The sequence below is a fragment of the Microbacterium sp. NPDC091676 genome, from assembly GCF_044756645.1.
Classification (GTDB): Bacteria; Actinomycetota; Actinomycetes; order Actinomycetales; family Microbacteriaceae; genus Microbacterium; species Microbacterium paraoxydans_D.
In genome coordinates, this window is sequence record NZ_JBIVTI010000001.1 from 1,877,076 (window position 1) to 1,988,585 (window position 111,510).

Sequence of the window (111,510 nt, forward strand, 5' to 3'; positions counted from 1 at the left end):
CCGGTGAGCCGCGCGGCGATGGGTCCGGCCATGAACGCGACGAACGCGATCGGCCCGGTGGCGGCGGTCGCGAAGGCGAGGAGGGCCACGGCGCCGAGGATGAAGACGAGGCGCGTGGCGGTGACCCGCACGCCGAGCCCCGCGGCGGAGTCGTCGCCGAGCTGGAGCGTGCCCAGCGCCCGCCCCTGCGAGAGCAGCAGCGGCACGAGGATCGCGGCGGCGATCGCCATCGGCAGCACCCGCTCCCAGGACGCGTTGTTGAGGCTGCCGGTGAGCCACTGCATCGCGGTCTGGATGTCCCAGTTCGCGGCCCGGGACAGCAGGTAGGAGATGACGCTCTGCAGCATCGCCGCGACGCCGATCCCGATGAGGATGAGGCGGGTGCCCGCGAAGCCGCCCTTGATGGCGAGGAGGTAGATCGCCAGCGCCGTCACGAGGGCGCCGACGAGCGCGAGGAGCGAGACGGCCGGGCCGTTGAGCGAGAGCACGACGATGCCGAACACCGCGGCGGCGCCGGCGCCGTTCGAGATGCCGATGATGTCCGGCGAGGCGAGCGGATTGCGCAGCATGGTCTGGAAGGTGACCCCCGCCATGCCGAACGCGAGGCCCGTGAGGATCGCGAGGACCGCGCGGGGGAGCCGCAGGTCGCCGACCGTGAACGAGGCGCCGGGCACCGTCTCGCCGAGGATCACGCGGATGACCTCGTCGAGCGGGTAGAACGTGTTGCCGACCATGAGCGCCACCGTGAACAGCACGACCACGACGACCCCGAGCGCGAGGGTCACCGTCGCGTGACGGCGGTGGCGTGCCCGGCGGCCGGCGATGATGCGCGCGGTGCGGGCGGCGGCGGACTCGTCGCCGCGGACGAGGGTGTGCTCGGTCGTGCTCACAGCTCCCGCACCTTCTGTCGTCGGACGATCCAGATGAAGAACGGCGCCCCGATGATCGCGGTGATGATGCCGACCTGGATCTCCTCGGACGACGGCGAGATCACGCGTCCGACGATGTCGCTCGCGGTGAGCAGCGCGGCGCCGGCGAGGGCAGAGAACGGCAGCAGCCAGCGGTGGTCGGTGCCCACGAGCATCCGGCACATGTGCGGGACGATGAGCCCGACGAATCCGATCGGCCCCGCGATGGCCGTCGCCGCGCCAGCGAGGATGACCGCGCCGAGGGCCGACAGCATCCGGGTGCGCAGCACATGCTCGCCGAGGCCCTTGGCCATGTCGTCGCCGAGGGCGAGGGAGTTCATCCCCCGTGCGCACAGGAAGCAGATGAGGGCGCCGACCGCGAGGACGGGCGCGGTGATCGCGATCCGGGGCCACTCCGCCCCGCCGACGCCGCCGATCTGCCACGACTGGAACGTCTGCAGCAGGTCGACCCGCGGCAGCATGACCGCGCTGATGAGCGAGGCGAACGCGGCGGAGGTCGCCGCCCCCGCGAGGGCCAGCTTCAGCGGCGTGGCCCCGCCGCGGCCGAGGGAGCCGACGGTGTACACGAAGACGGCCGCCGCCGCGGCGCCCACGATCGCGAAGGCCATCTGCCCGTAGGGGTTGCTGAGCCCGAAGAACGCGATGCCGAGGACGACCGCGAAGGAGGCGCCGTTCGAGACCCCCAGGATCCCGGGGTCGGCGACGGGGTTGCGCGTGACGGCCTGCATGGTCGCCCCGGCGAGGGCGAGGGCCGCCCCCACGAGGAGCGCGAGCACCGTGCGGGGGATGCGCTTGACGACCGCGGCCTGGGCGATCGTGTCGGTCTGGCCGGAGAGCGCCGCGAGGATGTCGTCGAGGGTGACCGCCCGCACCCCGAACGACACCGAGAGCACGACGAGCACGAGGATCACACCGACCCCAGCGAGCAGCCAGAGGGTGCGCACCACCGTCGGACGCCGCAGGGTGGCGGCGTCCGACGCGAGGACGGGTGCTGAGATCACGACGACTCTCCGCTGGGGGGCGGACGCGGAGCTTACTTCGCGAGCGGCGCGGCGAGGATGGCCAGGTAGTCCTCGAGACCCCACGGGATCGACAGCGCCGACGGGTTCGCCGATGCGGCGATGGGGGTGGCGTCCGGGAGGATCGCGACGCGGCCCTCCGCGATGGCGGGGATCTTCGACAGCAGCGGGTCGGCCTGCAGCGTGGCCAGGGTGGAATCGTCGCCGTAGGTCACCAGCACGTCCACGTCGTCGAACTTCTGCGCCTCCTCGGCGCTCACCTGCAGGTAGAACTGGTCGCTGTCCTCGTTCTCCTCCACGATCGCGGGGAGCGGCAGGCCGAGGTCGTGCAGGTAGCCGGGGCGCGTGTCGGCCGCGGTGTAGTAGCCGATCTGGCTGAGGTCGCTCGGGTCGAAGTAGGCGAAGAGCACCTTCTTGCCCTCGAGTGCGCTGTTGGCCGCGAGGGCGGCGTCGGCGTCGGCGTGCAGGTCGTCGATCAGGGCCTCGCCCTCGGCCTCGAGCCCCAGGGCCTTGGCGTTCATCTCGACCATGTCGTCGACGGACGTGCCCCACGCGACGTCGGGGTAGGCGACGACCGGGGCGATCTTGGAGAGCGTGTCGTACTCCTCCTGCGTGAGGCCGGAGTAGGCGGCGAGGATCACGTCGGGAGCGGTGTCGGCCACGGCCTCGTAGTCGATGCCGTCGGTCTCGTCGAAGAGCACCGGGGTCTCGCCGCCGAGCTCGTCGAGCTTCTCCTCGACCCAGGGGAGGATGCCGTTGTCGTCATCGTCGCCCCAGGTGGCCTTGCTCATGCCGACCGGGACGATGCCGAGGGCCAGCGGCACCTCGTGGTTCGCCCACGCGATCGTCGCCACGCGCTCGGGCTTCTCGTCGATGGTCGTCTCGCCGTAGACGTGCTCGATTGTCACGGGGAACGCGTCGTCGGAGGCCGGGTTGCCGCCGGTGGTCGCGGTCGACTCCGGCGCGGAGGACGAGCAGGCGGAGAGCGTCACGGCGAGCGCGGCGGCCGCGCCGAGGGCGAGGAGTCGAGAGGTGCGCACAGGCGTTCCCTTCGGGATGGGAGATGGGGTGTCGACGCGAGAGCGTCCGGCCTTTGGTAAGCCTCGCCTAATCTAACACGGAGGTTAGGGCGCCCTCACTCCCGTTTCGAATCGCTCACCTTGCCCCATCCGGCGCCCGGATGCCGCAAAGTGAGCGATTCGAAGGTGCCGGGGCAGCGAAAAGCCGGCCGGACCCGTACGGATCCGGCCGGCTTCAGGAAGTCAGCGCACGCTCAGAGAGCGCGGATGTTCGCCGCCTGCATGCCCTTGGGGCCACGCTCAGCGTCGAATTCGACCTTCTGGTTCTCGCGGAGCTCCTTGAAACCGGAGCCGGCGATAGCCGAGTAGTGGGCGAAGAGGTCTTCGGTGCCGTCATCGGGAGCGATGAAGCCGAAGCCCTTCTCTGCGTTGAACCATTTCACAGTGCCAGTGGCCATGTGTTTTCTACTTTCTGTTGACCGGCCGCTCACGCGGCCTGCACCATGCCGATGATCCGACATGCGTGCTCGGTCACGCTACCACGGCGGACTGACGGGGCGCCCCTTCTTCGGCCGTCCGATGGGCGAGCGCCGCCTCGGTGCGGGTGCTCACGCCGAGCTTCCGCAGCACCGCCGAGACGTGGACACTGACGGTCTTCACGCTGATGAACAGGCGCTCCCCGATCTGGCGATTGCTCAGTCCCTCCGCGATGAGGGCGAGCACCTGCCGTTCTCTGGCCGTCAGCTGCTCCGTGTCGGCGACCTCGCGGGGCCCGGACGACCGCAGCCCGGCCGCCTCGCCGAACCGCGCCAGGGTCTGCTGCAGCGGCACATGACCGAGCTCCTCCGCGGCGGTCGTCGCCGCGGCGAGCAGGGCAGCGGCCTCGGCGCGCTCCCCGGCGGCGACGTGCAGCCGAGCGCGCTCGAGCCGCAGCACCACGCGGAAGGTGGCCGGAACGTCGTCGCCGTCCGCGCGGCGCAGCGCCTCGTCGACCGCGGCCGGACCCGGGTCGAGCAGGGCCTGCAGCACCGTCGACCACGCGTCGTCCTGGAGTTCCGGCGGCTGCGCCTCCCAGGCCTTCCGGACCGCCGCGGCCGTCGCTCCGACGTCGGCGCCGCCCGCCCGCAGCGCCGTCACGAGGGCACCGGCCTCCAGGAGCAGCCGGCGCTGATGCAGCAACGCCGGCCTGTCGTCGTCCAGCATCTCCCCGATCACGTCGAGCGCGCCGCGCAGGTCGCCCCGGCTCTCCGCCACGGCGACCTGCATCGTGATCCGGTCATACCAGATCTGCCGCTCCGAGACCCCGGTCTCCTCGAACGCCGGGAGCCACTCCTGCAGAGTCTCCGCCGCCTCCGCCGCTCGACCCCGCCAGGCGAGCACCCGCACCCTGGTCATGCTCACGTACATCCGGAAGACCCGCAACGTGCCCTGCAGGAAGTCGCGGGCGAGCATGTCCTCGACCTGACCGATCTCCCCGAGCTCGAGCAGCGGCACGATCATGTTCTGCGCCATGATCGAGCCCGAGGTGCGCTCGACCCGGAGCTCACGGGCTCGCCGCAGGCCCTCCTCCGCGACGGCGACCGCCTCCCGGTAGCGGCCCAGCAGCGTCAGCAGGTCGGAGTAGTTGACGCGGTAGCGCATCTCCGCGGTCGATCCGGCGGCGAGGTCGCGCGCCCGCCCGTACTCGCGGACCCCCTCCTCGACCCGGCCGAGGTGGGCGAGCGACCCGCCGCGGACGTTCGCGGCGATCGAGAGCTGATCCGTCGTGGACGCGCCCGCCGCGCGACGCTCGGCCTCGTCGGCGAGCCGGATGGCCTCCTCGCGGTCGCCCGCGATCATGCGGCGACTCGCGAGCTGGTTCAGCAGCTCGGCGCGGAACACGTCGTCGTCGACGCGTTCGGCGAGCGCGAGCGCCTCCTGGAGGAGCGGGATGGCTCCGAGACGACCGAGGTTGACGAGGTACAGCGCCTTGTTCCGCAGCAGCCGGGCGTGCAGTCGCGGGTCGACCGTCGTCGGATCGACCTCGCTCAGCGCGACGTTCGCGACCGCCAGGGCCCGCTCTCCGTCGCCGGCGTTGCGCAGGACGGAACCGAGCACATGGAGCAGGTCGAGGCGCGCGAACCCGGTCGCCTCCGCCGCGTCCGGCACGAGGGGCCAGAGTTCGAGGACGAGCTCGCCGAACCGCGCCGCGCTGGCGAAGGCGTACTGGGCCTTGGCCTGCCGCATGGCGTCGGCGGCGGCCGCGATGGCCCGACGGTCGTCCTGTGCGAGCTGCCAGTGGTACGCCAGGGCCGCCGCGTCGTCGCCGCCGCCCTCCTCCAGCGCCTCGGCGTACGCGCGATGCAGGCGGGCCCGCTCGCCCGGCAGCAGATCGTCATGCACGGCCTCTCGCAGCAGCGCGTGCCGGAACCCGTAGTCGTCTTCGCCCACGACGATGATGCCGCTGCGCACGGCCTCGCGGACGGCGTCCTCGACGCGGTCCTCCGGGAGTTCGACGAGGCGCAGCAGCAGAGGATCCGTGAGCGGTCGCTCCGCGCCGGACATGACCTGCACCACGCGGCGCGCGTCGTCCCCGAGGCGGTCGAAGCGGGCGAGCAGGAGGTCGCGCAGACTCTCCGGCAAAGGCCCCTGAGCGCACCCGGCGATCTCCTCGACGAAGAAGGGCACGCCCTCGGCACGCACCTGCAGCCGCTCCAGCGCCGTCGCCGTCGGTGCGCGGCCCGTGATCTGGGCCACGAGCTCGCCGACCGCGTCGTCGTCGAGACGCGACACCGTCATCCGCTCGAGCAGTCGCGCGCGCGTCGCCTCGCCGATGAAGCGGCTCACCGCATCGCCCCGGCGCACGTCGTCGGTGCGGCACGTGATGAGCAGCAGGAGCCGGCCGTGGTCGAGCGTGCGGAGGAGGAAGGAGAGGATCGCGAGCGTGGAGTCGTCGGCCCAGTGCAGGTCTTCGATGAGGACGACCTGCGGCGCCAGCTCCGTGGCGGCCTCGATGAGCGACGCGATCGCGTCGCGCAGGCGTTCGGGACTCGTGCGGTCGCGGGGCGCGGGAGCGTCGACGAGTTCGGGCAGCAGCATGCCGAGCGCCTCGACGCCCACCCCGACCGCCTCGCGCACGCGGTCCGCACCCATGCGCTCCACGATGGAGCGGAGGATGCCGGCGAGCGGCCCGAACGGTGCGCGCGAGGTGCCGAGGTCGAGGCACCACCCGACGTGCACGTCGGCGGCATCGGCGACCCCGGTGGCGAACTCCCGCACCAGCCGGGACTTGCCGATCCCCGCCTCCCCCTCGACCAGCAGCGCGGCGGGCACGCCGTCGCGCACGCCGTCGAACAGGCGGCGCATCTCGGCGAGCTCGGCGTCACGCCCGACCATCGCGGCGGTGGGGGCTGGGGCCATGGACCCATCGTGCCACTCCCCTCGGACATCCGGAGGGCCCGAGGGGAAGGACAGCACGACGCCGTCGGTCATCGCGCGAGAGCCGGATCGCACGCTCCCGCGTGGGGCGCCGGCGGCGCCGCCGCCCGCCGTCCGTGGCGGCGCAGCCACCGGCGCAGCGGACCCTCCGGGCGCGGCACGATCTGATCCGCGCGCTCCAGGAGCATCCGGCGCCGGGCGACCGCGCGTTCCATCTGCTCCTGCTCGAAGACGATGACCTGGTGGCTGAGATACGGGTGGTCGAACATGATGTCTCCTCGACGGTTCGGTGTATCCCTACACTCCGCTCTGAGGTGTCCCCTCGACATCGGACGGATGCCCTATCTTCCGCGCCCCCGCCGCCCTCGGGTCCCTATGCCGACACAGGCGCCCGCGCCGCATCAGGCTCCTGGTGCGCCCACCCGCCTGAGCCCGCGCGACCGCCTGTCCTGCCGGAGCGAGAGCCGCGCGGACGGACGGGTCCCCTCCGGCACGACGATCGCGAGCACCCGCACGAGCGTCGTCATCCACAGCAGCCCGAGCCCGACGACGACCGCCTCCACCGCGGTCACCGGGAAGAATCCGAGCGGCCACCACAGCAGCACGGCCGCGACCACGAGCGCCCCGACCGCGACGGAGGTCACCACGAGGGCCAGGGGCCGACCGGGGACGATGACGGTGGTCGCGGCGGCGGCCCCGAGGAAGAGGAGCAGCGCCGCGACGGCCGCGATGTCGTGCGGCACGGGGGCCCGGTACAGCGGAAGGAGCCCGACCCCGGCGAGCGCGAGTCCGGCCGCGGCCCACAGCACGACCACGGCCGCGATCCGGGACAGCGCGTCGTCGCCGAGCAGCCGGTGCAGGTCGCGGCCGATGTACGCGCCGACGGTGGCGACCAGCAGCCCGGCCACGACGAGGGTGCCGTTGAACGCCCACCCCACGCCGAGTTGCGAGAAGTTCTGCTCCCACCACCGGGGGTCGACGGCGGTCACCATCGCGAACAGGGTGCCGATCACGAGGAACCCGAACAGGAGCCCGGCGAGATCGGCCGTCCGGAGACCGATTCCGGCGCCGAACGCGAGCCGTCCGCCGACCGCGGCCGCGACCCCCGTGAGCAGCCCGCCGCCGACCGCCCCGAGCGCGAGACCCCGCAGTCCCGCCGTGAGGACCTCGGCGGCGAGCAGCACGCCCATCGCCGTCACGGCCCCGATCGCGACGGTGAGGGCCGCGGCGGAGAGCCGTGACACCGCCCGCTGCCAGCGCGGCATCCCCGCGGCCTCCCCCCGACGGTGCAGGAGCGTGCTGACGACGAAGGCCAGGGCCGCCACGCCGCCGGCGACTCCCGCGGCGGGCACCGCGACACCGCCCTCCCCCGTCAGCGGCCGCGGCGGACCGGCGAGGAGCAGCGCCCCGGCGAGCGCTCCCCCGACGAAGCAGACCACGGTCGCGAGGACGGCCCGCCCCTCCCCGCGCAGACGCTCCCTCGTGTCCATGCGCCCATGCAAGCACGGGCGTCCGACGTCCGCAGCCCGCACACGCGACGAGGCCCGGGCCGCCGACAGCGGTCCCGGGCCTCGAAGCAGAGGTGTCAGGCGTCCACGTCACCGCGCCAGGCGCCGGTCTCGACGCCACGGCCCTCGATGAACTCCTTGAAGTTCTTCAGATCCTTCTTCACCGCGTGGGATCCCGCGCCGACCAGAGCGCCGACCTTCTCCAGCAGCCCCTCCGGCGCCCAGTCGAGCTGGACGGTCACCCGCGTGGTGTCGTCGTCGAGCTTGTGGAACGTCACGACGCCCGCGTGCTCGGTCTCCCCGCCGACGCTGTTCCACGCGACACGCTCATCCGGGTGCTGCTCGGTGATCTCGGCGTCGAACTCACGCTCCGCGCCCCCCACGTTCACCTTCCAGTGCGTGCGGGTCTCGTCGATCTGCGTGATGGAGACGACCTCGTCGAGGAACTTCGGGAAGCTCTCGAACTGCGTCCACTGGTTGTACGCCGTGCGGACGGGAACGTCGACGTCGATGGTCTCGATGATCTGCACCATGGGGATGCTCCTCACTTGTTCGTCGTTCGTGTGCCTCCATTCAGCCTGCTGCGCGCGAGAAGGGCGATGGGGTTGACATCGGCGCGACTACCGTGGAGGTCATGCGCATCCCCGCCGCGATCCGCGCCTCCCAGCGCTCCCCCCTGCTGCAGGTGGTGAAGTCGGCCGCGGCGACCATCGCCGCGTGGCTGATCGCGGGCTGGGTCTTCCCCGGGCAGCTGCCGGTGTTCGCCGCGATCGCCGCGCTCCTGGTCGTGCAGCCGAGCGTCAACCAATCGCTGTCGAAGGCGCTCGAGCGCAGCATCGGCGTGATCGTCGGGGTCGTCATCGCGGTCGGTCTCGGCCTGCTGCTCGGCTCGCCGAGCTGGATCGTGCTGCTGGCGATCGTCGTCGCGATGCTCGTGGCGTGGGTCTTCCGGGCGTCCCCCGGCACCGGCAACCAGGTCGCGATCTCGGCGATGCTCGTGCTGGCGCTCGGGTCGTCGAGTCCGGAGTATGCGGTCGCCCGGATCGGGGAGACCCTGATCGGGGTGGTGATCGGCATCGTCGTGAACGCGCTGATCGTGCCCCCGGTGCTCGTCGAGCCGGCGCGGCGGAACGTGGGGCTGCTCGGGCGGGAGCTCGCCGCGAGCCTCGATCGCCTGGCGGACGCCCTGCCCGCCCCGCAGACGCCGGCGCGGCTGCAGGAGCTCATGGTCGAGGTGCGGCTGCTGCGGCCCATGAAGGATGCCGCGGCCGCCGCCATCGCCGCCGGGGAGGAGTCGCTCACGCTGAATCCGCGGCGTTCGACCCATCGTGCCGACCTGCAGGAGCTGAAGGCGCTGCTCGACCGGCTCTCGCCCATCGTCACGCAGACCATCGGCATGACCCGCGCCTACTTCGATCACTACGACGACCGGCTCGGCGAGGAGCCCGCGGTGGCGGCGATCGCCGAGCAGCTCCGCCGGGCCGGGCACGACGTGCGTCTCGCGGTGCAGACCACGGCGCCCTCCGCGGAGCCCGAGACGCTGACCTCCGCGATCCCGGCGCTGACGGCTCCGCTCGTGATCCGTCCGCCGTCCTCGCAGCACTGGATCCTCGTCGGCTCCCTCATGGAAGACCTCCGTCGCATCCGCGGCGAGCTTCTGGACGAGGACTGACCTCCCGCCGACCCACCCCCTTTCGCGCCTCCCGGCCCCGTGAGTACGTCCGCAACGGGCCGGGACGCACCGTAAGGGGTGGGTCGACGAGGGTTACCCTGGCGGGATGACAGTGGAGGAGGCGCTGGCGGAGCTCGCGGCGCTGGAAGACCCGAAGCAGCGCGCGGCGAACGAGAAGCGCGGCGACGACCACGGCATCAACCTGAGCCGGATGCGCGCTCTCGCGAAGCGCATCAAGACCGACCAGCCCCTCGCGCGGGAGCTCTGGGCGACGGGTGAGACCTCCGCCCGGCTGCTCGCCCTGCTCGTGTGCCGCCCGGCCGATTTCACCGCCGACGAGCTCGACACGATGCTGCGCGAGACCCGTCCGCCCAAGGTGAACGACTGGTTCGTGAACTACGTGCTCAAGAAGTCGCCCCTCGCCGAGGAGCTGCGCCGTCGCTGGTTCGCCGACGCCGATCCCACCGTCGCCGCCGCCGCGTGGTCGCTCACGACGGTCCGGGTGACGAAGGACGCCGACGGCCTCGACCTGTCGCACCTCCTCGACCTCGTCGAGCGCGACCTGCAGCAGGCCCCGCCGCGCCTGCAGTGGGCCATGAACGAGACCCTCGCGAACATCGGCATCTTCCATCCGGACCTGCGCGCACGGGCGGTGGAGATCGGCGAGCGGCTCCAGGTCCTGGCCGACTACCCCACGGCCCCGGGCTGCACCTCCCCCTTCGCCCCCCTCTGGATCGGGGAGATCGTCCGCCGTCGCGAGGGCTGAGTACGCTGAGCGGATGAGCACCCACATCGCCGCGGAACCCGGTCAGATCGCCCCCATCGTGCTGTTCCCCGGCGACCCGCTGCGGGCGAGGTGGATCGCCGAGACCTTCCTCGACGACGCCGAGCTGTACTCCGAGACGCGCGGGATGCTGGGCTTCACCGGCACCTGGGAGGGACATCGGGTCTCCGTCCAGGGCTCGGGCATGGGGCAGCCGTCGATGGCGATCTACGCGACGGAGCTGTTCACGGAGTACGACGTGCAGACGATCGTCCGCGTGGGGTCCTGCGGCGCGCTGACCGAGAGGCTCGCAGTGCGCGACATCATCATCGCCAACGGCGCGAGCACCGACTCCGGGATCAACCGCGTGCGCTTCCACGGCCTCGACTACGCTCCGCTCGCCGACTTCGCCCTGCTGCGCGCGGCGGTGGAGGCGAGCGAGAACGAGCCCCTCTCCTCCACGGTCCACGTCGGGCCGCTGTTCTCGAGCGATCAGTTCTACAGCACCCGTCCGGAGCTCACCGCGCCCTTCGTGCAGCATGGCATCCTCGGCGTCGAGATGGAGGCGGCAGGGCTGTACACGCTCGCCGCCTTCCACGGACGCCGCGCGCTCGCGATCTGCACGGTCAGCGACCACATCGTCACCGGCGAGGAGACCACGGCCCGGGAGCGCGAGCAGACGTTCGGCGACATGGTCCGCATCGCCCTCCGCGCAGCGACCTCGGTCTGAGACTGGCCCCCTCGTCGAGTAACGTTATACACTTCACAGGTCGCGCGGCGCCGGGGACGACCGCACAGGGCGGTCGCTGCTGCGCGCGACGCAGACGACTGGGGAGAACCATGGCCACGCAAGATCAGCTCAACACGCTGCTGGCGGACATCGAGCGCGACATCAACGGATTCATCGGGGCGTCGATCGTCGACCTCGAATCGGGGCTGCCGCTCGCGTCGAGCTCCGTCCGTCCGGACTTCGACCTCGAGGTCGCGAGCGCGTTCAACAGCGAGATCGTGAAGAACAAGAAGCGCACGATCGACGCCCTCGGCATCGACGGCGAGCTCGAGGACATGCTGCTGACGCTGAACACGCAGCTGCACCTGCTCAAGATGCTCGACGACGACCTGTTCATCTACCTGGCCGCCGATCGCCAGGCCACGAACCTCGCCCTGCTGCGCTCCTCGGTGAACCGCCGGGTCGCCGCCCTCGGCGCGTGATCCGTGGGGCCGTGGGGAGCGGCCTCGGGAGAGGGCGACGGAGAGAGTCCGGTCCCGCGGAGCGGACGATGAGGCGCCCGCGTCGGCGGCGGACGGATCTGCCGGAGCGGTACCGCGTGATCTTCGCCGGTCCGGTGGGCGCGGGCAAGACGACCGCGGTCCGCGCCCTGAGCGACGTGCCGCCGGTGGACACCGACGTGCCGATGTCCCTCACGAGCGGTGACGGCAAGACCACGACGACCGTCGGGCTCGACTACGGGACCTGGCGGCCGACGCCGGAGGTCTCCATCGCGCTCATCGGCATCCCGGGACAGCAGCGCTTCGCGTCGGCGCGACAGCGCGTCTCGCTCCCCGGCACTCGGGTGCTGCTGTGGCTGCGCGCGGACCGCGACACCCTCGTCGCCGACGCCGAGGAGTGGCTGGACGTGTTCGCGGGCGAGGAGCATCGGGTCGCGATCGCCGTCAGCCACACCGCCGGACGAGCGATCGGCGACATCCGCCGCGTCCTCACCCCTGTGCTCGCGCGGCACGGCATCCCGGCCGCGCGTGTCCTCGCGGCCGACGCGCGCGACCGCGACAGCGTGATGCGCGTCGCCGGTGCCGCTCTCGATCTTCCGGAGGAGAAGCCATGACCGGACCCGCCGGGCGGCACGACGCCGCCACGACGCCCGATCCGTCCCGCATGCATCCCGACGTCGCCGGCAACTGGGCGCTGTGGTCGCGCATCGTCGGACCGTCGGCCCAGACCCGTCTGCAGCAGTTGGAGGAGCGCTTCCCGGAGCTGACGACCGCGGTCCTCGGCACCGCGGACGGCCTCCACATCGCCTCCCTCGGCGTCGACCCCGACGGTGGCGAGCAGCTCGCCGCGATGAACGGCTCGCTGTTCGGGGTCGCGCGGGCCGAGGCCGAGATCATCGCGGGAGGGACGGAGCCGACGCTGTCGGCCATCGTGTCGCTGTCCATCGGCGAGAACCAGATGGCGCTGCTCAGCTTCATCCTCGCGCCCTACGGCCAGCTCCTGCTGTCGGTGTCGGCCTCGTCGTCGCAGCTCGGCACCGTGATCGTGCACGCGCGTTCCACGGCGTACGAGCTGCTCACCGCGCTCGGGGTCGCGGGATCGGCGACATGACGCAGATGGGATGATCGAAGGACCATGACTCCCACGCCGCGGCTCGGACCCTCGCTCGTTCCCGACGCGGCGGACGCCGATGCGGTGTACCTCACCTTCGTGGAGTGGGCGGAGTCGACCGGCATCAGCCTGTACCCCGCGCAGGACGAGGCGCTCATCGAGATCGTCTCCGGCGCGAACGTCATCCTGTCCACGCCGACGGGCACCGGGAAGTCGCTCGTCGCGGTCGGCGCCCATTTCGCCGCACTGGTCGGCGGACGCCGGAGCTACTACACGGCACCGATCAAGGCCCTCGTGAGCGAGAAGTTCTTCGCGCTGGCGGACGTGTTCGGCGCCGAGAACGTGGGGATGGTCACGGGAGACTCCGCCGTGAACGCGGACGCCCCCATCATCTGCTGCACCGCGGAGATCCTCGCGAACCTGGCGCTGCGTCAGGGCGACGCCGCCGAGGTCGGCCTCGTCGTCATGGACGAGTTCCACTTCTACGGCGACCCCGACCGCGGATGGGCCTGGCAGGTGCCGCTCCTCGAGCTCCCGCAGGCGCAGTTCGTGCTGATGTCGGCCACCCTCGGCGACGTCACCACCCTCGCCGCCGACCTCACGCGCCGCACCGGCCGGGAGACCGCCTCGGTCACGGGAGTCGAGCGCCCGGTCCCCCTGCACTTCTTCTACGAGACGACGCCCATCCACGAGACCATCGACGACCTGCTCAACACGGGCCAGGCGCCGATCTACATCGTGCACTTCTCGCAGGCGGCGGCCATGGAGCGGGCGCAGGCCCTGTCGAGCACGAAGGTCGCGACGCGCGAACAGCGCGACGAGATCGCCGCCCTCATCGGCGGGTTCCGCTTCACGACGGCGTTCGGCAAGACACTCTCCCGCTTCCTCCGGGCCGGCATCGGCGTGCACCACGCCGGCATGCTGCCGAAGTACCGCCGACTCGTGGAGCAGCTCGCCCAGCGCGGTCTCCTCCGGGTCATCTGCGGCACCGACACCCTGGGCGTGGGCATCAACGTCCCCATCCGGACCGTGCTGCTCACGGCGCTGACGAAGTTCGACGGCACGCGGATGCGCCAGCTCAACGCGCGGGAGTTCCACCAGATCGCGGGCCGGGCCGGACGCGCGGGCTACGACACCGCTGGTACCGTCGTCGCCCAGGCACCGGAGCACGAGACCGAGAACCTCGCCGCGATCCGCAAGGCCGGCGACGACCCGAAGAAGAAGCGGAAGATCATCCGTAAGAAGGCCCCCGACGGCTTCGTCTCGTGGGGCGAGCCGTCGTTCCGGAAGCTCATCGACGCGACGCCGGAGACCCTGACCTCGCACATGCAGATCACCAGCGCGATGCTGCTCAACGTGATCGCCCGGGGCGGCGATGTGTTCGGGAACGTCCGCCGGCTCGTCTTCGACAACCACGAGTCGCGCACCCGGCAGCGCGCGCTCGCCCTCCGCGCCCTCGCGATCTTCCGCACGCTCCGCGAATCGGGCGTCGTGGAGACCTTCGACACGGACGTGCCCGGAGCGCCGAAGGGCGTCCGGCTCACGGTCGACCTGCAACCCAACTTCGCGCTCAACCAGCCGCTCTCCCCGTTCGCCCTCGCGGCGTTCGATCTGCTGGACCCTTCGACAGGCTCAGGGACCCAGACTTCGACAGGCTCAGGGACCCAGACTTCGACAGGCTCAGGGACCCCGGCGGGCTCGGGGGACCAGGGGGTGGGGACGGGGTCGTACGCGCTCGACATGATCTCGATCGTCGAGGCGACGCTCGACGATCCGCGCGCCGTGCTCAGCCAGCAGGAGTTCCTCGCGCGGGGCGAGGCGGTCGCCGCGATGAAGCGCGAGGGCATCGAGTACGACGAGCGCATGGAGCTCCTCGAGGCGATCACCTACCCGAAGCCCCTGGAGGAGCTCCTCAACGCGGCCTTCGAGACCTTCAGCGCGGCGCAGCCGTGGATCCGGGACTTCGCGCTGCACCCGAAGTCCGTCGTCCGCGACATGTACGAGCGGGCCATGTCGTTCGGCGAGTACGTCGCGTTCTACAAGATCGCCCGCTCCGAGGGCGTCGTCCTGCGGTACCTGTCGGACGCGTATCGCGCCGCCTCCCAGACGATCCCCGAGGAGCGGAAGGACGAGGACCTCCACGACCTCATCGCCTGGCTCGGCGAGCTCGTGCGCCAGATCGACTCCAGCCTGCTCGACGAGTGGAGCGAGCTGACCGCCGGGACCGCCGCCCGCGGCGAGACCGACGAGCCGATCGTGCCGCCGGCGCCGAAGCGCCTCACGAGCAACACCCGCGCCTTCCGCACGCTGGTGCGCAACGAGCTCATCCGACGGGTGCAGCTCGCCGCCCGCGAGGACGTGGACGCGCTGGCCGAGCTCGACCCGTCGTTCGGCGCCGCCGCCTGGTCGGACGCGCTGGACGCGTACTTCGCGGAGCACGACGACATCGGCACCGGCCCGGACGCCCGGAGCTCCCGCATGTTGCTGCTCACGGAGGGGCCGACCGCGTGGACGGCGCGGCAGATCATCGACGACCCGGCCGGCGATCACGACTGGGGCATCAGCGCCACGGTCGACCTCGCCGCGTCGGACGAGGCCGGCGAGGCGGTCGTGACGGTGACGGCGGTCGACCGGCTGTGAGCGAGGCGGGCCCCGTCAGGCCTGCATGACCGCGAGCACGTTGCCCGCGGGGTCGCGGAACCACGCGATGTCCGGTCCCTGCCCGTTCCCGCGGACGATGCCGCGGGAGTCCGACGGGAACTCGTCGTCGCCGTAGATCTTGGTCTGCACCCCGCGCTCGTTGAGCTCCTCGACGGCGGCATCGACGTCCGCCACCGGGAAGTTCAGGATCGTGAAGCTCGCCGGGGTGTGGTTCGGCTTCGCGTAGACGAGGATCGACCCGCCGCGGGGCAGACGCAGATCGAGGAACCCCATCGCATTGACCTCGACGTCGAGCCCGAGGGTCGTGCCGTAGAACTCTCTCGCCGCGTCGATGTCGTCGACGCTGAAGCCGCTGAACGCGTTCTCCGCTGTGAAGGCTGCCATGTCCCCAGCATCCGCCTCCGCAGGCGCCGTGTCGAGGCCTTCTCACACGGCCGCGCGCACGAGCCGGTCCACGAGGTCGACGTAGTCCACCCCGGCCGCCGCGAACATCCGCGGCACCTGGGAGGCGGCGGTCAGCCCCGGCATCGTGTTGACCTCGTTGAGCACGGGGCCGTCGTCCGTGAGGAAGAAGTCCATGCGGGCGACCCCGTCGCACCCCAGGGCGTCGAACATCGCGATCGCGGCTCTCTTGAGCGCCGACGTGGCGGCCGCATCGAGCTGCGCGGGAACCGTGAAGCAGGCCGTGCCGTCGTACTTCGTCGCGGTGTCGAAGAGCCCGGGGGCGTGGATCTCCAGGGGCGGGGCGGCCCACCGCACCCCGCCCTTCTCCCGCAGCACGGCGACGTCGATCTCCCGCGCGTGCACGACCTCCTCGACCAGGATCCGCCGGTCGAAGCGCGCCGCCCCCCGCAGCGCCGTGAGCAGGTCGCCCTCCTCCGTCACCAGGCTCACGCCATGGCTCGAGCCGGCCGTCACCGGTTTGACCACGACGGCGCCCTCGAACTCCACGTCGCCGATGTCCTCCGCGGCGACCAGCCGCCCCCGGGCGGTGCGCAGCCCCACGGCCTGGGCCACCAGCTTCGTGGCCCACTTGTCCATGCCGAGCGCGCCCGCCCCCAGCGCGGAGCCGACCACGGGAACCCCGGCGAGCGCGCACAGCGCCGCGAGGGCGCCGTCCTCCCCGAGCGCACCGTGCACCGCAGGGAACACGACGTCGCTCGCCGCGAGCAGCGGCAGGGCCTCCTGCAACGATGCCGCCGGACTCGCGCCGGGCGGGATGCCGTCGGCCCGCCACACGCCGTCTCGGTCGATCGTCACGGTCGTGACGGTGTGTCCCCCCAACCGCAGCGCCGCGGCGACCGCGGCCGCCGAGGCGAGCGACACCTCGTGCTCGGGATTCTGTCCCCCTCCGATGACCAGGACCTTCATCGTCATGCCACGCTCCTCTTCACCCGCGGGCCGATGCCCGTGACGATGGTGTGCGGGATGGTGCCCGCCCACCGTGCCCACTCCTGCACCGACGGCACCGCGCCGCCGTCCGGCCCGAACACCGTCGCGACCGCTCCTCGGGGGAACGCCCTCCCCCCGGTGTCGACGACGATCTGATCCATCGACACCCGGCCGACGATCGGATGCCGTTCCCCTCCGATCTCCACCCCCGCTCCCGGCGCGATCTCCCGCGGGATGCCGTCGGCGTATCCGACACCCACCACGCTCAGGTGCGTGGCCGCGGCCGTCGTGTGCGTCCCGCCGTAGCCCACGACGGTGCCGGCCGGCACCGCGGCGCTGTGCACCACGGGAGCGGTGAAACGCGAAGCCCCGATCAGCGACACCGTCTCGGACGGGTCGATCCCCACGAGGGCGGCCCCCACGCGCACCATGTCGAAGTGCGTCGCGGGATCGGTCAGGGCGCCCGAGGTCGCCGCGAGATGCACGAGCAGCGGTCCGAAGCCGGCGCGCAGGACCGCGTCCCTCCCCTGGCGCATCCGCAGCACCGCGGCCGCGTTCGCGCGCGGATCCGCGGCGTCGGCGCGGGGGAGGTGTCCCATCACCCCGACGACCTCGATCCGGCCCCGGGCCGCCCTCGCCGTGCGCAGCAGCGCATCCCAGTCCTCGACGGGACACCCTCCCCGCGCCATCCCGGTGTCGAGATGCAGATGCACACGCACCGGAGCCGCGGCATCGGCCGCGAGCTGACGCAGCTCCTCCACGGAGCCCACGGCCACGTCGACCCCCGCGGCGGCCGCGCGCGGCGCGTCGATGCCCGCGGGGTGCAGCCAGGCGAGGATCGGCACGCGCAGTCCGGCCTCGCGCAGCGCGACCCCCTCGGCGACGTCGGTGACCCCGAGCCACTCGGCCCCCGCGGCCACGGCGGCGGTCGCCACGGCCACCATGCCATGACCGTAGGCATCGGCCTTCACCACGGCCATGACGGGCACAGCGGCGGCTTCCCGCACACGACGGAGGTTCTCGGCCACGGCGGCCGGAAGGGTGGACAGCGTCGGTGCGTGGAGGCGGGACAGGGTCATCCCCTCCGCGAGCAGAGCCGTCATCGCTGCATCCTCGGGTCTTCGGTGGGGTCGGCGTACGGTGCGGGACAGCCGTCATCGACAGCCTCCGGTCGCAGCTCGTAGTGCCAGGACTCGTTGCCGTAGGTCTGGCAGAGGCCGTAGCGCCATCCGCGCTGCGTGAGCCAGTCGAGAGTGGGGAGCGGACCGAGGTCGACGGCGTCGCCGGAGACGTGCGCCGAGGTCTCCGCGGTCGCCACCCAGCGGCGCGCCTCCTCCTCCGAGCCGTAGTCGTCGATCGCGTCGCGGAGCAGCTGCTCCTGCAGCGCCGCCGAACGCCATCCGCTGTTCACGAGGAAGGTCACCCCGTCGGCCTCCGCATCGGAGGCGGCGCGCTGGAGGGCGTCGAGCAGCGCGGGGTCGAGGTTGCCGACGGCGACCCTGTCGACGTCGAACACCGTGGGCTGGTCGCCGTCGCGGATCACGCCATCGGCGTCGCTCGGGGCGAGCACCGACCCGGTGGGCGCGTGCGGCTCGGAATCGGAACCGGAGGTGGCGGGCGTGACGATCGGGGCGGTCTCGGCGAACGCGGCCGACAGCGACTGCTGCACGGCGACGGCGGCGACCACGGCGAGCGCCAGCACGGACGCCGTGGTGGCGATCCGCCGACGGCGCCGGGCGCGGACGGCTCGGGGGGTGCGGAGGTCGTTCATGCTTCCAGTGAAGAGAGGCCGCGGTTGCCACGGCGTATGGCCTTTTCCATACACCGGCGATATGCCGCACTGCGTAGGATCGCTGCCATGCGTGTGCTGATCGTCGAGGACGAGCCCTACCTCGCCGAGGCGATCCGCGACGGGCTGCGGCTCGAGGCGATCGCGGCCGACATCGCCGGCGACGGCGACACCGCGCTCGAGCTCCTGAGCATCAACGCGTACGACATCGCGATCCTCGACCGCGACGTGCCCGGTCCGTCCGGTGACGACATCGCGCGGTGGATCGTCGCCTCGGGCAGCGGCATCCCCATCCTCATGCTCACGGCCGCCGACCGCCTCGACGACAAGGCGTCCGGGTTCGAGCTCGGCGCCGACGACTACCTCACCAAGCCGTTCGAGCTGCGGGAGCTGGTGCTGCGGCTGCGTGCCCTCGACCGCCGCCGGCAGCGCGCGCGGCCGCCGGTGCTGGAGATCGCCGGGCTGCGCCTCGACCCGTTCCGCCGCGAGGTCTACCGCGACGGCCGCTACGTCGCCCTCACCCGCAAGCAGTTCGCCGTGCTGGAGGTGCTCGTCGATGCCGAGGGCGGGGTGGTCAGTGCCGAGGAGCTGCTGGAGCGGGCGTGGGACGAGAACGCCGACCCGTTCACGAACGCCGTCCGCATCACCGTCTCCTCGCTGCGCAAGCGCCTCGGAGAGCCGTGGCTGATCCTCACGGTGCCCGGCGTCGGCTACCGGATCGGGGCCGACGCGGATGCCTAGGCGGAGGGGGCTGAGCGTCCGCCTCAAGCTGACGCTGAGCTACGCGGGCATCGTCGTCGTCTCCGGCGCACTGCTCCTCGGGGCGGTGGCGGCGTATCTGCTGCGCTACGTGCCGGACGTGCAGATCCCCGTCGTCGAGTTCTTCGTCCCCAACCGCTCGGATCTGATCCGGGCGTTCGTGCCGGTCGCCGTGATGGTGATGGTCGCCCTGCTCGCGATCGGTCTCGGCGGCGGCTGGCTGCTCGCCGGACGGATGCTGGCGCCTCTCGACCGCATCGGCGACGCCGCACGGCTCGCGGCGCAGGGCTCCCTGTCGCACCGGATCCGCATGGAGGGCCCCAGCGACGAGTTCCGCGACCTCGCCGACGTCTTCGACACGATGCTGGAGCAGCTGGAGGCACACGTCGCCGAGCAGCAGCGCTTCGCCGCGAACGCCTCGCACGAACTGCGGACGCCCTTGGCCATCTCGCAGACGCTCCTCGACGTGGCCCGCACCGATCCCGACCGCGACGTCGACGCCCTGATCGACCGGCTCCGCGAGGTGAACACACGCGCGATCGACCTCACCGAGGCGCTGCTGCTGCTGAGCAGAGCGGATCAGCGCACCTTCCCGCGGACGCTCGTCGATCTGTCGCTCCTGGCCGAGGAATCCGTCGAGGCCCTCCTCCCGCTCGCCGACCGCCGCGGGGTCGAGGTGGAGGTGTCCGGCGTGCCGGCGCCCGTGCTCGGCTCCTCCGCCCTGCTGCCGCAGCTCGTCATGAACCTCGTCGCCAACGCGATCGTCCACAACCGCGCCGACGGCGGCGGCTCGGTCGCGGTGCGCACGCATTCCCTTCCGCATGCGGTGGCCCTCGTCGTGGAGAACACCGGTGCGGAGCTGCACGCCTCCCAGGTCGCGACGCTCGTCGAGCCCTTCCAGCGCGGCACCGAGCGCACGCGCGGGGCGGAGCACGCCGGGGTGGGCCTCGGCCTCGCGATCGTCCAGCGCATCACCCAGACCCACGGCGGCACCCTCGTGCTGACGCCCCGCACCGGCGGAGGCCTCATCGTGACGGTCTGGTTCCCGCACCCCTACCCGGGCTGACGGCTTCGAATCGCCCGATTGGCCCGTTTCCGGCTCCGGATGGAACCATTCAGGCGATTCGAACGGGCGTCACCAGGGGCTGGGCTCGTAGTCCTTGAGGAAGACGCCGTGGATGTCCTCGCCGGCCTCGCCGCGCACGATGGGGTCGTACACCCGGGCGGCGCCGTCGACCAGGTCGAGCGGGGCGTGGAAGCCTTCCTCCGCGAGCCGCACCTTCGTGTAGTGCGGGCGCTCGTCGGTGATCCAGCCGGTGTCGACGGCGGTCATGAGGATGCCGTCCTTCTCCAGCATCTCCCCCGCGCTCGTGCGGGTCAGCATGTTCAGCGCGGCCTTCGCCATGTTCGTGTGCGGGTGGCCGGGGCCCTTGTAGCGCCGGGAGAACTGACCCTCCATGGCGGAGACGTTCACGACGTACTTGCGGCGCGACGGCGACGCGGCCATCGATGCCCGCAGCCTGCTGATGAGCAGGAACGGTGCGGTGGTGTTGGCGAGCTGCACCTCGAGCATCTCGAGCGGATCGACCTGATCCACGGACTGCACCCAGCTGTTGACCCGGTTCACGTCCGGCACGAGACCGCCCGCGTCGATCGCCGTGCCGTCCGCGTGCTTCTCGAGCGAGGAGGATCCGGGGGCCATCGCGAGCCTGGCGAGGTCTTCGGCGGTGAGCGCCTGTCCCCCCTGCTCCGCGACCGTGCCGCCGAGGGCCGCGACCGAGAGCAGCGGGTGCGCGTCGACCGAGGCCTGCAGCGCCTGCGGATGCGGGTCGACGGTGTGCCCGAAGGTCTCCATCTCCGGCAGCGGACCGTCCGGCAGCGGCTGCAGCTCCGCGTCGGCGAGCAGCGAGTACGCCCCGGGCGAGCGGCGGACCGTCTGCGCGGCGTTGTTGATGAGGATGTCGAGCGGGCCCTGCGCGGCGACCGAGTCGGCGAGCCCGATCACCTGGGCGGGGTCGCGGAGGTCGATGCCGACCACGCGCAGCCGGTGGAGCCAGTCGCCCGCGTCCGGCAGGGCCGAGAACCGCCGCACGGCGTCACGCGGGAACCGGGTGGTGATCGTGGTGTGCGCACCGTCGCGGAGGAGGCGCAGCGCGATGTGCATGCCGATCTTCGCGCGGCCGCCCGTGAGCAGGGCGCGCTTGCCGGTGAGGTCGGTGCGGGCGGTGCGCTTGCCGTGGCTGAAGCGGGCGCAATCCGGGCAGAGCTGGTGGTAGAACGCGTCGACGAGCGTGTACGGCTGCTTGCAGATGTAGCAGTTGCGGGGCTTGAGGAGCTCGCCGGCGATGGGCGCGTCCACCACGCTCGTGGCGAGGTCGTTGCCACGGGTCTCGTCGTCGATGCGGTCGGGGGCACCGGTGGCGGTGCGGGCGACGACGGCCTTGTCCGCCTCGGCGATCGCATCCCGGATCTCCTTGCGCCGCACGCGCTTGACCGCCTTGAACATGGCCGCGGTCGCGTGGCGCACGGCCACGAAGTCGGGGTGCTCGTTGTCGATCGTGTGCAGCTCGGCGAGGACGCGCAGCGTCGTGGCGAGGTCGTCGGGGTCGATGCCGGGGCCCAGGTCGGGGGTGGCGTCGGGCGCGTCGGTCATTAGGCCGATTTTACGCGACCGTCCTGGGGGTCTCCTGCCGTGTGGGGTGCCGGGCGCCTCGCGGCTACGCTGGGTCCGGACGGAGGGATGCGATGAGGAGGCCCGGCATGCTGAGGATCGCTGGTTTCGTGTGCCTCGCTCTCGCCGTCGTCGGGACGGTCGCATCCTTCTCGGTCGTCCGGGCGGGCGGCGCCGACGGCGCCGTGTACCTCAGTGTGAACATCCTGCTGGCGTTGCTGGGAATCGTGCTGCTCCTCATCGGGGCACGTCGCCGACCCGGCGCCTCCCGTGGCGGATCCGCCGACTAGTACGCGCTCGGCCCCACCGACATCGCTCCCGCCCTCATCGCAGAACGGCGGCGGGTCTCCTGCCGTGTCCGATCCCCGGCGTAGGGTCGACGCATGAGCAGCGCAGAATCCTTCCCGCATCCCGGCGTCGTCCCCTCCTACCTGCTCGCGCGCCTGGCGGAGTCGGGTCGATTCCCGAAGGCCGCCGCCGCCGCCCGACAGACGCTCACCGCGGGCCGCCCGCCGTTCCGCGCCCGCATCGACCTCTCGATCGACGAGAACGGCGACCTCGTCGCGCAGCTCTCGGATGCGCCGAACCGCACGATCAGCGACGCCGGCAACACGCAGCAGCTGCCGGGGGCCGTGGTCCGCACGGAAGACGACGAGCCCGTCGCCGACACCGCGGTCAACGAGGCTTTCGACGGCCTGGGCGCGACGTTCGAGATGCTGCTCTCCGCGTTCGGCCGCAACTCGCTCGACGACGCCGGCGCTCCTCTCGACGCGACCGTCCACTACGGCGTCGACTACGACAACGCCTTCTGGGACGGCGAGCGCATGGTGTTCGGCGACGGCGACGGCGAGGTGTTCCAGCACTTCACCGGCTCGCTCACCGTGATCGGGCATGAGCTCGCCCACGGCGTCGTGCAGCACACGGCGAACCTGGAGTATCAGGGCCAGCCGGGCGCACTGAACGAGTCCGTGGCCGACGTGTTCGGCGCCCTCACCGAGCAGTACGCCCTGGGGCAGTCCGCCGACCAGGCGAGTTGGCTCATCGGGGCGGAGATCTTCACGGATGCGGTAGAGGGGTCAGCTCTCCGCTCCATGATCGCGCCGGGCACGGCCTACGACGACGATGAACTCGGGAAAGACCCGCAGCCCGACCACATGAGCGGATTCGTGCGCACCACCGAGGACAACGGGGGCGTGCACATCAACTCCGGCATCCCGAACCGCGCCTTCGCCCTCTTCGCCCTCGACCTCGGCGGCAACGCCTGGGAGCGCGCCGGAACGGTCTGGTACCGGGCACTCACCGGCGGACTGTCGAGCACCGCGAACTTCACCGAGTTCGCCGACGCCACGGTCGCCGCGGCAGCCACGGTCGATCAGGAGACGGTCGCCGCCGCTCGACGCGCGTGGACGACCGTGGGAGTCTATGAGGATGACCGAGGACCCGACGCCGCCTGACGCCCCCGTCGTCATCGCCGTCGTGCGCTCGGGAGGTCTCGCCGGCATCCGTCGCCAGTGGCGTGTGGAGGCGGAGCCGCCGGACGCCGAGGAATGGATCGGCCTCATCGACAGCTGCCCCTGGGACGACGACGTCGACACGGAGCCCGGGGCCGACCGGTTCGTGTGGAGCATCCGCGCCCGCACCCCGTCCGAGCGCCGGGAGCGGGAGCTGCCCGACTCCGCCGTGGACGGTCCGTGGCGCACCCTCGTCGACGCCGTGCGGGAGGCCGCGCGCTCGGAGTGAGCCGCGGTCGCAGAGTCGCACTCCCGTCGCAGGATGCCGCCCGATCCCTGCGACCTCGGTGGGAAACCGCGACCCCACGCCAGCCCGGGGTGACAATGGAGAGATGGGACTCTTCCAGCAGCGACCGGAGGAAGAAGAGAAGCAGTGGGGACTCCCCTCTGAACCTCTCGAGACTTCGGCCGCAGACACGCTCGACGCCGCGCCGGCGCTCGACCCGCTGACCCTCGGCCTCGACACCCCGTCCTCGGTGAGCTCCATCGTGTTCCCCGTCGCCCCACCCGCCCCCGAGGCCGCGAGCACCGAGAACGCCGACCCCGAGGACTGACACCCTCGCCGCGTCGCTGTTTCGCACTCCCGTCGCAGGTTCCGGGAAACTCCGTGCGACCGCGGCGCGAAGGGGCGTCCGCCGCCAGCGATACGGTGGACGGATGACCATCACCGCCGCCGCAGACGGCTCCGCCCTGGGCAACCCCGGCCCGAACGGCTGGGCCTGGTACATCGACGACGCGAACTGGGCGGCCGGCGGCTCCCCGCACGGCACGAACAACCAGGGCGAGCTCCGCGCCGTCCTCGAACTGCTCCGCGCGACGGCCGGCACCGACGAGAAGCTGCTGATCGAGTGCGACAGCCGCTACGTGATCGACTCCGTGACGAAGTGGATGCCGGGCTGGAAGCGCCGCGGGTGGCGGAAGTCCGACGGCGGGCCCGTGCTGAACCGCGACCTCCTCGAGGGGATCGACGAGGCCATGCGCGGTCGCGACGTCGAGTTCTCCTGGGTCAAGGGCCACGCCGGGCACCCCCTGAACGAAGCCGCCGACGAGCGCGCGAACGCCGCCGCCAAGGCCTATCAGCAGAAGCAGGAGCCGCGTCGAGGCCCCGGGTTCACCCGCGCGACCGACGCCGGAGCCGCCGTCGCCGCCTCCGCCCCGGTCGCCGCTGCCGCTGCCGACGCCCCGGCATCCTCCTCGACGGCAGCCCCGACCCGCACCTCGACACCCGTCGCCGAGGCGGAGTTCGCCGCGCCGCTGTGGGCCGAGACCTCCGACCTCCTCGACGGACTCGACCTCGCGCAGGACGACCCCATCGTGCTCCAGCTCCCGCTGTCGCCCGACGAGCACGCGCGTCTCCGGGACCGCGCCGAGGCCCAGGGCATCACCCTGGAAGAAGCGCTCCGCCGCCTGATCTGACGGAGACGGCGAGGCGTACACTCGCACCATGTCGACTCCCCGCACCATCGGCCGGATCTTCCTCGGCGCCGCGCTCGTGTTCGCCGGCGTCTCCCACCTCACGTTCGCCCGCGGGGAGTTCCAAGCGCAGGTTCCGGAATCACTGCCGCTCGATCCGGACGCCACGGTGCTCGCGTCCGGCGTCGCGGAGGTCGCGCTCGGCTCCGCTCTGCTCTTCGCCCGTCGCCGCCGTCGCACGGTCGGCACCGTCGCCGCGCTCTTCTTCGCCGCGGTCTTCCCGGGCAACGTGGCGCAGTGGATGCATCATCGCGACGGCTTCGGCCTCGACACCGACATGAAGCGCTTCGTGCGTCTGTTCTTCCAGCCGGTGCTGATCGCGCTGGCCCTGTGGTCGACGCGCGCCCCGCGCCGCTGACCCCCTCCGCCACAGCAGGCCTTCGCGCGAGAACAGGCCCCCACGCCCACCCTCGCCCGAACCCGCGCGACGGCCTGATGCGGCGTCACCCCGGGTCGGCTCCGTAGACTCGGCGGATGGCGGAAAGGACGAGGCGACGGTGAGCAGGCGCACCGTCTTCGGCCTGCTCCGACTCACCGCCGCCGCCGTCTGCCTCATCGCGCTGATCCACCGCCTCGCGTGGGGACTCGCGTCGAACACCATCGCGAGCCAGAACTTCTTCGCGTACCTGACGAACCAGTCGAACATCGCCTTCGTCGTCCTCCTTACCATCGCCGGGGTCCTCGCGCTGCGTCGGGCCCGCGACCCGCGGTGGCTCACGGTGGCGCTCGCCCTCGTGCTCACCTGGACGATCACGGCGGGACTCGTGTTCGCGATCCTCGTCTGGCAGGCCGGAGTCCGGGGGATCCGCATCGACGTGCCGTGGTCGGATCAGGTGCTGCACTTCTGGTTGCCCGCGGTGACGGTCGCCGCCTGGGCCCTGGCTCCCGGACACCGGGCGGTGCCGTGGCGCGTGATCCCGGTGACCCTCGCCTACCCGGTGCTGTGGGGCGTCGCGACGCTCATCCGCGGGCCGCTGATCGGCTGGTACCCGTACTACTTCCTCGACCCGCGGCAGGTGAGCGGTCCCGTCGAGTTCACCGTCTCCTGCGCGATCGCGCTGGCCGCCTTCGCCACTGTGGCGACCGCGCTCGTGCTCATCAGCCGCCTGCCGGACCCGTGGGATCGCGCACCCACCGAGCCTCCGCCCGAGGACCGCGTGTCGGACGAGGCCGCACGCGAGACGGTTCAGGCGTAGAGCGCCAGCGACGCGAGCGCCGCCTCGACGGCCTCCGCGTCCCCGAGCTCCGCGAAGTCCCGCGCCGCCGCACCGCCCACGATCCCGACGAGCACGTTCTCGCCGGTCGACGGGCGGAGGTTGATCCACGTGGGGATCGCGATGTCGTCGCCGACCGCGTGCCAGATCGCCTCGTCACCGTCCCAGAACGGCTCGTCCCATCGCAGCCACACCGCCTCGATGGCGCCCATGCCGAGCGCGGAGACGGCGCCGCGGTTGTCGAACGGCAGCGGCGGATCGAACTCGATGGCCTGCTCCTGCAGCACCCCGAGCGGCACCGTCAGCAGCACCCGGTCGAAGGAGAGGGCCTCCCCGGTGCCGAGGCGCACACTCACCCCGGTGTCGTCCCACGCGAGGCGCGTGACCGGCGAGCTGAGCCCCACCTCCACCCCGTCGAGGGTGCTCTCGATGAACGGGGTCAGGTCGTCGCCGACCCCCTGCAGTGCCGCGTCGGGGAGCGGCGGGGCGAACCAGCTCGACAGGTCGGCGGCGTCCGCGCCGGTCCGTGCGGCGAGGAGTGCGAGGAGCGCGGCGGTCGCGGGATCCTCCGGGTCGATGCCGGCTGCCACCAGGGCGTCCGCCACCGAGGAGTCCTGCGGGGCGGACTGCGCCGTGGTCACGGCGGCTTCCACCGGCTGCGGGTCCACGGGGTCGACATCGCCCTCGGCCGAGCGCCACCGCGCCCCGTCGAGGTCGACGAGGTCCATGTCCCCCTCGTCGATCGTCTCGAGAAGCTCCGCGTCGGCGTCGCCGAACAGCCACGCGCCGAGCTGCACCGGAACCGGCCAGTCGTCCTCCGCGCGGGAGAGGATCCGGCCGCCGACGCGGTCGCGCGCTTCGAAGACCGTCACCTGCAGGCCGTCCTCCGCGAGCTGCGCGGCCGCGGTCGCCCCGGCGATCCCGGCGCCGATCACGGCCACCCGCTCGCCGTCCTCGGCGGCGACGATGAGCTCCCGCGCGGCACGGCGGCCCGAGCGCAGGGCTCCCCGGACGGTACCCGGGGCCTCATCGTCGGTCGCCTCGCCCGCGAAGAAGAGCCGGTCGTCGACGGGCTGCGCGAGCGCCGCACGGGTCGCGGCGAGCACCCCCACGGGAGTGAAGCTCGCGGCGCCCCGGGCGAAGGGGTCGGTGGTCCAGGTGCTGCGGACGCTCCCGCTCGGGGCAGGGACGCCGGGCGGCGGCTCCGGTTCGCGCGTGCGGGTGGGGGTCGGCGTCGGTTCCGGCTCCGGGGTGCAGGAGGCGAGAAGCACCGAGACGGCACCGGCTCCGGCGCCGAGGAGCAGGGTACGGCGCGTGATCCTCATCGTGCCGCCACTTTATCCCGCTTTCGCACAGGCAGAAGCGCCGGAACAGGCGGCTCTCCATGAGAACCGCCTGTTCCGCCGCGAGTGCCTGGGTGTCAGACGGACAGCAGCTCCCGCTCCAGTCGCGCGAACGAGGCCTCCATGCCGTCGGCCATGCCGGTGGCGAGGATCATGTCCCGCGTCTCCTTGTCGGGGTACTCGATGAGCACCGTGACGAGGGTCGCGCCGTCCTCCTCGTAGAGGTTGAGGTCGTTGAGCGTCTCGGTCGGCATGCCCTGCATCCGCTCGGTGGTGACGGCGCGCTTCGGGGCGTCGATCAGCAGCGCCTCCCCCTCGAACCCGAACGGCTCGCCCTCGGTGTCGCCCACGGGCGCCCAGGAGTTCCGGTACGACTGGCCGACCTCGGTCGCCGACACGCACTCGGTCATCTCCCACCCGTCCGGGCCGAGCATCCACTGCCGGATGAGCTCGGGCTCGAAGTGGGCGCGCCACACCAGCTCGCGCGGACCCTCGACCAGGCGGGTGATGCGCACCTGCGTGTCGTCCAGCAGCTCCACCCGGGTGCCCTTGCCCTGGGCGTAGTCGCGGAGGTCCTGCAGCACGGCGTCGAGCTGGGCCATGGCCATCCGGGTGCCCTCGACGGCGCCCATCGCGACGACCTGCTCGAGCGCCTCGGCAGACGTGAAGTGGCTCGTGTTGACCATGCGCGTGCCCTCGGCCGTCGGCTCGAACGTGAACGTCATGCGCATGGAGGGGAGGTCGGCGTCCGGCGTGCCCTCCTCGTCGGCGAACGAGTCGAGCACCGTGAAGCTGCGCGGCGCGTCGATCTCCAGGAACTCCCAGGTGCCGGACGCCTTCTCCCCGCGGGGGCCGTTCATCGTGTACACGGCTCGGCCGCCGACGGTGTGGTCCCACTGGGTGAAGGTGGCCGGCCAGCCGGGAGGACCCCAGAACCGCTCGAGCTGCTGCGGGTCGGTGTAGGCGGCCCAGACGCGCTCGACGGGCGCGGCGAGGTCGGCGACGACGGTCATGGTGAGGTTCTCGGCATCCGTGATGATGTCCGTGACAGGCATGTCAGTCTCCTTGCGATTCGTTGCGTTGACTGCTGGTGGGGTCGGTGGAGGCCGGTCGCTTCCCCGCGGGCGGGGACGGCTCGGCCAGGAGATCGTCGAGCCGGGCGATGCGCGACCGCCACAGCTCTTCGTATCGGGCGAGGAGCGCCCTGGCGCGGGCGATCATCTCGGGGTTCGCGCGGACGAGCCGCTCGCGTCCCTCGGCGCGCTTGACGATGAGGTTCGCCGCCTCGAGCACGGCCACGTGCTTCTGGACCGCGGCGAACGACATCTCGTACTCGGAGGCGAGGGTCGAGACGGACTGCTCCCGCTCGATCGTCCGGCGCAGGATGTCCCGCCGGGTCGACGTCGCCAGTGCGTGGAACACACGGTCGACCTCCGCTTCGCTCAACTCCGTTTGTGCAACCATTTGGTTGTACGTTAGACCCGGGTCGGGAGCGTGTCAAGAGTGCTCCGCGGCACTCACGCCCCACGGCCGCCCGGCACCCACGCGGTCGCTCGCGCCCAGGCCTCCATCTCCCCCTGCGCCCGGTCGAACCAGTGGTCCTTCGCCCGCGCGTAGTCGTCGAAGTCGCGGTCGTCCCGGTGCGCGGAGGCCAGAGCGGTCTTGAGCGCCGCATACTCGTCGCGCGCCTCCGGGTCCGCCCGCAGCCAGTCCCGGAACAGGAGGGCGTACCGCGCGTTCGACGCCCCGACGCGTCGCACATGCACGATCGCCCGCGGCGCGGAGTCCACACCCGCGAACAGGCGTTTCGACCACTCGTCCGGGTCGCCGCCCGTCCGGGCGTTGTCCCGGGAGACGCCCGGCGCGTCGGGCACGATGCGCTGCACGTTCACGAAGCCGGCGTCCCCGAGGCGCTCCTCCGCGGCATCCGCGTCCGCGAGGTCGTGCACCCCCACCTGAAGGTCGATGATCGGTTTGGCGCGCAGCCCGGGCACGGCCGTCGAGCCGATGTGATCGACGCGCACCGGGACGCCGTCGAACGCCGTGGCGACGCGGGCGCCGAGGCGAGCGGCATCCGCCGCCCAGCGCGGCGACCACGGCTCGAGGATCGGCGGCGTGTCCGGAGGAAGTCGTCGAGCCCTCCGCCGCCCCTCGACCTCCGCCGCTCGGGCGAGGAAGCGGGACAGGCCGTCCTCGTCGCCCTCCGCGAGAACCGCGTCGCACCACACGACGGCGGAGACTTCGCCGATGCCGAGCACGAGATGAGCCGTCGCGGAGGCGTGCGCCACGGCGGCCGCGTCGACGGGCCCGAGTCCGGTCACGACCGCGTCCGGCCGCGCCGCACGCAGGCGGCGCACGACCGCGCCATGACCCTCCCCGACGACGACCAGGGCGAGGGGTGAGAACACGTCAGCCCCCGGAGAGCCTTCGGAATCATCTGCGAGCGGGTGCACTGGTCGCCTCCTCGGGATTCGTCCCGCCGGAATCGGTACTCCCGCGGCAGACGGTTCCCACAGCGTAGCCAGGCGGCCGAGCATTTCCATTCACTTGAATCCACACCGGTATTCCGGGCGTAGGCTGGAGGGAAGGACGGACCGTCCGAGAAGATCTCCCGGCACCGCGCCCGCCCGGGAAGGAGCCCGAAAGTGGCTCAGTACGACGTCTCGAACCGCTCGGCGATCGTGACAGGAGCGGGCAGCGGCATCGGCCGCGCGGTCGCCCTGCTGCTGGCGCAGAACGGCGCGGCGGTGGTGGTGAACGACCTGAACGCGGAGCACGCGAACGCGGTCGTCGAGGAGATCCGCGCCGCCGGCGGCACCGCGGAGGCGTCGGTCGGCGACGCGACGGACCCGGCCTGGATCGCCTCGTCGGTCGAGCTCGCCAACTCGCTCGCCCCGCTCCGCATCGGCGTCAACAACGCCGGCATCGGCGGCGCCACCGCGCCCACCGCGGACTACGAGGAAGACGCGTGGGACAAGGTGATCGCCATCAACCTCAACGCCGTGTTCCGCAACATGAAGGCGCAGATCCCGTCGATCCTCGCCAACGGCGGTGGCTCGGTCGTGAACATCGCCTCGATCCTCGGCAGCGTCGGCTTCGCAGGCTCCCCCGCCTACGTCACCGCCAAGCACGGCGTCGTCGGCATGACGAAGACCGCCGCCCTCGAGTACTCGGCGCAGGGCGTCCGCGTGAACTCGGTCGGCCCCGGCTTCATCGACACCCCGCTCCTGGCGAACATGGGCGACGAGGCGAAGGACTTCCTCGTGTCGAAGCACCCGATCGGGCGCCTCGGCCAGGCCGAGGAGGTCGCGAACCTCGTGGTGTTCCTCGCGAGCGACGCCGCGAGCTTCATCACCGGCAGCTACCACCTGGTCGACGGCGGCTACACCGCCCTCTGACGAAGAAACGGCATCCGGCTGCCGGGAACCCGAATCCCGGCGGCCGGATGCCGCGGTCGGCGATCGAGAGCCCCCGCTCCGTTCTCGCCGTAGCCGTCACCGTCCGGGAATCCGAGAGCCCTGGAAGAGGATCCCGAGGCGGTGAGGCAGGTCTGCACCCCTCCGTTATCAGGCGGACAGCGCGTGCAGTTCGCGCGTCGCCGCGAGCGAGAGCTCGGGGTCGGTGAGGTCGAGTCCGCCGGTCGAACCCGCGGCCTGCATGAGACGGGCCAGCAGCGGTCGCTGCAGGGTGACCGACGTCTCGACGACGAAGCGGATCGGGATGGACGCGTGGATCCACAGCGTCTCCGTGCGGTCGGCGCCCGTCTGCACGGTGAGAGCGAACGGCTCGTTGCGACGCAGCTTGGTGACGGTGGCGGCGCGAAGGTGGGCGAGCAGCTCGTCGTCGATCTCGATCGGGTCGGCGAGATTCGCGTAGGTGAGGGTTCCCATGATCTTCTCCTCGTGGCAGAAAAGCTGGACGAGGATAGTTTACTAGTTTAACTAGTTAAATCAAATCGATCAGGGGAGATCGCCGAGCTCGTCGGTCAGCCGACGCAGGAAGCGGGAGATCACGGCCGCCTCCTCCGGCGTGAACTCGCCTTCGACGGCGGCCACGCGCTGCGCCAGTTCGTCGCCCTGTCCGTGCAGATCCCGCAGGGACGGGCGGAGGACCTTGGACCGGGCATCGAGGGGGTGCGGCGCGACGACGATCTGACCCCGCTCCGACATCCGCCGCACGACGCTCGTGACGGCAGCCGTGCTGATGCCGAGGTAGGTGGCGAGGTCGCGGGGAGTGACGGGCTTCTCGACGGGAGCGGTGCTGATGAAGTGCATCGCCGCACGGTCGGTATCGTTGGGTTCGCGCCGAGCCGCGAGACGGCGGTTCAACTGCGCGTCGGCGCGACGGAAGTCGTCGACATCGCGCGCGAGCGCTGAGGTCGAGACGTCGATGCTGATGTTTCCCATGCAGAGATCCTCCTTCCCCGCTCTCCATGGTACCTCGACAGCCTGACAGTAAGGCTGACTAGCGATATTCGCGGGAGACCAGGGACTTCCGGAGGTGCGATGATGGAACCCTGCCCCCGAAAGGATGCCATGCCCGAGCCACTGAGTCTCGAGGAGGCGTCGTACATCCGCTACGCCGATCTGCTCGCACGCCTGGAGGATCTGTTCCCCTCCGTCTCGCGGCGCCGGATCGAGCAGATCATCGGCGCCGAGACCGATGCGATCACCGGCGGGCTCCTCCGCATCGTCCCGGCCGAGGTCGAGACCGGCGCGATGGAGATGCTCGAGCGGGAGGCCGGTTCCAGCGACGAAGGAGAGGTCGCGTGACCGACAGCACCGGCGAGTTCCACGCCTCCGGGTACTGGTACCCCGACAGCGAGCGCGCCACCACGGTCGACGTGCTCAACATGCTGCGGCGGTACCGCAGCGCCGAGACGGCGATGCGCGCCCGCACGCGCGCGTCCATGGGGATGAACGAGACCGACCTCGTCGCCCTCCGGTTCCTGCTGCGCGAGCAGAAGGCCGGGCGCATCGTGCGGCCGATCGATCTGGCGCGCATGCTCGACATCTCCACCGCGTCGACGACGACGCTCATCGACCGGCTGGAGAAGGGCGGGCACGCGCGCCGCGAGCCCCACCCCACCGACCGCCGCGCCGGGATCGTCGTGCCCACCGTGAGCAGCGACGACGAGGTGCGCGCGACACTCGGCGCGATGCACCGCCGGATGCTCTCCCTCGTGGACGACCTCTCCGATGAGGAGCGCGTGGTCGTCATGCGGTTCCTCGTCGGGATGACCGCCGCGATCCAGGAGGCCGCCGAGGCGGATGCCGTGCACGGCGGCGCCGACCTCGTGGACGAGCCGGCCTAGTCCGACGCGTTCCGCGGGCGCCGGGCGTCCAGGAAGCCCGCGAGCAGCACGGCCACGAGCGCCGCGACCGGTGCCACCACGAGCCCCACGCGCAGGCTCTGCGTCTCCGCCAGCCACCCGACGAACGGCGGCGACAGCAGGAACCCGAGCCGCAGCAGCCAGGACACCACGGTGAGCCCGACACCGGGCCGCAGTCCCGGGAGCTCGTCGGCGGCGTGCATCGCGGCGGGGATGAGGGTGGCGATGCCGAAGCCCACGGCCGCGAACCCGAGGATCGTGCCGGGCACGCTCGGGAACAGCAGCGCGAGCGTCATCCCGACGGCGGCGATGAGGCCGCCGACCCGCGCCACCGCGCGCTGCCCGAAGCGGTCGGTCATCGGATCGCCGAGCAGACGGCCGACGAACTGCGCGCCGACGAGGGCGATGAACCCGAGCGGCGCGACGGCCGCCGCGGCCCCGAGGGCGTCGCCGAGGTAGAGAGTGGCCCACGAGTTGCCCGCGTCTTCGGCGATGGCCCCGGCCATCGCGATGAGGGTCAGGGCGATCACGGCCACCACCGTCCGCGCCGGGACGCCGCGGCGGACAGCGCCGGAGATCTCCGCCGGTTCCGCCACGGCGTCCTCCTCCGTCTCGTCGTCGCGACCGGGCAGGCAGAAGCGGAGGGCGACGAGGGCGACCGTCGCGAACACCGCGGTCGAGATCCCCAGGTGGACGGCGAGCGGGAGCTGCAGCGCGATCGCGCCCGCCGCCATCACTCCGCCGAGCACCGCGCCGATGGACCAGATGGCGTGGAAGGAGTTGATGATGGAGCGCCCGTACCGCCGCTGCACGCGCAGGCCGTGGGCGTTCTGCGCGACATCGGTGATGGCATCGGAGGCGCCGCCGACGAAGAGCGCGATCGCGAAGAGGACGCCGGTCGGGGACAGTGCCGCCGACAGCAGGCCGAGGCTCGTGAGCACGGTGCCGATGACCGCGATGCGCGCCGACCCGAAGCGGCGGATCAGCGTGGCCGCCAGGAGTCCGGCCGCGATCGCGCCGGCGGGGAAGGCGGCGAGCGCGAGACCGTAGCCGAGGTTGTCCAGGCCGAGGGCGGCCTTGATCTCGGGGTAGCGCGGCAGGATGTTCGCGAACAGCGCGCCGTTCGTGAGGAAAAGCGCCGACACGGCGAGGCGCGCGCGACGGGTGGCACGGTCCGCCGGCGCTCGTCGAATCGATTCGATGGAGGTCACGGATACGACCGTACCCTGTCGCCGGGGGTGCTCGCGAGCGTGTCGTGACGGCGCGATGCCGCGGGCGCAAGCCCGTTCCCCGTGTCGGCCCCGGGATCTACGCTCGGAGCATGAGCGAGCTCACCCAGCCCACCGGTCGCGAAGACGCCCTGCGGGCGGTCCCCCGCGACGACGGCTCCGCACCCCGCGCTCTCGTGCTCGGCGCCACCGGGTACATCGGCGGCCGCCTGACCCCGCGCCTGCTGAACGCCGGCTACCGGGTCCGGGTGCTCGCCCGCGACGCCGTCCGCGCCGCCTCCTTCGGCTGGGGCGAGGAGTGCGAGATCTTCGAAGGCTCCGCCGACGACGAGCACGCCGTGGCCTCCGCGATGGACGACGTCGACGTCGTGTACTACCTCATCCACTCCATGTCCGCCGGGAAGGGGTTCGAGGAGAGCGACGAGCGCGCGGCGACCACCGTCGCCACGGCGGCCGCCCGGGCCGGGGTGCGCCGGATCGTGTACCTCGGCGGCCTGCACCCGGACGACGTGAGGCTCTCCCCGCACCTCCGCTCCCGGGTCCACGTCGGCGAGATCTTCCTGGAGTCCGGGGTGCCCACCCTCGTCCTGCAGGCGGGCGTGGTGATCGGCTCCGGCTCGGCGTCCTTCGAGATGATCCGGCACCTCACCGACGTGCTGCCGTACATGCCGGCGCCGAAGTGGGTGCGCAACCGCATCCAGCCCATCGCCGTGCGGGACGTGCTGCACTACCTGCTCGGGGCGGCACGGGTCGACGATCAGGTGAATCGCGCGGTCGACATCGGCGGACCGGATGTGCTGCGGTACGGGCAGATGATGAACGGGTACGCGGTGGAGGCCGGACTGCGGCAGCGCGCCATCGCGGCCCTTCCGGTGCTGACCCCGGAGCTCGCCTCGCACTGGGTGAACCTCGTCACGCCGGTGCCGCGTTCCATCGCCCGGCCCCTCGTCGCCTCGCTGCAGAACGAGTGCATCATGAAGGACCACGCCGTCGACGCGCTCATCCCGCGCCCCGAGGGCGGGCTCACGCCGTATCGCCGGTCCGTGGCGCTGGCCCTCGGCCGGGTGGACGCGGACGCCGTGGAGACGAGCTGGCAGGACGCCGAGGTGACCGGAGCCCCGAGCGACCCGCTGCCGAGCGATCCGGACTGGGCCGGACGCACCGTCTTCACGGACAAGCGCTCCGTCGCGACCCGCGCATCCGTCGCGGAGCTGTGGCGCGTCATCCTCGGGATCGGCGGGGAGAACGGGTGGTACTCGTCGCCGCTGCTCTGGGCGGTCCGGGGACTCATGGACCGCGTGGTCGGCGGCGTGGGGCTCCGCCGCGGACGCCGCAGCCGCACCGCCGCCCGAGTCGGGGATGCGATCGACTTCTGGCGCGTCGAGGCGGTCGAGCAGACCGAGGAGGGTCATCTGCTGCGGCTCCGCGCCGAGATGAAGGTGCCGGGCGAGGCCTGGCTCGAACTGCGCGCGGTGCCCGACGGCGACGGCGCCCGCTACGAGCAGCGTGCCGTGTTCTTCCCCCGCGGGCTCCTCGGCCGGCTGTACTGGCTCGCCGTGCTGCCCTTCCACGGACTCATCTTCTCCGGCATGGCCGCGCGGATCACTGCGGCTGCCGAGACAGACGCTCACGCCGGTTCAGGCGTTCTCCGTGAGGGAGTGCCTGACCCGGCGTGAGCGCCTGAGCTCTCGCGTTCAGTCCTTGTCGGCAGGGGCGTCCATCGCGGCATCGACGGCGGCGTCCACCTCGGCCGGCGGGATGATGTCGATCGCCTCGGTCGCGGCCTCGTACACCTCGGCGAGCGTGTCGTCGACGGTGTCCTCGTCGATCCAGGCGAGGTCGTCCTCCGAGTGGTCGTACTCGACGGGCACGAGGGCGAAGTCGTCGCCGTACTCCTCGAGCCCGGCCATGACGCTGTGGCGGACGGCGGCGCGGGCGTACCGGTCGCGCAGGATCAGCGGATCCCGCCGCAGGTCCTTCATGAACGCGATCATCATGAACGTCATGATGATCGCGAACGGCAGCGCCGCGATGATCGTGGCGTTCTGCAGCGACTGCAGCCCGCTGCCCTCCGACCCGCTGACGAGCAGCACCGCGGCGATCACGCCGACGAGCACGCCCCAGACCACCGCGACCCAGCGCGACGGCTCCGGGCGGCCCTGCTGGGAGAGCGTGCCCATGACGAGCGAGGCGGAGTCCGCGCCCGTGATGAAGAAGATCGCGATGAGGAGGATGAGCACGATGCTGGTGATGAGCGGGAACGGCAGGTTCTCCAGCACCCCGAACAGCACCTCCTCCGGCGGGTCGACGGTGAGCCCTGCGCCGTCCATCTGCTGCTGGATCGCCGTGGTGCCGAAGATCGCGAACCACACGAGCGAGATGGCGGACGGCACCACGATGACGACCGACACGAACTGACGAAGCGAGCGTCCGCGGGAGATCTTCGCGATGAACATGCCGACGAACGGCGACCAGGAGATCCACCACGCCCAGTAGAAGATCGTCCAGCTCGACAGGAAGGCCTGCGCGGTCTCGCCCTGCGACGCGGAGCGGCCGATCATGGTCGGCAGATCGCCGATGAACTGCACGGCGACCGACGGGATCACGTTGAGGATCAGCAGTGTCGGACCGACGAAGAACACGAAGAAGGCGAGCAGGATCGCGACCACGGCGTTGATGTTCGACAGTGCGCGGATGCCCTTGGAGACACCGGACACGGCGGAGGCGATGAAGCACGCCGTGAGCACCGCGATCACCGCGATGAGGATGCCGTTGCCGAGGGGTCCGATACCGCTCACGAGCTCGACGCCGTGGCCGATCTGCAGCGCCCCGAGACCGAGGGAGGCCGCCGTGCCGAACAGCGTCACGATGATGGAGAAGATGTCGATCGTGCGGCCGACCGGACCCGTGGTGCGGTTCTCGCCGAGCAGCGGGGCGAAGATCGACGAGATGAGCGGGGTGCGGCCGCGGCGGTAGGCGCCATACGCGATGGCTCCACCGACGAGCGCATAGAACGCCCAGGCCTGGGGACCCCAGTGGTACAGCACCTGGGCCTGCGCCGTATGCATGGCCTCGAGGGTGTTCGCCTCGACGGTGCCCGGCGGCGGGTTCTCGAAGAACGTCAGCGGCTCGGCGGCGCCCCAGAACACCAGGCCGATGCCCATGCCCGCCGCGAAGAGCATCGAGATCCACGAGAACATCGAGAACTCGGGCTCCTCGTCGTCGCGGCCGAGGGGGATCCGCCCGTATTTGCTGAACCCGACGAACAGCATGAACACGAGGATGATCGTGGCGATGGTCGTGAAGAAGAAGCCGAAGTACTCCACGACCCAGGCGAGGACCGTGCTCGTGGTGCCGGCGAGGTTGTCCCCCGCGAACACGCCCCACGCGATGAAGGCGAGGGCGAACGCGGCGGCGACACCGAAGACGAGCGGGTCGGTGCGGTAGGTGCGCCCCGTCTCCTCGACCGAGACGCCGGGCACGAGCGCCGGGTGCACGCTGCGCGGCGGGACCGTCGTGATGTCGCGGACGATCTTGCGCGCCGTCTCGGAGGCCTTCGCGGCTTGGCGGTGCGCCCCGGTCGCGACGGCGTCGGTGCGCGGACGGGTCGGGGATCCTGCGGAGCGTTCGGTGGGCTTCTCGTCAGGCGTGTCCATGAGAGACCATCTTTCCACCTGCGCGGCCTCAGGCGGACGCGGCAGATCAGGCGCTCCCGCGCGGGAGCGCCTGATTCCGCGCGATCGCCTGCTCTGGCGGGGGTGGTGGGACGGGGTCTGGGCGGGGCCTGGCGGGTCAGCGGGGGCGGCGGCGGCCCAGGAAGAGGGCGCCGAGGAGCGGGATCGCCGACACCCACAGCAGGGTGATGCCCAGCGGCGGGAGCGGACCGACGAGCAGCGCCCCGCCGATGAGCATCGCGGCGAACAGCACGCCGGAGGCGATCCGCCGCGCGATGCCCTCCAGCCGGTCGAGGCGGCGCTCCAGACGCGAGGTGTCGAAGGAGACGTTGCCGTCGTCGACGCGGGTGATGATGTCGTCGATGCGCTTCGGGAGCCGCCAGGTCGTGGCCGCGTTCGCCATCGCCTGCTCCGCCATGTCCTGCATGAGGGTGCCGGACTCGTCGCGGAGCAGCCGCGCGGCATACGGCTCGGCCGCGTCCCACACGTTGAACGCCGGATCGAGGCCGCTGCACATGCCGGAGGTGAGCGACACGGCGCGGATGAGGAGCAGCATGTCCTCGGGGAGCTGCAGCGGGAGCCGGCGCACCATGTCGCCGAACTCCTCGGCGAAGTCGGTGAACTCCCGCGGGTCCACCCGGCTCAGCTCCGCGAACCCCATCCCGCCGAAGCGCGCGAAGAGGGCGGTCAGCGCCCGCTCCAGCTCGCCCGTGTCGGCCGTGGGGAGCAGCACGCCGATCTCCTTGGCGGCGCGGACGAGGCCGCGACTGTCCCGCGCTGTCACCGCGATGAGGAGGGTCCGCAGTCCCTGCCGGAGGTTGTCGGAGACCTCGGCCATCATGCCGAAGTCGATGAACGTCAGCCGGAAGCCCCCCTGGGTCCCTGAGCCCCCTTGGGTCCCTGAGCCCCCCTGGGTCCCTGAGCCCGTCGAAGGGACGGGCGTGACGAAGATGTTGCCGGGGTGCGGGTCGGCGTGCACGAACCGGTGCGTGAAGACCTGGTCGAACATGACCTCGGCGAAGGCGTCGGCGACCGCGGAGGGGTCGATGCCTGCCGCCCGGAGCGCCGCGGTGTCGTTGATCTTGATCGCCGTCACGTCGGACAGCGTGAGGACCCGACGGGTCGTGCGCTCCCAGACGATCTCGGGGGCGGCGACGCGCGGGTCGTCGGCGAAGTTCTCGCGGAACCGCTCGGCGCTGCGGGCCTCGTGGAGGTAGTCGATCTCCTCGAGGCTCGTGACGGCGAACTCCTCCACGAGGGCGGGGGCGTCCACGCGGTCGGCCACGATCCGGACCCGGGTCAGCCACCGCGCGACCCGGCGGAGGGCGGCGAGGTCGACGGCGACGATCTCGTCGATGCCCGGGCGCTGCACCTTGACCACGACCTCGTCGAGCCCGGTGTCCTCCGCGTCGAGCGCCGAGAGGCGGGCACGGTGCACCTGCCCGAGGGACGCGGCCGCGACGGGGGTGTCGTCGAACCAGGTGTACACACGCTCGAGCGGCATGCCCAGCTCCGCCTCCGCGAGCGCCCGGATCTGCGGGGTGGGCACGGCGGGCACCTCGTCCTGCAGCCCCTCCAGCTCGGCCGTGATCTCGGGCGGGAGCACATCGAGGCGCGAGGACATGAACTGCCCGACCTTGATCATGAGGCCGCCGAGTTCGATCGCGAGCGTGTGGAATCGGCGCGCGAACCGCTGCATGCGACGGGCGCGCGTGCGCTCCGCGACCGAAGACAGCCCGAACCGCGGAAGGACGAGCTCGAACCACCAGATCTTCAGGAACTCACGGCTCGCGAACGACAGGATGCGGCGGTACCGGGCTCGGTGAGGACCCTGTGCCGCCGCTGCCGTCATCGCGTCATCCTTCCGCCGTTCCGCACCGGACGCCGCACGACGCGGTCAGTCCTGGGCGAGGATCGTGTACAGCCTACGGCGGGCCTCGTCGAGCACCTCGACCGCCTGCTGCACCTGCTCCGGGGAGCCGCTGCGCCCGACCTGCGCGGCCGCGGCGGCGAGGTCGACCCCGGCCTTGGGCAGAGCGCTGTACCGGGCGTCGCGGCTGCGGTCCTTGTCGGAGGACGGCACCCACGGCGGGGTCTCGGTGCTCTCCGCGGCGACGGCCCGGCCCGCCTCGGTGAGGGCGTAGGTCTTGCGGCCGTTCTGCTCCTCGGCCTCGATCAGCCCCTCGTCGGCGAGGAGCTGGAGCGTCGGGTAGACGGAGCCGGCGCTCGGCTTCCAGGTGCCGCCGCTGCGCTCGGCGATCTCGTTGATGATCTGGTAGCCGTGCATCGGTCGCTCGGTGAGGAGCGAGAGGACGGCGGCGCGCACGTCGCCGCGGGCCATGCGGGACCCGCCGGAGGGACGCGACTCGAACGACTTGCGGAGCTGGTCCATCGCCTCGAACAGCGCTCCGGCCGGACCCTGCGAGCCGCCGAAGAGGTTGCCGAGGCCGCCGGCGAAGTCGCCGCCGTTGCTGCCGTTGCCGCTGCCGCCGAACGGGGTGGAGGGGAATGCGTTGTTCATGATGACCTCCCAGTCGTGAACGATACTCAACGATATATCGTTGACGCTGAATGCGGGGTGGGAATCCGGACTCAGACCGGTGCCAGCACCGCAGCCCCGGTGACGGTCGCATCGACCCCGAGCTCCGCGGATCGCACCCGGGCCGTCGACGGGCCCGGCATCGCCGCCGCGCGGTAGGCGCGGGCGACCCCGGCGAGATACCGCTCCCCGATGGCCGCCACACCGCCGCCGACGGCGACGACCTCCACGTCCAGGAGCGCCTGCGCCCCGGCCAGCGCGCGACCGAGGAACGCCGCCCCCTCCGCGATCACCTCTTCGGCGACCGGCTCCCCGGCACGAGCGGCCGCGTCCACCTCCCGCAGCGTGCGCGCCGTGCCGGTGCGCTCGCGGTACGTCTGCTCCAACGCCGGACCGGAGGCCACGGCCTCGACGTGCCCGACCCCTCCGCAGCCGCATCGACGACCGGCCAGTCCTGGCGGGAGGGCGAGCTCGGTGTGCCCGACCGATCCCGCCGTGCCGGTCACGCCCGCGCGGAGACCGTCCGGGAGGACGACGGCTCCCCCGATGCCGGTGCCGACCGTGACCATCAGCAGACCACGCGCTCCCCGGCCCGCCCCCGCCGTGGCCTCCGCGACCGCCGCCGCGTGCACGTCGTTGACGACGACCACCGGGACATCGAGGGCTCGGGCGAGCGCCGCACGCAGCGGGAAGCCCGCCCAGCCGCTGATCGCATCGGTCGCGGAGGTGATGCCGCCGTCCTGATCGACCACGCCCGCGGTGCCCACGCCGACCGCCGCGAGCTGCTCCCCGCCGCGGATCACATCGATCGCATCGACGACCGCCCGCACGATGGCCTCGCCACCCTCCCGGGCCGGCGTCGGCAGGGTGTGCACGGCGGTGGCGCGACGGCGCGCCCCGCCCGGCTCCGCACGGAACCCGGCGACCGCGATCTTCGTGCCGCCGATGTCGACCCCGACGATCACACCCGCCCCCGGGCGGCCGGCGTCGCTGCGACGAACCGCCGCGTGAGGGCGATCGGATCGGTGATCGCTCCGCCGACGACGACCGCGAAGGCCCCGGCGTCGAAGGCCGCGCGCACCTGCGCAGGGGTCTGGTAGCGCCCCTCGGCGATGGTCGGGATCCCCGCGGCGACGAGCGCGGCCACGAGGTCGAGGTCAGGGTCGTCCTGACGCGGCGAGTGCGGGGTGTAGCCGGACAGGGTCGTGCCGACGACCGCCGCCCCCGCCGCCCAGGCGCGCTCGCCCTCTGCGACCGTCGACACGTCGGCCATCACCGGGCGCCCCGTCGCCGCGGCGATCTCCCCGATGAGCCGGAAGTCCGTGCCGAGCTGCTCCGTCGTGGCGTCCACCGCGATGATGTCGGCCCCGGCCTCCGCCAGCCCCGCGGCGAGCGCGCGTTCCGGGGTGATGACGTTGCGGACGCCGTTCCAGACCTTGTGGAGCCCGATGATCGGCGCATCGGTCACCGGTCGCACCCGACGGATGTCCTCCGGCCCGTTGAGCCGCAGGCCGCTCGCGCCGCCGAGCAGCGCCGACTCGGCGAGCGCGCCGATGACGTGGGTGTCTCTCGCGGGGGCACCAGCGGAGGCCTGGACCGAGGCGACGAGCCGACCGCGGAGGAGGGCGAGGGATTCATGGGTCACTTGAGGGCTCCTGCACTGGCACCGCCGATGAAGAACTTCTGGCCGAGGAGGAAGATCGCCACGGCCGGGAGGGTGAACATCACGCACGCAGCCATGAGGGGCCCCCAGGCCACGTCGTTCTCCCCGAAGAAGGCGTACAGACCGATCGACAGCGTGTACGTCGACTGGTCGTTGAGGTAGATGAGGGGATTGAGGAAGTCGGTCCACGCCCAGACGAACTGGAAGATCGCGGCGGTCACGATGGCCGGGCGCGCCAGCGGGAGCACGATCGTCGCGTAGGTGCGGAACTCGGAGGCACCGTCCAGACGGGCGGCCTCGATGAGCTCGTCCGGCACCGCGAGGAGGAACTGCCGGATCATGAAGATGAAGAACGGCGTGCCCAGGAACGCGGGGACGATGAGCGGGAGGTAGGTGTTCGTCGCCTCCAGCCCGTTCCACACGAGGAACAGCGGGATCAGCGTGACCTGCGGCGGCAGCATCATCGTGGCGAGCACGAGGATCAGGAGCGGTCGGGCGCCGCGCCACTTCACCTTCGCCAGCGCGTAGGCGACGAGGGGGCAGGAGATGACCGTGCCGAGGATGCTCATGCCCGAGACGAAGAGCGTGTTGGCGAGGTAGCGCCACACCGGGATCTGCGCGAACGCCTCGGCGAAGTTGGCCGTCGTCCACTCGGCGGGCAGCAGGGTGGGCGGGGAGGAGAAGACGTCGCCTGGCGTCTTGAACGCGGTCGACAGCATCACCAGCAGCGGGAACAGGAACAGCAGCGCGAGCAGCGTCACCGCGATCTGCTGCCGGACGCGGCGGAGCGTGCGCCGGGTGCGGCGGGGCCGTCGCGCCGGTGCGGAGATGTCAGCGTGCACCATCGTGGACCCACTTCCTCGAGGTCGCGAGCACGATGAGGCTCACGGCGAGCGTGATGATGAACAGCGTCCACGCCATAGCGGAGGCGTAGCCCATCTTCAGGAACACGAACGCGTTCTGGTACAGGTACATCGCGTAGGAGAGCATCGACTGCCCCGGCCCCGAGCCCGCCTGATTGAGGCGCTCCTGCGACAGGATGTAGGGCTGCGTGAAGATCTGCAGGAACCCGATGATGCTCACGATCACCTGGAACAGGGTGACCGGGGAGACCGTGGGCCAGGTGACGTTCGTGAAGCGACGCCACGCCCCCGCGCCGTCGAGCTCGGCCGCCTCGTACAGCTCCTTCGGCACCTCCTGCAGGGCGGCGAGGTAGATGATCATGGTGCCGCCGACGGTCCACAACGACATGAGGATGATGGCGGGCTTCGTCCACTCCGGCTGCTGCAGCCAGGCCGGCCCCTCGATGCCGAACCACGACAGGAAGTGGTTGATGAAGCCGTACTGGGCGTTCAGCAGCCAGCGCCACAGGTAACCGCCGACGACGACCGGCACGATCGACGGGAGATACACGAGCGCGCGGTAGAGCGGCTGGCCCCGCACGGGCGTGTTAAGCAGGTGCGCGCCGGCGAGCGCGATGCCGATCGCGAGCGGCACGCCGAAGACGGTGAGCACGGCCGTGTTGGCGAGCGACTTCCAGAAGACCCCGTCGGCGAACATCTGGGTGTAGTTGTCCAGCCCCACCCACTCCGGCGCCTGGAACAGGTTGAAGTCGGTGAAGCTGTAGTACGCCGACGCCGCGATCGGATAGGCGAACAGGAACAGGAAGCCGACGATGAACGGCGACGCGAAAGCCAGGCCGATCAGCGTGGTCCGGCGGCTGCGGCGCCGCCGGACGGGAGCGCCGGGTCCGGCAGGAGCGTTCTCCTGCCGGACCCGGGGTGCTGTTGCCGTGGTCACGAGGACCGGCTCACTTCGAGGCGTAGGAGGCCATGCGCTCCTCGACGGTCGCGATCGCCTCCTCCGGGGTGGCGGTCAGTCGCACGACCTCGTCGAACGCGGTCGCGAGGTCGGCCGCGTACTCGGCGCTGTACGGACGGCTCGCCAGGGACTTCGCGTTCGGGGAGGATGCGGCCTCCGCCCAGACGCCGAAGTCCTGCAGCTCGTCGAACGCGGCGCTGCCGGCGAGAGAGGAGCGGCCGGGGAGGTTGCCGAGGGCGACGGCGAACTTCTCCATGGGCTCGTCGCTCACGAGGTAGGCGAGGAACGTGGCCGCCTCCTCCTTGTGCTTCGAGTTCGCGGGGATGAAGAGGGTGCTCGCGGTGACCTGCGTGCTGTTCTCCAGGTCGGGCGAGGCGACGGGGATCGCGGTCACGCCCCACTCGAACTCGGGGGCGATCTTGGCGGCGCTGGCCGACCGCCACTCGCCGTCGATGATCATGGCGACCTGGCCGCTGAAGAACGGGTCCTGCGCGGAGAGGTACTCGCCCTGTCCGGACACGAACGTGGCCATGGCGTCGGCACCGACCGGCTCGATCACGTTGTCCTGATACCACTGCAGCGCCTCGATGTTCCCGTCTTCCGCGGGGGTCGGGCCGTCTTCGCCGTCCCAGCTCCCGCCGAACGCGTAGCCGAGGGTCGTGAGGGTGGTGCTGTCGTTCGCCGAGCCGAGTCCGAGCTGCGTGATCTTGCCCGACGCGTCCTTCTTGGTGAGCTTCGGGATGGCGGCGGCGAGCTCGTCCATCGTGGTCGGCGGGGTGACCCCGGCCTCCTCCAGAAGCTGCGGGTTGTAGAGCAGCTGGAAGCTGTGGATGGCGATCGGCAGCGAGTAGACCTTGCCGTCGTAGGTCATCTGCTCCATGGCGCTGGGGACGAAGTCGTCGACATCGATGTCCTCGGCGGCGATCGCCTCGTCGAGCGGTGCGAGGATGCCCTTCGAAGCCCAGGCGCCGACGGTGTTGCCGAAGTTGTCGGAGATGTCGAAGGAGCCGTTCGACGACGACATCGACGTGAGCTGCTTCTGGGTGTCGGGGCTGGAGACGCCCTTGACGACGATGTCGTCCTGACTGGCGTTGAAGTCGGCGATGATCGCCTCCAGCGCCTTCGCCTCCTCCCCTCCCCACAGGTACGAGAACGTGATCTCGGTGGGGCCGTCCGCGTCACCGCCGCCGCCGGCGCAGCCGCTCAAGGCGACGATCGTCGCCGTGCCCACCGCCCCGGCGACCAGGACGCGTCGGCGCATGTTGTGCTTCACGTGCATGGGGATTCTCCGCTCATCGTTGACCGTGCAAAGGATTGGAATAGACCAATTAAGAACCGCTGAGAGGAGACATTGACACAATCCCGGGTGATCGTCAAGATTGGGTTAGTCCAAACGAGGGGGAGACCATGGCGGCGATCGAGGGCGTCACGAAGCACGAACGCGTGCGGCGGCATCTGGAGGAGGTCATCGACCAGGGGCTCGCACCCCACGAGAAGCTGCCGACGGAGCGCGAGCTCGCGGAGTCGCTCGAGGTGAACCGGCAGACGGTGCGTCGTGCCCTCGACGAGCTCGAACGGGACGGCCTCGTGTACCGGCTGCAGGGGGCGGGCACGTTCGTGAGCGCCTCGCGGATCAGCAAGGCGTTCGAGTTGACGTCGTTCTCGGAGGACATGCTCGCCCGCAACATGAGGCCCGGCTCCCTCTCCGTCGACGTCGGCACCGCGGCGGCCGGGCAGACCGCCGGATACGCCCTGAACCTCAGCCCCCAGTCGCCCGTCGTACGGATCCGCCGGGTGCGGACCGCCGACGACATCCCGATCTGCCTGGAGGTGTGCTCGATCGCGGCCGACGCCGTGCCGGGCCTGGAGGACGGCATCGAGGGCGACTCGCTCTACGACGACCTGCGCACCCGTTTCGGCATCACCGCCGTGCGCGCCGACCAGGAGATCCACGCGGTCGTCCTCGACGAGGAGCAGGCGGCCGCGCTGCAGACGCCGCCGTTCTCCCCCGCCTTCCTCGTGAAGCGCACGACCTACGACGCCCGCAGCCGCCCGATCGAGTACGCCGAGTCGGTGTACCGCGGCGACCGCTACTCGTACCTCGTCTCCATCGCCCGCCCCTGACCCCCGATCTGCGACCCTCTTCACCGACGAAAGGCTCCTCGTGTCCGACCCGACCCTCCGCCCCCGCATCGCGCTGCTCCCCCTCGACGACCGCCCGGTGAACGTGAAGCTCCCGGGAGACGTCGCGGCCGTCGCGGGGGTGACCCTCGACGTCCCGCCCGCCGCGATCCTCCCCTCCTACCGGACCGCGGGCGATGCCGACGGGCTGGGCGCCTGGCTGCGCGAGCGTGCCGCGGACCCGGCCACGGTGCACCTGGTGGTGTCGGTGGACATGCTGCTCTACGGGGGCCTCATCGCGAGCCGCACGAGTCACGACACCACCCGCGACGTGCTGGCGCGCCTGGACGTGCTGCGCGAGGTGCGGCGGCTGCGGCCCGACCTGCCGATCTCGGCGGTGTCACTCGTGACCCGGGCGAGCAACTCCTACTCCGCGGCCGAGGAGCCGACCTACTGGACGGAGCACGGCAAGGAGATCCACGCGCTCGGCGGCGACGCGCACCGGCTGCTCGGCGAGACCGAGGTGCTGCCGCTCGACGCACTGACCCCGGTGCCGGCCGATGTGGTCTCCGACTACTCGTCTCGGCGGCTGCGCAACCACATCGTGAACCTCTCCACGCTCGGCCTCGTGGAGGACGAGACCCTCGACTTCCTGGCGATCACCGCCGACGACACCGCACCGTTCGCGGCGGGCAGCGCGGAGCAGGTCTGGCTCCGGCACTGGATGCGGATGCTGCCGTCGGGCCGGCGCGTGCTGATGTACCCGGGGGCCGACGAGGTCGGGGCCGCGCTCGTCGCCCGGGCCCTCGCGGCGAACGCCGGGGTGACCGCCTCGTTCTCGGTGGCCTGCGCGGACGCCGCCGGTATGGAGCGCATCCCGCCCTACGAGAACATGTCGCTCGCGGCGTCGGCGAGCCGGCAGATCCGTGCGGCCGGCGCCGAGGAGGTCGCCGCGGGAGGCGATGTCACCCTCGTGCTGCACGCCCCCGACCCCGACCGGCACGACATGTTCCGCGGGCGGCCGGAGGTCGTCGACGCCGAGGCCGTCGCGGGGACGGTCGCGCTCGTGCGGGAGCGTCTGGACGCCGGGGAGCTCGTGGCCCTGGCCGACGTGCGCTACCCGAACGGCGCGGACGAGGCGCTCGTGCGCGCGCTGGCCGAGGCCGGACTACTCGGGCGCCTGGAGGCCTTCGGCGGGTGGAACACCGCCGGGAACACGCTCGGCAGTGTCGTCGCGGTGGCCGCCGCCGCAGTGGTGGGCCGGGCCACCGGCTCCTTCGACGAGCGCGCCGCACGGATCGCCCTGCTCACGCGGCTTCTCGACGATTTCGCCTACCAGGCCGTGGTGCGCACCGATGCGGGCCCCTCCCTCTTCCCCGACATCTACCCGATGACCGAGGATGCGCAGGTCGCGACGGCCGAGCGCGTCATCCGTGCGGAGCTGACGGCCCTCCTGGAGTCGATGCTGCCCGCCGATGACGTGCGGATCGCGGAGCTGACCCTCCCCTGGCGACGCTCGTTCGAGATCGGTCTCACCCTGCACTGATCCTCCGCGGCGTCGGCATACACCCGGGACCGCCGCGAGCCTGCCGCACTCCACAGGAAGGGATGGTTGGCTGGGATCTCCGGCGGGGGAGATTCGGGCCGGTCACGACCACAGGGGGGACGGCGTCCATGAGCAGTGCGACCGGGGAGACGGCAGGAGGCCGCGTGCGGGTGAGCGTGGTGGTGCCGGTGTTCCGGCCGAAGGCGTCGTTCGACGACCTCATCGCTTCCCTCGACGCGCAGACGCTGGATCCGCAGGCCTTCGAGGTCCTGCTCTGCGACGACGGCTCCGGGGAGGAGACCGCCGGGCGGCTCGAGAGCATCGCGAAGGACCGCCCGCACGTGCGCGTGCTGTCGCTCCCGCATTCCGGGTGGCCGGGCACTCCGCGCAACCGGGGTGTCGAGGAGGCCAGAGGGACGTACGTGCAGTTCGTCGATCAGGACGACCGGCTCTACCCGCGGGCACTGGAGCGGCTGTGCGACTACGCGGACGAGAACGGATCCGATGTCGTTGTCGGCAAGGAGGTGGGCATCGGACGGAAGCTGCCCGCGAAGATCTTCCAGCGCGACATCCCGCACGCGGTGCTCGGTGAGGACCCGATCCTGGAGATGCTGACGCCGCACAAGATGTTCCGGACCGCCTTCCTGCGGGAGAACGGCATCCGCTTCCCCGACGGGAAGGTGCGGCTCGAAGACCATCTCTTCGTGATGCAGGCGTACTTCGCCGCCGACACGATCTCGGTCCTCGCGAGCGAGCCCTGCTACGCGTGGGTGAAGGAGCCGGGGAGCGCGAGCTCGGCCCGCATCGAGCCGGAGTCGTACTTCCCGCATCTGGAGACCGTGCTCGACGTGGTCGAGGCGAACACCGAACCGGGGAAGGTGCGGGATCGGCTGCTGCGGCACTGGTTCCGCGGCAAGATCCTCAACAGGATCGCCGGGCGCCGGATGGTGAAGTACCCCGCGGAGTACCGCGACCGTCTGCTGGACGTGGTCGTACCGCTCACGCAGCGGCGCTTCGGGCCCGGCGTGGACGCGGGGCTGTCGTTCCCGCAGCGCATCCGCGCGGCTCTGCTGCGCGCCGATCGCCGCGACGACCTGCTCGCACTCGCCGCCTTCGAGGCCGAGACGACCTGCACCGCCGCCGTGACCTCGGCGCGCTGGTCGCGGGGAGGGCTGCAGCTGACCGTGCGCGTCCGCGTGCGTCGGAACGGCGAAGAGGCCTTCGTGTTCGAGACGGTCGACACGGCGGATCATCTGCTGTCCCTCCCGCTGTCGACGACGGAGGATCTTCCTTCGGGCCTGCTGAACGCCCGCAAGGAGCGCCGCGCCGACCGGGTCGACGTGGTCGCCCAGGACACCCCGGAGCCGGGCCAGGCCGCGGAGTCCACCGCGGGTTCGGAGCGCAAGGTCGGCGGGCGCCGACCCAAGCGCCTCGACGCGGTGCCCATCGCCGTGGACCCCATGAAGGTGTTCCGCGAGGACGGTGCGCGCGACGCCGATCTGTCGGTCGCGGTCCGCGTGGCCGGCTGGGTGTTCACCGCGCCGCTGACGGCTGCCCCGGACGTGGTCGCACACCTCGGCAGGTCGCCCCTTCTCGCGGGCCGGCGGGTCGAACTCGTGCGGAACGACGACGGCAGCCTGCGCCTGCACCGGGAATGGCCCGGAGGCGCCTGGCGCGACGCCCTGGCACGCACCGCGCGACGCGTGCGCTCCCGCCTCCGCCGCTGACAGCCCCATCCCGCCCCGCGCCCGAACTCGCGTGCCTGCGCACTGCACTCAGGCCGCGACATCGAAGCGCGCCCGTCCGCCCAGCCGCGGCGTGCGCCGCGGGTCGACCCACCGCGGCGGAAGGAACCATGCTCGGCCGGCCACACCGGAACCCTCGATGACGATCTCCCACCCGTTGTCGTGGATGCGGTGATGGCAGGTCTCGCAGAGCAGGATCCCGTTCGAGAGATCGGTCGGACCTCGATCGCGCTGCCACCAGCGGAGGTGGTGAGCCTTCGTCATCCCCGGGGGAAGCCCGCACATCGCGCACCCGCCGTCCCGTTCGGCGAGCGCCAGGCGTTGGGCTCGTGTGAAGAGGCGCTTCTCGCGACCCCAGTCGAGCACTTCGCTCGCCCCGCCGAGGACACACGGGATGATCCCCCCACCGGCAGCCAACCGCCGCGCGGCACCGATGTCGATCACCTGGTCGAGCCCGTCGATCGTCGCCGACCCGGTGCCGGCCTGGAGATCGTCGAGGGACACGCGCACGACCACCGTCGCCCCCGCGAGCGGCACCCGATCGCCCTCGCACCCGAGCACATGCCCGCAGAAGAGGGCCAGCGCATCGGCCTGGATCATCGCGACCGAGCGCCGGTCGGCGTCCGGCGACCCGGCGTCAGGCGCATCGAGGCGGGCGGCGAACACGGCGGACACGTGCCCGCGGATCGCAGTGACGACCGGCGCCGCGCTCTCGGCATCGAGCTGCGCGTGCAGGTGCACCATGCCGTCACGCTCGAAGAGGCGCAGTCCGCGCCGAGCACGCTGCTCCTCCGCCCGCGGCGCCACGCCGTCGGGGTCGAGCCACGCTTCGGCGCGGAGGACGAGCTTGCGCACCGCATCGAGCTCGAGCCCTTCGGCTGCACCGGTCAGCACGCGCTCCGCCTCGGCGATGCGCTCCACCCCCGCAGCCACGCGACAGCGATCCAGCAGAGCGACGATGAGCCCAGCCGCCGGCGCTCCAAGCGCACCCGACGCGAGCGCTTCCCGGAGGAGCGGGTACCGCGCGGGCAGCGGCGCGCCGAGCAGATCGCTCCGCGGTGACGTCGCCTCTCCCACCTTCACCAGGCGCTGCGCCTCTCCCGTCGAGATGCCCGTCACCGCGGCGATGAGCTTCGCCCCTGTGCGGTACCCGCGTTGCTTCGCCAGGCTGTCGGCCCCGAGCTCCGCGCGCGACTCCCGAGCGATGCCGGCCGCCACGTCGACGTGCAGTGCATCGAGTCGGCGCCGCAGAAATCCGATCGCGTCGGCGACGTCGACGAGCTGCGCGCGGGAGAGCTCCGGCGCATCGCCCGCGGCGCCCCATGCCTCGTCGAGGCGATCCATCGCCTCGCGCAACCCGGACATTTTCGACATGCTTCATTTTATCTCCGAGTGGCCCGACTTTCGAAGATTTGTTCTAACGGATGCCGGCATTCCGCCCGGGCCGACAGGACACCTCGTCCCCGATCCGACGCAGGCCCCCACCCGTTCACCTCATCGCATCCTCGCGTTCACGCCGCGCGCCTATCTTGAGTGCGGACGCGCGACCGCGCTCACGAAAGCAGACAATCTTTGTGCCTTCACGACAAGAACCGGTAGTGTCGCATCGACACACCTCGAAGGCGAGAAAGGGACGAACATGGCCGACAGGCAGCAGAGGCGCTGGGCGCTCATCGGATTGACGGCCGCGGCGGCGATCGCGCTCACCGGATGCACGGCGGGCGGCGACGGAGACGCGGACGGCGGCGGCAGCGACAGCGGCTCCGGGGACACCCTCATCGTCTACACGAACTCGAACAGCGACGGCCGCGGTGAGTGGATCACCGAGAAGGCGGCGGACGCGGGCATCGACATCGAGATCGTGGGCCTCGGCGGCGCCGACCTGACGAACCGCATCATCGCGGAGAAGAACAACCCCGTCGGCGACGTGGTCTTCGGCCTGAACAACATGTTCTTCGAGCAGCTCAAGACGGAAGAGGCCATCACCGCCTACGAGCCGAGCTGGAGCGGCGAGGTCCCTGCAGACGCCGGCGACCCGAAGGACGGCGCGTTCTGGCCGCTCGTGGAGCAGGCGATCGTCACGGTCTACGACGAGAACCGCATCAGCGACGCGCCCGCCGACCCCGACGACCTGTACACCGACGAGGAGTTCGCCGGCCGCTACGAGGTCAACCCTGCGCTCGGCCAGGCCACCCCGCAGCTCGTGCTCGCCAGCATGCTCACCCGTCACCTCGACGAGGACGGCGACCTCGGCGTGAGCGACGAGGGCTGGGACCTGGTGAAGTCGTACTACGCCAACGGCTCCCCCGCCGTGGAGGGCACCGACCTCTACGCCCGCATCACCCGCGACGAGGTGGACTACGGCGTGCTGCCGTCGAGCGGCATCTCCGCCCGCGACGAGGAGTACGGCACCAGCACGGGCATGATCGTCCCCGAGTACGGCGTCCCCTACGTGACCGAGCAGATCGCGCAGATCAACGGCACGGACAACGAAGACAAGGCACAGGAGTTCATCGACTGGTTCGGCAGCGCCGAGGTGCAGGGCGAGTTCGCCGCGGAGTTCAACGCCATGCCGGTGAACGAGGGCGCCGTCGAGAAGGCCAACCCCGAGGTCGTCGAGCTCATGGGCACGCTCGACCGCCAGGACATCGACTTCGGCTTCGTGAGCGAGAACCTCGGCGCCTGGGTCGAGAAGGTCACGCTCGAGTACATCGGCTGACCCGCGCCATCCCGCCGCACCGGCAGAGAGAGAAGACGATGATCCGTTTCGACGACGTCGAGGTCGTGTTCGGCGACCACCGTGCGGTCTCGCACCTCGATCTGGAGATCCAGGAGGGTGAGTTCTTCACCCTCCTGGGTCCGTCCGGATGCGGCAAGACCACCGCCCTGCGCACGCTCGCGGGGTTCATCGAGCCGACCGGCGGGCGCATCCACATCGCCGGTCGCGACGTGACCCGCGTACCCAGCGAGAAGCGCGGCGTAGGCATGGTGTTCCAGAACTACGCGCTGTTCCCGAGCATGAACGTGCGGGAGAACATCGCGTTCGGTCTCTCGGTGCAGAAGGTGTCGAAGGCCGAGCAGCGGCGACGCGTGGACGAGGTCGCCGATCGCACCGGACTCGCCGCATCGCAGCTCGACAAGAACGTGGCGGAGCTGTCCGGCGGCCAGCAGCAGCGCGTCGCCATCGCCCGGGCGCTCGCGCTCACCCCCAGCATCCTGCTGCTCGACGAGCCGTTGTCGAACCTCGACGCCAAGCTCCGCGTGCAGCTGCGCGAACAGCTCAAGGAGCTGCAGCACGAGGTCGGCGTGACCACCGTGTACGTCACCCACGACCAGGAGGAGGCGCTCACCCTCAGCGACCGCATCGCCGTGCTCGACGCCGGGACGCTGCAGCAGGTGGGCACCCCGGAGGAGATCTACGACCGCAGCGCGACGCCCTTCGTCTGCCGGTTCATCGGCGAGAACAACCGGCTCAGCCCCGCGCAGCTCGTCGCGATCGGCGCCGGCCTCGACGCCACGGCCGAGAGCTACGTGCGGCCGGAGAAGCTGCACCTGGCGTCGCCGTCCGCGGCCGCCGGCGGCACGGCGTCGCTCGACGGTACCGTCGCGGAGCGCACGTATCACGGCAGCCATAGCGTCTACACGGTGTCGGCGGCCGACGGGACGCTCCGGGTGAGCGTGCCGGCCGCGGCGAGCGCGCACCGTTGGGACGTCGGCGACGCCGTGCGCATCGACGTCGACCCGCGGTGGATCCTGCAGTACCCGGCGGCGTGACATGAGCGCTCCGCAGAACGACTCCCGCCCGGTGCCGCCGCCGTCCGCGGCCATGACCGACGCGCCCGGCGCCCTGACGACCGAGGCCGCCGAGGCGGGCACCGCGACGAAGCCCCGTCTCCGCCGTGGACGGCCCGGCAGCGTGCGCGCGATGCTCCGCTCGCCGCTGGCCTGGGTGACCGGCATCGTCGTGATCTGGTTCGCCGCCGCCTTCCTCGTGCTGCCGAACGCCGAGCTGCTCGCCGCGACCTTCTTCCCGGACGGCCAGTTCAGCATCCGCGCCGTCGAGAAGCTGCTCGGCAGCGAGCGCGCGCTGAAGACGCTCGGCAACAGCTTCCTCCTCGCGATCACGCTGTCCGTCACGGTCAACGTCGTCGGGGTGTTCATCGTGCTGGTGACGCAGTACTTCCAGGTGCGCGGCGCGAAACTCCTCTGGCTCGGCTACGCCACGACCCTGATCTACGGCGGCATCGTGCTCGCCGCCGGCTACAACTTCATCTACGGGAAATTCGGCTTCATCACGAACCTGATGGTGAACATCTGGCCGGACATGAACCGGGACTGGTTCTCCGGCTACTTCGCGGTCGTGTTCGTGATGACGTTCGCGACGACGACGAACCACATGCTGTTCCTGTCCTCGTCGCTCGGCAAGGTGGACTACGCGTCGATCGAGGCGGCGAAGCTCATGGGCGCCTCGACCTGGACGATCCTGCGCCGCATCGTGCTGCCGGTCATGAAACCGATGCTCTTCGCGGTCACGGTGCTGACGTTCCTCATCGGTCTCGGGGCCCTGACCGCGCCGCTCGTGCTGGGCGGCCCGGACTTCCAGACCGTCGCACCCCTCATCATCGACCTGTCGCGCAGCCCGATCACGCGCGACATCGCGGCGCTGCTGGCGATCGTCCTCGGTGTCGCGACGATCATCCTGCTCGCGATCATGAACCGCGCCGAGAAGTCGGGGGTGTACTTCTCGGTGGCGAAGGTGGCGACGCCGATCCAGAAGCAGCGGATCCGCAACCCGTTCGCGAACGCCGTCGTGCACGTGGTCGCCTACCTGCTCTGGGTGATCTACCTCATCCCGGTCGTGCTCATCGTGATCTTCTCGTTCGTGGACGCGCGGAGCATCCTCGCCGGATCCATCACACTCGACAGCTTCACGCTCGACAACTACATCACCGTGTTCTCCAGCGCGGCGGCCCTCCGGCCGTTCGTCGTGAGTGTCGTCTACAGCGCCCTCGCCGCGGTCATCGTGGTGGGCGGCCTGCTGTTCGTGGCGCGGATGATGCAGAAGCACCGCAACCTGCTGACCACGGCCATCGAGTACGTGCTGCACATCCCGTGGATCCTGCCGATCGTGCTGATCGCGCTGGCCTTCGTGATGGCGTTCGACGCGCCGCAGCCCCTCGTGGGCAACATCGTGCTCACCGGGACGCCGGTCCTGCTGCTCGTCGCGTACATCTGCGTGAAGATCCCCTTCACGCTGCGGCTGCTCAAGGCCGGGTTCGCGTCCGTGCCGGACTCCCTGGAAGACGCCTCGCGCATCCTCGGAGCGCGCTCGCTGACCACGTTCCGGCGCGTGCTCATCCCCCTCGTGCTGCCGACCGCGGCCGCGATCACCGCGCTGAACTTCAACAGCCTGCTCGACGACTACGACGCCGCGATCTTCCTCTACCACCCGCTGTACAAGCCGCTCGGCGTCGCGATCCAGGAGAGCACGCGCGGGGAGAACAACCTCGACGCGATGCCCATCACGTTCGTCTACACCGTGCTGCTCATGATCATCATGGGTGTCACCATGTATCTCGTGTATGGACGAGGTTCGCGCGCCGGAGCGCCCCGCCGACGGAAGCAGCGCGCATGAGCGGGGCGGAGGCCGGGACGCCCGCCCTGCGGGTCACGATCAGCGACGTCGCCGCGGCGGCAGGGGTGTCCCGCGCGACGGCGACCAGGGCACTGAAGGGCGAGGGGCGGTTCGCGCCGGAGACGCAGGAGCGCATCCTGGAAGCGGCCGAGCGACTCGGGTACGTGCGCAACACGATGGCCGCCGAGCTCGCCGCCGGACGCACCGGCACCGTCGGCCTCATGCTGCGCGACGCGAGCAACCCCGCGTACGGTCTCCTCTTCTCACGGTTGCAGGAGGAGGCGCATCAGCGCGGACTCGACCTCGTGACCGTCACGATCGGCGCCGACGAACAGGGCGCCAAGCAGGTGAATGCGCTGCACCGGCTGCTCGGCATGCGCGTCGCGGGACTCATCGTCGCCACCGGCGGCATCTCCGCGGCGCAGCTCGAGCCCTTCGCCGACCAGGTGCCGATCCTGCGCGCCGGGCGCGTGGAGTCGGCGGGCCGCATCCACACCGCCCACTACGACGACGAGGGCCACGGACGTCTTCTCGCGGAGCACGTCGTCGCGCTCGGGCACCGGACCGTCGTCGTGCTCGCCGGAAGTCCCGAGGCCTCGTACCCCGAGCACCTCCGCGCGCTCGCGATGCAGGAAGTGCTGACCGCGGCTGGGGTCGCCGTGACGATGATCTCGGCCGGCGCGCGTCCCGAGGACGGCGTCGACGAAGCCCTCGCCGCCGTGCGCGCCGGGGCGACCGCGGTGATGTGCGCCTCGGACTACCGGCAGCTCGCCGTCATGCGCGCCGCCCGCGCGGCAGGCCTCCGCGTGCCGGAGGACGTGAGCGTGACCGGGTGCGACGGCATCCTGCCCGGCGCCGATCTGCTCGGGATCACCACCCTTCGGATCCCCGTAGAGGCAGTGGCCGCGGCCGCCGTCGAGACCATGCAGCAGCTGCTCACCGCCGACGAGCCGGAGACGCTCGTACGCCGCTCGTTCACGGGAACGCTCGTCCCCGGCTCCACGGCCGCCGCCGTCTGACATCTGCCCCGACCTGCCTTCGTCCGCCGACCAGGAAGAGACATGATCCTCACCGAACACCCTCGCCCGTCGCACACCTTCGTGCACATCTCCGACACGCACCTGCCCGGTGAGCGGTCGCCGCTATACGGCAGCGGGGCCGACGCCGATGCGAACCTGGCGGAGATGCTCGACCGGCTCGTCTCCTCGGGGCTCCGTCCCGACGCGCTGCTGTTCACGGGAGACCTGACGGACCGGGGCGATGCCGCTGCCTATAAGCGACTGCGCGAGCTCGTGACGCCCGCCGCCGCTGCGCTCGGCTGCGAGGTCGTGTGGGCGGCCGGCAACCATGACGACCGTCGTGCCATGCGATCGGAGCTCGGGCTCGCGGGGGCGGGTGACGAGCCGATCGTCGAGGTGCGGTGGTTCGGGGGGATGCGCGTCATCGTCGTCGATTCGACGGTGCCCGGCGCGCATTGGGGGGAGGTGCCGTCGTCGCAGCTGGATCGGCTGGAGGGAGAGCTGTCGACGGCGGCACCGCAGGGCACGCTGCTGCTCATCCACCATCCGCCCCTGCCGACGGTGCTCGACCTCGCCGTGACGGTCGAGCTGCGGGATCAGGACGCGCTGGCCGCGGTGCTCCGGGGGTCGGACGTGCGAGGCATCCTGTCCGGGCACGTGCACCACCCGTCGTTCGGCACCTTCGCCGGGATCCCCGTGGCCGTCGCCTCGTCGAGCGCGTACGGTCAGGACCTCGCGCAGCCCGTGGGTGCCACCCGCGGACAGGACGCCGCGCAGGGCTACAACCTCGTGCACGTGTACGCCGACACCATCGTGCACTCCGCCGTCTCGCTCGAGCGCGGGGCGGACGTCGGAGAGCCGGTCGCCGCCGACGAGGCCGGGCGACGGATCACCGGCGTCGGGATCGACTGGCGCGACTAAACCGTCACGAGGTCGTCATCGGCGTCACCTCGACGTCGATGGAGCCGAACGGGAACGGGCTGAACACGGTCCAGGAGTCGTCGGTGAACTGCTCGATCGGGATCAGCGCGAACCACACGTGCGAGACGACGATCGCGACCACGACGAGCAGACCGACTCCTCGCAGGGTCCACTCCAGCGTCCGCAGCGCCGCGCGCTCGTCGGTCGCCTTCATCACCCGACCGAGCGCGAGCAGCACGATGACGGCAATGGCGACGTAGACGAGCGGGCTCGGCGCGAGCGTCAGCTGGATGCACTGCGGAGCCTCGTCCACCGGCCGACCCGCGGAGTCGATGAACCCCCCGTTCGCGTCGACGCCGCCGGGGCAGATGCCCTTGCTGGCGGTCATGAACACGGGGTAGAGGAACGCGGCGATCAGCGACCAGAGGAGGACGCGGCGGATCGCGGCGATGACCACGGCCCCGGGCAGCGCGGCGGGTGCCGTGTCCGGGGCGGTGGAGGGGGCGAGCGACGACATGCGGGGCTCCTTCGGGGGCGGTCGTGTTCATCCTGGCGGATGTGAGAGGCGGGTGGAAGGGGCGCGGGGTGGGCGACTCGCGCATCAGTCTTAGGCTGGAACGTCTGCCTCCTCTCTGAGGCGCCTTCCCCTGGAGCTCCATGTCTGCAATGACGGTCGACGACCGCGCCCGCCATCGCGCCCACCCCTCGGTGCTCGATGCGCTGAAGAACCCGCGACTGCTGACCCGCGAGGTGCTGGCCGGGCTCGTCGTCGGACTCGCGCTCATCCCGGAAGCGATCGCGTTCTCGGTGATCGCGGGGGTGGACCCGAAGGTGGGGCTGTTCTCGTCGTTCATCATGGCGGTGTCGATCGCGTTCCTCGGCGGGCGGCCGGCGATGGTGACCGCGGCCACTGGAGCCGTGGCGCTCGTGATCGCGCCCGTCGCGCCGATGTACGGGCTGGACTACTTCATCGCGACCGTCATCCTCGCCGGCATCTTCCAGGTGGTGCTCGGAGTACTCGGCGTCGCGAAGCTCATGCGCTTCATCCCCCGCAGCGTCATGGTCGGCTTCGTGAACGCGCTCGCGATCTTCGTGTTCAGCTCGCAGTTCCCGCAGCTCATCGACGTGCCGTGGCTGGTGTATCCGCTGGTGGCGCTGGGCATCGTCGTGATGCTCGTGATGCCGAAGATCACCAAGGTCGTGCCGGCGCCGCTCGTGTCGGTGGTCATCGTGACCGGGGTCGTGCTCGCCTTCGGGATCACGGTGCCGACGGTCGGCGATCAGGGTGAGCTGCCGCGGAGCCTGCCGTCGCTGTTCATCCCGAACGTTCCGCTGACGTGGGAGACGTTCACGATCATCGCGCCGTTCGCGCTCGGCGTCGCGCTCGTCGGGCTCATGGAGTCGCTGCTGACCGCGAAGCTCGTCGACGAGATCACCGACACCCACTCGAACAAGACGCGCGAGTCGTGGGGGCAGGGCGTCGCGAACGTACTCTCAGGGATGTTCGGCGGCATGGGCGGGTGCGCCGTGATCGGTCAGACGATGATCAACGTGAAGGCCTCGGGCGCGCGAACCCGCATCTCGACGTTCTGCGCCGGGATCTTTTTGTTCTTGTTGGTCGTGGTGTTCGGTGACTTCGTCGGGACGATCCCGATGGCGGCGCTCGTGGCCGTGATGATCATGGTCGCGATCGGGGCGTTCGACTGGCACAGTGTGCGGCCGTCGACGCTGAAGCGGATGCCGAAGAGTGAGACGTTCGTGATGGTTGCGACCGTTTCGTTGGTCTTGGTGACGCACAACCTGGCTGTCGGGGTTGTCGGCGGGGTGCTGGTCGCGTCGGTGCTGTTCGTGCGGCGGGTGGCGCACTTCGTTTCAGTCCGTCGGGTTCCGGGGCCGGCGGGCGATGTGGTGACGTACGTCGTGGAGGGGGAGCTGTTCTTTGCGTCGAGCAATGACCTGACGACTTTGTTCTCGTATACGGAGGATCCCGATCGCGTTGTCGTTGACCTATCGGGGTCGCATGTGTGGGATGCGTCGACCGTTGCGGCATTGGATGCGATCGAGACGAAATACGCGAGCCTGGGGAAAACGGTGGAGATCGTCGGGATGAATGAGAACAGCCAGCGGATGCGTGGGCGGTTGACACGTGGATTCGAGTAGAGCAGATGCGTCATCGACCGCAATCATGAGCCAGCTCCGAGCCGCGCGGTGTCCCAGCACTCGACAATCTGATGCTCGAACGGAATGATCGGAGCGTGAGTTTCTTTGCTACGTTCATGCCCGGAGTACGCAAGGTGCGTACGCCGTTGGCGGTGGGCGTACTTCGGCTCGCCGTGCTGTACTTACTGGTTGCGCCCGCCTGGCCGACACGGATCGAGGCGGACGAAAATCTATCGAAGGCTACAGAGGGGCTCTCTTCGATTAGTGAAGCAGCCGCTCTTGATGGTTCGCGCTAGTCGCTTCGCACGGCAGGAACGCGGTGCATGGGCGAGCAGACCCGGTCGAACGAGCGTCCTTTGCAGCTGATTCTCTCAGTACTCGAGCGCCCGAAGGACCTCGGCGGTGATCTGCGCCGCGGCCACACCCGGATCCTCATGCTCCCAGTACCGCAGGACCTGCCACCCTAGCGACTCGAGCGCGGTACTTGTCGTCTTATCCCTCTCGACGTTCCGCGCCAGCTTAGGTAACCAGTAGTCCGCATTGCTCTTCGGTCGTGTTCCATGTTCGGGACATGAATGCCAGAAACATCCATCAATGAATACTGCGATGCGTGCGCGGGTGAATACCATGTCGGCTCGCACGCGCAAATCTGGCACGAGACGGAAATCGACATGGTAGCGGAACCCAGCGGCATGGACGAGCTTACGAACGGCGAGCTAAGGCGAGGTAGCGCGACGGCGATTAGCTTGCATGGTTCGCCGCGCCGCCTCACTCGATGCCTAGGAGCGCTTCACGGTGAAAGAGCCTACCCGCGCCCCTTTCGGCGCACCAGCGAGCTTCAGATCAACGTACGTCCTGAAGCGCCAAAAAGGGCGGTAATCATCGCTCGAAGCTCGTCGTCGGAAAGCGAGCCGAGATCTGTAACCCTCGATTCAAACTGTACGGCTTTGAGTCCGTCGCGAACGATCTCGCGTCGCGGCAGCTCTTTCGGCGTCGAAGCGATCTGTTCGCTGACGAAGCGTGCCAACCTGTGGTCCGACGAGAGGTTGCGGTCGATGAGTCCGACGAGATCGTCCTCGAATAGTTCGACTTCCGGATCGTTCAAGAGCGATCCGAGAACGACGACACGTAAGTACGTACGATAAAAGACGTTCCGTCGACCAGCCAAAAAGCGATCCGGAGAGAGTCGTCCCGCGCGATCGAGAGGAAACCTCCGCACAGCCAGATCGGGCAGCACTGCGATCGTCAGATATGACCACATTCCCGGGTTCGCCGCCTGTCCACGGAGATCCTCCGCGAACCACTGAGCCAGCCCGGCGCCAGCAAGCAGGTCGAATTTCCGATCGTGGTTGCGTTGGTCGGCTGACACCGTCGAGAGCTGAGAGTGCATCTCCTCTCGAAGTCTCGCCAGCTCCGAGACGGAGACCTTGCCCGATCCGCCGATTCCGAAGTATGCACGCGGATGGTGCGCGCCGCTCGTGAACAGCGGCGCTTCCCGCCCAATCGTGACGGCATCCTCGAGATCTAGAAAGGCTCGGCGCGCGTCCTCTGTCGAGAAGCGCGGATAGATCGCTCCCATCGTCAGCCCTCTTCTCGCATGAAATCACTGGCCTCGCGCGCACGCTCGATGAGTTGCATCGGGTCCTCACTTGCGAGACGCAAAGCGACCTCAAGGTCAAAGCCCAGGGTCGCGGATACATGAACGCAGAAAGCCCCGAGCGAGAACCTGTCCGATTCGGCCGATTCAGAGATCGAGGTCGACGAGTAACCGTCTCGGATAGCGGCAAGTTGGAACAGAGTCGCGGTGTAGATATCGGTCTGTATCGATTGGTAGACCCAGCGCTCCGCGGTCCCGTCAAGGATACGTGCCGCGACGGGTAGGTCAGTGTTCACGTAGAGCCGAATAGCCGACGTCAGTCCCCAACTCGGTTCGGCATCGTGAGCGACATCCACGCGCCAGGGAATGCGCCGCCTTCCAGTCTCTACGAAGCTCACAGCAGAAGTGGGGAAGTCTTCGCCCAATCTCTCGAACGGCACCTTTATGGCTCTCGGCAGGCGCCATAGCCTGGCTGATCGGTGAACTGCGCGAGCGGGATCAGGATGGCCCGTTCGCCCAGTCCCGATCACTGCGACATCGACCAGCGCTTCTACCGCTACAGTCGATCCATCTACTTCAATGTCGACGTCTGCAACCCATACGTCATTTACGCGGACGAAGTCGGCCGCTGCCCGCCACTTCGTCCGGGCGGCGAGACATGTGATTGTGCCGACAAGCGTCACCGGCTCGTCTTGCGGAATCCCGCTCTCCTCCCAGAATTCATCACCTAGTTGAGCGGAGACTCGGAGCATGAGGTCCTGACCCGGCTCCCATACGTCAGGGAGCTCATCGATCTCGACAGCAGGTTGCACCGCTCGCACCTGCGCCGTCACAGAGGATGGAGCAGGAATCCTGAATGGGCGCGATTCAATCGCCGGCATCGATAGCACTCGCGTTCATCTCGATGAGCAGTGCTCGACGGGCGGGTCCCGTAATCGTGACGTTCTGAGTGACATCACCTGCGGCTCTGGCGCGTCCGTCTCCGAGATCGAATGCATACTCCCAGCTCACGGCCAGCTCTTCGGCTGGTACTGGTGTGCGCGCTCCGTCATCGCCGACTATTGAAACATTGATGTCGATGAGGAACTCCCCTGGCCCGTTCACGGAGAAAGTGGTTTGTTGACGCTGACGGCCGTCATCGAGTGTCTGCACCAGGCGCGGCGGTTCCACAGTAATCAGCTGTCGGCGCATGCCGCGGCGAGCTCCGCCAGGGTTTGTTCGCGAAGCGCTCGGGAGCTTCGCTTCCGCCGCACTAGGGAGAAGCATGCCGAACATGCGTGCCAGCGCTCCGACGCCGCGATGAGCCGCGTCAGGCGTCTGGATTGACGTCGGCTCGGGGATCGCAAAGGTCTCTCGAAGAATCGCACGCACCCGGATGCGCATCGCTCGGATCACGAGACCAGTCTCACCGCCGGCGTTGCTCACCCACATGTCGTGCGCCGGAGGCTCCGCCTCGGCGAACGTCCTGTCCCAATCCCTTGAGGATTTGAACACCGCCAGCCAGTCGAAGATGGGCGATGCCGTGTGATCGGACCAGTCATCGGTAGTGACGACGAGCTCAGCCTGATCGCGCATCAGCGCGATGCGCTGAACAGATGCCTCATCCCGCGCTGGATCGAGATCGTCGTCGATGAGAACGGGCTCGAGAGCTTTCATCCGCTTGACGACCGCGAGGTGACCGATCCTCTTCCGATTGCGTATGACGTCGTGCACTGCGACAGGCAGTCCGGACGGTGCGAGCACGGGCGCTTCATCACCGCGCACGCGCGACCTGATGGCGTTCAGTCCCGCTCCCCAGAGCTCGAGCGCCCCCACCGTATCGTCGACGATCCGAACATCGCTGTTATTGACTCGAAGTTCGATCGGCATCGGGGGGCCCCCGGCCCCAGGCTCTGGGATCAGCTTCGGCCAGAGATGACGGCGTATCGCTCGCCGGGCCTCGTCGGCGAACTGGATCTCGAGCGCTGATGGGTCACCATGCCTGAGCTGCCTGAGATCGGGCTCATTGAAGTCGCCGTCACGAGCAACCGTGATGCGCGGATCCAGAATGAGCAACGACGTACCAGTATCGTTCCCCTCGAAGTGGTTGCCGAACAACCGCTCACCGTACGCTTGGGCAACGTCGCCGACCAGTGGTGCGACGAGGTCGCCCCGGCCCGCACCCCACCAATGCCGTCCAGTGAACTGCTCCCCCTCCGTCACGTACGACTCGTGGAACGCCGACACGACCAGCCGATACTCGAGGGTGCCTGCCGCATTCCTGCACCGGCTCCAGAACACCACCGTCCCCTGGCCGCTATAGGCGTATGCGGCCGTCTTCCCGAACCCGTAGGTCCCGCCGCCTTTCCCGTCGTCCCGTGGCACACCGACTTTGAGGATGAGGTCCTGGAAATTGCAGGGCTCTCCGTTACGTGTCGGCGAGAGGTCTGTTGGACCGTTGAGCCCTGCAGTACCGCGATCGAACACCTCGAGAATGTGCATGTTCTCGACTTTGGGCACGCGGTGTCTTCCCGGAACGCGACGTCCTGCGTCGAAGAGCCGGTCTATATCAGCCCTCAGACGGAAGTCAACGCGCCGAAGGTCAACGCCGTACCGGGGAGTCCTCTCGCCAGTCCGCGCGTCCCAACTATTCTGCGCTGTCTCTCGAATCAGGACCTCGAGCGGAGACAAGTCTGTGCGCCCAAGCAGCCGATCGCCCCCGGTACCATCCATATCCCCAGCTTTGAACTGTTTCGAGAACCAGGAGAGTTGTTCTATCGTCTGCGACCAACTCACAACGTCTCCAGCAGACGTGCGTACTCGACATCGTCAAGCGGAAGGGGACAGGCGTCGAGAAGTAATTGATACGTCAGCCTGGCGACACCCTTCAACGACACCTCGTCAAGTCGGGAGGCCCGGATCCCCGGGAACCCGTCGTCGACCTTATGCAGCCGGCGCTCGACGACGACCAGTCGGAGCGTCTCGTCGATATCCAGAGGCTCGTGGTCGTCAGTCCGTCCGCGTAGGGCATCGACGTCCACGCCGTCACCATGAAGAGCGTCGACGATTTCCGCGATCGTCTCTCCATCTGCGGACTCCTCGACACGAAGCGAGATAAGATGCAGGTCGCGTCCGTGAGGCGGATCGAGCTGAAATGCGCCATGGATCGTGACGCTCGGACTGTCAGTCCCGCTATACGTTTTTACCTCTATTGCATTCAGATGCACGAAGTCGTGACGGTGCCCGTCGGGTCCGCGCCAGAGAATGTGAGCCCCAGCTCCCCGCTGGGCAACGAGGTCTCGGAGGACGTTGAGTTCGCCGAAGAGTCCGATCAGTCCGCTACGGCTCAATGACGGCTGCGCCGCCTGCAGCGCGCGACGCCAGTCATTCACCACCTTCGAGACTTCGAGGTACACGGTGCCGTGCGTCACCTCGACGCGATCAAGCACCTCGCCGATGAGAGAGAGAAACGTCGTTCGAAGTGCAGGATCAGGACAGTCGATCTTGATTCGTTCGCGGGGGTTCTCGCCAGACGGCGCGATCCAGCTGACAGGTAGCAAGTCCCCTAGTCTCGGCTCGATGTGTGGAAGGCCCTCAGGGCGCTCCACGACAAACGACAACTGATGCGAGTAGTCAAGCACGAGGAACGCCTCACGCATGTTCCAATCGGGGCCAAGACGGCGAGCTTTATTGGATCCGAGCGTCGGACTTTCCTGGAGCAGCGCGGCCAGCGCCGCCTCAACCCGAGAGGATCCGCGGCTCATGGCGCGGCTTCCTGGGCCGCATAGTCCGCCTCGTCGTCGACGATCTCAGTCTCGCCATCCTCGATCTCGTCGTCGCCGGGATCGAAGATCGACTTGAGCGTGACCGCATAGTGATCTCCATCACGCTCGAACTCGGCGGGCGGGAAGACAACCGCGATCCCAATCAGATGATCCGCGGCCCCCATCGACCGACGCGTCGCGGTGGAGACCCCGGCTGGCTTTGAGTCTTTTCCGATTGCGTACAGGATCACGAGCCCGTTGTCGGGTCGATATCCGCGTCTGAAGCTCTTGACCGCCTGAACGTCGCTCTTCTTCAGCTCCTTATATGCCGAGCGCGTTGCATCGTCGAGCAGCCCGTTCCGCTCGAGAATGGCGACGTCCGCCGTCGAATCCGCGCTCGACATGAGCGCCCGGATGTTCACGACGTTGGCGCCGGCCTTGGCCGCATCCTCGAAACGACTCTGGTCCCACTCCTTCAGCGGTGCACGGCTCACCACGTTTACGCGGACGCCCTCCGCGTATTCAAAAGTCGCGTTGTTACTGGACGGGCCAGATATGAGGAGAAGATCCCAGGTTTTACCATCGCCGTGATCGCCGGTCCACTTCCTAATAGCCGCCGGCTGCAAGGCGACATCGACCGGGAACACGCCGTAGTGCTCGAGAAAGTCAATGAGGTCGGTGTGCGAAAGCTCTCCGAAGAGGTGCGTCGCTGGTTCCCCCGCGCCACCACCAAGCGAATCTATGCGGTGCCGAGTGCCGATGGCGTTCCCCACGATCCGTCGAGCTGCGTCCTGGGTGCGTTCGATCCCCTCCGCCGAGCTGTCGAGGTAGATCGTCTGCCTGCGGTTTCCTCCGAGGCCGGTGTGCACGAGATCGACGAAGTCCATCTTTCCGGCGCCCGTAATCTGAAGCCTGCCCTTGTGTGCTCTGACCGGGACTGCGATATCTCCCGGGGTCATGCCTTCACTGATCATCACCGCAATATCTTCGCGGAGTTCACGTTCCACAAGGGCGAGGTGCGCGTAGTCGTCGAGCATTCCAGACGCCGCCCACACGCGCGCAAGGTCGCGGTATCGCGGCCGAAAACCGAACCAGCGTCCCATCTGCAACAACGTGTCGTATGCATTCGATGTGCGCAGGAAAAAGGAAACGACGAGCCCTTCGAGTGTGAGGCCACGCGAGAGTGTCCCACCACCGATCGCGATCACAGTTTGGGGCTCATCGTCCGGGTAGGAGACCCGGTTGTCTGAAGTCCCGTTGTCGACGCGGACCTGGACGTTCGAGATCAGGTCTTCGATAGCGGGCCAGATTTCAGACCACGTGGGAACGCTCTCCTCCCCGCGAAGCTCCGCGGCGCGATCGATCTCGGCGTGAAAGGTGGATTCGAAGCTGTCGTGGCGACGGTCTCCCTCGAGCGCGACATCCTTCAGGAAGTCAACGACGGTGTCACGAAGGCGGGCATGCGCCTCCACTCGATGCGACGTGTGCAGGAGCATCGAAGAGTGCTCGTCCTTGCCCGTCCGTGAGCGCCGAATCGCCGTCGCGATGAGGAACCATCTGATTGCCTCGGCGAGAGCCGACGTGATCTGAGGATCGTAGTCGCTGAGGTCCCGCCCGGAGGGCGCGAGAACTGCAGCTTCTTCGTCGGAGACTGTGCGCGCCAGCGCATCGGAGGCGATGCCCTCTTCGTCATCGAGACTTGACGTGTCGAAGTATGTATCAGCACCCATGTATCCGACGGGTCGAGGCAGCACCACCGCGAAATCGTCTGGGTATAGATCGTTCTCATCGTTCGGATCAGTGAAGATGTTCGCGAACGGAGTCGCTGTGTAGGCCACGTACGTCCCGGTCTTGACTTCGGCCCAGATGTCGCGAATTCGCTGATTGATCGTTGAGACGAGGTTCTTCGCACCCTTGGTGTTGGGAGTCGCCTGATCCGATTCGTCGTCGATGACGATTACCGCGCGAGATAGGAGAATCTGCGGATCGCTCTTCGAAATACTCTGTAGATAATCGAGTACGTTGGCCAGACGCTTCTCGTTCTTCTTCACGACCATTACGATCGCGTTGGCCTGGTTCCCGACCGGGCTAACGGGATTGATTGGCCCGATATCCGAGTTAGCGTCTGTGAGCGGGTACCACGCTACCCCACCGTCCTTGAGCTCGCGGAGGCTCAGATCTCCGTCGAGACGAGCTTGCGTCTGCGCGCGGAGGTTCGAGTGCATGCCCGCAAGAACGATGACGATTCGGTACCCGGCGTCGACCGCCTTTGCAACCAGGCCCGCGTAGTTCGCCGTTTTACCTGACTGGACGTAGCCGACGACGAGGCCCTTACGCTTATCCCCGCGTTTTAGTGGGTTGGCGCACTGCGACAGAATCTGAGAGGTCGAGTCATCGACCCCGGCGATCGCGACCGAGGGCAGGCGCGACTCGAGCTTGGCGCGATAGGTCGGCCATATGCCCTTCGATGTCTTGGGTCCGCTGTACCAGGGGGCGCGACTGGAGTCTCCTATGAGATTATTGCTGACTGCGAGCTCTTCAATCCGCTCACGCTCCGTTGCAAGGTAGGCGCGATACTCGTCGGGAAAACCGGGATTCATCGTCGCGAAGCTGGCGAGCAGTTCAGCATCGCGGGCCTCGGGATCGCGTCCCGCCTGATCTGCTTGCAACGCCTCGAACATCGTCTTCAGCTCCGCGAACCCAAATCCGACCACGACGTCCCCCTGACGTTCACGAGGCTCCGAGCGAGCACCCATGGCTCCTTTTCTACCGGAAAACTCTCATGTCGCGAGACTTCGCCGAGATTCTCATTGGCCTCGAGCTTATGGTGCGCCGCCCAACGCGCGTTCATAGTCCATCGTCACCAGAGGACCACTGCGGTCCAGAGCGTCATGTAGCTCTGCTTCGGCGCGATGCCAGCATCTTGTCCACGTCAACGTTTGCTTCAATTGCTGGGTAGTCGATGCCCGCGAAGGATCTGAAGAGCGCGGTGAATATCGCTTCCGCACCCTTAACCGGGACTGCCATCCCAACCTGCTTCCGGACGCTGTCCTTCAAGCCGTGGAACACGAAGCTGTCTGGAAAGGACTGCAGTCGCGCTCGTTCACGATTGGTAAGAGCGCGATTCTGCGACCAGTGATACATGTGCGAACCGCCGCCCCCACCACCGGTGACTGTATACGCCGGCTTGGCGGCTTCGAGCCGTTTGTAGGTTGTGCTGATCGTCGTCCGTGTCTTGATCTGCAGACGCTTGGGCATGATCTCAAGCGCACGAGGAGAGAACGCGTTCTCCCCGGGAAGGAGGTAGCTCAAGCGATCCACAACATCCTGCGACTGTCTCGTGTACTCATGGTTGGGAGCACCAACCTCAATGCGAGGCACCGTCAGTGCCGTCTTGACAGAAACATCACGGTCAGCATAGATCTCGGGCGAGGGGACGCGGAAACTGGTGTCGAGGTCCTCACGGATCCCTACGATGACTATCCGTTGGCGCCGCTGAGGAACGTCATACTCGTCGAAAGAGTACAGGTGAGGCACAAGGCGATAGCGGAGACCTTCCGCCGGCTCCTGCAAGTGCTCGAGGATTTGCCTGAAGGCTTCGCCTTCGTTCGCTCCCCTAAGACCGGACACGTTCTCCGCGACGAACCACTTCGGCCGCTTGGTCGCGAGGACCTTGACCCCATAGGTGTAGAGGGGCCCGTACTCACCATCAAGCCCCTTCCACTCGCCGACCAGACTGTAGTCATTGCAGGGGAACCCAAACGCGAAGCCCTCAATCGGGCTCAGAGCCTCGATGTTCAGATCATGAACGTTCTGATGAACGACGCCACCACCACCCGACGGCAGAGCATCGGATGATTCGACGACGACAGCCTGCTCCCCGTACTCGGGGACGAGGATGTTATGGCGGTAGGTGTTGCACGTGTCGAGGTCATAGTCGTTCGCCCAGGCATGCCGAAGATTAACTCCTTCGACGGCGGCGGCCGCCCGGCGCGCGCCAAGCGCCATCCCGCCGGGCCCGCTGAACAGTTCACCCATGCGGAACCGGTGCTCGGACAAATTGGCTCCTCTTGATCTGAAGTCTCTTCAGCAGCCTACCGCGAAAAGTGCGACCGATGGCGCGAGAGCGCGCTACTGGCGTGTTCGCAGATTAGTTCGACCCTCCGACATCGAGGCAGGTCGCCGGTGAGCGTGCGGTCAAGCCACTGAGGACGAGACGAGCGCCCCTGGTCGTTCCCTCGCGGCAACGGTACCGCCTTACGATCACACCCTTTTGCCCGAACCGACTACCACGCTAGTTTCGAGAAATGGCCCGGATCCGAAGGTTCATCGAAGGTGACCGCGAAGTCAAAGCACCGCAGTCAGTGGTCGATGCCTACGTTCAACGAGTCCGTGACACGGATGGAGCACTCCTACTTTATTTGTACAACTACAAGGAGGGCGGCCCCACCCCGGGGGACAGCCCAACGCAGAGCATGCACTTCGATCGCAACGCCGCACGCGCTTTGAAAGCTGTACTGGAGGAGACTTTCGGGCCGCTCTAGACACAGCACAAGTGCAGCTAGTCCCCAAACCGCTCCCCCGAGCTCACCTGCTGCGCCACCCGCCGCAACGCCAACAACAACGGCTCCACCAACACCGACCCCAGCACCACGTACCGCACCGCCGCTTCCGCAGACTCCTCCGGCACCCCCGCGATCTCCGCATCCGCGATCCGCCGCGCACTCGCGAGGTACTCCGCCATCACCGCATCGGGCACGGTGAACCCCACGCGCTCCAGCCCCTGCAACGCCCGCGCGACCGCATGCAGCACCGCGGGGTCACACATCCCCGGCTTCCGCCCGAGCCGGGCGGCGAGTGCCTCGGCGCCGGCAAGGTCCAACGCGTCATCGGCCGGCGGGGTGATCGCGGCATGCGCGGTCCCCAGCAACTCGTGCGGGTTCGCGGGCGGATCATCCAGCGCCGCGACCACCCGTCGCGTCTCAGCGATGCTCACGCCCGCATCGAGCAGCGCCCGGATCACGCGCAGCCGCTCGACGTGCTTCTCGCCGTACAGGGCCTGCGTCGCGGAGGTGCGCTCACCCTCGGGCAGTAGTCCCTCGCGCAGGTAGTACTTGATCGTCGGCACGGTCGCGCGGGTCTGCACTGACAGTTCGGAAATCCTCATGGCCACCTCTTGACTTAGATAGTAGCGCTATCCATTATGGATAGCATCGCTATCCAGTTGAGGAGTCGCCATGTCGAAAGTCGTCACGGGCCGCATGACCCACCGCCACGAGGGCGAGCTCGTCGTGTTCCACATCGGGATGCAGATCAACCGTTGGTGGCGCCCCGACCTGTGGCTGCCCGCGTTCGTCGCGATGCCGCGCATGCTCCGCGAGCTCAGCACCGAGCCCGACTCCGGTCTGCTCGGCTACCAGCTCCTCCTCGGATCGGGCGGGCCCTACGTCGTGCAGTTCTGGTCATCCGTCGACAAGCTCTACGCCTACGCCTCCAACCCGGACCAGCAGCACCGTCCGGCGTGGACCGCCTTCAACCGCGCCGCCCGCAAGGCTCCGGGAGCGGTAGGCGTGTGGCATGAGACGTTGCTCGTCGACACCGCAGAGAGCGTGTACGTATCGACGAAGCGCATGGGCCTCGCAGCCGCGACGGAGCACGTGCCCGTACCGCGACGCCATGACCGCGCGCAGGCGCGGTTCACTGACGGGCGGACGGCGACAGCCCACCCGAGAGCCGATCACTCCCAGGCCAACACTCAGTGAGCCCCTCCAGGTGCCGGTAAGCGCACCATTTTCTGACCCATCGCCTGGACTACGTTCGTCATCCAAATATATTGCAATCGTCCTCATGTGTGCGCTTTACTCACTGCAGATGCAGATCGCATAGGAGGATCCATGAGACGGTACATTCCTAGCCTCGGACTGGTGGCTGGCCTGAGTGTGGCTTCAACGCTGCTCCTCGCGGCTCCCGCTTCGGCCGATGTGGGACTTCTCTCCGACGCCGAAGAGTCAGCGATCCGATCCACGATGACCGAGGGCGGCATCGACCTGGAGATCCAGGATCAGCTCGTCGACAAGATGGAGCACGGCGAAGCTCCTGACTCACTTGCTGGAAAGGGTCCTGTGCGGACGATGATCGAATCCACGAGCACCGGCACTCGCACCATCAGTATCTTCGCCGACGGTTCTCGGAGTTGGACCGAACTCGAGCGTCCAACCGGTCCGTCAGACGCAGCAACGCGGTCCTCGATCAGCGGTTGCAGAAGCTCCGCGGGCTGGAAGGTTGGATGCCGGGTGGGGGTCTACGACCTCATCAGCAGCGCGACCTTCGTCATTGACTACCAGACCAGCACTTCGGGTCGCGCGAGGGTTCGCGACATGCGATCGCTCACCTGCGACAACGTCGCCGGCTCCTGCATCCGATCGGGCAGCATCAAGCGGGCGACGCAGAGCGCCGCGGGCCCAGCGTGGGCGGAACTCCGGTACACCGCGAACTTGACCTGGGCAACCACAAAGGGCTCTATCGGGATCCGCGTAAGCGGCACATCCGTCTCCACCTATTGAACGCCGCCAGCGCCGCAGCACGAAGGAACCCCAATGTTCGGAAACGTCTTCGCCGTCACCGTTATCCTCCTCTGGCTCGTCGTCGTCGGCGGTGCGGGGTACGCCATCTTCCTCTTGGGAAGAGCAACCTACCGCCGACTTCGGCGCAACTCTCGTCTTGATGTCGAGCAGGAGCAACGCGGGAGCCCACATCTCCATTGACGATCCGCCCGGAGTCGACCGCTCGTGGTTCTCGATAGTCTCGCGACGCCGTCAGAACCTCGTCGGGACGCTGAGCACATGGAGCATCTTCGCGCTGAGCCTCATCCCCACGCTGGCGTCCTGCTCTCCCGGGGACATGCCGCGTTCGTCGCCGAGCCCGACGACGCGACGTTGACGCACGCGTCTTTCGCCCGCACCGAGCTACACGAGAAGGGAGCCACGATGTTCGTCGGCCAAAGCCCAGCCCCAGACACTGTCCAGGTCACTGCCACCCAGGCCGTATGTGGTTCCGGGCTTGGTGTGGTGGGTCGACACGTACCGAGGAGGTCCCTGCAGATGAGGGATGTGCCGCGAACCTGGTGGGGAGTGATCACAGAGCGCGGGCGCGAACGGGCGCTGACAATCGCGATGGGCCTGCTGATCGCAGCAGCCACGGTGCTCTCAGTGCTCTGTACCCCTACAGAGCCATGGTTGTTCGTGACCACCGCGCTGATCGGTGCCGCGTGGTACCTGCACATGATGAGGCGTTGGCTAACCCGAAGGGCGACGAATGGCCGGAATCCCGATGGTGCGTGACGTGCGATCGGAGCGGCCGCTCGTCGTCGAGCATTCGACGTGGTTCGCAACGATCACGCACCCCCGCCGCCATCTCGTCGCGACCCTGTGCGTATGGGGCTGGTTCGTCGCGGTGCTCGCAGGCGCGGGCTCTGTGCCGCAGCTCGCTCCGGCGCTCGAAGCGACTGCGGCGACGGGCGCCGCCGTATGGCACTTCGCGATGATGAGGCGATTTCTCGACGCGTCCCGGAATTCCTTGCCGCCCGGATCCATGTCGTGATCCCCAGCCGGGCTGCCGTCGCGGAGGTGGCGCCGGCCCTCATCCATTCCGCCCCACGCGCCGCCGAGGCCTGGCTGACGTTGAACGAGATCCCGTTCGGGGCCTCCCCCTCCGTCGCACGGCGACCAGCGCGCCGACAACATCGTCAAGACCGAGATCGACGACGCCCACATCGAACCGCACTTCACCGTGATCGGTACGGTCGACGACCGCCGCAGCGCGGTCGAAATATGGCGGTCTCGCGGGTTGGTCTGCTTCCAGGTGGCGGAGGGTGGCTTCTAACGGCGGTTCACGGGCCGTGTGGCCTCGTTTCTTCGGCACCATCGGCTTGCCGAAATGCCGAAATGCCTGAATGCACCATCGCTGCGATGAATGACATTCGAGGCGCGGAAGTTTATCTGAAGGGCGCAGAGGAATGTTTAGACGAAAGTCTAGCCTTTTCCCCGTAACGAAAATGGGCGTCAGCGCGTCTATGTATACAGGCCAACGCTCAGTTGCGCCTTGACGAGGAAAGGAGGAGTGATGCTCGTTGCACCGAAGAAGCGCCGCGTTTTCGTCGGCCGTCAGGGAAAGAGTAAGTACGGCAACGGTGGCTGATAGCTAACCGGAGGAGAGGGGTCGACTTCAGGTAGACCCCTCTCCATGGAGGGGTGAGTGAGTGGAAGCGATATACCAGGAAATCTGTAAGGAACTCTCTCTCGACGCTGATGCGGATCTGAAGTTGAGCAGAGCTTCATCCACGCAGATCGTAACTTTTCGCGGGGAAGAGGGGACCGTGTGGGCGCCGATCAGCGCGGACAAGAGGTGGGGGTGCATCACGTGTATCGGTGCATCCGTCCTGCTTCTCGAGCAGTACTACGCGGACTTCGAGCGGCCGGTGGTCACCGACAGGGACGCCGCGTCGCTGATCCTGCGAATGCTGGAGCGGCACGCCATCCCCATTGCAGTCACCGACATCTACGGTCCTCAATGTTGGTCGGTGTGCTTCCCCGTCCCAGACTGCCCTGCGTGCCGCGACTCCGATCGCCAACTACAGGACATTATGGGCGCGTTCCGCCCATTGGGCCATGACAACACCACGCCGGAAGCCTCCGATACGGGCGGCGTCCGCGCCGCTTCTGCCACCGCGTTCGTAGCGGCGAACCGGGCTGCGATCGGCTTCGCTGCCATCGTAACCAATCCGTACAACGGCGGTGACGAACCGCATGCGACGCTGATCGAGGGCCTTATTCGCACATCAATCACGCCTAACGAGTGCGAAGTCGCGGGAGGTAAAGGGCGCAGTCTCGAGCAGGCACTCGCGAGCTTCATCGGCGAAGCGCTGGAGCGGTATTTCGTCGCCGACCCAGTCGCGATCCCCTCCGTCCTTGGCCCCGAGAACGACCTGGTCGCCGCAATCTCACCTGAGATCGAATTCGGCTATCCCGCGCTGGATGACACCACCGGGATAACGCCCTACGCCCCCGACCTCCTGCTCGAATGGATCGCGGCCGAGGAGCTCACGGGAGGCAACTCCGTGCTCCTCCCCGCCAACCTCGCCTTCTGCCCCTACGAGCCGCGAGACGCGAGGGCGTCGAGATTCAGTGTCACCACCACAACCGGTGTTGCGTCCGGGGCCAATGTTGAGGATGCGACCCTGCAAGCACTATTGGAGCTGATCGAGCGCGACGCCTTCTGGTACTTCGCTCGCACCGGGCAGGGCTTAGCCGAGCTACCGGAAGAAGCGCTTCACCCGCATGTCCACGCTGCAAAAGCAGTGTCCCACGGTCGATTCACTTTCCAGGAGCTCCTGAACCCCTTCGGCATCCCTGTCGTGCATGCAACCTACGTCACCGACGACGCCTGGGAAACCCGAACTGCGCGAGGCATCGGAGCCGGTGAGAATCTCGAGCAGGCATCACTTCGCGCGTTTGTCGAGTGTCTGCAGATTCTGCACTCGCTGAATCTCGGAGTCGAAGTAGAGGATGTCGATGGTGATATGCGCCACATCTGGTACACCGGAGCAGCGAGACACCTTCTTCCGAACTTCTTCCAGCACTCCGACCAGGCGGCGGGTCCCGGCGAAGCGTATTCGGGCGGAAAACGACGCCACAGCCTCCGCTCCATCCTGGAGCTGTTTGCGCGTAGCTCCACTGAGGTGTACCAGGTGGTGCTCGTCGACTCCCCCTCCTTCGCAGTGGTGCGCGTGATGGCGGCAGGTATGTGCCTCACCGACGCCACCTACTTCTCAAACTCGAAGAGGTTCCAAGTCTTCGCCAGCGCACTCCCGGGCGCTCCCACCTCCCCGCGTATTTCCTACGCGGGACCGACATTCATGTGAAACCATGACGAGAATTTTCGCGTTCTACGTTCTCAGCGCGGCCGGCGTCGCATGCTTCACGGTGGTCGACGTCGTCTACTTCCAGACGATCGGCTACTCGCTCGCGTTCGTCGGGATCATGACCTCGGCGTTCAGCGTCGCCCTCGCGGCAACAGAACTCCCGTTCGCAGTACTGTTTGACCGCTACTCCAACAAGCTTGCTTTGCAGATCGGAAACTTCGTCCGCATCGCCGCGTTCTCCCTCTTCTTCCTGAACCTGTCGCCAGAGATGCTCATCACCGCACAGGTTCTCGCTGGGATCGCCGTCGCCGCTCTCAGCGGGACGAGCAATGCGCTCATCATCAATCAGATCCCCACGCCCGACGCCAAGGCGATCGCGCGCATGTTCGGGCGCCTCGAATACCTCGGCGGAGCGGCCGCAATCCTCGCGGGACTACTCGGACTCTGGCTCTTTCACATCAAGCCGGAGTTCATCTGGCTCGGGGCGATCGGGCTCTACGCTGTGGCGACTTTGGTCGTGTTCTCCTTCAAGGACGTGGACACGACCGTCGATCGAATCCCCTGGAAGCGGTACGTGCGCGACTCGCTCGGAGTTGTCAAGGGCCCATACACCCTCGTCTACATCGTTACTAACGCATGCGCCGTCGCGCCGTTCCTGCTCTGGCAGGTGAAGTTCGACATGGTGTCGCTCGGCTTCGTCTTCGTCGGCTTCTTCGTGATGAACATGACCGCTCTTGTCGCCCCGTTCTTCCTCCGCTTCATCAAAGTGTCAGCGGGGCGCGTGGCCCTCCTGGCTTCTCTCAACGTGGTTGCGACCATCCTCTTCGCGTTCTTCAACCAGCCGGCGTTGATCGTCGCCTCGTTCCTGATTCACGTAGGCCTGCAAATCCTGCAAACGATCGTCGTCGCGGGGCTGTTTCACGAGCGCATCAGCAACGAGTATCGAGCGACGTCAGAGTCATTGGTCTCCATGGCGGATTCGCTCATCGTCGCGGTCGTCGCCCCAGTCACGATGATCCTCGGCGATGTCTGGGGCGTGGAGTGGGCGATCACGAGCTCGTGCGCCCTGTACGCGCTCTGCGTGCTCCTCCTCCTCGCAGGACCAATGAGAAGACCTCAACGCCAACCTGAGATCCTGGAGGCATCATGAGCGACGCGAGAGCAATGTTGGCGTGTCTGGCAAACGAGGAGGTAGCTCGCGTCTTCGCGAGCATCGTCCTGCACGTCGACCCCGACGATCTTCCTCAGGCGAGAAGGGATAAGGCCGTTGAGGCCCTATACCGAAGCGGACTCATCACCGCAGACAGCGAAATCCTTGCGCTCAACTCCGCAGGAATCAGGGCAGAGCTGGCAGGTCTTCGCGGGAACGCGACGTCAGATCCCCTACAGCGGTGGTTTGACGAGAGCGGTCGAATACGACAATACCCACGGCGAGCAAACGAGCGAGAAGCGTTACTGACGACGATTGGCGACCAGGCGCTCGACGCGGGAGAACGGCTTACTGAAACGGAGTTGAACGGCCGCCTAGAACGGTATACCTCCGATGTCCCGACACTGCGTAGGTATCTAGTCGTCCACCGAATTCTCGCCCGCGAGAACGATGGTTCGGTGTACTGGCGCGCCTAGCCCGACACCACGGGGCACCCGTCTTACGCCGCGATCCCCCGCAGCAACCGCACCACCGTCTCCTCGACCCGCTCCGCACTCAACGGCTGCCCGATCAGGGCGGAGTATGAGGCGATCGCGATGAACTCGTCGGCGACCGCGGCGGCATCCACGTCCGCCCGTACATCCCCCGCGGCCCGTCCGTGCGCCACCCGCTCCGCGACCCACTCCCGGATCGGTGCCGCCAACCGCTCGTTCAAGACGAGCCCCAGCTCCGGGTCGGCCGCGGTCACCTCGATGAGGGCCCGCGCCAGCGAGACGCCCTCAGGCCGGGCCAGACCCGCGGACACCGCCGTGAACCACGCACGCAGGTCCGCGCCGAGGTCGTGCGTCATCGGCACGACGACATCCGAACCAGGGACGGTCCCCTCGAGCAGCGCTTCCCCGAGGATCGCGGCCTTCGACGGCCACCACCGGTAGATCGTCTGCTTCGACACCTCCGCCTCCGCCGCGAGACCCTCGATCGTCACAGCCTCATATCCGTCTGCGGCGAGCGCGCGGCGCATCGCCTCCAGCACGGACTGGCGGGCCTTTTCACTGCGAGGACGGGGCACCTTTCGAGCGTACAGAGGCGTACACTGGAACATAAGTAGACGCACCGTTGCGAAACTACAACGGCACCCGAGCAAGGAGAAAGAGCATGGCCCTCACCGCACACTCCACCATCGGCGACTGGATGAACGACCCCACCGGCGGCCCGCTCATCCGGGGCCTCTTCGAAAAGACGGGCGCCGACCCCGAGCTCCTCACCCCCGTGCTCGGACTCCCCCTGCAGCAGCTCGTCGCCATGAGCCAGGGCCAGCTCCCGCAGTCGGTCGTCGACGACCTCGTCCGCGCCGCGAACAACGGCGAGATCCCCGAGGACGACGCCTCCGAGGGCTGGACCGAGAAGGTCACGGCGGGCCGCTTCGCCGGCAAGACCGTCATCGTCACGGGCGCCGCATCCGGCATCGGCAAAGCCACCGCCTCGCGCATCGCCCGCGAAGGCGGACGCGTGATCGCCAGCGACATCGCCGCCGAGAAGCTCGACGCCCTCAAGGCCGAGCTGCCGGACGCCGACATCGTCACGGTCGCGGGCGACCTCACGAAGCAGGACGCGATCGACGCCGTTCTCGCCGCCGCGGGCGACCGCATCGACGGGCTCGCGAACGTCGCCGGTATCAACGACGACTTCTCCCCCGCCGGCGAGACCCCGGATGCGGTGTGGGACCGCGTCATCGCGATCAACCTCACCGCGCCGTTCAAGCTCATGCGCGCGGTCATCCCCGTCATGGAAGCGGCCGGCCGCGGCGCGATCCTCAACGTCTCGAGCGAAGCGGGCCTGCGCGGCAACGCCTCGGGCAACGCCTACACGGCCAGCAAGCACGGCATCATCGGCGTCACCAAGTCGGCAGCGTTCATGTACGGGCCGAAGGGCATCCGCGTGAACTCCGTCGCCCCGGGCGGCGTCGCCACCGGCATTCCGATGCCCCCGAACATGTCGGAGTACGGGTCCGGCCGCCTCGCCCCGTTCCAGCAGGCCATCCCGACCGTCGCGACCGCCGAGCACCTGGCCGCGTCGATCACCTTCCTGCTGTCGGACGACGCCGTGAACATCAACGGCGCCATCCTCGCCTCCGACGGCGGCTGGTCCGTGCAGTAACGCGACTCCATGGAACCGACGCCCCCGCCGACCCGAACGGCGGGGGCGTTCTCCGTCTGGGGTCAGCGCTTCTGCGTGAGGACCGCGGTGGCGAGGGCGGTGACACTCACTGCTGTACCGGAATTCCGTTTGCGCTCGCCGCGGCAGCACCTATCGTCATTCGCGGCCGCACATCCGGGCGGCGGCGGGGTTCGGCCTACCTGGTCCAGGTGAACTGCGGATGCTGAATGCGGAAGAAATGGCCCGTCGCAGGGACGAGGTGAAGCGCCACCTCGAAGCGGCGTTCAGGACCGGTGTGCTCCCCGGAGCCATGGTCGACACATCGCGGGGGATCGATGCACGTGGGGCCTGGCTCACGGTTCGAGTGACTGCCCGCGGGCGCCCCGTAGAACTCTCTCGCGTCGTGCAGGTGTGGGACCCGTCCGGGGCTTCTCCGTCCTCAGAATCGGAGGCGGCGTTTCTCCTCGCCGCGCTCATCGAGACGATTGAGACCTCGCACCACGGTGCGGCCAGCCCTGACTCGCAGTAGCTGATACCGCTCGTGGAGTTCCCGTGTCCGGCATCAGCGCTTCTGCGTGAGGACCGCAGTGGCGAGGGCGGTGGCGATGATGCCGACCGCGCCCACGCCGAGGAGCACGAGACCCGCGGGCCAGACGTCTCGCGTGAAGACGTCGTAGCTGTCGCCGTAATCGACGATGTGCTCGACCGTCCCGACCCCCGTGAGACTGATGCCGACGATCAGGGCGACGACGGACACACCCCACGCGACGATCCATCCGAAGCGGTTCGCGGCCAGCCGTTGGCGCTCTGCGCGCTCGGCCTCCTCCGCCTCTGGCGCGGTCCTCGACCGTGCGTCGTCATCGGTCTCGTGCGTCACCTCGGATGTGGTCTCCATGGCCGCACGATATCGGACGGGGTCGGTTCCGACAGGATGCCGGTCACACCACTCCGACGAGTTCCTCGCGCGCCCACGCTTCGAGAGCTGTCGGTGTCGTCGAGAGGACGGACCGCGGCTGCTCGGCCACGAAGCCGTCGCGGAGCCCGGTCGACATCCCCAACACGGCCTCCGCCATGGCGTCCGGCATCCCCGCGGCGCGGAGGCCCTGGCGCATCTCCTCGTCATCGATGCGCTGCACGGTCACCTCTCGCCCGAGCTCGCGCGTCAGGATCGCGGCGACCTCGGCCCAGCTCAGGTCCGCGGGTCCATGCACGGCCTGCACGCGCCGCCCCGTCCACTCCCCGTTCAGCAGAGTGAGGGCAGCGACCTCCGCGATATCGCGCGGCGCCACCCACGGCATCCGGAAGTCCAGCGGCAGCACGGTGGTGAGCGTGCCCGCCCGCAGCGACTCGACGTCGAGCAACAGGTTGGTGAAGAAGTAGCCGCAGCGCAGATGCGTCACGTCGATGTCGAGCCCGTCGAGCGCGACCTCCGTGGCGGCCAGGCCGTCGATCTCGCCGACACCGTGCCGCCTCTCCGCGCCGACGCTGCTCTGGAACACCACCCGCCGGACGCCGTTCGCCCGGACGGCCTGCGCCAAGGCCTCGGTCGCACGGGCGTAGTCGGCGAGCGGGTCGTCGGAGAACACCGACGGATCCACCCAGTACAGGGCATCGACGTCTCGTGTCGCGGCGACGATCGCCTCGGAATCCTGCGAGTCGGCCTGCGCGATGTCGACGTACGGGCGCAGGTCGGCGGCGATGCCATCCGGGTTCCGGGCGAGCAGTAGGGGGCGGACGCCGGCGCGGACCAGCATCCGGATGAGGTGGTGCCCGACGTGGCCGTTGGGGGTGGTGACAGCGATGCGCATGAGGGTCCTTTCGATCGGTGTCGCTCCACGCTAGAGATAGATACGGCCTGATCCCGGCCGCATCTTGCGCGATGATGGAGCCGTGGACGCCCCCTCGCACCGCACCCTCCATCTGCTGTCTCTGCTGCAGACCGGCGGCGAGTGGAGCGTGCCCGACCTCGCCGCCCGCCTCGCGGTGAGCCCGCGGACGGTCCGCCGCGATATGCAGCGCCTGCGCGACCTCGGCTACGACGTGCACTCCCGACCCGGCCCCGGCGCCGTCTATCGCCTGCGACCGGGGACGCGCATCCCGCCGCTGCTCCTGGACGCCGACGACGTGACCGCGATCATCACCGGGCTGCTCGTCCTCGAAGCGTGGAGCCCGGAAGACCCGGCCGCCGCCGTCGCCCGCGGGAAGATCGAGCAGGTCCTCCCGCCGGGCCTCCGACGACGGGCCGCGGCGACGGCGTTGTCCACGCAGATCCTCCGCGCAGAGTCGGCGCCCGCGGCGTGGGCTGCGGTCGGGACGCTCGCGGATGCGGTCGCCCAGGGTGCTCGCGTCGCCTTCACCTATACCGACCAGCACGACCGCACTTCGGAGCGGGTGATCGCGCCGCATCGCCATGTCCTCCGCGGAGGGCGGTGGTACGTGGTCGGGTTCGACATCGACCGCGACGACTGGCGGCTGTTCCGGCTCGATCGGATGCGGGAGGTGCGGACGGTGCCGGGGGCGTTTACGGCGCGGGAGTTCCCGTTCGCGTCGGTCGAGGAGTGGCTCACGAGCGACTTCGGCCGTTCCGGAAGCTGATCCCCCGCGGCGGCGCAAGCCCCTCCGCGGACACCTTCCGTCGCCGTACCCTCACGGGCATGTTGAAGATCGTGTCGATCGTGATCCGCGTGGACGACCTCCCGGCCCAGACCGCGTTCTGGAAGGCCGCCCTCGACTACGTCGAACGGGACCCCGCGGAGGACGACTGGGTCGTACTCAAACCCCGCGACGCCGACGCACCGTGTATCGCGCTCGACGCGCACCACTCGGAGCGTGTGCTGCCGCCGCGCATCCACCTCGACATCTACGCGGAGGACCAGGCTGCCGAGGTGGAGCGCCTCGCCGGGCTCGGAGCGCGGGAGGTGCACTGGGACGGTCGGCCCGACGACGCCGACTACATCATCATGGAGGATCCCGAGGGGAACCGCTTCTGCATCGTGGACCGTCCCGACTGGAGCGGGTGGAGCGCCGGGTGAGTCCGGGGCTTTCGTGCGGGATCCGGGGTGCGGGGTGCGGAGCGCGAAAACGCTCCGGGGCGGGCGGTGGGAGGGGCGTTACTGGGCCCGCAGCGGGGCAGAGTGGCGTGCACGCCGTTGGCGAGTTCGAAAACCTTCCCGGGTCGGCGAGACCAAGGCCGTTTCTGCACTCGCACTGAGGTCGAGTGGCGCGCACCCGCTGGGGAGTTCGAAAACGCTCCGGTACCGGCGAGGCCGGGGGTGTTTCTGCACCCGCACCGGAGTCCCGGACGGGACCCGTGCACGGAAGCGCAGAAACGTGCCCGAGCCGGTTGGCGGGAGGAGCGGTTCTGCGCCTGCACCTGACGTCAGGGGCGAGGCATGCGGGCGCGAGAGCGCTGGATGCGAAGGATCAGGGCGTATCCGGCGCGGTGGTGCGCTCCGCGGCGAGGGCGCGGCGATGCGCCGTCAGCGCCGCCCGGACCGCCGAGTAGATGATCAACCACAGGAGCAGCAGCGCGAGGAGCGGGACGACCACGTAGACGAGGAGGAAGAAGACGGAGGCACCGGCGAACATCGCTCCAGCGTAGGGACGGTCGTGCTCCTCGGGAAGGCCCCGACACGGTTCGGACCGCCGCCTTCCGAAGCGGAGTGCGAGAACGCCCCGGAACCGGCGACGGGAGGTGCGGTTCTGCACCCGCACTCAAGGGGCCGGGTGCAGTCCACGGGGTGCGAGGTGCAAGAACGGGCCGGAGCCCGCCATCCGAAGAGCGGTTTCGCGCCCGCGGCAGGGCGTGCCGTCCGGCCATGGAGAGTGCGAAACCGGGCGGGAGTCCGCGCGGTGAGGCACGGTTCTGCACTCGCACGAGCGGGCCTGAGATGTGGAGTGCGAAAAGGGGCCGGAAACCCCGGAGAGAGGGACGTTTCTGCACCCGCACCGGCGCCGCGCGACGGGGGAGACGCGAAGGTGGCCGAGCTAGGCGCGGGGGAGGCGGGCGCGGGCGGCGCGGACGAGGGCGGCGTTGCTCGGGGCGTCGGTGCCGTCCGGGAGGAGGAGCGTGTCCTCCAGGCCGATCCGCGTATCGAGGCCGAGCTCCCCGGAAAGGTCGAGGGCGGGCCAAGCCGACAGCTCCTCGCCGTGCAGCAGGATCGGCAGGTCGGGCTCCTCGCGCGTCACGTGGGCGATCAACCCCTCCGCGTGCGGACGGACGACGTCGGCGGCCTCCGCGGGAAGCTCCACGAGCACGCGCAGGCACGCGCCGCGGACCGGGGAGACCCGCCACGCCTCGAGCCCCGCCGCGTCCCAGATGCCCGCTTCCACGCCGATCCCTCGTCGATGCAGCGCCGCGGCCACCTCGTCGGCTCCGGCCTCGTGCCAGTTCACGGAGGCGTAGTCAGGGAGTTCCGTCCAGCCCTCGATGGCCGCGAGTCGTCGCGTCACGTCCGGCTCGGCCCAGGCTCCGGTCGTCACGCCCACGGGTACTCCGGGCGCAGCGGCGCGGACGGCCCCGAGCCACCGCCGCACATCCTCGGGCGCCAGGGAGTCGCGGCCGGCAGCGTCCTTCGCATGCACATGGATCTCTGCGGCACCGGCATCCACGGCCGCCGCGGCGTCCTGGGCCACGACCGTCTCGTCGGCGCTCAGCCACGGATGCTCTGCGACGTCCCTGGCACCGTTCGCGCAGACCTGCAGGATCATCCGCGATTCACCACATGAGGTCGCGCGGGTGCGCCTCGTTCGGGGCCACGTCGTCGGACGGCCCCTCCTCGGTGCGCACGAAATGCTGCACCTGACGCGCTGTCGCCGCGCCGCGGCCGACCTTCACCGCCTCCTCCATCGACTCGAAGCTGCTGCCCAGCGTGTGCGACTCGCCCTGGATCCGGTTGAACCAGATGCCGTTGCGCGAGAAGGTCTCGATGTCTCCTGCGGCCATGCCCTGCCTTTCGTCTCCTCCTTTCTACGTCGAGCGACCGACGATCGAGAGGCCCTTGACATGTCATGTCGCCCGGGGGCGCCGACCCGCCCCCTTCCGCGCATCCCGGCCCGTTGCGGACGACCGCAGAGGGCCGGGTCGACCGCACGGGGCCGGGTCGAGCATCCAAACGGGGTCAGGCGACGTCGAGGACCCAGGTCACGCCGAAGCGGTCGGTGAGCATGCCGAAACCGGCGGACCACGCGGAGGCGGCGAGAGGCTCGATCACGGTCGCACCCTCGGCGAGGCCGTCCCAGACGGGCTGCAGCTCATCCAGGGAGCTCGCCCGCAGCGACTGGAAGAAGGAGCGGTCCGTGATCGTCATCCCGTTCTCGCGACGGGTGGAGCCGGCAGTCGCGGCCGCGTCGTCCGCGTCGTCCGCGCCCGGGACGTCATACGCCATCAGGCGCACGGGCCCGTCGAGCTGCCCGAACACGAGCTTGTCGAACCCGGGGACCCCGTCCGGCATCCCGAACTGCCCGTAGGTCGCCGCGGTCACCTCGCCGCCGAAGACCGACCCGTAGAAGTCGAGTGCCTGTCGAGCCGTGCCGCGGAAGTTGAGGTGGGTGGTGGTCGTGAGAGTCATGGTGTCCTCCGTGTCCCGGTCCGCCGATCGGACCGTGTGATCCCACCGTCACAGCAGTAGAGGTCTGTTTCTGTCCTCTTTCCGCCGCAGAATGGAGCCATGACCGGAAGCTCGTCGCGCATGCTCGCACTGCTGTCCCTGTTGCAGGCGACGCGCGACTGGCCGGGCGGGGAACTCGCCGACCGTCTCGGCGTCACGCCCCGCACGGTGCGCCGCGACGTCGATCGACTGCGCGCGCTCGGCTACCGCATCGGATCCAGCAAGGGCCCGTACGGCGGCTATCGCCTCGAAGCGGGGTCGGATATGCCGCCGCTCCTGTTCGACGACGAGCAGGCCGTGGCGATCGCCGTGGCCCTGCAGAGTGCGAGCGCGACCGGGGTCGAGGTCACCGAGGCCGCACAGCGCGCGCTCGCGACCGTCCGTCAGGTCATGCCCTCACGCCTGCGCCACCGCATCGACGGGATCCGCTTCACCGGAGCGCCCGCCGAGGTCCGCGCCGATCCGGCCGTGCTGGAGGCGGCGAGCGCGGCGGTACGCGACCGGAAGGTGCTCCGCTTCGACTACGGCTCCGAACGAGACCGCCCGCCACGGCGCACTGAGCCTCATGCCGTCGTGGCGCGCGAGGGCCGCTGGTACCTGCTGGCCTGGGACCTCGACGCGGCCGACTGGCGCACGTACCGCCTCGATCGACTGCGGCCGCGGACGCCGACCGGCCCCTCCTTCACGCCGCGACCTCTGCCCGCCGCGGACGCGCAGACCTTCCTCGCCGCCCGCGCCAAGGGCTCGACGACCGAGGACCGCTGGCCGTGCACGGGCGTGGTGGACATCGCCGTGCCCGCACGGGACGTGGCGTCGTGGGTCGGAGACGGCGCCGTGGTGCCCCTGTCGGACGACTCGTGCCGCGTCACGGTCGGCTCCTGGTCGTGGACGGGTGTGCTCGCCGCGGTGGCCCGGTTCGACGCGCCGTTCGCGGTGGTCGGACCCGAGGCGCTGCGCGGGGCGGCGGGGATGCTGGCGCAGCGGTTCGCGGCAGCGCACTCCTCCTCCTGACGCCGACCCCGTCCGACAGCACGCACGAGAGAACGGCCCCGACCGCGCCGGTAGACTGAAGACGCCCCGCCGGCCCCTTCCTTTGGAGTGCGCGTGACCACCGCCCCTGCACCTTCCCCCCAGCACGTCCCCGACTCCGTCGAGAACGCGATCGCGACCCCCGACAAGGAGCAGCCGTACGGCGCCCTCGGGCTCAAGGACGACGAGTACGCGCGCATCAAGGAGATCCTCGGCCGCCGCCCCACCTCGGGCGAGCTGGCGATGTACTCGGTGATGTGGTCGGAGCACTGCTCCTACAAGTCGAGCAAGAACTACCTGCGCCGCTTCGGCCAGAAGGTCTCCGACGAGATGAAGGAACGCCTCATGGTGGGCATGGGCCAGAACGCGGGCGTCGTCGACGTCGGCGAGGGCTGGGCCGTCACCTTCAAGGCCGAGTCGCACAACCACCCGTCGTTCATCGAGCCCTTCCAGGGCGCGGCGACCGGCGTCGGCGGCATCGTCCGCGACATCATCTCGATGGGCGCCCGCCCTGTCGCCGTCATGGACGCGCTGCGCTTCGGTGCGATCGACCACCCCGACACCGCCCGCGTCGTGCACGGCGTGACCAGCGGCATCAGCTTCTACGGCAACTGCCTGGGTCTTCCGAACATCGGCGGCGAGACCGTCTTCGATTCCGTCTACCAGGCGAACCCGCTCGTGAACGCGCTCGCGGTGGGCGTGCTGCGTCACGAAGACCTCAAGCTCGCCAACGCGACCGGCGTCGGCAACAAGGTCGTGCTGTTCGGCGCCCGCACGGGTGGCGACGGCATCGGCGGCGCGAGCATCCTGGCCTCCGACACGTTCGCCGACGGCGGCCCGACCAAGCGCCCCGCGGTGCAGGTGGGCGACCCGTTCGCCGAGAAGGTGCTCATCGAGTGCTGTCTGGAGCTCTACCGCGGCGAGCTCGTCGAGGCGATCCAGGACCTCGGTGCCGCCGGCATCTCCTGCGCGACCAGCGAGCTCGCGGCCAACGGCAACAGCGGCATGAAGGTGTCGCTCGACAACGTGCTGCTCCGCGACCCCACGCTCACGGCCGAGGAGATCCTCATGTCGGAGTCGCAGGAGCGCATGATGGCGATCGTCGCCCCCGAGAAGCTCGACGCCTTCCTGGCCGTCGTGAACAAGTGGGAGGTCGAGACCTCCGTGCTCGGCGAGGTCACCGGCGACGGGCGCCTCATCATCGACTGGCAGGGCGAGCGCATCGTCGATGTCGACCCCTCGACCGTCGCGGTCGACGGCCCCGTCTACGACCGCCCCGTCGCCTACCCGACGTGGATCGACGCCCTGCAGGCCGACGCCGCCGAGAACCTGCCGCGCGCGAACGACCCCGAGACGCTGCGCGAGCAGTTCCTCGCCCTCGTCGCCTCCCCGAACCTCGCCGACACGAGCTGGATCACGAACCAGTACGACTACTACGTGCTCGGCAACACGGCCCTGAGCTTCCCCGACGATGCCGGCATGATCCGCGTGGACGAGGAGTCCGGCCTGGGCTTCTCCATCGCGACCGACGCCAACGGCCGTTACTGCCAGCTCGACCCGTATGCCGGCGCGCAGCTCGCGCTCGCCGAGGCGTACCGGAACGTCGCGGTGACCGGTGCCGTGCCGACCGCCATCACCGACTGCCTCAACTTCGGCTCTCCCGAGAACCCCGAGGTCATGTGGCAGTTCGGCCAGACCGTCGACGGCCTCGCGGACGGCTGCTACGAACTGGGCACCCCCGTCACCGGCGGCAACGTCTCGTTCTACAACCAGACCGGCGACGTGCCGATCCACCCGACCCCGCTCGTCGGCGTGCTCGGCATCATCGACGACGTCTCGCGCCGCATCCCGTCGGGCTGGCAGGACGAGGGGCAGAACATCTACCTGCTCGGCACCACGTCGACCGAGCTCTCCGGTTCGGCATGGGCCGAGGTCGTGCACCAGCACCTCGGTGGCCGCCCGCCGAAGGTCGACCTCGCGGGCGAGAAGCGCCTCGCCGGACTGCTCGCCGCGGCCCGGGACGAGTGGCTCATCTCCTCGGCGCACGACCTCTCCGAAGGTGGTCTCGCGCAGGCCCTGGCCGAGGGCGTCATGCGCTTCGGCGTCGGCGCCCGCGTCTGGCTCAACGAGATCATCGAGCGCGATGGCGTGGACGCCGCGACGGCCCTGTTCTCCGAGTCGACCGGCCGCGTGATCGTGACCGTTCCCCGCGAGGACGACGTGAAGTTCCGCGGGCTCTGCGAGGGCCGCGGCTACCCGGTCGCCCGCATCGGCGTCACGGACAGCGAGCCGCAGCTCGAGGTGCAGGACGTCTTCATCGTCTCGGCCGCCGAGCTCCGCGAGCGCTCGCAGGCCACGCTGCCGTCGTACTTCGGTCCGACCGTCACGGAGCCGGTGGCCTGATGAGCGGCGACGGCCTCAGCGAGGACTACGGCGACCTCGGCGAGAAGCGCAACCGGCGCATCCGCATCATCGCGTGGACGGTCATCGTGGCACTGATCCTCGGTGGCGGTGGCGCGACCGTGCTCACCCTGCTCCTCGGCTGATCCGGGCCCGCGTCGCAGATTCGCACCCGGGTCGCGGGGATTCCATGAATCCGTGCGACCTCGTGCGGATCCGCGACCTCAGTGAGCGAAGAGGTAGCGGGTCAGGGCGACGACGGAACCCGGATCGTGGGCCTCGCGGCCGAGGGACTCCACGATGATGGCCCCGAGGATCGCGCGGCCGAGCTGCTCCACCGGGGCGTCCTCCGGCAGTTGACCGTCGCGGATGCCGCCGCGGAGACGCTCCGACAGGTACTTCTCCACCCCGAGGCTCTCCCCGAGGTGCGCGCCGACCGAGGCGTCCTCCGTGGCCGCGGCCACGAGCGACCGCAGCAGCACGCCGCCCTGGGGCTTCTCGAGGATCGACAGGACGCTCCGCAGCCAGGTCTCCACGTCGGCGGAGAGGTCTCCGGTGTCCGGCACGACGAAGTCCACGGGGATGAGGCGTCCCTCGGCCAGGCACTCCCCGATGAGGGCGCCGCGCGACGGCCACCAGCGGTAGATGGTCTGCTTGCCGACCTTGGCCTCCTTGGCGATGCCCTCGATCGTGAGCCGGTCGTACCCCTGATTGTGGAAGAGCCGGGCCGTCGCGTCGAGGATCGCCTCGCGGGCCGCCGTGCTGCGCACAGGGCCGCTGCGATGCTCGTTCACCATGCGTTCAGGATAGCCACAGATCCCTAGACGAGACGTGCCGTATGCTCTTTTCGTCTGAAGGAGATCACGTGGCTTCACTGCTGTTCCGTCTGGGTTCTTTCGCTGCGCGCAGGGCGTGGACGGTGATCGTCTCCTGGGTGCTGATCCTCGGGTTCGGCGTCGGCGCCTTCCTCACCTTCGGCGGCACGCTGAGCAACAGCTTCGACATCCCCGGCACCGCCTCCGGCGAGGTCACCGATCAGCTCGCCGACAAGCTGTCGGACACCGCCGGCGGCACCGGGACCGTGGTCTATCGGACGGACGACGGCGAGCCCTTCACCGACGAGCAGAAGCAGGCGATCTCCGACCTCGCCGCGAGCGCGGAAGACCTCGACGGCGTGGCCTCCGTCGTCGACCCGTTCGACGCCCAGCGACAGCAGGACGAGCAGGCGAAGGAGCTGACAGACGGCCAGGCCCAGCTCGACGACGGCCGCGCGCAGCTCGACGCCGGCCAGGCCCAGCTCGACGACGGTCGGGCACAGCTCGAGGCCGGGATCACCCAGCTCGAAGGGGCGCGCGCGCAGGCGGAAGCCGCCGGCGCGCCGCCGCAGCAGACCGCCGCGCTCGACGCGCAGCTCGCGGCGCTGAACGCCCAGCTCGCCCAGCTCGACGCGCAGCAGGACACCATCGACGAGAACCGCGCCGAGCTCGCCGACAGCGCGGAGCAGCTGGAGCTCGGTACGACCCTCCTCGACCTCGCGGACGGCATCGGCGTCGTCTCGGAGGACGGCTCCACGGCGATCGTCAACGTCTCCTTCGTCGACCCGCGCCTGGAGCTCGCCGAAGAGACCAAGCAGAGCACCATCGCCCACTTCCAGGACGAGGAGATCGACGGCGTCACGGTCGACTTCGGCACCGACATCGCCCAGGGCGTGCCGGAGATCTTCGGCGTCGGCGAGGCCATCGGTCTCGCGTTCGCCGCGGTCGTGCTCATCGTCATGCTCGGTTCGCTGATCGGTGCGGCCCTGCCCATCGTCACCGCCGTGGTCGGCGTCGGCGTGGGCGTCACGGCGTCGCTCGCGTTCTCCGGCGTCGTCGACATGGCCTCGGTCACTCCCGTCCTCGGCGTGATGCTGGGGCTCGCGGTCGGCATCGACTACTCCCTCTTCATCGTGAACCGGCACCGCAAGCAGCTGCTGGCCGGGTCGCCCGTGCGCGAGTCCATCGGTCTGGCCACCGGCACCTCCGGCACCGCGGTGGTGTTCGCAGGGACCACGGTCATCGTCGCGCTCCTCGCCCTCAACGTGACGGGCGTGCCGTTCCTCGGCCTCATGGGCACGGTGGGCGCGGTCTGCGTCGCGGTCGCCGTGCTCGTGGCCGTGACCCTCGCCCCGGCGATCCTCGGCCTCGTCGGCACCCGCCTGCTCGGCCGCAAGGCGCGGGCGACCATCGGCCAGGAGCACGCGGCCGGGAAGCCCGTGCGCCGGATGTCGACGCTGCGCGCGGTCGTCACCGCCCTCGTCAGCGTCGTCGCGCTGCTCGTGATCGCGATCCCCGCGATGTCGATGCGCCTCGGCCTCCCGGACGGGTCGAGCGAACCCGCCGACTCCACCAGCTACCGCGCGTTCCAGACCGTCGACGAGCAGTTCGGCGAGGGCGCGAACGGGCCGCTCCTGGTGACCGCGACCCTCGACGACGCCGTGAGCGACGACGACCTGCTGGCCACCCAGGTGACCGTCGCGGAGAAGATCGCCGAGCAGGACGACGTGGTCGCGGTCGCCCCCATCGCCACGTCGGACGACAACACGCTCCTCGCCTTCCAGGTGCTGCCCGCCGAAGGCCCGAACAGCGCCTCCACCGAGAAGCTGGTGCAGGACCTGCGGGGTCTCCCCGAGATCGACGGCGGCATCACCCTCGGCGTCGCCGGTCAGGCTGCCACCAACATCGACATCTCCGAGGCGCTGGCGAGCGTGCTCCCGCTGTACCTCGTGGTCGTCGTGGGCCTCTCGCTGCTCATCATGGTCGTCGTGTTCCGCTCGCTGCTCGTGCCGCTCATCGCCACGGGAGGGTTCGTGCTGTCGCTGTTCGCGACGTACGGTCTCATCGTCGCGGTGTTCCAGTGGGGGTGGGGCGCCGATCTCATCGGGTTGCACAGCACCGGTCCGATCCTGAGCTTCCTGCCGGTGATCCTCGTCGGCATCCTGTTCGGACTGGCCATGGACTACCAGCTCTTCCTCGCGTCGGGGATGCGGGAGGCCTATGTGCACGGCGCCTCCGCGCGCGATGCCGTGGCACAGGGCTTCCGGGCCGGGCGCTCGGTGGTCATCGCGGCCGCGCTCATCATGGTGTCGGTGTTCGGCGGGTTCGTGTTCTCGGAGTCGACCATCATCCGGTCCATCGGGTTCGGTCTCGCGTTCGGCGTGCTGCTCGACGCGTTCGTGGTGCGGATGCTGCTGATGCCCGCACTCATGCACCTGCTCGGACGCTCGGCCTGGTGGCTGCCGAAGTGGCTCGACCGCATCATCCCGAACGTCGACATGGAGGGCGCGGCGCTGGAGCGGGATCACCCCAGCGTGCATACCGACTCCGTGCCCACTGTGGAGCCCCCGCGCACCCGCGGCTGAGTCGCGTTCGCGCGCGGGTTCAGGCGTCCGCGCGGGTTCAGGCACCTGTCACCAGTGTCGCCTGAATCCGCGGGGATGCCTGATCCTGCGCGAGCGGTCGCGGCTGCAGGCTGTCTGGCGAGGACAGGCAGGCGCGGGAGTTCAGGCACCTGCGGCCGGTGTCGCCTGAATCCGCGCGGACGCCTGATCCGGCGACGACGCGCGTGTCGCCGGGCGGGCCTAGAGTGGGCGGATGGATCTGCGAGCGCTGTTGGAAGAGCGCCGCGCCGAGGCCGAAACCCGCGTCACGGCGACGGCGGCCACGCTCGCCGAGCTCATGCACGACCGCGAGGGCTCGAACGACGACGACGAGCACGACCCGGAGGGGGTGACGCTCTCCTCGGAGTGGTCGCGGCTGTCGGGGCTCGCCGAGGCGGCGCAGGCGGAGCTCCGCCAGGTGGACGAGGCGCTGGTGCGGATGGACGCCGGGACCTACGGCATCTGCGCGCGCTGCGGGCGGCCCATCCCCCCGGAGCGCCTGGAGGTGCGGCCGTTCGCGGAGTACTGCGTGGCCTGCGCCGAGAAGCTGGGTCGTTGACGCCGGAGTAGCATCGCGGGCATGGCCATCGCCTTCGAGAACATCGGGATCGCCGTGCGCGACCTCGACGCCACCATCGCCTTCTTCACCGACCTGGGGCTCTCCGTGGTCGGACGCGACGAGGTCAGCGGGGAGTGGGCGTCCACCGCGGTCGGGCTCGACGGGAACCACGCGCGGATCGCCGTGCTGCAGACCCCGGACGGGCACGGGCAGGTCGAGCTGTTCGAGTACATCCACCCCGAGGCGATCGAGACGGAGCCGACGCGGCCGAACGAGATCGGCATGCACCGGATCGCTTTCTCCGTCGACGACATCGATGCCTCCCTCGCCATCGCCGCCCGGCACGGATTCCACCCCCTGCGCGGCGTCGCGAACTACCGCGACATCTACCGGCTGACCTACCTCCGCGGCCCCAGCGGGATCATCCTCATGCTCGCGCAGGACCTCACGAAGGCCTGACTCCGACCCCGGGCACGACACTTCGGAGACCGCGGGCGACACGCCGCCGCACGGGACCTGTGGACGGCGTGCCCGATCTCCGAAGCTGTGCCCGGATCAGCGGGAGGCGAGGGCCTCGGCGACCTTCTCGAGCAGGGCGATCGGAGCGCGCATCTCGGACGCGGGAACCGGAAACTCACCGGTCTCCAGCATTCGGGCGAAGGCGCGGACGCCGGGTCGTACATACCCGGGGCCGATCGGGACCTCCCGGCTCGCGATGCCCCGGCGGCCGACGACGGTCGCCCGGAACGGCACCTGCCGGTCGTCGTCCGGCCGCACGAACTCCAGCGTCACCGGCACCCCGCCGACCCGGTAGCGCGCGACGACGCCGGCCGGCAGGAACTGCACCTCGACGTCCTCCGCGGCGCCGGGCCGCAGCACCTGGGCGAGATCGGCGATGTGGATGCCGTAGAAGAAGATGCCGCTGTACGGGCTGTCCGGATCGGCCGGCCCCGTGACGGTGACCGCCTGGACCTCCCCGATGCGGGCCGCCTCCGCCACGAGTTCGGCGGTGTCCGCGAGCCAGCGGAGCGTGGACGATGAGGTGACGGGAGCCCGCCCACGCTGCGCGGCCGCCAGGATCGCGTCGGCATCGACGACACCGGTCGCGAGCGGCTTGTCGACCCAGACCGGCACCCCGGCTTCCAGGAAGGGGACGGCGAGGGCGCGGTGATCGGCACCGTCGCGGGCGGTCACGATGAGCGCGTCCACCGTGCCGAGGAGCGCGGCCGCCTCCTCGACGACGCGTTGGATGCCGCCGAGTGCCGTCAGCTCCCGCGTGCGCTCCGGCTCTCCTGCCACGAGGGCCGTGATCCGCACGGGCACGTCCGTGGCCTCGGCGTTCAGGAAGCGGACGATCTCCGTGGCGTGGCTGTTCTCGATTCCGACGATGCCGACGCTCTTCATGCGGCCGCCCTCCCTCTCGTGCGGGCCCCCGGCGACCCGCCGTCGCGCAGTAGGCTGAACCCATCATGGACGAGTTCATCCGGGGCTTCTGGAACTTCGCGGGTGACTACTGGTGGCTCGTCTTCCCGATCATGGGCATGGCCGGCGGGGTCGCCAAGGCCTGGGAGCGCGGCTCCAAGCGCCGGCACGAGCGCCGGCTGGAGGCCCTGCGCATGAAGGCGCAGGTCAAGACCGCCGAGATCGAGGCGCGCGCTGCCGCGCGACAGGCGAAGCACCGGGGTCCCACCGTCGTCGACACGACCGCGGCGGTGGCGCCCGACGACCTGCTCGCCCGCCTCTTCGCCGAGCACGACGAGATCACCGCGCGCTGGTTGGACTACGAGCTCGACGTCGCCAAGCTCATCGCCTTCCCCGCGATGAGCGACGGCCGCCAGCCGCTCACGGCCGCCTTCCTCCGCGCGAAGAAGACCGCGGACGCGCTGCGTCCGGCCTCCGCCGACGCGAAGCTCGCGGAGCACCAGATCGCGGAGTACCTGCAGGCCGTCGGCGACTACGCGGTCGCGTTCGAGATCGCGGAGAAGGACGCCCGGCGGCTGCGCGACTCGACCTTCACCGAGGCCGAGCGCAAGCGCCTCGACCGCGCGCAGCAGCTCCTCAAGGTCGCCGTGGACGAGTCGGCGACGCAGTCGGAGCGGAACATCGCGTACAAGCGGGTGCGCGAGGAGCTCGACGGCCTCATCCTGCTCTCCGACGAGGCCGTGACCGTGCTCGAGAAGCAGGTGGCGAAGGAGCTTCCGTCCGCCCCTGCCGCAGCGGCGGATCATGCCGGCCCCGTCCCGCAGCCGCTGCCCGTGACCGACCCTCGACGGACGGCGGAGGGCGCATGACTCCCGAGAACGTGACCGGCCCGGTCGCCGTGCACGCCGAGGCCCCGGTCTGGTGGCCCGGGTGGGGCGGCCTGCGCTGGGTCGACGGCGACGCGGGCGACCTGCTCACCCTCCGCGGCGACGAGATCGTCCGCCAGCACGTCGACGACGAGTACCTCGCGTTCTTCCGTCCGCGGACGTCCGGGGGCTTCGTGGCGGTGGGCGCGCGCACCCTGTACCTCGCCGACGGTCCCGACGCGGAGGCCCGTCCCGTCGCGACCCTGCTCGACGGCGGCCCGGTGCGCATGAACGACGGCTGCTGCGACCCCCGGGGACGGCTCCTGGCCGGGTCGATGTCCACGGACTCCACCGAAGGCGCAGGGACCGTGCTGCGCATCGACGCCGCCCTCGACGTGACCACGGTGCTCCCCCGGGTGACCTCGTCCAACGGTGTCAGCTACTCCCCGGACGGCCGCCGCGTCTACTACGTGGACACCGACACCGGCCGGATCGACGTGTTCGACGTGACCGAGGGCGACCTCCGCGGGCGCCGGGTGTTCGCGCACATCCCCGAAGACGACGGCGTGCCCGACGGCCTCACGGTCGCCGCAGACGGCAGTGTCTGGGTCGCGCTGTGGGGCGGGAGCCGCGTGCGGGGGTTCGAGGCATCCGGGGCCGTGCGCGAGGACATCGTGCTGCCGGTGCCCCAGGTCAGTGCCTGCACGTTCGGCGGCGACGACCTCGGCACGCTCTTCATCACGACCTCCGCGCAGGGCCTGCCGTCCGATCACGGCACCGCCGCGGGGTCGGTCTTCGCGGTGCGTCCCGGGGTGCACGGCCTCCCGGTCCTCCCCTTCGCCGGCTGACCCGCCCGCGGGTTCAGGCGTCCGCGCGGCATCAGGCACCTTTCCCCTCCACTCGCCTGAGCTGGCGCGGATGCCTGAGCGCACGCCTGCCTGGGCGACAGCGATGGGAGAGGCCTCTACCCGGGACACGGTTGCACTCAGCGAAAGGAACCGTGCCCCGGGCACAGGCCTCACCCGAGACGGACCCGCTCCGTGCGCTGGTGCTGGCGGCCGAGCCGCTCGATCTCGATGGTCATCTCGTCGCCGTCCTGAAGGTACGGGAAGCGTCCGGACAGCGCGACACCCTGTGGAGTGCCGGTGTTGATGACGTCGCCGGGTTCGAGCACGAGGTAGTGACTGAGCTCGTGCACCAGCTGCAGCACGGGGAAGATCATGTCGGCGGTGGAGGAGTCCTGCCGCGGCTCGCCGTTCACGAAGGACCGCAGGTGCAGCGCCTGAGGGTCGACCTCGTCGGCGGGCACCAGCGCGGGGCCGAGGGGGTTGAACGTCTCGGAGCACTTCCCCTTCGACCACTGTCCGCCGGAGACCTCGAGCTGATACGCCCGCTCGGACACGTCGTTCGAGATGGTGTAGCCGGCGATCACGTCGCGCGCGGCCTCGACGGAGGGCAGGTACCGCGCCGTGCGGCCGATGACGACCGCGAGCTCGACCTCCCAGTCGACCTTCTCGGCGCCCGGTGGCAGGAGCACGACGTCGTCCGGACCCACGACCGTGTTCGGGTGCTTGAAGAACACCACCGGGTGTGCGGGCGGCTCGGCGCCGGACTCCGCCGCGTGCGCCGCGTAGTTCTGGCCGATGCAGATCATCGCGGTCGGCCGCGCCACGGGGGCACCGACGCGCAGCCCCGTGGTCTCCACCTGCGGCAGGGAGCCGTCCGCGAGCGCCGCCCGCACGCGGGCGATGCCGTCTGCGGCGAGGAAGGCGCCGTCGATGTCGCGGGTCAGGGAGCCGAGATCGCGCACCACACCCTCGTCATCGCGGACGTAGGGTCGCTCGTGGCCGATCGCGCCGAGTCGCAGCAGTTCCATGGGAGTCCTCTCAGCGCGCGGCGGCGAAGGCCGGGTTGACGATGGGCACGGCCTCACCGGCGAGCGAGCGGATCACGTTCTCGGCGGCGTGCACGGGAAGATCCGCCAGGGCCTCCGGGGAGTACCAGGCGGCGTGCGGCGTGAGCAGCACGGTGTCGAGCGCCCGCAGCGGGGACGTGCCGGGGAGCGGCTCCTCCGCGAAGACGTCGAGGGCGGCACCGGCGAGCCGGCCGTCGCGGAGCGCGGCGGCCAGTGCGTCCTCGTCGATGAGCGGGCCGCGGCAGGTATTCACGACCACCGCGTCCCGCTTCATCGTCGCCAGGGCCGCAGCGTCGATCAGGTGGCGGGTCTCGTCCGTCAGCGGCACGTGCAGCGTGAGGATGTCGGCGCGGGCGATCGCCGACGGGATGTCGACGGGCTCGCAGCCCGCGTCGCGCACGGCGTCGTCGGGAGCGTACGGGTCGGCGACGAGCACGCGGAAGCCGAGCGCCCGGCACCCGCGTGCGACGATCGATCCGATGCGCCCGAACCCGAGCACGGACACGGTGGTGGAGGACGGTCGCACGGCGAGCGGCCGGGCGTCGACGGCCTTCCAGACGCCCTCCCGCACGGCCCGGTCGTAGGCGGAGAGGCCGCGCGCCTGGGTCATGATCATCGCGACCGTGTGCGCGGCGACCTCTTCGATGCAGTAGCTCGGCGTGTTCGCGACGGCGATGCCGCGGGCCGTGGCGGCCTCGACGTCGATCATGTCGTAGCCGATGCCGACACGGCTGATGAAGCGGAGGTTCGGCAGGCGGTCCATGAGGGGGCCGTCGATGCGCGCCCACTGCACGACCAGCGCCTCGGCGTCGGCTCCGGCGGCGGCGATGTCGTCCGGGCTCCCGGAGGCGGCCCGTTCCGCACGGAGGCCGGCGGCGCGGAGGGTGTCTTCGATGACGGTCCCGGGGAGGTCGCAGTCGGTGACGAGGATGAGCGGCGCGGTCATGGATGCGATGCTATAGCATCTAGCAAGCTCGCGTACAGCTGCTGTCGCGAGACCGTTTCTTGCTATAGCGTTTAGGCATGACTGTTCGCCGCGCACTCGTCACGGGCGCCAGTTCCGGCATCGGAACCGCCGCCGCCCTCGAACTCGCCCGCGAGGGCGTCGCCCTCTGGATCACCTACGCCGGACGCGAGGCCGAAGCCGTCCGCGTGGCGGAGGAGTGCCGCGCGGCGGGCTCCCCGGACGTCCACGTGTCGCGCCTCGACCTCCGCGATCCCGACTCCATTGCGGCGCTCATCGCCGAGATCACGGCGGCGTGGGACGACCTGCACGTCCTCGTCAACAACGGCGGCGTCTGCCCCTACACCCCGTACCCCGAGATCGACATCGAGGAGTGGGACTTCGTCCTGGAGACGAACGCCCGCGGCACCTTCCTGCTCACCCGCGCGGCGCTCCCCCTGCTCCGGGCCGCCGACGGCGACCGCTCGGTCATCAACATCGCCTCGATCGCCGGGCAGGTCGGCGCGCTGCAGACGGGCATCCACTACGCGGCCAGCAAGGGGGCGATCCTCGCGATCACCCGCAGCTTCGCCCGGCACCTCGCCGCCGAGGGCATCCGCGTCAACGCCGTCACGCCCGGCCCGGTCGCCAGCGCGATCACGGATCAGCTCCAGGGCGAAGGCCGCGCGAAGCTCGAGTCGGGCATCCCCCTCGGCGCGTTCGGTCAGCCGGAGGACGTCGCCTGGATCATCGCGTCGCTCGCCTCGGAGCGGGCCCGCTTTATCACCGGAGCCACCTACGACGTCAACGGAGGAGTTCGCATTGACTGACCGCACCGCCCAGGACCGTTCTGCCCTCGACACCGTGCAGGCGCAGCTCGACGCCTTCAACGCCCACGACCTCGACGCCTTCGTCGCGACCTATGCCGACGATGCCGTGGTCACCGGGGTCGCGCCGGAGCCCCTCGTCGGGTCGGCCGCGATCCGCGCCTTCTACGAGCCGCGGCTGCAGAACCCGGAGCTCTCCTGCGTGATCGACACGAGCGTCCTGTTCGGCTCCCGCTGGGTCGTCGCGCAGGAGCGGGTCATCAACGCCGGCGTCGCCACGGAGACCATCGCGACGTTCGACGTGGTCGACGGCGTGATCTCGCGGGCGTCGATGCTCAAGGCCTGACCCGCTTCGAATCGCCCGATTGGCTGTATTTCCGGCCGAGATGGGACCAGTCAGGCGATTCGAAAGGTCAGTGGTGCTCCGGCAGGACCGGAGACGACCAACCGGGGTCGCGGCCGAGCTGCGCGGCGCGGGAGACCGAGGCGGAGCCGTAGCGGTCGCGGAGCGTGTCGAGCACGGTGTCGAGGCGGGACTCGTCGCCCCAGTCGATCGGCAGCTCGGGCGGGACGCTGTCCGCCGCGTCGAGCTGGGTGAGCGAGAGGCCGAGCAGAGTGATGCCGCGGCCGCTGATCTCGGGTTGCGCCGCGGCGAGGAGCGTGCGGGCGACGGCGAGCACCAGCGCGGTGCGGTCGGTCGGCGCCCGCAGCGACCGGGAACGGGTGGCCTTCGTGAAGTCGCCGAAGCGCAGCCGCAGCACCACTGTGCGGCACACGCGGTCGCCGTCCCGGAGACGCCGCGCGAGCCGGTCGACGATCTGGGTGAGGATGACGTCGAGCTCCTCCGGCGACCGCGGACGGACGCCGAGCGCCCGCTGCGACCCGATCGATCCCCGGCGCCTGGTCGTGTCCACGGGGCGGGGGTCCCGCAGACGGGCGAGAGCATGGACGTGCGCTCCGGTCGCCTTTCCGAGCATCCGCTCCGCGGTCGCGGCCTCGAGCTCCGCGAGCTCGCCGACCGTGCGGATGCCGTAGCGGTGCAGCTTCTCGGCCGTCACCGCGCCGACGCCCCACAGCCGCTCGACGGGGAGCGGCAGCAGGAACTCCTCCTCCCGGTCGGCTCGACGACGAGGAGCCCGTCGGGTTTGCTCACCGCACTCGCGACCTTCGCGAGGAACTTCGTGCGGGCGACGCCGACCGAGATCGCCAGGCCCGCCTCGGCGCGCACGCGCTCCCGCAAGCGCACCGCGATGGTCTCGGGAGTGCCGGCGATGCGCCGCAGTCCGCCGACCTCGAGGAACGCCTCGTCGATGGAGAGACCTTCCACGAGCGGGGTGGTGTCGCGGAAGATGCGGAAGACGTCCTTGCTGGCCGCGGAATAGGCCTCCATCCGCGGCGGGACGACGACGGCGTCGGGGCACAGCTCCCGCGCCTGCCGGCCGCCCATCGCGGCGCGGACGCCCCGTGCCTTGGCCTCGTAGCTCGCGGCCAGCACGACCCCGCCACCGACGATCACCGGACGCCCGCGGAGCTCCGGCGCATCACGCTGCTCGACCGAGGCGTAGAACGCATCGAGATCGGCGTGCAGAACCGTCGCTTCCCCGCGCATCCCGTCCTCCCGTCGACGAGCGGATCGTCGCACGGACCGGGGACATCGGCGTGGCAGGAGCTCAGGAAGCGGGCGGCGCCGCGAAGCGCTCCCGCATCGCGGGGTCGAGCGCGATGTCCCCGAACGAAGCGGTCCAGGCTCCGTCGACCGCAATGGACTGACCGGAGAGGTAGGGGGCCTCGTCGGAGAGCAGGAACGCCGTCACCGCGGCGACCTCCTCCGCACGGGCGATGCGTCCCATCGGCGGACCCTCCGCGAGCAGACGCTCCTCCGCCGCGGGGTCGGCCGCCCGCGCGATCTGCGCCTCCAGATGCGGAGTGCGCACGCCGCCCGGTGCGACGGTGTTGGCCCGTATGCCCAATCCGCCATATGTCACGGCAACGCTGCGGCTGAGGGCATCGATGCCGCCCTTCGTGAACTCGTAGGCGGCGTGATCGACGAAGCTCGACCGCCCGTGGATCGAGCCGATGTTCACGATCGCCCCGGCCACACCCTGATCGAGGAATGCGGACACGGCCGTCGAGCAGCCCCAGAGGTACCCGAAGCCGTTGATGTCGACGATCTCGCGCACGACGGTCTCGTCGAGCTCGTGCAGCGGCGTGCGCTTCGTGATGCCGGCGTTGTTGACCCAGCCGGCCAGCGGAGCCCTCGTGCGCGCCGCGGCCGCCGCGCGCTGATGGGCCGTGCGGTCGGAGGCGTCGCCGAGCACGACCTCGGCGACGATGCCCTCCTCCACGGTCCCGGAGCCGGGCGAGCGTTCGAGCCCGACCACGATCCAGCCGTCGGCGGTGAGCCGCGCGGCCACCGCGCGGCCGATGCCCTTGCCGCTGCCGGTGACCACGACGCTGCGCGGGGAAGGTGTCATGTCAGTCCCTCTCGAATCGGAAGACGCCGGGATCGAGGCCGAAGCCGAGCCCCGGAGCAGCGGGCGGCGTGACGGTGCCGGCGAACTGCGGCCCGCCCGTGACGAACGAGGGTGCGGGGTCGTAGGGATTCACCCCGCGGGCGAAGGTCTCCACCTGGATGCCGAGGTGGGCCGTGACTTCGGGGTACACGTGCCCGGACACCGGGACGCCGCGCTCCGCCGCCCAGGCGATGAGCTCGCGCGCGGGCGTGATGCCGCCGATCGCCACGACGTCGAGGCGCAGCGCGTCGACCTCGCCGACCTCGACCAGAGCCCGGAGCACGGCGGGGTCGGTCACCTCGTCGCCCACCGCCACCGGCAGTCCGGTCTCCCGGCGGATCCGGGCCACGCCGGCCGCGTCCTCGGGGAGCAGCGGATCCTCCAGCCAGGCCAGGCGCAGGTCGCCCCACTGCGCGACCTCCGTCACGGCGGCCTCCGCGTCGGGCCAGCCGAAGCCCACGTCCACCACGAGTCCGGTCGACGACGGCAGCTCCGCGCCGAGGATCGCGAGCAGTGCGCGCATGTATGCCGGATCGGGAATGCGCGAGATCTTCACCTGCGCCCAGCCCTCCGCCTGCGCGAGCACCTCGTCCGCGACCTCCCGCGGCGGGCGCTGCGGAGACGGATACGCGGCGACGAGCATCCCCTCCCGCGGGGCGCTACCGGTGCCGAGCAGGGTCCACAGCGGCACGCCGGCTCGACGGGACGCGATGTCCCACAGGGCGATGTCGACGAGGCCGATCGCCCGCCGCACGAGTCCCACCCGTCCGACGATCGCGCTGCCGCGGAGCATCCGGTCCCACGCGGCCGCCGGGTCGTCGGCGTCGAGCCCCACCGCGTGCGGAACCACCAGGCGTTCCACGATCTCCGCCATCGGGGCCTCGCGCGACAGGCAGTAGGCGACTCCGGTGGTGCCGTCGTCCGCCGTCACCTGCACCGCGGAGTACTCCCGCCGCGTGACCGTCATCGCGCCGAGCTGCAGCGGTGCCGGAAGGGGGAGGACCGCCGTGGCCGTGTCGATCCGGGCGACGGCGGTCATTCCGGCTTCTTCGCGAGGGGCACGCCGTAGTCCACCATGAAGCCGCCGTCGACGTACAGGGTCTGCCCGTTCATGTAGCGCGACTGGTCCGACACGAGGAAGCTCACGGCCGCGGCGATCTCACTCGCGTCGGCCAGGCGCTTCGCGGGGATGCGGGACAGGATCGTGTCGAGGCTCAGCGTGCCCTGCTCGACCCCCTGTCGGAACACCCCGGTGTCGACATAGCCCGGGGCCACCGCGTTGACGCGCACCCCTCGCGACGCCCACTCCGCTCCGGCCGTGGAGGTGAGTCCGATGACGGCGGCCTTGGTCGTGGCATACGGCACCCGTCCCGCGGAGCCCCGGGAGGAGATGGAGGAGATGTTGACGATGCGACCCTCACCCCGGGCGAGCATGCGCTTCCCGGCAGCCTGGAGCGCGGAGAACACCCCGTGCAGGTTCACGTCGACGACCGCAGACCACTCGTCCCACGTGAGGTCTTCGATCCCGCGGTGCCGCTGGATGCCGGCGTTGTTCACGAGCACCTCGATGGACCCGAGCTCCGCCTCGATCTCGCCGAAGACCCGGTCCACGGCGGCATGGTCGGTGACGTCGAGCTCCCGCCACAGGATGCCGGCGGGGTTCTCGCCCGCGGTGAGCCCGGGGACGCGGTCGGTCGCGACGACGAGGTAGCCGTCCGCGGAGAGCCGCTGTCCGATCTCCCAGCCGATGCCGGCCGAGCCTCCGGTGACGATGGCGACGGGGCGCGCAGTCATGTCTCTCCTCTACCTCGGGGATTTGCTATAGCAACTCTATCCCGTTCGAATCGCGCAACTGGTTCGATTTCGGCCGGAATTGGAGCAAAGTGGGCGATTCGAACGGGGACTACCCCAGCAACCCGGCCACGACCGACACGGCGTGGGACTCCAGGAGCTCCAGGGCACCGGGAGCCAAGGGGGTCTGCCAGGACTGATAGGCGCCGCGGTCGTAGGCCTCGCGCGTCGGGAGATACACGAACCCCGGACCGTTCGTGAGGTTCATCACCACGATCGGCGTCTGGGGGAACCGCTCCCGCAGGGTCGTCTGCAACCGCGAGTAGGCCTCGCCCGGGTGCCCCACGATCACGGCGTCACCGAGCCGCCAGGCCCACACCGGATGCGACACGGTCGGCCCCTCAATGTAGCCGTCGCGGAGGTTCCTGGCCCGTCCGAGGCGCTCCTCCCGCGACCGGGGGTCGATGTCCTTCCACTCCTCCGCGAGCTCGTCCAGGGTGGGCAGGTCGCGCAGCGGCAGCTCGACGGCCGAGACGACCCCCGCCGCCCCGTCGCCGCCGTCCGCCGGAGTCCCGGTCCAGATCGCGAGCGGAGCACCCGACTCCACGACACCGTCCAGCGTCAGCTCCTCACCGGGTACGGGCAAGCCGTCCAGCGCCGCGAGCACCGCGTGCCCGAGTGAGCGTCCGTGCCGGTCGGCCACGGCGACGTCGCCGGTGTACTGCTCCCGCGGGGCCAGCTCGCCCGAGGCCCCCTGCACGAACAGGCACGGCGCACCGGTCGCCGCCTCCACGATCTCGCGCATCGCGCCGACGTAGTCCGGGGACACCTCCCGGTTCTGCCAGGCCAGGGTCGTCGGATGGCAGGCGTAGTTCACCAGCGTCGCCCGCACCTCCCCGTCGATGCTGATCCGGCCGATCGTCACGGTGTCATCGGCGGTGCCCTGGGGGTTGTAGCCGACGAGCGCGCGGCCGTCGAGGTCGAGTTCCCGCTCCGCCGCGAGGGTGCACGTGCCCGTGGTCCACTCGATCAGTCCCGGTCGGGCGGTCTCCCGCGCCTCGCGACCGGCCGCGATGCCCGCAGCAGCAAGCGCCTCCAGATACCCGGGGATGAGCTCCCCGCCCGGCAGATGCGCGTCCGCGGCGCACAGCACGGCCCCGGCGTGGGTGTGCGAGAGGGAGAGCATGAGCTGATCGGGCTCGAGGCCCAGGCCGTCGAGGATCGCCCCGCGCACGCCCTCCTCATCGGCGACTCGACGCCACCACGTGCCGTCCACGGCGAGCAGCACCCGCGGCCGCCCGTCCGCGGCCACCACGGCGAGCGCGGTCAGCTCGAACGGCCGGTGTGCCCCCTCGGACCGCTCCCAGTCGGCCGGGCCCCAGTTCTTGGCGCGGATGCCGACGGGCGGCGTGATGTCGCGCCGGGCGACGCCGATGCGCGCCTGCGTGCGCGGGATGCGGATGCGGTCTCCGAGGTGCGTCGCCGCTGCGGTGTCGTTCACGCGTGGTCCTCCCTGATGTCCATGATGCCGTCCGTCACGCGTTCGTCAGCACGTCCGCGATGACGACGCGCGGTCCGGCTTCCGGCAGCGCCGTCTCGACGCCGCGTTCGACGGTGTCGCTGTAGAGCAGCGTCGACGGCTCGGCGAATCCGTCTGCCAGCCGCAGGCCTCCGCCGACGAACTGGGTGCCGGTGACGCGGGCGTGATTGACGCCCGTGCCGATGTCGAGGTGGGCCGCACCCTTGGGCACCGTCGAGGTCACCCCGCTCACCCGCCAGGTGATGACGCCGGCACCGGCCGCCCTGCTCAGCAGCGCGCCGTCCGTGCGCTCCGTGGAGAGCTCGACCCCGTCCAGGGCGATGAGCTGGTCGCGCACGGCGGTCGCGCTCAGGCGCACGTCGCGCACGGATCCGCCGCGGATGGTGACCGTGGCGGCGCCGAGCTCGAAGGGCGCACCCGCCGCCGGGCCGCTGAGGCGGCAGTCCACGAACTCGACCGGACCCGACCCGCGGGCCTTCACCCCGTCGATCCCGGTGATGGTGCAGTCCACGAAGCGCACGGGGGCCGTGACCGGGGTCTGCACGAGCACCTGGTCCTTCGGCAGCGCGAAGGTGGAGTCCGCGATCACGGTCGGCCGCGACGAGCGCTGTGACCGCTGTCCGATCGCCAGAAGTCCGGCGGTGCACCCGCGCACCTGGGCACCGTCGGCGTTGATGGTCATGGTCGCCTGCGGATCGAAGGTGGAGCGGCCGATCACGCGCACGTTCTCCAGGGTCAGATCGCTGATCTTGGTGCCGGCGACGAACCAGGAGCAGACGTGGTCGCGCACGGTGATGCGCTTGGCGGCGGTGCCCCACTGCGCGCCGGAGTTGGCGATGTCCATGAGCCCGGAGTTGCCGATGAAGTTGAGGTCGTGCTCGTACTGCCCGTGCGTGGTGAAGGGATTGCCGCCCTGGTCGTCGCCGTCGCCGTGGCAGTTCTCGACGAGGCAGTACGCGCTGGCGGTGAGGTCGTTCAGGTGCCGGGCGTTCGACGACGTGCAGTCGCTCACCCGTCCGTAGAGGCTGTAGATCTGCTGCGTGAGGTAGCCCGCGCCGCCGTAGAACACGGTCGGCGGGTTCTCCACCGAGCAGCGCTCCGTCGTGAAGTGCGTGTTCCAGCGCCGCATGATCACGGGCCACCAGGTGCGACTCGCGTGCACGTCGGCGACGTCGCAGTGGATCGCGTACTCGAAGGCGATCGGGTGGGAGCCGGTGAGCTCGCGGGAGTCGGGGAAGGAGCCGTCGGTGGGACCGTCGAAGGGCCCGGCGCCGAGGAACCGCATGTTCGCGATGCGCACGCCCGCGACCGGTTCCATCTGCCGCCAGAGGAGCTTCCGCCCCTTGTCGAGCGGCCAGCCGTTGAGGTAGTCGATGCGGATGTGGGTCGCGTCGATCTGCTGCGTCACCTGCACGAACCGCTGCAGCTCACGCTCATCCGCCCCTCCTCCGGCGACCGGGTCGCACTGCACGGCCCACCAGGAGTCGACGGGGAACCGGGAGGCATCCGGCACGGCGACGGCGTCGGTCAGCTCGGGCCAGGCCTCGGCCAGCGCGTGCTCGACCGTGACGTCCTTCGGCACCCCGGTGAAGAACATCACGGCACCGAACGGGTTGTCGTGGGTGTTCTTCTCGATGCCGTCGGTCGTGATGAGGTGTCCGCCGAAGTCGATCTCGACGTACGACCGGGTGAAGCGATGCCGGCGCCGGAACAGCAGATCCGTCCCCGCCTCGATCCGGCGGATGCGGGGATCGTTCACCATCGCGGCGAGCGCATCGTCGGCCGGCTTCTCCGGTCCCGTGATGCCGAAGACCCGGAAGTCGACCGTCCCGTCATGCTGCAGGACCCAGCGGGTGTCGTGCTTCCCCGCGATCACGGTGCCACCGTTGGGCGCGGTCTTCGCGTTCTCGCTGCCCACGTACACGAGCAGCCCGGCATCGCCGGGCTTCCGGTACCCGGCGACGACCGCCACCTCGCCGTCGCGGGCCCGCAAGCGGCCGAGGTCGGCGACGGACTCCGCTCGCGTGACGTCCTTGGCGCCGGCGGCGACCGGGGTAGCCTGCGCCGGTGCCGTGCTCGCGAGCGCGCCCGCCGTGCCGAGCGCGACCGCGCCGAGCCCGGCCATGAGCGCCCGGCGGCCGGTCGACCGCACCGCCGCGCCGCCGGCGGCGTCTGCCGCGGACCCCGTCTCCTGATCCATGGTGGTCATCGTCGTCCTCCTCCTCCGGCGAGCGCGGCGGGGACCGCGCCCGTCTGCCCGCCCTGGGCCTGCCAGAGCGCCGCGGCCTCCGCACGCCGTCGGCGCTCGAGGACCGGGTCGGCGATCGGGATCGCCGCCATGAGCCCGCGCGTGTACTCGTGCTGCGGGTTCGCGAAGAGCGCGTCGCGCGCGCCGATCTCCACGATGCGCCCCTGCTGCATCACGGCGACCGTCGAGGACATGTACCGGATCACCGCCAGGTCGTGGCTGATGAAGAGGTAGGTGAGGCCGAGTTCGGCCTGCAGCTCCCGGAGCAGATTGAGCACCTGTGCCTGGATCGACACGTCGAGCGCCGACACCGATTCGTCGAGCACGAGGAACTCCGGCTCCAGCACGAGCGACCGGGCGATGGACACGCGCTGGCACTGCCCGCCGGACATCGACCGCGGCAGCCGGTGCGCGAACTCCTCGTCCAGGCGCACGCGGTGCATGGTCTCGCGCACCTTCTCGGCGCGGGAGGCCCGGGTGCCGATGCCGTGGGCGCGCAGCGGCGCCTCGATGATCTGCGCGACGGTCTGCCGCCGGTTCAGCGCCGAGAACGGGTCCTGGAACACCATCTGCATGCGCTTGCGCAGGCGCCGCAGCTCCTCGCCGCGGAGGTCGTGCGGGCGCTGCCCGTCGAAGACGACCGACCCTCCGTCGATGCCTCCGAGCGCGAGCACGGCCTTCGACACGGTCGACTTGCCGGAGCCCGACTCGCCGACGAGCCCGACCGTCTCGCCGCGCCGGATCTGGAACGACACGTCGTCGACCGCGGTCACCCGGCGCCCGGAGCCGAGCGTGAACACCTTCGAGACGCCCTGCACGTCCACCAGCACGTCGCCGGACTCCCGCGCCCGATCCACCGCGCTGATCGACCCGGCTTCGGCGAGCGGCTCCGTCCCGCGTTCGAGCACCTCCGCGGCGGTGCGGATGGGCTGCTGCACGTCCACCGTGAGGTCGACGACCGCGCCGAGCAGCGCCTGCGTGTACGGGTGCTCCGGGGCCGCGTAGATGCGGTCGACCGGGCCCTCCTCGACCACGCGCCCGTGCCGCATCACGTGGATGCGCTCGCAGAAGCCGGCGGCGACGCCGAGGTCGTGCGTGATGAGCACGACCGCGGTGCCGTGGTCCTCCGCGAGCCGGTCGAGGAGGTCGATGATCCGGGACTGCGTCGTCACGTCGAGGGCCGTGGTCGGCTCGTCCGCGATGAGCACGGCGGGCCGGGAGGACATGGCCATCGCGATCATGACGCGCTGCCGCATCCCTCCGGAGAACTCGTGCGGGTACTGGCCCAGACGCTCCTCGGGCAGCGGCACCCCGACCTCCGTCAGCAGCTCGACGGCCCGCGCGCGGGCGGCCGCCGCCGAGACCCGGTCGTGCAGCCGGATCGCCTCGACGAGCTGGTTACCGATCGTGCGGACCGGGTTCAGCGACGACATCGGGTCCTGATAGACCATCGCGATCTCGCCGCCGCGCACGCGGGTCATCTCCCGCGGGCTCAGTGAGAGCAGTTCGCGGTCGCGCAGCCGGATGCTGCCGCCGAGGGTCGCCCCGTCGTTCAGCCGCATGATCGACAGCGCCGTGAGCGACTTGCCGGAGCCGGATTCGCCGACGAGGCCGATGCGCTCCCCGGGCCGCACCGCGAACGTGATGCCCTGGACGGGCATGACGTCCCCATAGGAGACGGTGAGGTCCTGCACCTGCAGGACGGGCGTGAGGGCGGTCATCGGCCCCTCCCCTTCCGATCGCCGCCGAACTGGTCGGCGAGCACGTTGAGCAGCCAGATGGTGACGAAGATGAACAGGGCGGGGAACAGCACGTACCCGATGGACTGGTACATCTTCTGGTAGCCCTGCTGCACGAGCGTGCCCCAGGTGGCCTCGGGCGGCGCGATGCCGAGCCCGACGAAGCTCATCGACGCCTCCAGGAGGATCGCGTTGGCGGCGTTGATGGCCGCCTGCACGACGATCGGCCCCTTGGCGTTCGGCAGCACCTCGGCGAAGAGCAGCCGGCGCGGGGTCGAGCCGAAGGCCACCGCGGCCGTGAAGTAGTCCTCCTGCAGTTCGCTGAGCACGGACGACCGGACGAGCCGCGCGGTGGTCGGTGTGAGGAGCACCCCGATGATGACGGCGAGCTTGACGGGGTCGGCGCCGAAGGCGGAGATGAAGACGAGCGCGAAGAGGATCTGCGGGATCGCCATGACCGTGTCGGCGAGGCGCATGAGGATCTCGTCGACCCAGCCGCGCGCGAACGCCGCCGCCATACCCCAGGCGATGCCGAGGACCATGGCCACGAGGGTCGCGCCCCCGGCGATGAACACGGTGAGCTGGCCGCCGTAGAGCACGCGGCTGAAGAGGTCGCGGCCCAGCTCGTCGGTCCCGAAGAGGTGCGCCGCCGAGGGACCGGCGAACCGGTCGGACGACTGCGCCGCGGGGTCGTACGGGGCCAGGAGCGGGGCGAGCACGCAGGCGAGGACGATGATCGCCAGCAGCCCCAGCGGGATCCAGGAGGCGACGGCGAACCGCCGACGGGGACGCGCGGAGCGCAGCGCGAGGGTGAGGGTGTCAGCCACGGCTGCTCCTTGTACGAAGACGCGGATCGAGCACCCCGTAGAGGAGGTCGACGATGAGCGTGGTGAGGATGAACATCGCGGAGATCAGCAGCACGACCGACTGCAGCACCGCGTAGTCCCGCTTGAAGACCGCGTCGATCGCGAGCGAGCCGAGTCCGGGGACGCCGAACACGTACTCCACGATCACCACGCCGCCCAGGGTGTAGCCGACGATCAGGCCGAGCATCGTGAGCCCGGGGATCAGGGCGTTGCGGAGCGCGTGACCGAGCACGACGCCGCTCGCCGACTGCCCCTTGCCCTTCGCGGTGCGGATGTAGGGGGCGTCCAGCACCTCGACCATCGAGGCCCGGAGGAACCGCATGAGCAGCGGCGCCGCCGCGAAGGCGAGGGTGAGGCCGGGGAGGATCATGCGCACGAGGTTCTCGGCGGGGTCCTCCGCGAACGGCGTGTAGCCGCGGGCCGGCAGCACCTTGAGCTGCACGGCGAACACGACGATGAGCACGATGCCGATGAGGAACTGCGGCAAGGCCATGCCCGCGGTCGAGATCGCGGTGAGCACCCGGTCGACCACGCCGAGCGGACGCAGCGAGGCGAACACGGCGGCCGGGGTCGCGATGAGCACGGCCAGGAGCACGCCGATGAGCGTGAGCTCCAGCGTCGCGGGAAGGCGCTGGGCGATGAGCTCCGTCACCGAGTACTGGTTGAAGTAGGACTGACCGAAGTCGCCCGTGAAGACGCCGCCGATCCAGCGCAGGTACTGCTCGATGACGGGGGCGTCGAGGCCGGCCTCCTCCCGGAGCCGGGCGATGGTCTCGGCATCCACGCCCGGCGTCGAGCCGAGGCGGGTGATGACGGGGTCGCCCGGCAGTAGCCGGAGCACGACGAAGACGAGGAGCGAGGTGGCGATCAGCATCGCGATGCTGATCGCCACCCGCCGGAGGACGGAGAGGACCACGTCAGCCCTTCAGCTGCGCGCCCTCGAGGTGCAGCTGTCCGCCGCCCTCGACCCACACGCCGTCGACCGCCGTGCTGGTGGCGGTGACGACCGTCGACTGCAGGGGCACGATGAGCGGCACCTGCTCGTTGATGATGGTCTGCACGGTGCCCCACTTGTCGGCCCGCGCGGTCTCGTCCGGCTCGGCCACAGCATCCGCGAACGCGGTCTGGAAGTCGGGGTCGACCCAGTTGCACTCGCACCGCCCCTCCAGGTAGAAGTTCAGCGAGTAGGCCGGCTCGGGCGGGGTGGACTGGAAGTTCGGCACGATGTACCCCGGGTAGCTCTTGCCCGCCGGATAGAACGCGTCGACCCAGGTGCCGATGTCGTTGTTGTCGATCTTCAGCGTGATGCCGATCTCCTTCAGGCTCGCCTGCAGGATCTCGCCGCTCGTGTTCCACTCGGGGTACTGTCCGGCCACGCCCCACCAGGTGAGCGTGCTGCCCTCGGTCACCCCGGCCTCGGCGAACAGCTCCTTCGCCTTGTCCAGGTCGTAGGAGTAGTCGGTCAGCTCGCCGCCGAACCAGGGGTTCACCTCGCCGAGGGCGTTGTTCGTCGGTGAGACCGTGCCCTGGCCGTAGTAGGCGGCGTCCAGGATGGCCTCGCGGTCGATCGCGTAGGCGAGGGCCTGCCGGGCGCGCACGTCGTCGAACGGCGGCGACGTCGTGTCGATCTCCCACGACGGCCACTGGCTCGGGTTCTCGGGCTTCACCAGGGCGATGTCGCCGCCCTCCAGACCCGCCACGTCGCCCTGCGGCACGGACCACAGCACGTCGATGTCGCCGGAACGCAGGCCGGTGACCGCGGCGGTGGACTCGGCGGCCTTCACGATCGTGATCTCGTCGAGCGCCGGGGCCTCGCCGAAGTACTCCGGGTTGGGGACGAGGGTGAGGCTGTCGTCCGGCGTGAAGGCGTCCACGACGTACGGACCGGTGCCGATGGGTTCCTTGTCGATGGTGTCGAGCGCGTCGACGTCGATCATCTTCACCCAGACGATGCCCGCGGGGAACGTCGCGATGGGCTCGGACAGCGTCACCACGACGGTCTTCTCGTCCGGGGCGGTGACGTCGGTGACCATCGAGATCTTGTTCTTCTCCTGCGTCGCCGTCTCCGGGTCGAGGTAGTAGTCGAACGCGGCCACCGCGTCGTCGGCGGTGAAGTCCTCGCCGTTCGAGAACGTCACGCCGTCGCGGAGGGTGAACGTCCAGGTCTTCTGGTCGGCGGACGCTTCCCAGCTCTCGGCGAGGTCGCCGACGATCTCGCCGGACTCGTCGGTCTTGGTGAGGCCGTTCCACAGCAGCGGGAACAGCACCTCCTCCCAGGCGAACGTGCGGATGGCGGGATTGAGCTGCGGGATGCCCTGCGCGGCGGCGACGGTGAGGGTGCCGCCGTCCTGCGCCTGGCCGTCGGGGGTGGATGAGGTGCTGCAACCAGCGGTGATGAGCGCGGCGGTCAGCAGCACTGCTGCTCCGCCGAGCCGAACACGACGACGCGACATGGGTGCCTCCAAGGTCGGGTGGTGCTTCGGGTAAGGGTGTTGCGCTATAGCATGTAGCAAAAGCGGAGGGGCGTCTAGAGCGAACCGGGCCGGCGGGGTCACGTTCTCGTCACGACCGCCGACCCGGACCGGTCATCGCCGGACGGTGGAGGCCTCGACGGCGAGGTCGGGCGCCGTCGTGAAGTCCGTGCGGCGGCTGAGCACGAAGGCGATCGTCGCTCCGAGCAGCGTGAGCCCCGAGATGAGGAGCAGGCCCCACACCGCCGACCCCGTGGTCTCGCTGATCCAGCCGATCGCGTAGGGTCCCGCGAAGCCGGCGAGGTTGCCGACCGAGTTGATGAAGGCGAGCCCGGCCGCGGCTGCCGTGCCGGTGAGCACCATCGGCGGCAGGCTCCAGAACAGCGGGGTGGTCGAGAAGAGCGCCGACATCCCGACGCACAGCGCCGCGAGCGCGAGCACCGGTGTGCCCTGCGCCGCGACCGCCGCGATGAGCGACAGGGCGGTGATGCTGAGCGTGATGCCGATCTGCAGCGGGATGTTGCCCTGCTTCCGGGCGGCGCGCTCCCACGGCAGCATCACGAGGGCCGCGCACAGGTTCGGCAGCGCCACGAGCCACCCCGTGGTGGAGTTCGAGAAGTCGCCCATGCTCTTCACGATGGTCGGCAGCCACATCCCCAGCCCGTACGCACCGAACACGACACCGAAGAAGAGCACGATGAGCGTCCAGAGGCGCCCGTTGCGGAAGACCTCGCCCAGACGAAGACGTCCGTGCCGCTGCTCGGTCGCCTGGGTCTCGGCGGCGAGCGTGTCGGTAATCCAGCGCTGCTCGGCGGGGTTCAGCCAGCGCGCGTCCTGGGGGCGGTCAGGGAGCCAGAAGAACACGACGAACGCGAGGAGCACGGCCGGGACGCCCTGCAGCAGGAAGACGAGCTGCCAGCCCTCGAGCCCCCACAGCCCGTGCAGCTCCAGCATCCAGCCGGACAGCGGCGCGGCGACCGCGTTGGCGATCGGGTTCGAGAGCACGAAGACGGCGAGCACCTGCGTGCGGTACTGCCGCGGGAACCACAGCGTGAGGTAGAGCAGCACCCCGGGGAAGAATCCGGCCTCCGCGATGCCGAGGATGAAGCGCGCGATCGCGAACTGCGTCGCGTCCTGCACGAAGGCGGTCAGCGCGGCGACGATGCCCCACGAGATCATGATGCGCGCGATCCACTTGCGGGCGCCGAACTTCTCCAGCAGCAGGTTGCTCGGCACTTCGAACAGCAGGTAGCCGATGAAGAAGATGCCCGCCGCGAAGCCGAAGGCGGCCTCGGTGATCTGGAGGGCGGCGGTCATCTCCAGCTTCGCGAAGCCCGCGTTGTTCCGGTCGATGTAGGCGACGAGGTAGAGCAGTCCGAGGAACGGACCGAGCCTCCAGATCGCCTTCTTCATGGCGGCGGCTCCCACCGCGTCCTCCGCGGCGCGCGCCTGCGCGAGGGTCTCTCTGCCGGACATGACAACTCCTTCGTCATCGGTTTCGGGTTTTGCTATAGCATCTAGCACCGCGCGGTTCCTGTCCAGTCCCGGCCTCATGCCATAGCATCGACCGAGCGAAGGAGCCCCCGCTCGACGAGCACCGGGCCGCGCGAGATCGAGAAGGGCCCCGGATGCGCAGCGTGTCGGATCAGAACATCGCCGAGCAGGTCACGGACGAGCTGCGGGCGGCGATCCACTCCGGAGAGCTCGCCCCGGGCGAGCGCCTCGTGGAGCGCAAGCTCGCCGACCGTCTCGGCGTCAGCCACATCCCCGTGCGCGAGGCCCTGACCCGGCTCGCCGAGGAGCGCCTCATCACCCGCGAGCCCCGCCGCGGCGCCCGCGTCGCCCAGCTCAGCGCGCAGGACCTGGAGGAGATCTCGAGCCTGCGGATCGTGCTGGAGCAGT

Annotated in this window: 107 protein-coding genes and 2 pseudogenes (2 of these 109 running past the window's edge); 49 read left to right on the plus strand and 60 right to left on the minus strand. The window is 69.8% G+C overall.

The window, feature by feature from the left end; translation table 11 throughout:
* The 8 genes from ACIQID_RS09150 to ACIQID_RS09185 all read right to left on the minus strand — a co-directional run.
* A protein-coding gene (locus ACIQID_RS09150) for a FecCD family ABC transporter permease (protein ID WP_400284049.1) crosses the window boundary here: on the minus strand, positions 1 to 890 show its 5' portion. The gene continues 184 nt to the left of window position 1, outside the view; 890 of the gene's 1,074 nt are visible here — the first part of the coding sequence; its start codon is at positions 888 to 890; the stop codon falls past the left edge of the window.
* Positions 887 to 1,930, minus strand: coding sequence for an iron ABC transporter permease (locus ACIQID_RS09155; RefSeq protein ID WP_060922837.1), 1,044 nt, complete (start codon positions 1,928 to 1,930; stop codon positions 887 to 889). Before ACIQID_RS09155 ends, ACIQID_RS09150 begins: the two co-directional genes overlap by 4 nt.
* A 32-nt stretch (positions 1,931 to 1,962) precedes the next feature.
* A complete protein-coding gene (locus ACIQID_RS09160; RefSeq protein WP_400284052.1) occupies positions 1,963 to 2,988 on the minus strand; it encodes an iron-siderophore ABC transporter substrate-binding protein in 1,026 nt (341 codons plus the stop codon).
* 233 nt (positions 2,989 to 3,221) lie between these two features.
* Entirely contained in the window at positions 3,222 to 3,425 is a 204-nt protein-coding gene (locus tag ACIQID_RS09165) for a cold-shock protein (RefSeq protein WP_025104028.1), read from the minus strand.
* Between the two features lie 73 nt (positions 3,426 to 3,498).
* Positions 3,499 to 6,366, minus strand: coding sequence for an AAA family ATPase (locus ACIQID_RS09170; protein ID WP_400284056.1), 2,868 nt, complete (start codon positions 6,364 to 6,366; stop codon positions 3,499 to 3,501).
* 68 nt (positions 6,367 to 6,434) lie between these two features.
* Positions 6,435 to 6,653, minus strand: a complete 219-nt coding sequence (locus ACIQID_RS09175) for a hypothetical protein (protein WP_400284059.1) — start codon at positions 6,651 to 6,653, stop codon at positions 6,435 to 6,437.
* A 132-nt stretch (positions 6,654 to 6,785) separates the two neighbouring features.
* On the minus strand, positions 6,786 to 7,874 hold the full coding sequence (locus ACIQID_RS09180) for a DUF998 domain-containing protein (protein WP_400284062.1): 1,089 nt from the start codon (positions 7,872 to 7,874) through the stop codon (positions 6,786 to 6,788).
* Positions 7,875 to 7,969: 95 nt separating this feature from the next.
* Positions 7,970 to 8,425, minus strand: coding sequence for an SRPBCC family protein (locus ACIQID_RS09185; RefSeq protein WP_312674061.1), 456 nt, complete (start codon positions 8,423 to 8,425; stop codon positions 7,970 to 7,972).
* Positions 8,426 to 8,526: 101 nt separating this feature from the next.
* Between ACIQID_RS09185 and ACIQID_RS09190 the strand changes: the two genes are divergently transcribed.
* From ACIQID_RS09190 to ACIQID_RS09220, 7 genes are all read left to right on the plus strand, one after another.
* On the plus strand, positions 8,527 to 9,564 hold the full coding sequence (locus ACIQID_RS09190; protein ID WP_400284065.1) for an aromatic acid exporter family protein: 1,038 nt from the start codon (positions 8,527 to 8,529) through the stop codon (positions 9,562 to 9,564).
* Between the two features lie 106 nt (positions 9,565 to 9,670).
* Positions 9,671 to 10,330 carry a DNA alkylation repair protein gene (locus ACIQID_RS09195; protein WP_400284068.1) on the plus strand — a complete coding sequence of 220 codons (660 nt, stop codon included), beginning with the start codon at positions 9,671 to 9,673 and terminating at the stop codon, positions 10,328 to 10,330.
* A gap of 13 nt (positions 10,331 to 10,343) precedes the next feature.
* Positions 10,344 to 11,057: a purine-nucleoside phosphorylase gene (deoD, locus tag ACIQID_RS09200; RefSeq protein WP_400284071.1), complete on the plus strand. Its 714-nt coding sequence runs from the start codon at positions 10,344 to 10,346 to the stop codon at positions 11,055 to 11,057.
* A gap of 110 nt (positions 11,058 to 11,167) precedes the next feature.
* Positions 11,168 to 11,539, plus strand: coding sequence for a hypothetical protein (locus tag ACIQID_RS09205; protein WP_187663027.1), 372 nt, complete (start codon positions 11,168 to 11,170; stop codon positions 11,537 to 11,539).
* A gap of 68 nt (positions 11,540 to 11,607) precedes the next feature.
* Entirely contained in the window at positions 11,608 to 12,171 is a 564-nt protein-coding gene (locus tag ACIQID_RS09210) for a hypothetical protein (protein WP_400284074.1), read from the plus strand.
* Complete coding sequence (locus tag ACIQID_RS09215; protein WP_312674070.1) at positions 12,168 to 12,668, plus strand: hypothetical protein; 501 nt, start codon at positions 12,168 to 12,170, stop codon at positions 12,666 to 12,668. Before ACIQID_RS09210 ends, ACIQID_RS09215 begins: the two co-directional genes overlap by 4 nt.
* Positions 12,669 to 12,692: 24 nt before the next feature.
* Positions 12,693 to 15,308 (plus strand): DEAD/DEAH box helicase, encoded by a 2,616-nt coding sequence (locus tag ACIQID_RS09220; protein ID WP_400284077.1) that lies wholly within the window; start codon positions 12,693 to 12,695, stop codon positions 15,306 to 15,308.
* Between the two features lie 15 nt (positions 15,309 to 15,323).
* Here ACIQID_RS09220 and ACIQID_RS09225 read toward each other — a convergent pair whose 3' ends face one another.
* Genes ACIQID_RS09225 through ACIQID_RS09240 form a run of 4 tightly spaced genes read right to left on the minus strand, consistent with a single transcriptional unit; the run spans position 15,324 to position 18,492 of the window.
* On the minus strand, positions 15,324 to 15,713 hold the full coding sequence (locus ACIQID_RS09225; protein WP_312674073.1) for a VOC family protein: 390 nt from the start codon (positions 15,711 to 15,713) through the stop codon (positions 15,324 to 15,326).
* Positions 15,714 to 15,755: 42 nt separating this feature from the next.
* A complete protein-coding gene (locus ACIQID_RS09230) occupies positions 15,756 to 16,706 on the minus strand; it encodes a D-alanine--D-alanine ligase (RefSeq protein ID WP_400284080.1) in 951 nt (316 codons plus the stop codon).
* Positions 16,703 to 17,824: an alanine racemase gene (gene alr / locus ACIQID_RS09235; RefSeq protein WP_400284083.1), complete on the minus strand. Its 1,122-nt coding sequence runs from the start codon at positions 17,822 to 17,824 to the stop codon at positions 16,703 to 16,705. The genes ACIQID_RS09230 and alr overlap by 4 nt, the downstream gene beginning before the upstream one ends.
* Positions 17,821 to 18,492 carry a M15 family metallopeptidase gene (locus ACIQID_RS09240; RefSeq protein WP_400284086.1) on the minus strand — a complete coding sequence of 224 codons (672 nt, stop codon included), beginning with the start codon at positions 18,490 to 18,492 and terminating at the stop codon, positions 17,821 to 17,823. The genes alr and ACIQID_RS09240 overlap by 4 nt, the downstream gene beginning before the upstream one ends.
* An 87-nt stretch (positions 18,493 to 18,579) precedes the next feature.
* Here ACIQID_RS09240 and ACIQID_RS09245 point away from each other — a divergent pair, with 87 nt between their 5' ends.
* Entirely contained in the window at positions 18,580 to 19,251 is a 672-nt protein-coding gene (locus ACIQID_RS09245) for a response regulator transcription factor (RefSeq protein WP_400284089.1), read from the plus strand.
* Positions 19,244 to 20,335: a sensor histidine kinase gene (locus tag ACIQID_RS09250; RefSeq protein ID WP_400284092.1), complete on the plus strand. Its 1,092-nt coding sequence runs from the start codon at positions 19,244 to 19,246 to the stop codon at positions 20,333 to 20,335. The genes ACIQID_RS09245 and ACIQID_RS09250 overlap by 8 nt, the downstream gene beginning before the upstream one ends.
* Before the next feature lie 69 nt (positions 20,336 to 20,404).
* Here ACIQID_RS09250 and ACIQID_RS09255 read toward each other — a convergent pair whose 3' ends face one another.
* Positions 20,405 to 21,922: an SDR family oxidoreductase gene (locus ACIQID_RS09255; protein ID WP_136051070.1), complete on the minus strand. Its 1,518-nt coding sequence runs from the start codon at positions 21,920 to 21,922 to the stop codon at positions 20,405 to 20,407.
* 107 nt (positions 21,923 to 22,029) lie between these two features.
* Between ACIQID_RS09255 and ACIQID_RS09260 the strand changes: the two genes are divergently transcribed.
* The 7 genes from ACIQID_RS09260 to ACIQID_RS09290 all read left to right on the plus strand — a co-directional run bounded on the left by ACIQID_RS09260 (position 22,030) and on the right by ACIQID_RS09290 (position 26,120).
* Positions 22,030 to 22,230, plus strand: a complete 201-nt coding sequence (locus tag ACIQID_RS09260; RefSeq protein WP_400284096.1) for a hypothetical protein — start codon at positions 22,030 to 22,032, stop codon at positions 22,228 to 22,230.
* A gap of 93 nt (positions 22,231 to 22,323) precedes the next feature.
* Entirely contained in the window at positions 22,324 to 23,394 is a 1,071-nt protein-coding gene (locus ACIQID_RS09265; RefSeq protein WP_400284099.1) for a M4 family metallopeptidase, read from the plus strand.
* Entirely contained in the window at positions 23,369 to 23,680 is a 312-nt protein-coding gene (locus tag ACIQID_RS09270; RefSeq protein WP_025104048.1) for a protealysin inhibitor emfourin, read from the plus strand. The genes ACIQID_RS09265 and ACIQID_RS09270 overlap by 26 nt, the downstream gene beginning before the upstream one ends.
* A gap of 103 nt (positions 23,681 to 23,783) precedes the next feature.
* The gene (locus ACIQID_RS09275; protein ID WP_025104049.1) at positions 23,784 to 24,005 is read left to right on the plus strand and encodes a hypothetical protein; all 222 of its coding nucleotides are present in this window, start codon (positions 23,784 to 23,786) and stop codon (positions 24,003 to 24,005) included.
* A gap of 103 nt (positions 24,006 to 24,108) precedes the next feature.
* The gene (locus ACIQID_RS09280) at positions 24,109 to 24,867 is read left to right on the plus strand and encodes a ribonuclease H (protein WP_400284103.1); all 759 of its coding nucleotides are present in this window, start codon (positions 24,109 to 24,111) and stop codon (positions 24,865 to 24,867) included.
* A 28-nt stretch (positions 24,868 to 24,895) separates the two neighbouring features.
* Complete coding sequence (locus ACIQID_RS09285) at positions 24,896 to 25,282, plus strand: hypothetical protein (RefSeq protein WP_400284105.1); 387 nt, start codon at positions 24,896 to 24,898, stop codon at positions 25,280 to 25,282.
* 139 nt (positions 25,283 to 25,421) lie between these two features.
* Positions 25,422 to 26,120, plus strand: coding sequence for a Pr6Pr family membrane protein (locus ACIQID_RS09290; protein ID WP_331201689.1), 699 nt, complete (start codon positions 25,422 to 25,424; stop codon positions 26,118 to 26,120).
* Here the strand turns inward: ACIQID_RS09290 and ACIQID_RS09295 are convergent.
* The 4 genes from ACIQID_RS09295 to ACIQID_RS09310 form a co-directional block, all read right to left on the minus strand.
* Positions 26,111 to 27,463 carry an FAD-dependent oxidoreductase gene (locus ACIQID_RS09295; RefSeq protein WP_400284109.1) on the minus strand — a complete coding sequence of 451 codons (1,353 nt, stop codon included), beginning with the start codon at positions 27,461 to 27,463 and terminating at the stop codon, positions 26,111 to 26,113. The genes ACIQID_RS09290 and ACIQID_RS09295 overlap by 10 nt on opposite strands.
* A 95-nt stretch (positions 27,464 to 27,558) precedes the next feature.
* The gene (locus ACIQID_RS09300) at positions 27,559 to 28,536 is read right to left on the minus strand and encodes an SRPBCC domain-containing protein (RefSeq protein WP_400284112.1); all 978 of its coding nucleotides are present in this window, start codon (positions 28,534 to 28,536) and stop codon (positions 27,559 to 27,561) included.
* A 1-nt stretch (position 28,537) separates the two neighbouring features.
* Complete coding sequence (locus ACIQID_RS09305) at positions 28,538 to 28,945, minus strand: metalloregulator ArsR/SmtB family transcription factor (protein WP_025104055.1); 408 nt, start codon at positions 28,943 to 28,945, stop codon at positions 28,538 to 28,540.
* A gap of 53 nt (positions 28,946 to 28,998) precedes the next feature.
* Positions 28,999 to 29,889, minus strand: coding sequence for a GrpB family protein (locus tag ACIQID_RS09310; protein ID WP_400284116.1), 891 nt, complete (start codon positions 29,887 to 29,889; stop codon positions 28,999 to 29,001).
* Between the two features lie 237 nt (positions 29,890 to 30,126).
* Here ACIQID_RS09310 and ACIQID_RS09315 point away from each other — a divergent pair, with 237 nt between their 5' ends.
* The gene (locus ACIQID_RS09315; protein WP_062633228.1) at positions 30,127 to 30,879 is read left to right on the plus strand and encodes an SDR family NAD(P)-dependent oxidoreductase; all 753 of its coding nucleotides are present in this window, start codon (positions 30,127 to 30,129) and stop codon (positions 30,877 to 30,879) included.
* Between the two features lie 168 nt (positions 30,880 to 31,047).
* Here the strand turns inward: ACIQID_RS09315 and ACIQID_RS09320 are convergent, their stop codons facing one another.
* Together ACIQID_RS09320 and ACIQID_RS09325 are read right to left on the minus strand one after the other, a co-directional pair.
* A complete protein-coding gene (locus ACIQID_RS09320; RefSeq protein ID WP_312674092.1) occupies positions 31,048 to 31,371 on the minus strand; it encodes a hypothetical protein in 324 nt (107 codons plus the stop codon).
* 69 nt (positions 31,372 to 31,440) lie between these two features.
* Complete coding sequence (locus tag ACIQID_RS09325) at positions 31,441 to 31,887, minus strand: MarR family winged helix-turn-helix transcriptional regulator (protein ID WP_400284121.1); 447 nt, start codon at positions 31,885 to 31,887, stop codon at positions 31,441 to 31,443.
* Positions 31,888 to 32,016: 129 nt separating this feature from the next.
* Here ACIQID_RS09325 and ACIQID_RS09330 point away from each other — a divergent pair, with 129 nt between their 5' ends.
* Both ACIQID_RS09330 and ACIQID_RS09335 read left to right on the plus strand, forming a co-directional pair.
* Positions 32,017 to 32,253 carry a hypothetical protein gene (locus ACIQID_RS09330; RefSeq protein WP_312674095.1) on the plus strand — a complete coding sequence of 79 codons (237 nt, stop codon included), beginning with the start codon at positions 32,017 to 32,019 and terminating at the stop codon, positions 32,251 to 32,253.
* A complete protein-coding gene (locus ACIQID_RS09335) occupies positions 32,250 to 32,795 on the plus strand; it encodes a MarR family winged helix-turn-helix transcriptional regulator (protein WP_292790458.1) in 546 nt (181 codons plus the stop codon). The genes ACIQID_RS09330 and ACIQID_RS09335 overlap by 4 nt, the downstream gene beginning before the upstream one ends.
* On the opposite strand, the gene ACIQID_RS09340 is transcribed toward ACIQID_RS09335, so the two are convergent.
* Complete coding sequence (locus tag ACIQID_RS09340) at positions 32,792 to 34,015, minus strand: MFS transporter (protein ID WP_400285729.1); 1,224 nt, start codon at positions 34,013 to 34,015, stop codon at positions 32,792 to 32,794. The two genes, ACIQID_RS09335 and ACIQID_RS09340, sit on opposite strands and share 4 nt — an antisense overlap.
* A 119-nt stretch (positions 34,016 to 34,134) precedes the next feature.
* Here ACIQID_RS09340 and ACIQID_RS09345 point away from each other — a divergent pair, with 119 nt between their 5' ends.
* On the plus strand, positions 34,135 to 35,718 hold the full coding sequence (locus ACIQID_RS09345) for an SDR family oxidoreductase (protein ID WP_400284127.1): 1,584 nt from the start codon (positions 34,135 to 34,137) through the stop codon (positions 35,716 to 35,718).
* Between the two features lie 18 nt (positions 35,719 to 35,736).
* On the opposite strand, the gene ACIQID_RS09350 is transcribed toward ACIQID_RS09345, so the two are convergent.
* The 8 genes from ACIQID_RS09350 to ACIQID_RS09385 all read right to left on the minus strand — a co-directional run bounded on the left by ACIQID_RS09350 (position 35,737) and on the right by ACIQID_RS09385 (position 45,018).
* Positions 35,737 to 37,698, minus strand: coding sequence for a BCCT family transporter (locus ACIQID_RS09350; RefSeq protein WP_400284130.1), 1,962 nt, complete (start codon positions 37,696 to 37,698; stop codon positions 35,737 to 35,739).
* 136 nt (positions 37,699 to 37,834) lie between these two features.
* Entirely contained in the window at positions 37,835 to 39,568 is a 1,734-nt protein-coding gene (locus tag ACIQID_RS09355; RefSeq protein ID WP_400284133.1) for an ABC1 kinase family protein, read from the minus strand.
* Between the two features lie 45 nt (positions 39,569 to 39,613).
* Positions 39,614 to 40,237, minus strand: a complete 624-nt coding sequence (locus tag ACIQID_RS09360) for a PadR family transcriptional regulator (protein WP_312674101.1) — start codon at positions 40,235 to 40,237, stop codon at positions 39,614 to 39,616.
* Positions 40,238 to 40,308: 71 nt separating this feature from the next.
* The gene (locus ACIQID_RS09365; RefSeq protein WP_400284136.1) at positions 40,309 to 41,220 is read right to left on the minus strand and encodes an ROK family protein; all 912 of its coding nucleotides are present in this window, start codon (positions 41,218 to 41,220) and stop codon (positions 40,309 to 40,311) included.
* Positions 41,217 to 41,900: an N-acetylmannosamine-6-phosphate 2-epimerase gene (locus ACIQID_RS09370; RefSeq protein ID WP_400284139.1), complete on the minus strand. Its 684-nt coding sequence runs from the start codon at positions 41,898 to 41,900 to the stop codon at positions 41,217 to 41,219. The genes ACIQID_RS09365 and ACIQID_RS09370 overlap by 4 nt, the downstream gene beginning before the upstream one ends.
* Complete coding sequence (locus ACIQID_RS09375; protein ID WP_400284142.1) at positions 41,897 to 42,763, minus strand: carbohydrate ABC transporter permease; 867 nt, start codon at positions 42,761 to 42,763, stop codon at positions 41,897 to 41,899. Before ACIQID_RS09375 ends, ACIQID_RS09370 begins: the two co-directional genes overlap by 4 nt.
* The gene (locus ACIQID_RS09380; RefSeq protein WP_083391638.1) at positions 42,750 to 43,718 is read right to left on the minus strand and encodes a carbohydrate ABC transporter permease; all 969 of its coding nucleotides are present in this window, start codon (positions 43,716 to 43,718) and stop codon (positions 42,750 to 42,752) included. The genes ACIQID_RS09375 and ACIQID_RS09380 overlap by 14 nt, the downstream gene beginning before the upstream one ends.
* 10 nt (positions 43,719 to 43,728) lie before the next feature.
* The gene (locus ACIQID_RS09385) at positions 43,729 to 45,018 is read right to left on the minus strand and encodes an ABC transporter substrate-binding protein (RefSeq protein WP_400284146.1); all 1,290 of its coding nucleotides are present in this window, start codon (positions 45,016 to 45,018) and stop codon (positions 43,729 to 43,731) included.
* 128 nt (positions 45,019 to 45,146) lie between these two features.
* Here ACIQID_RS09385 and ACIQID_RS09390 point away from each other — a divergent pair, with 128 nt between their 5' ends.
* The 3 genes from ACIQID_RS09390 to ACIQID_RS09400 all read left to right on the plus strand — a co-directional run bounded on the left by ACIQID_RS09390 (position 45,147) and on the right by ACIQID_RS09400 (position 49,133).
* Positions 45,147 to 45,863 carry a GntR family transcriptional regulator gene (locus ACIQID_RS09390; RefSeq protein WP_071327886.1) on the plus strand — a complete coding sequence of 239 codons (717 nt, stop codon included), beginning with the start codon at positions 45,147 to 45,149 and terminating at the stop codon, positions 45,861 to 45,863.
* Positions 45,864 to 45,903: 40 nt separating this feature from the next.
* Complete coding sequence (locus ACIQID_RS09395; protein ID WP_400284149.1) at positions 45,904 to 47,406, plus strand: DUF4127 family protein; 1,503 nt, start codon at positions 45,904 to 45,906, stop codon at positions 47,404 to 47,406.
* A gap of 128 nt (positions 47,407 to 47,534) precedes the next feature.
* Positions 47,535 to 49,133: a glycosyltransferase family 2 protein gene (locus ACIQID_RS09400; protein ID WP_400284152.1), complete on the plus strand. Its 1,599-nt coding sequence runs from the start codon at positions 47,535 to 47,537 to the stop codon at positions 49,131 to 49,133.
* A gap of 48 nt (positions 49,134 to 49,181) precedes the next feature.
* On the opposite strand, the gene ACIQID_RS09405 is transcribed toward ACIQID_RS09400, so the two are convergent.
* The gene (locus ACIQID_RS09405) at positions 49,182 to 50,525 is read right to left on the minus strand and encodes a DUF222 domain-containing protein (RefSeq protein ID WP_400284155.1); all 1,344 of its coding nucleotides are present in this window, start codon (positions 50,523 to 50,525) and stop codon (positions 49,182 to 49,184) included.
* A gap of 265 nt (positions 50,526 to 50,790) precedes the next feature.
* On the opposite strand from ACIQID_RS09405, the gene ACIQID_RS09410 reads away from it, so the two are divergent.
* Genes ACIQID_RS09410 through ACIQID_RS09430 form a run of 5 tightly spaced genes read left to right on the plus strand, consistent with a single transcriptional unit; the run spans position 50,791 to position 56,726 of the window.
* On the plus strand, positions 50,791 to 51,870 hold the full coding sequence (locus ACIQID_RS09410) for an extracellular solute-binding protein (RefSeq protein ID WP_400284158.1): 1,080 nt from the start codon (positions 50,791 to 50,793) through the stop codon (positions 51,868 to 51,870).
* 38 nt (positions 51,871 to 51,908) lie between these two features.
* The gene (locus ACIQID_RS09415; protein ID WP_400284161.1) at positions 51,909 to 52,925 is read left to right on the plus strand and encodes an ABC transporter ATP-binding protein; all 1,017 of its coding nucleotides are present in this window, start codon (positions 51,909 to 51,911) and stop codon (positions 52,923 to 52,925) included.
* A gap of 1 nt (position 52,926) precedes the next feature.
* Positions 52,927 to 54,786: an ABC transporter permease gene (locus ACIQID_RS09420; protein WP_400284164.1), complete on the plus strand. Its 1,860-nt coding sequence runs from the start codon at positions 52,927 to 52,929 to the stop codon at positions 54,784 to 54,786.
* Complete coding sequence (locus ACIQID_RS09425) at positions 54,783 to 55,805, plus strand: LacI family DNA-binding transcriptional regulator (RefSeq protein ID WP_400284167.1); 1,023 nt, start codon at positions 54,783 to 54,785, stop codon at positions 55,803 to 55,805. Before ACIQID_RS09420 ends, ACIQID_RS09425 begins: the two co-directional genes overlap by 4 nt.
* 42 nt (positions 55,806 to 55,847) lie before the next feature.
* Positions 55,848 to 56,726, plus strand: coding sequence for a metallophosphoesterase (locus tag ACIQID_RS09430; RefSeq protein WP_400284170.1), 879 nt, complete (start codon positions 55,848 to 55,850; stop codon positions 56,724 to 56,726).
* A 4-nt stretch (positions 56,727 to 56,730) separates the two neighbouring features.
* Here ACIQID_RS09430 and ACIQID_RS09435 read toward each other — a convergent pair whose 3' ends face one another.
* Positions 56,731 to 57,243, minus strand: a complete 513-nt coding sequence (locus ACIQID_RS09435) for a hypothetical protein (protein WP_400284173.1) — start codon at positions 57,241 to 57,243, stop codon at positions 56,731 to 56,733.
* A gap of 140 nt (positions 57,244 to 57,383) precedes the next feature.
* On the opposite strand from ACIQID_RS09435, the gene ACIQID_RS09440 reads away from it, so the two are divergent.
* The gene (locus tag ACIQID_RS09440) at positions 57,384 to 58,886 is read left to right on the plus strand and encodes a SulP family inorganic anion transporter (RefSeq protein WP_400284176.1); all 1,503 of its coding nucleotides are present in this window, start codon (positions 57,384 to 57,386) and stop codon (positions 58,884 to 58,886) included.
* 371 nt (positions 58,887 to 59,257) lie between these two features.
* Here the strand turns inward: ACIQID_RS09440 and ACIQID_RS09445 are convergent.
* The 8 genes and pseudogenes from ACIQID_RS09445 to ACIQID_RS09480 all read right to left on the minus strand — a co-directional run.
* A pseudogene (locus tag ACIQID_RS09445) lies at positions 59,258 to 59,587 on the minus strand (very short patch repair endonuclease); the annotation flags it as partial.
* Between the two features lie 137 nt (positions 59,588 to 59,724).
* On the minus strand, positions 59,725 to 60,465 hold the full coding sequence (locus tag ACIQID_RS09450; RefSeq protein WP_400284179.1) for a hypothetical protein: 741 nt from the start codon (positions 60,463 to 60,465) through the stop codon (positions 59,725 to 59,727).
* A 2-nt stretch (positions 60,466 to 60,467) separates the two neighbouring features.
* Positions 60,468 to 61,295, minus strand: coding sequence for a hypothetical protein (locus ACIQID_RS09455; RefSeq protein ID WP_400284182.1), 828 nt, complete (start codon positions 61,293 to 61,295; stop codon positions 60,468 to 60,470).
* A 55-nt stretch (positions 61,296 to 61,350) separates the two neighbouring features.
* A complete protein-coding gene (locus ACIQID_RS09460; protein WP_400284185.1) occupies positions 61,351 to 62,982 on the minus strand; it encodes a hypothetical protein in 1,632 nt (543 codons plus the stop codon).
* 272 nt (positions 62,983 to 63,254) lie between these two features.
* Complete coding sequence (locus tag ACIQID_RS09465) at positions 63,255 to 64,226, minus strand: PD-(D/E)XK motif protein (RefSeq protein ID WP_400284188.1); 972 nt, start codon at positions 64,224 to 64,226, stop codon at positions 63,255 to 63,257.
* Positions 64,223 to 66,982 carry a Z1 domain-containing protein gene (locus ACIQID_RS09470; RefSeq protein ID WP_400284191.1) on the minus strand — a complete coding sequence of 920 codons (2,760 nt, stop codon included), beginning with the start codon at positions 66,980 to 66,982 and terminating at the stop codon, positions 64,223 to 64,225. Before ACIQID_RS09470 ends, ACIQID_RS09465 begins: the two co-directional genes overlap by 4 nt.
* A 133-nt stretch (positions 66,983 to 67,115) precedes the next feature.
* Positions 67,116 to 68,264, minus strand: coding sequence for a DNA cytosine methyltransferase (locus tag ACIQID_RS09475; RefSeq protein ID WP_400284194.1), 1,149 nt, complete (start codon positions 68,262 to 68,264; stop codon positions 67,116 to 67,118).
* Positions 68,265 to 68,787: 523 nt separating this feature from the next.
* Positions 68,788 to 69,393, minus strand: a complete 606-nt coding sequence (locus tag ACIQID_RS09480; RefSeq protein WP_400284196.1) for a MerR family transcriptional regulator — start codon at positions 69,391 to 69,393, stop codon at positions 68,788 to 68,790.
* A 70-nt stretch (positions 69,394 to 69,463) separates the two neighbouring features.
* On the opposite strand from ACIQID_RS09480, the gene ACIQID_RS09485 reads away from it, so the two are divergent.
* The 6 genes from ACIQID_RS09485 to ACIQID_RS09510 all read left to right on the plus strand — a co-directional run bounded on the left by ACIQID_RS09485 (position 69,464) and on the right by ACIQID_RS09510 (position 75,771).
* Positions 69,464 to 69,988, plus strand: coding sequence for a monooxygenase family protein (locus tag ACIQID_RS09485; RefSeq protein ID WP_400284199.1), 525 nt, complete (start codon positions 69,464 to 69,466; stop codon positions 69,986 to 69,988).
* Between the two features lie 162 nt (positions 69,989 to 70,150).
* Complete coding sequence (locus ACIQID_RS09490) at positions 70,151 to 70,789, plus strand: hypothetical protein (RefSeq protein ID WP_400284202.1); 639 nt, start codon at positions 70,151 to 70,153, stop codon at positions 70,787 to 70,789.
* Positions 70,790 to 71,540: 751 nt separating this feature from the next.
* Positions 71,541 to 71,825, plus strand: coding sequence for a hypothetical protein (locus ACIQID_RS09495; protein ID WP_400284205.1), 285 nt, complete (start codon positions 71,541 to 71,543; stop codon positions 71,823 to 71,825).
* A gap of 658 nt (positions 71,826 to 72,483) precedes the next feature.
* Positions 72,484 to 74,145 (plus strand): YcaO-like family protein, encoded by a 1,662-nt coding sequence (locus ACIQID_RS09500; RefSeq protein ID WP_400284208.1) that lies wholly within the window; start codon positions 72,484 to 72,486, stop codon positions 74,143 to 74,145.
* Positions 74,146 to 74,149: 4 nt separating this feature from the next.
* Complete coding sequence (locus ACIQID_RS09505; protein WP_312674132.1) at positions 74,150 to 75,295, plus strand: MFS transporter; 1,146 nt, start codon at positions 74,150 to 74,152, stop codon at positions 75,293 to 75,295.
* On the plus strand, positions 75,292 to 75,771 hold the full coding sequence (locus tag ACIQID_RS09510; RefSeq protein WP_400284211.1) for a DUF2087 domain-containing protein: 480 nt from the start codon (positions 75,292 to 75,294) through the stop codon (positions 75,769 to 75,771). Before ACIQID_RS09505 ends, ACIQID_RS09510 begins: the two co-directional genes overlap by 4 nt.
* A 23-nt stretch (positions 75,772 to 75,794) precedes the next feature.
* Here ACIQID_RS09510 and ACIQID_RS09515 read toward each other — a convergent pair whose 3' ends face one another.
* Positions 75,795 to 76,364 (minus strand): TetR/AcrR family transcriptional regulator, encoded by a 570-nt coding sequence (locus ACIQID_RS09515; RefSeq protein ID WP_400284214.1) that lies wholly within the window; start codon positions 76,362 to 76,364, stop codon positions 75,795 to 75,797.
* Positions 76,365 to 76,450: 86 nt separating this feature from the next.
* Here ACIQID_RS09515 and ACIQID_RS09520 point away from each other — a divergent pair, with 86 nt between their 5' ends.
* The gene (locus tag ACIQID_RS09520; protein WP_400284217.1) at positions 76,451 to 77,452 is read left to right on the plus strand and encodes an SDR family NAD(P)-dependent oxidoreductase; all 1,002 of its coding nucleotides are present in this window, start codon (positions 76,451 to 76,453) and stop codon (positions 77,450 to 77,452) included.
* A gap of 562 nt (positions 77,453 to 78,014) precedes the next feature.
* On the opposite strand, the gene ACIQID_RS09525 is transcribed toward ACIQID_RS09520, so the two are convergent.
* A complete protein-coding gene (locus tag ACIQID_RS09525) occupies positions 78,015 to 78,347 on the minus strand; it encodes a hypothetical protein (RefSeq protein WP_331201659.1) in 333 nt (110 codons plus the stop codon).
* Between the two features lie 43 nt (positions 78,348 to 78,390).
* Positions 78,391 to 79,260 carry an NAD(P)H-binding protein gene (locus ACIQID_RS09530; RefSeq protein WP_400284220.1) on the minus strand — a complete coding sequence of 290 codons (870 nt, stop codon included), beginning with the start codon at positions 79,258 to 79,260 and terminating at the stop codon, positions 78,391 to 78,393.
* Between the two features lie 82 nt (positions 79,261 to 79,342).
* Between ACIQID_RS09530 and ACIQID_RS09535 the strand changes: the two genes are divergently transcribed.
* On the plus strand, positions 79,343 to 80,047 hold the full coding sequence (locus tag ACIQID_RS09535; RefSeq protein ID WP_400284223.1) for a helix-turn-helix transcriptional regulator: 705 nt from the start codon (positions 79,343 to 79,345) through the stop codon (positions 80,045 to 80,047).
* A gap of 59 nt (positions 80,048 to 80,106) precedes the next feature.
* Positions 80,107 to 80,484 (plus strand): VOC family protein, encoded by a 378-nt coding sequence (locus ACIQID_RS09540; RefSeq protein WP_400284226.1) that lies wholly within the window; start codon positions 80,107 to 80,109, stop codon positions 80,482 to 80,484.
* A gap of 391 nt (positions 80,485 to 80,875) precedes the next feature.
* Here the strand turns inward: ACIQID_RS09540 and ACIQID_RS09545 are convergent, their stop codons facing one another.
* The 4 genes from ACIQID_RS09545 to ACIQID_RS09560 all read right to left on the minus strand — a co-directional run bounded on the left by ACIQID_RS09545 (position 80,876) and on the right by ACIQID_RS09560 (position 83,022).
* Complete coding sequence (locus tag ACIQID_RS09545; RefSeq protein ID WP_157544407.1) at positions 80,876 to 81,040, minus strand: hypothetical protein; 165 nt, start codon at positions 81,038 to 81,040, stop codon at positions 80,876 to 80,878.
* A 399-nt stretch (positions 81,041 to 81,439) separates the two neighbouring features.
* Positions 81,440 to 82,162, minus strand: a complete 723-nt coding sequence (locus tag ACIQID_RS09550; protein ID WP_400284230.1) for a 3-keto-5-aminohexanoate cleavage protein — start codon at positions 82,160 to 82,162, stop codon at positions 81,440 to 81,442.
* Between the two features lie 7 nt (positions 82,163 to 82,169).
* Positions 82,170 to 82,397, minus strand: coding sequence for a hypothetical protein (locus ACIQID_RS09555; RefSeq protein ID WP_025104100.1), 228 nt, complete (start codon positions 82,395 to 82,397; stop codon positions 82,170 to 82,172).
* Between the two features lie 175 nt (positions 82,398 to 82,572).
* A complete protein-coding gene (locus tag ACIQID_RS09560) occupies positions 82,573 to 83,022 on the minus strand; it encodes a VOC family protein (protein ID WP_400284234.1) in 450 nt (149 codons plus the stop codon).
* Positions 83,023 to 83,121: 99 nt separating this feature from the next.
* On the opposite strand from ACIQID_RS09560, the gene ACIQID_RS09565 reads away from it, so the two are divergent.
* From ACIQID_RS09565 to ACIQID_RS09575, 3 genes are all read left to right on the plus strand, one after another.
* The gene (locus tag ACIQID_RS09565) at positions 83,122 to 84,072 is read left to right on the plus strand and encodes a helix-turn-helix transcriptional regulator (RefSeq protein WP_400284237.1); all 951 of its coding nucleotides are present in this window, start codon (positions 83,122 to 83,124) and stop codon (positions 84,070 to 84,072) included.
* A gap of 93 nt (positions 84,073 to 84,165) precedes the next feature.
* On the plus strand, positions 84,166 to 86,493 hold the full coding sequence (gene purL, locus ACIQID_RS09570; protein ID WP_400284240.1) for a phosphoribosylformylglycinamidine synthase subunit PurL: 2,328 nt from the start codon (positions 84,166 to 84,168) through the stop codon (positions 86,491 to 86,493).
* Positions 86,493 to 86,636 (plus strand): hypothetical protein, encoded by a 144-nt coding sequence (locus tag ACIQID_RS09575; protein WP_017202962.1) that lies wholly within the window; start codon positions 86,493 to 86,495, stop codon positions 86,634 to 86,636. Before purL ends, ACIQID_RS09575 begins: the two co-directional genes overlap by 1 nt.
* A 78-nt stretch (positions 86,637 to 86,714) precedes the next feature.
* Here ACIQID_RS09575 and ACIQID_RS09580 read toward each other — a convergent pair whose 3' ends face one another.
* On the minus strand, positions 86,715 to 87,287 hold the full coding sequence (locus tag ACIQID_RS09580) for a TetR/AcrR family transcriptional regulator (RefSeq protein WP_312674150.1): 573 nt from the start codon (positions 87,285 to 87,287) through the stop codon (positions 86,715 to 86,717).
* Positions 87,288 to 87,355: 68 nt separating this feature from the next.
* Between ACIQID_RS09580 and ACIQID_RS09585 the strand changes: the two genes are divergently transcribed.
* The 3 genes from ACIQID_RS09585 (at position 87,356) to ACIQID_RS09595 (ending at position 90,926) form a co-directional block, all read left to right on the plus strand.
* Positions 87,356 to 89,890, plus strand: coding sequence for an MMPL family transporter (locus tag ACIQID_RS09585; RefSeq protein ID WP_400284245.1), 2,535 nt, complete (start codon positions 87,356 to 87,358; stop codon positions 89,888 to 89,890).
* Positions 89,891 to 90,122: 232 nt separating this feature from the next.
* The gene (locus ACIQID_RS09590) at positions 90,123 to 90,467 is read left to right on the plus strand and encodes a TraR/DksA family transcriptional regulator (RefSeq protein ID WP_400284248.1); all 345 of its coding nucleotides are present in this window, start codon (positions 90,123 to 90,125) and stop codon (positions 90,465 to 90,467) included.
* A gap of 21 nt (positions 90,468 to 90,488) precedes the next feature.
* Entirely contained in the window at positions 90,489 to 90,926 is a 438-nt protein-coding gene (locus ACIQID_RS09595; protein ID WP_400284251.1) for a VOC family protein, read from the plus strand.
* 96 nt (positions 90,927 to 91,022) lie between these two features.
* On the opposite strand, the gene ACIQID_RS09600 is transcribed toward ACIQID_RS09595, so the two are convergent.
* Positions 91,023 to 91,871, minus strand: coding sequence for a Gfo/Idh/MocA family protein (locus tag ACIQID_RS09600; protein ID WP_400284254.1), 849 nt, complete (start codon positions 91,869 to 91,871; stop codon positions 91,023 to 91,025).
* Positions 91,872 to 91,936: 65 nt separating this feature from the next.
* Between ACIQID_RS09600 and ACIQID_RS09605 the strand changes: the two genes are divergently transcribed.
* On the plus strand, positions 91,937 to 92,758 hold the full coding sequence (locus tag ACIQID_RS09605) for a hypothetical protein (protein WP_400284257.1): 822 nt from the start codon (positions 91,937 to 91,939) through the stop codon (positions 92,756 to 92,758).
* Complete coding sequence (locus ACIQID_RS09610) at positions 92,755 to 93,603, plus strand: SMP-30/gluconolactonase/LRE family protein (RefSeq protein WP_400284260.1); 849 nt, start codon at positions 92,755 to 92,757, stop codon at positions 93,601 to 93,603. Before ACIQID_RS09605 ends, ACIQID_RS09610 begins: the two co-directional genes overlap by 4 nt.
* Positions 93,604 to 93,773: 170 nt before the next feature.
* On the opposite strand, the gene ACIQID_RS09615 is transcribed toward ACIQID_RS09610, so the two are convergent.
* Positions 93,774 to 94,631, minus strand: coding sequence for a fumarylacetoacetate hydrolase family protein (locus ACIQID_RS09615; protein WP_400284263.1), 858 nt, complete (start codon positions 94,629 to 94,631; stop codon positions 93,774 to 93,776).
* 10 nt (positions 94,632 to 94,641) lie between these two features.
* Complete coding sequence (locus tag ACIQID_RS09620) at positions 94,642 to 95,616, minus strand: C-terminal binding protein (RefSeq protein WP_312674163.1); 975 nt, start codon at positions 95,614 to 95,616, stop codon at positions 94,642 to 94,644.
* A 77-nt stretch (positions 95,617 to 95,693) separates the two neighbouring features.
* Here ACIQID_RS09620 and ACIQID_RS09625 point away from each other — a divergent pair, with 77 nt between their 5' ends.
* Positions 95,694 to 96,443: an SDR family NAD(P)-dependent oxidoreductase gene (locus ACIQID_RS09625; protein WP_105949046.1), complete on the plus strand. Its 750-nt coding sequence runs from the start codon at positions 95,694 to 95,696 to the stop codon at positions 96,441 to 96,443.
* Positions 96,436 to 96,786: a nuclear transport factor 2 family protein gene (locus ACIQID_RS09630; protein WP_062633303.1), complete on the plus strand. Its 351-nt coding sequence runs from the start codon at positions 96,436 to 96,438 to the stop codon at positions 96,784 to 96,786. The genes ACIQID_RS09625 and ACIQID_RS09630 overlap by 8 nt, the downstream gene beginning before the upstream one ends.
* A 67-nt stretch (positions 96,787 to 96,853) precedes the next feature.
* Here the strand turns inward: ACIQID_RS09630 and dinB are convergent.
* From dinB to ACIQID_RS09685, 11 genes and pseudogenes are all read right to left on the minus strand, one after another.
* Positions 96,854 to 98,049 (minus strand): annotated as a pseudogene (gene dinB / locus ACIQID_RS09635) (DNA polymerase IV).
* A 61-nt stretch (positions 98,050 to 98,110) separates the two neighbouring features.
* Positions 98,111 to 98,914, minus strand: coding sequence for an SDR family NAD(P)-dependent oxidoreductase (locus tag ACIQID_RS09640; protein WP_400284268.1), 804 nt, complete (start codon positions 98,912 to 98,914; stop codon positions 98,111 to 98,113).
* Between the two features lies 1 nt (position 98,915).
* Positions 98,916 to 99,992 carry an enolase C-terminal domain-like protein gene (locus ACIQID_RS09645; RefSeq protein WP_400284271.1) on the minus strand — a complete coding sequence of 359 codons (1,077 nt, stop codon included), beginning with the start codon at positions 99,990 to 99,992 and terminating at the stop codon, positions 98,916 to 98,918.
* Positions 99,989 to 100,747, minus strand: a complete 759-nt coding sequence (locus tag ACIQID_RS09650; RefSeq protein ID WP_400284274.1) for an SDR family NAD(P)-dependent oxidoreductase — start codon at positions 100,745 to 100,747, stop codon at positions 99,989 to 99,991. The genes ACIQID_RS09645 and ACIQID_RS09650 overlap by 4 nt, the downstream gene beginning before the upstream one ends.
* Positions 100,748 to 100,856: 109 nt before the next feature.
* A complete protein-coding gene (locus ACIQID_RS09655; RefSeq protein ID WP_400284277.1) occupies positions 100,857 to 102,245 on the minus strand; it encodes a hypothetical protein in 1,389 nt (462 codons plus the stop codon).
* A 34-nt stretch (positions 102,246 to 102,279) separates the two neighbouring features.
* On the minus strand, positions 102,280 to 104,493 hold the full coding sequence (locus ACIQID_RS09660) for a DUF4148 domain-containing protein (RefSeq protein WP_400284280.1): 2,214 nt from the start codon (positions 104,491 to 104,493) through the stop codon (positions 102,280 to 102,282).
* The gene (locus ACIQID_RS09665; RefSeq protein WP_400284283.1) at positions 104,490 to 106,253 is read right to left on the minus strand and encodes a dipeptide ABC transporter ATP-binding protein; all 1,764 of its coding nucleotides are present in this window, start codon (positions 106,251 to 106,253) and stop codon (positions 104,490 to 104,492) included. The genes ACIQID_RS09660 and ACIQID_RS09665 overlap by 4 nt, the downstream gene beginning before the upstream one ends.
* Positions 106,250 to 107,098, minus strand: coding sequence for an ABC transporter permease (locus ACIQID_RS09670; RefSeq protein WP_400284286.1), 849 nt, complete (start codon positions 107,096 to 107,098; stop codon positions 106,250 to 106,252). Before ACIQID_RS09670 ends, ACIQID_RS09665 begins: the two co-directional genes overlap by 4 nt.
* Positions 107,091 to 108,053 carry an ABC transporter permease gene (locus ACIQID_RS09675; RefSeq protein WP_331201639.1) on the minus strand — a complete coding sequence of 321 codons (963 nt, stop codon included), beginning with the start codon at positions 108,051 to 108,053 and terminating at the stop codon, positions 107,091 to 107,093. The genes ACIQID_RS09670 and ACIQID_RS09675 overlap by 8 nt, the downstream gene beginning before the upstream one ends.
* 1 nt (position 108,054) lies before the next feature.
* Positions 108,055 to 109,590: an ABC transporter substrate-binding protein gene (locus ACIQID_RS09680; protein ID WP_312674183.1), complete on the minus strand. Its 1,536-nt coding sequence runs from the start codon at positions 109,588 to 109,590 to the stop codon at positions 108,055 to 108,057.
* Between the two features lie 132 nt (positions 109,591 to 109,722).
* Positions 109,723 to 111,084, minus strand: a complete 1,362-nt coding sequence (locus ACIQID_RS09685) for an MFS transporter (protein ID WP_312674184.1) — start codon at positions 111,082 to 111,084, stop codon at positions 109,723 to 109,725.
* A 152-nt stretch (positions 111,085 to 111,236) separates the two neighbouring features.
* On the opposite strand from ACIQID_RS09685, the gene ACIQID_RS09690 reads away from it, so the two are divergent.
* Positions 111,237 to 111,510, plus strand: partial view of a GntR family transcriptional regulator gene (locus ACIQID_RS09690; RefSeq protein ID WP_060922906.1) — the beginning only. The gene runs 377 nt beyond the window's last position; only the first 274 of its 651 coding nucleotides appear in the window; the start codon lies at positions 111,237 to 111,239; its stop codon lies off the right edge, out of view.

What these genes read in the sequence shown, in the direction of transcription:
- ACIQID_RS09165 (WP_025104028.1), bottom strand. Translation starts at nt 3,425, where the DNA reads ATGGCCACTGGCACTGTGAAATGGTTCAACGCAGAGAAGGGCTTCGGC.
- ACIQID_RS09170 (WP_400284056.1), bottom strand. Translation starts at nt 6,366, where the DNA reads ATGGCCCCAGCCCCCACCGCCGCGATGGTCGGGCGTGACGCCGAGCTC.
- ACIQID_RS09175 (WP_400284059.1), bottom strand. Translation starts at nt 6,653, where the DNA reads ATGTTCGACCACCCGTATCTCAGCCACCAGGTCATCGTCTTCGAGCAG.
- ACIQID_RS09180 (WP_400284062.1), bottom strand. Translation starts at nt 7,874, where the DNA reads ATGGACACGAGGGAGCGTCTGCGCGGGGAGGGGCGGGCCGTCCTCGCG.
- ACIQID_RS09185 (WP_312674061.1), bottom strand. Translation starts at nt 8,425, where the DNA reads ATGGTGCAGATCATCGAGACCATCGACGTCGACGTTCCCGTCCGCACG.
- ACIQID_RS09190 (WP_400284065.1), top strand. Translation starts at nt 8,527, where the DNA reads ATGCGCATCCCCGCCGCGATCCGCGCCTCCCAGCGCTCCCCCCTGCTG.
- ACIQID_RS09195 (WP_400284068.1), top strand. Translation starts at nt 9,671, where the DNA reads ATGACAGTGGAGGAGGCGCTGGCGGAGCTCGCGGCGCTGGAAGACCCG.
- deoD (WP_400284071.1), top strand. Translation starts at nt 10,344, where the DNA reads ATGAGCACCCACATCGCCGCGGAACCCGGTCAGATCGCCCCCATCGTG.
- ACIQID_RS09205 (WP_187663027.1), top strand. Translation starts at nt 11,168, where the DNA reads ATGGCCACGCAAGATCAGCTCAACACGCTGCTGGCGGACATCGAGCGC.
- ACIQID_RS09210 (WP_400284074.1), top strand. Translation starts at nt 11,608, where the DNA reads ATGAGGCGCCCGCGTCGGCGGCGGACGGATCTGCCGGAGCGGTACCGC.
- ACIQID_RS09215 (WP_312674070.1), top strand. Translation starts at nt 12,168, where the DNA reads ATGACCGGACCCGCCGGGCGGCACGACGCCGCCACGACGCCCGATCCG.
- ACIQID_RS09220 (WP_400284077.1), top strand. Translation starts at nt 12,693, where the DNA reads ATGACTCCCACGCCGCGGCTCGGACCCTCGCTCGTTCCCGACGCGGCG.
- ACIQID_RS09225 (WP_312674073.1), bottom strand. Translation starts at nt 15,713, where the DNA reads ATGGCAGCCTTCACAGCGGAGAACGCGTTCAGCGGCTTCAGCGTCGAC.
- ACIQID_RS09230 (WP_400284080.1), bottom strand. Translation starts at nt 16,706, where the DNA reads ATGACGATGAAGGTCCTGGTCATCGGAGGGGGACAGAATCCCGAGCAC.
- alr (WP_400284083.1), bottom strand. Translation starts at nt 17,824, where the DNA reads ATGACGGCTCTGCTCGCGGAGGGGATGACCCTGTCCCGCCTCCACGCA.
- ACIQID_RS09240 (WP_400284086.1), bottom strand. Translation starts at nt 18,492, where the DNA reads ATGAACGACCTCCGCACCCCCCGAGCCGTCCGCGCCCGGCGCCGTCGG.
- ACIQID_RS09245 (WP_400284089.1), top strand. Translation starts at nt 18,580, where the DNA reads ATGCGTGTGCTGATCGTCGAGGACGAGCCCTACCTCGCCGAGGCGATC.
- ACIQID_RS09250 (WP_400284092.1), top strand. Translation starts at nt 19,244, where the DNA reads ATGCCTAGGCGGAGGGGGCTGAGCGTCCGCCTCAAGCTGACGCTGAGC.
- ACIQID_RS09255 (WP_136051070.1), bottom strand. Translation starts at nt 21,922, where the DNA reads ATGACCGACGCGCCCGACGCCACCCCCGACCTGGGCCCCGGCATCGAC.
- ACIQID_RS09260 (WP_400284096.1), top strand. Translation starts at nt 22,030, where the DNA reads ATGCTGAGGATCGCTGGTTTCGTGTGCCTCGCTCTCGCCGTCGTCGGG.
- ACIQID_RS09265 (WP_400284099.1), top strand. Translation starts at nt 22,324, where the DNA reads ATGAGCAGCGCAGAATCCTTCCCGCATCCCGGCGTCGTCCCCTCCTAC.
- ACIQID_RS09270 (WP_025104048.1), top strand. Translation starts at nt 23,369, where the DNA reads ATGACCGAGGACCCGACGCCGCCTGACGCCCCCGTCGTCATCGCCGTC.
- ACIQID_RS09275 (WP_025104049.1), top strand. Translation starts at nt 23,784, where the DNA reads ATGGGACTCTTCCAGCAGCGACCGGAGGAAGAAGAGAAGCAGTGGGGA.
- ACIQID_RS09280 (WP_400284103.1), top strand. Translation starts at nt 24,109, where the DNA reads ATGACCATCACCGCCGCCGCAGACGGCTCCGCCCTGGGCAACCCCGGC.
- ACIQID_RS09285 (WP_400284105.1), top strand. Translation starts at nt 24,896, where the DNA reads ATGTCGACTCCCCGCACCATCGGCCGGATCTTCCTCGGCGCCGCGCTC.
- ACIQID_RS09295 (WP_400284109.1), bottom strand. Translation starts at nt 27,463, where the DNA reads ATGAGGATCACGCGCCGTACCCTGCTCCTCGGCGCCGGAGCCGGTGCC.
- ACIQID_RS09300 (WP_400284112.1), bottom strand. Translation starts at nt 28,536, where the DNA reads ATGCCTGTCACGGACATCATCACGGATGCCGAGAACCTCACCATGACC.
- ACIQID_RS09305 (WP_025104055.1), bottom strand. Translation starts at nt 28,945, where the DNA reads ATGGTTGCACAAACGGAGTTGAGCGAAGCGGAGGTCGACCGTGTGTTC.
- ACIQID_RS09320 (WP_312674092.1), bottom strand. Translation starts at nt 31,371, where the DNA reads ATGGGAACCCTCACCTACGCGAATCTCGCCGACCCGATCGAGATCGAC.
- ACIQID_RS09325 (WP_400284121.1), bottom strand. Translation starts at nt 31,887, where the DNA reads ATGGGAAACATCAGCATCGACGTCTCGACCTCAGCGCTCGCGCGCGAT.
- ACIQID_RS09330 (WP_312674095.1), top strand. Translation starts at nt 32,017, where the DNA reads ATGCCCGAGCCACTGAGTCTCGAGGAGGCGTCGTACATCCGCTACGCC.
- ACIQID_RS09345 (WP_400284127.1), top strand. Translation starts at nt 34,135, where the DNA reads ATGAGCGAGCTCACCCAGCCCACCGGTCGCGAAGACGCCCTGCGGGCG.
- ACIQID_RS09350 (WP_400284130.1), bottom strand. Translation starts at nt 37,698, where the DNA reads ATGGACACGCCTGACGAGAAGCCCACCGAACGCTCCGCAGGATCCCCG.
- ACIQID_RS09355 (WP_400284133.1), bottom strand. Translation starts at nt 39,568, where the DNA reads ATGACGGCAGCGGCGGCACAGGGTCCTCACCGAGCCCGGTACCGCCGC.
- ACIQID_RS09360 (WP_312674101.1), bottom strand. Translation starts at nt 40,237, where the DNA reads ATGAACAACGCATTCCCCTCCACCCCGTTCGGCGGCAGCGGCAACGGC.
- ACIQID_RS09375 (WP_400284142.1), bottom strand. Translation starts at nt 42,763, where the DNA reads ATGGTGCACGCTGACATCTCCGCACCGGCGCGACGGCCCCGCCGCACC.
- ACIQID_RS09385 (WP_400284146.1), bottom strand. Translation starts at nt 45,018, where the DNA reads ATGCACGTGAAGCACAACATGCGCCGACGCGTCCTGGTCGCCGGGGCG.
- ACIQID_RS09390 (WP_071327886.1), top strand. Translation starts at nt 45,147, where the DNA reads ATGGCGGCGATCGAGGGCGTCACGAAGCACGAACGCGTGCGGCGGCAT.
- ACIQID_RS09400 (WP_400284152.1), top strand. Translation starts at nt 47,535, where the DNA reads ATGAGCAGTGCGACCGGGGAGACGGCAGGAGGCCGCGTGCGGGTGAGC.
- ACIQID_RS09405 (WP_400284155.1), bottom strand. Translation starts at nt 50,525, where the DNA reads ATGTCGAAAATGTCCGGGTTGCGCGAGGCGATGGATCGCCTCGACGAG.
- ACIQID_RS09410 (WP_400284158.1), top strand. Translation starts at nt 50,791, where the DNA reads ATGGCCGACAGGCAGCAGAGGCGCTGGGCGCTCATCGGATTGACGGCC.
- ACIQID_RS09415 (WP_400284161.1), top strand. Translation starts at nt 51,909, where the DNA reads ATGATCCGTTTCGACGACGTCGAGGTCGTGTTCGGCGACCACCGTGCG.
- ACIQID_RS09420 (WP_400284164.1), top strand. Translation starts at nt 52,927, where the DNA reads ATGAGCGCTCCGCAGAACGACTCCCGCCCGGTGCCGCCGCCGTCCGCG.
- ACIQID_RS09425 (WP_400284167.1), top strand. Translation starts at nt 54,783, where the DNA reads ATGAGCGGGGCGGAGGCCGGGACGCCCGCCCTGCGGGTCACGATCAGC.
- ACIQID_RS09430 (WP_400284170.1), top strand. Translation starts at nt 55,848, where the DNA reads ATGATCCTCACCGAACACCCTCGCCCGTCGCACACCTTCGTGCACATC.
- ACIQID_RS09435 (WP_400284173.1), bottom strand. Translation starts at nt 57,243, where the DNA reads ATGTCGTCGCTCGCCCCCTCCACCGCCCCGGACACGGCACCCGCCGCG.
- ACIQID_RS09440 (WP_400284176.1), top strand. Translation starts at nt 57,384, where the DNA reads ATGTCTGCAATGACGGTCGACGACCGCGCCCGCCATCGCGCCCACCCC.
- ACIQID_RS09450 (WP_400284179.1), bottom strand. Translation starts at nt 60,465, where the DNA reads ATGGGAGCGATCTATCCGCGCTTCTCGACAGAGGACGCGCGCCGAGCC.
- ACIQID_RS09465 (WP_400284188.1), bottom strand. Translation starts at nt 64,226, where the DNA reads ATGAGCCGCGGATCCTCTCGGGTTGAGGCGGCGCTGGCCGCGCTGCTC.
- ACIQID_RS09470 (WP_400284191.1), bottom strand. Translation starts at nt 66,982, where the DNA reads ATGGGTGCTCGCTCGGAGCCTCGTGAACGTCAGGGGGACGTCGTGGTC.
- ACIQID_RS09475 (WP_400284194.1), bottom strand. Translation starts at nt 68,264, where the DNA reads ATGGGTGAACTGTTCAGCGGGCCCGGCGGGATGGCGCTTGGCGCGCGC.
- ACIQID_RS09480 (WP_400284196.1), bottom strand. Translation starts at nt 69,393, where the DNA reads ATGAGGATTTCCGAACTGTCAGTGCAGACCCGCGCGACCGTGCCGACG.
- ACIQID_RS09485 (WP_400284199.1), top strand. Translation starts at nt 69,464, where the DNA reads ATGTCGAAAGTCGTCACGGGCCGCATGACCCACCGCCACGAGGGCGAG.
- ACIQID_RS09495 (WP_400284205.1), top strand. Translation starts at nt 71,541, where the DNA reads ATGGCCGGAATCCCGATGGTGCGTGACGTGCGATCGGAGCGGCCGCTC.
- ACIQID_RS09505 (WP_312674132.1), top strand. Translation starts at nt 74,150, where the DNA reads ATGACGAGAATTTTCGCGTTCTACGTTCTCAGCGCGGCCGGCGTCGCA.
- ACIQID_RS09510 (WP_400284211.1), top strand. Translation starts at nt 75,292, where the DNA reads ATGAGCGACGCGAGAGCAATGTTGGCGTGTCTGGCAAACGAGGAGGTA.
- ACIQID_RS09520 (WP_400284217.1), top strand. Translation starts at nt 76,451, where the DNA reads ATGGCCCTCACCGCACACTCCACCATCGGCGACTGGATGAACGACCCC.
- ACIQID_RS09525 (WP_331201659.1), bottom strand. Translation starts at nt 78,347, where the DNA reads ATGGAGACCACATCCGAGGTGACGCACGAGACCGATGACGACGCACGG.
- ACIQID_RS09530 (WP_400284220.1), bottom strand. Translation starts at nt 79,260, where the DNA reads ATGCGCATCGCTGTCACCACCCCCAACGGCCACGTCGGGCACCACCTC.
- ACIQID_RS09540 (WP_400284226.1), top strand. Translation starts at nt 80,107, where the DNA reads ATGTTGAAGATCGTGTCGATCGTGATCCGCGTGGACGACCTCCCGGCC.
- ACIQID_RS09545 (WP_157544407.1), bottom strand. Translation starts at nt 81,040, where the DNA reads ATGTTCGCCGGTGCCTCCGTCTTCTTCCTCCTCGTCTACGTGGTCGTC.
- ACIQID_RS09550 (WP_400284230.1), bottom strand. Translation starts at nt 82,162, where the DNA reads ATGATCCTGCAGGTCTGCGCGAACGGTGCCAGGGACGTCGCAGAGCAT.
- ACIQID_RS09555 (WP_025104100.1), bottom strand. Translation starts at nt 82,397, where the DNA reads ATGGCCGCAGGAGACATCGAGACCTTCTCGCGCAACGGCATCTGGTTC.
- ACIQID_RS09560 (WP_400284234.1), bottom strand. Translation starts at nt 83,022, where the DNA reads ATGACTCTCACGACCACCACCCACCTCAACTTCCGCGGCACGGCTCGA.
- ACIQID_RS09565 (WP_400284237.1), top strand. Translation starts at nt 83,122, where the DNA reads ATGACCGGAAGCTCGTCGCGCATGCTCGCACTGCTGTCCCTGTTGCAG.
- ACIQID_RS09575 (WP_017202962.1), top strand. Translation starts at nt 86,493, where the DNA reads ATGAGCGGCGACGGCCTCAGCGAGGACTACGGCGACCTCGGCGAGAAG.
- ACIQID_RS09580 (WP_312674150.1), bottom strand. Translation starts at nt 87,287, where the DNA reads ATGGTGAACGAGCATCGCAGCGGCCCTGTGCGCAGCACGGCGGCCCGC.
- ACIQID_RS09590 (WP_400284248.1), top strand. Translation starts at nt 90,123, where the DNA reads ATGGATCTGCGAGCGCTGTTGGAAGAGCGCCGCGCCGAGGCCGAAACC.
- ACIQID_RS09595 (WP_400284251.1), top strand. Translation starts at nt 90,489, where the DNA reads ATGGCCATCGCCTTCGAGAACATCGGGATCGCCGTGCGCGACCTCGAC.
- ACIQID_RS09600 (WP_400284254.1), bottom strand. Translation starts at nt 91,871, where the DNA reads ATGAAGAGCGTCGGCATCGTCGGAATCGAGAACAGCCACGCCACGGAG.
- ACIQID_RS09605 (WP_400284257.1), top strand. Translation starts at nt 91,937, where the DNA reads ATGGACGAGTTCATCCGGGGCTTCTGGAACTTCGCGGGTGACTACTGG.
- ACIQID_RS09610 (WP_400284260.1), top strand. Translation starts at nt 92,755, where the DNA reads ATGACTCCCGAGAACGTGACCGGCCCGGTCGCCGTGCACGCCGAGGCC.
- ACIQID_RS09615 (WP_400284263.1), bottom strand. Translation starts at nt 94,631, where the DNA reads ATGGAACTGCTGCGACTCGGCGCGATCGGCCACGAGCGACCCTACGTC.
- ACIQID_RS09620 (WP_312674163.1), bottom strand. Translation starts at nt 95,616, where the DNA reads ATGACCGCGCCGCTCATCCTCGTCACCGACTGCGACCTCCCCGGGACC.
- ACIQID_RS09625 (WP_105949046.1), top strand. Translation starts at nt 95,694, where the DNA reads ATGACTGTTCGCCGCGCACTCGTCACGGGCGCCAGTTCCGGCATCGGA.
- ACIQID_RS09640 (WP_400284268.1), bottom strand. Translation starts at nt 98,914, where the DNA reads ATGACACCTTCCCCGCGCAGCGTCGTGGTCACCGGCAGCGGCAAGGGC.
- ACIQID_RS09645 (WP_400284271.1), bottom strand. Translation starts at nt 99,992, where the DNA reads ATGACCGCCGTCGCCCGGATCGACACGGCCACGGCGGTCCTCCCCCTT.
- ACIQID_RS09650 (WP_400284274.1), bottom strand. Translation starts at nt 100,747, where the DNA reads ATGACTGCGCGCCCCGTCGCCATCGTCACCGGAGGCTCGGCCGGCATC.
- ACIQID_RS09660 (WP_400284280.1), bottom strand. Translation starts at nt 104,493, where the DNA reads ATGACCACCATGGATCAGGAGACGGGGTCCGCGGCAGACGCCGCCGGC.
- ACIQID_RS09665 (WP_400284283.1), bottom strand. Translation starts at nt 106,253, where the DNA reads ATGACCGCCCTCACGCCCGTCCTGCAGGTGCAGGACCTCACCGTCTCC.
- ACIQID_RS09680 (WP_312674183.1), bottom strand. Translation starts at nt 109,590, where the DNA reads ATGTCGCGTCGTCGTGTTCGGCTCGGCGGAGCAGCAGTGCTGCTGACC.
- ACIQID_RS09685 (WP_312674184.1), bottom strand. Translation starts at nt 111,084, where the DNA reads ATGTCCGGCAGAGAGACCCTCGCGCAGGCGCGCGCCGCGGAGGACGCG.